Genomic DNA, 110392 nt, shown 5'->3' with positions numbered 1-110392 from the left:
GCCCGATCCCCATCCGCCGCATCCCGAAGGAGCGTTGGGCCGGGCACAGTAAAGCCTTCGCCGCCGCCCTATCGGAAGCCGGCCTGCCGGAACTTCCCGACCAGAACGGTGACTTCCGCGACGGCTGGTTCGCGATTACCACGGCCAATGCCGCCGCCGATCACCGCGTCTCCGCCGCCATGGCCTATCTCACCGCCGAGGTCCGCGCGCGGCCCAACCTGACCGTCCTCACCGGCCACGACGTTCTGGGACTGGAGTTCGACGGCGACGGCCGCGCGAACGGCGTTCGCGTCCGCGCCGCGACCGGCGAGGCCCGCACGCTGCGCACGCGCGGCGACATCGTCCTCTCCATGGGCGCGCTCCGCTCGCCGGCGTTCCTGATGACCCAGGGCATCGGCCCCGCCGAAATCCTGCGGGAGAACGGAATTGAGCCGCGCATGATCCTCCCGGGCGTGGGCCGCAACCTGCAGGACCACCCGACTGTCGGCTTCGCCGCCTACCTGCGCCGGCCGCACCGGCAGATCGGCCCGCTCGGCCGCAACATCCATGTCGGCGTACGCTGGTCGTCGGCGCTGGAGGGCGTGCCTGCCGGCGACCTCTTCGCCATCTCCATCGCCCGGACGTCCTGGCACCCGGTCGGCGAGCGTCTGGCGGGCATGCAGGCTTGGCTCAACCGGTCCTACACCGGCGGCCGCGTGCGCCTACGCTCACCGAACCCGATGGACCACCCCGTCGCGGAACTGGAGATGCTGTCGGACCCGCGCGATGCGCAACGGGCCATGACGATGTTCCGCTCCCTCGCGGCCTGGCACGCGCAACCCGCGCTGCGCGCCGTCGCCGTGGATGCCTTCCCGATGGTCTACAACGAAGCGGTTCGGAAGGTCGCGGTGAAGAACCTGAAGAACGCCGTCTCCACCGCCATCCTCGGCCGCATCCTCGATGGCCCGGGCAGCCTGCGCCGCGCCGCCATCCACGGCCTGATCACCGAGGCCTCGCCCGTCGCCGTGCTGATGGCGGATGACGAAGCGCTGGAAACGCATGTCCGCAACACCTGCACGGGCCAGTGGCACGTGTCCTGCACCTGCAAGATGGGCGGCGACGACGATCCGATGGCGGTGACCGATCCCTCTGGCCGCGTCCGCGGCGTCCCCGGGCTCCGGGTCTGCGACGCCTCCGTCTTCCCCTACGTGCCCTGCGCCAACACGAACATCCCGACGATCATGACGGCGGAGAAGATCAGCGACGCCATCCTGCACGACCGCTGACGATCAGGCGCGCGCCTTCTCCGTCAACCCGCGGAGAACGGCGACCATGGCCTCGGCGCCCTCCTCGATGCTGCCGGTGTTCAGCACCTCCCGCACATCGAGGTCCAGCGGAAGACCGGCCTCGCGCGACAGGCGCGCAACGACCTGGTCGTGCGTCTCGCGTCCCCGCGCGGCGAGCCGCCGTGCCCGGACGGCAAGCGGCGCGGTCACGCTCAGCACTACCAGCGGATAGCGCTTCGCCGCCTCGCCGAGGGCGTGGCGCGACAGGTTGGCGACGGCGACCTGCCGGTCGTCCAGTGCCGTCTCCAGCGGGTCGCGCGGGATGCCGTAGAGCAGGCCATGCGCATCCCAGGACAGCGCGAAGAAGCCCGCGTCCCGCGCCTTCAGGAAGGCGCCGCGCGTCATGGCCTGGTGGTCCTCGCCGCCCGCGCCCTCCGGCCGCGTGATGACGCGGCGCAGGAAGACGAAGGACGGATCGTCGACAAGCCGCTCCCGCGCGGCCTCCATCAGCGTGTCCTTGCCGGCGCCCGAAGGCCCGACGACGGCGACGAGGGCGCCGCTCATGCGGCTTCCCGCAACGGCAAGACCTCCATCACCCGGTCGGCCACGCGGTCGCGCACTTCCACGTCGTGGAAGATGCCGACGATCGCCGCGCCGCGGGACTTCGCTTCGGAGATCAAGGCGATGACCACCTCCCGGTTCGCGGCGTCCAGGCTCGCCGTGGGTTCGTCCAGCAACAGGACCGGAGTGTCAACGACGAAGCCCCGCGCCAGGTTCACCCGCTGCTGCTCGCCACCCGAGAAGGTGGCCGGCGGCAGGACGTGCAGCCGCTCCGGCAGGTTCAGGCGCCGCAGCAGCGCTGCGGCCCGCGCCCGCGCTTCATCCCGCGGCATCCCGCGCGCCAGTGCCGGCTCCGCCGCCACGTCGAGCGCCGGCACCCGGGGGATCACCCGCAGGAACTGGCTGACATAGGCCACCGTGTCGCGCCTCAGCGCGATGACCTCCCGCGGCGCGGCCGTCGCGAGGTCCGCGATCGTCCCGTCGGGACGGCGCATCAGGATGGAGCCGCTGTCCGCCCCGTAGTTCCCGTGCAGCAGCCGCATGAGCGTCGATTTGCCGGCGCCTGACGGCCCGGACAGTGCCACGCATTCGCCGGGCATCACGGTCAGCGCGGCGTCCCGCAGCACGTGGATGGCCACGCCGCCGCGAAGATGCAGCGTGAAGCCCTTGCCGATCCCCTCGGCCTTCAGTGCCCAATCCCGGGTCATGGCGGCGATCATGCCGCGAGTACCGAGGAGACCAGGAGCTGCGTGTAGGGATGGCGCGGGTCGTCCAGCACCCGGTCGGTCAGCCCCTCCTCGACGACCTTGCCATGACGCATGACGAGGATGCGGTGGGCCAGCAGCCGCGCCGCTGCGATGTCATGCGTCACCAGCATCACGGCGAGGCCGAGTTCCGACACCAGCGCCCGGATCAGGTCCAGCAGCCGCGCCTGCACCGAGACATCCAGGCCACCCGTCGGCTCGTCCATGAAGACGAGACGCGGCTTCGTCACCAGCACACGCGCGATCTGCAACCGCTGCCGCATGCCGCCGGAGAACTGGCGCGGCGGATCGTCCAGCCGGTCGCGGGGGATTTCCACCCGTTCCAGCCAACGTGCCGCCTCGGCGCGGATGTTGCCGTAGTGGCGGCTGCCGACGGCCATCAGCCGCTCACCCACGTTTCCGCCGGCGGAGACCGCCATCCGCAGCCCGTCCCGCGGGTCCTGGTGCACGAAGCCCCAATCGGTCCGCGACAGGCGTCGCCGCGCCGGCTCGCCCATGGCGTTCACGTCCAGCAGCGCGCCGGTCGGGTCGCGGTACAGCACCGTCCCTGCGTCAGGCCGCATCTCGCCCGCCAGCACCCGCAACAGCGTGGACTTGCCGGAGCCGGACTCGCCCACGATCGCCAGCACCTCGCCCGGCCAGATGTCGAGGGACACGCCGTCCAGCGCCCGCACCGTCCCGAAGGCGATGGACAGGTCGCGGGCGGAGAGGATGGGTTCACCGCTCATTCCGCGGCCTCCTTCACGGCACCGCCCTGCTCAGCAGTACCGCCTTGGCGTTCCCCGCAGTAATCGGTGTCGGAACAGACGAACATCCGCCCGCCCCGGTCATCGGTGATCAGTTCGTCCAGGTAGGACGTGCGCGACCCGCAGAGCGCGCAAGTCCCGTTCGCGCGCATCGGCACGAAAGGGTGGTCCTCGAAGTCCAGGCTCCGTACCTCAGTGTAGGGCGGCACGGCGTAGAGCCGCCGCTCCCGCCCCGCGCCGAACAACTGGATGGCCGGCGAACGATGCATCTTCGGATTGTCGAAGGACGGGATAGGCGATGGCGCCATCAGGTAGCGCCCGTTCACCATGACGGGGTGGTCGTAGGACGACCCGACGCGCCCATGCTTCGTGATGTCCTCGTACAGCTTCACCTGCATCAGCCCGTAATCCGCGAGCGCGTGGATGCGCCGCGTCTCCGCACGCCGCGGCTCCAGCCGGAACAGGGGCTCGGGCTGCGGGACCTGGTAGACGAAGACCTGGCCTTCCCGCAGCGGGATCTCGGGGATGCGGTGGCGGGTCTGGATGACCGTGGCCTCCTCCGTCCGCTCCGTCGTCCGCACGCCCGGCGCGACGCGCGAGAAGAAGCGGCGGATGGAGACCGCATTCGTCGTGTCGTCCGCGCCCTGGTCGATGACTTTCAGCGTGTCGTCGGGGCCGAGCACGCTCGCCGTCACCTGGATGCCGCCCGTGCCCCAGCCGTAGGGCAGCGGCATCTCGCGGGACCCGAAGGGCACCTGGAATCCCGGGACCGCCAGCGCCTTCAGCAGGGAGCGGCGGATCATCCGCTTCGTCCCCTCGTCCAGGTAGGCGAAGTTGTAGCCGCTCACGGTCATTCCGCTGCCTCCGGCAGGGGCGCTTCCCGGAAGATGTCGCCGAGGGAGTCCTCCGGCGGAGCCGCCTCCTCGGTCGCCGTCGCCGCCCGGTTCGCCTCGGCCATCCGCCGCATCTGCCTTACCGCTTCCAACTCGCTCTGGAAGTCCACGTAGTGCGGCAGCTTCAGGTGCTCGAGGAACCCCGTCCCCTCCACGTTGTCGGAATGGTACAGGACGAACTCCTGGTCTTGCGCCGGTGCGGTCACTTCCTCGCCGAACTCCTCGGCCCGCAGCGCGCGGTCCACCAGCGCCATGGCCATCGCGCGCCGCTCCGTGCGGCCGAAGACGAGGCCGTAGCCCCGCGTGAACTGCGGCGGCTCGGAACGGCTGCCCTTGAACTGGTTGACCATCTGGCACTCGGTGACCTCGATCTCCCCGATATCCACGGGAAAGCCGAGCTCCGCCGGCTCGAACTCGACGGTCACGCGGCCCTGCCGGACCTCCCCGACGAAGGGATGCCCGTTGCCGTAGCCGCGTTGCGTCGAATAGCCGAGGCCGAGAAGGAAGCCCTCGTCTCCCCGCGCCAGGTTCTGCAATCGTACCGCGCGCGATGCCGGGAAGGAGAGGGGCTGCCGCGTCAGGTCGCCCGGCTCCGCCTCCGACGGCTGCTCCGGCGCCATCAGCCCTTCCTCCGCCAGCAGCCCGGTCACGCGCGGGCAGGCCGCATCGCCGGGCACGTCGCTTTCCAGTGACGGCGGCACCGCATGACCCTCGGCCGCCAGCGCGAAGTCCAGCAGCCGATGCGTATAGTCGAAGGTCGGCCCCAGCACCTGACCGCCCGGCAGGTCCTTGTAGGTCGCGGAGATACGGCGCCGCAGCGCCATCCCGTCGGTCTCGACCGGTCGCGACGCACCGAAGCGCGGCAGCGTGGTGCGGTAGGCGCGCAGGAGGAAAATCGCCTCGATCAAGTCGCCCCGCGCCTGCTTGACCGCCAGCGCCGCAAGGTCGGGGTCGTAGCAGGACCCTTCCGCCATCACGCGGTCCACCGCGAAGGTCAGCTGCTCCCGGATCTGGTCCGTCCCGATCTCCGGCACCGCGGCGTCGCCGCGCCGCTCCTCCGCCAGCCAGGCATGGGCGTTGGAGATGGCGCGTTCCCCGCCCTTCACCGCGACGTACATGGCCTCAGCCCTCCTCGATGCGGGTGGAACGCGGAAGGCCGGCGATGCGATCACCCGCGCAGAGGATCACGTCGACTCCGCGCGGGAACATCGCGTGGTTCGCCGCCCAGCCACGTGCGAAGCCCTCCGGTGCGCCGGCGACGCGCAGCCGGTGCTCCGTCTCGATCCCCGGCCCCGACAGGCGCCAGCCCGTGCCTTCGTCCAACGACATGACCTGCAGGATCAACGTGGCGGAGGTATGCGGATCCTCGTCCGTGCCGCCCCGCATCGAGGACAGCGCGGGCGGCGCGCCCAGCGCGAGCGCGAAGGCCGCCGCGGCAGGTTCCGCCACGACCGGCGACCCCGCGTGGAAGCGCAGCCAATCCGCCACCGCCTCCCCTGCATCCATCCAGACCGGCGTCTCCGCATCGGCCAGCGACAGCAGCACCGCGCCCGCCGCCGGGCAAAGCGGGGCAGGTGGCGTCGGCGGGCGGGTCAGACCTTGCACCCGCCCGGGCCGCGCCATCGCTTCCAGCAGCGCGCGGAAGCTGGCCTGGGCGTCCAGCACGGGATCGGCGAAGCCGGCAGCAGCGTGCTCATCGCATGTTCGCCATCGTGAAGAACTGCACCCGCGTCGCCGCCGCCTTGCGCGCGATCGCCTCCCGCTCGGCCGATTGCGCGCGCGCCAGCGGCTCGATCACCGCATCCAGCAGCGCGTCCCGCCGCCCCGGGTCCTGCAAGGCCGCGTCGAGCGCCGCCGAAAGCTCCGCCGCCCGCGCGTCGCGCCCCGCGCGGTACGCATGGCCCACCACATCGCCGCAGCGCACGGCGCAGCGCGTCACCGTCATCTCGCCGAGGTTGAACGGCGCGCCATCGCCGCCGGCGCGCCCGCGGGCCATCACCAGGCCCGTCTCCGGCCCGCGCAGCCGGACATGCGCGGGCAAGGCCGGCGCCGCATCCAGCCGCGCCGCGATCTCGGCGGCCGACGCCCGCGCCAGCACGCCCATCCATCGCCGCCGCGCCTCCGTCTTCGCGTCCATCACGCCGCCTCCGCCAGGGCCGCAACGGCCGGTGCCGCCCAGCCATCCGAATGGATCAGCCGCCCTTCCCGCCACACCGCGCGCACGCGGGGCGGGGGCGCATCCGCCGCCTCCGACAGGTTCACCAGCATCAGGTCGGCCCGACGCCCCGCCGCGATCACGCCGCGGTCGTCTAGCGCCGCGGCCTGCGCGGGATTCGCCGTCAGCAGCGCGACCGCCTCATGCAGCGCGATCCGCCCCTGCCGCACCCAGGCCACCACCGCTGGCAGCATCGCGCCCTGGTGGTAGTCGGCCGCCAGCGCGTCCAGCAGCCCGGCTTCCAGCACGGACAGCGCGGTGATGTTCCCCGTCATGGACCGCCCGCGCAGCGCGTTCGGCGCGCCCATCAACGTGATCATCCCGGCCTCGCGCGCCGCCCGCGCCGCCTCGAGCGTCACCGGGAACTCGGAAATCGTCGCGCCGAGCGAACGCATCAGCGCGACCTTCGCCGGCGTATCGTCGTCATGCGACGCGATCGGCAGGTTCTGCGCCCGCGCCATCGCCGTGACGTGCGACGCGATCTCCCAGGCCGGCGGCGCCGCCATCCGCCGGCGCGCGCGCTCCGCGGCCTCCTCCGGCGTCGTCCCGCTCGTCCGCGACGCGTAGTGGACGTATTGCTCCAGGTCGCGGTACTGCCCCTGCCCCGGCGTGTGGTCGGTCAGCGACACCATGTCCACCATCCCGCGTTCCAGCAGGTCACGCAGGATCGGCTCCGCGCGGGGATTGGTGATCTCGAACCGCGCATGCACCCGGAGGTCCACGCGGGCCTGCGGCTTGGCACGCGCCGCCGCCTCGACGGTCGCCCGCGCCCGTTCCTCCGACCGTGGCCCGCGCTTGCCCTCCGCGAACGACACGCCGGCATAGGCCGTCGTGACGCCGGAGGCCGCGAGTCGCGCGTCGAGGTTCAGCACCGCGACGTCCAGCGGGAAGTCGCAGTCCGGCCGCGGCTCCACCTCCTTCTCGATCATGTCGCCGTGCAGGTCCACGATCCCGGGCATGAGGGTCAGCCCCTCGCCCGACACGGAAGGCCCGCGCGCCGCGCCCTCAACGACCTCCGCGATCACCCCGCCTTCGATCCGCACGGCGCCGCGCGGCACCACCCGGTCCCGCAGGACCAGCCTCACGTCACCGAGCCACACGGTTCGTCCCCTCGAAGAGTCGCGTATTGTCGACGGAGAGCTGCACCCGCTCCCCCGCCCAGGCGGATTCGGACCAGGCGATCGGCACGCCCGCCATGTCCGCGTCCACCTTCCGCGTGACCAGCACGGGCTGCGTCGCGGGAATGTCGAGGTGCCGCGCCTCCTCCACCGTCGGCAGGCGCGCGATCACCACGCTCTTCAGCCGGAGGTAGTCCGTGACGCCGTACTCGCCGAGCACGGCGGTGATGCTGCGGCGCGCCCGCCGCGCCTCGATCATCCCGGGGAAGCGCCGCACGGGGTAGCACGACGTCGAGACGTTGATCGGCACGTCATCCGCCAGTCCCAGCCGCCGCACGTGATAGACTAGCTCCCCGGGCGGCAAGCGCAGCGCCTCCGCGACCTCCGGCGGCGCCGCGATCTCCTCCTCCAGCAGCGTCAGCCCTGCGGGCTCGCGCCCCTGGTCCATGAGATTCTGGGAAAAGCGCGTGCGTTCGGAGAGGCGGTAGTCCAGCACCGGCGCCTCCCGCACATAGGTCCCGCTGCCCTGCCGGACGCGGACCAAGCCCTGCTGCTCCAGCGCCTCCACGGCCCGGCGGACGGAGTGGCGGCCCACACCGAAGCGATCCATCAGCGCGGGCTCCGTCGGCAGCCGCGTCCCGGGGGGCAGGCGGCCGTCGCGGATTTCCGCGGTCAGGGTGGTCTCGACCTCTCGCCAGGGGGACATGGGCTTCATCGCGGTGGCCGACGGCTCATACATTCATCCGGATGATTGCGCGATGAAATCCGGATGACAAGTCCGGGACAGCAGCCCTGTCACGGGCACGCAACCGAACCGTCATCCGACTGACCTGGAAATTCGTCCGAATGGATTTACCCTGGCCGCCCGTAGATCGGAGACCCACCCGTGCAGCAGGCCGCCCGCTACGCCGACCCCGCCACCGCCTCGAAGCGCCTGGGGGAGGAGGTCTTCCTCCACCCCGGCGCGAAGGTCCGCGACAGCCGCTTCGGCCGCTACTGCGAGGTCGGCGAGGGCTCGAAGGTCGCGGAGACGGTCTTCGGCGACTACTCCTACGTCGCCGGCCACTCCGACATCATCTACTCGGAGATCGGGAAGTTCTGCTCCATCGCCGCCCAGGTTCGCATCAACCCGGGCAACCACCCGATGGAACGGGTGGCCCTGAACCACTTCACCTACCGCTCCTCCGCCTACGGCCTGGGCGACGACGATTCGGGCTTCTTCGACTGGCGGCGGGACCACAAGGTCACGCTGGGCCACGACGTCTGGATCGGCCACGGAGCCGTCGTGCTGCCGGGCGTGACCATCGGCACGGGCGCCGCCATCGGCGCGGGCGCCGTCGTCTCGAAGGACGTGCCGGACTTCGCGATCGTCGTCGGCGTCCCCGGCCGGATCCTGCGGTACCGCTTCGCGCCGGAGATCATCGCCGCCCTCCACCGAATCGCCTGGTGGGACTGGACGCATGACCGCCTCGGCGAAGCCCTGGCAGACTTCCGCCACCTCTCCGCCGAGGCCTTCTGCCAGAAATACGACCCGGCCTGACCTATCCGCGGTCGTCGATGAGCTGCCCGCGGCCGGTTGAATAGCCGGTGCACGGGCCGGCGACGACCCGCACACCCGCCCGCGCCGCGGGAGGTCCCGCGGCCGACCCCTGCCTACCGGGGCTCCTCCTCGGTGGGCTGCCCATCCTCGGTCGCGGGCGGGCGCCCCTCGGCCTCGGCGGCCTTCTGCTCCTGCTTCTTGCGGAGCTTCGCCTGGGCCTTCGCTTCCTTCTCGCGCTCGCGCTGCAGGCGTTCATGGTTGTAGTTTGGCTTCCGCATGCGGTCCTCTGGTTCGCTCCGGCCGAACATGACGGGTCTTCCACCATCCGTCACCAGCCGGTTCGCCGGGCGACGGTCCGAACCGGCCGCGCCCCCGCTTGCGCCAGCGCTCGGGCGGGTGATGCTTCGGCCCGCCGAGCCGGCCGACGGATACCCACAGCATGACGACTGACGAGGCGCGCCTCCGCGCCCAGGTTCTCATCACCGCCCAGGACCTCGCGGCCGAGCGCGACGACCCACGGCTGGTCGTCCTTGCGGTGGGCAACGCCGAGTACGGCATGCCCCCCGGCCCGCCCTTCATCCCCGGCGCGGTGCCCGTGGACATGCCGACCGACTTCGCGGGCCGCCCCGGCGGGACGCGCGGCAGCCGCCCCCTTCCCGAAATCGGCGACCTCCAGGCCAAGGCCCGATCCTGGGGCCTACGGGAGGACACCCGGGTCGTGCTCTACGACGACGACCGCCTCCTCCAGGCCGCCCGAGGCTGGTGGACGCTGCGCTGGGCCGGGATGACCGAGGTCCGGCTGCTGGATGGGGGCTTCCGCGCCTGGCGTGCCGCGCGCCTGCCCACGGCCGACTCGCGCCGGGAGCCCGAGACGGGCGACGTCTGCCTCTCCCCCGGCCACATGCCGACCCTGGACGCGGACGGCGCCGCTGCCTGGGCCCGCGACCGCCTGCTGCTCGATACCAGGGTGAAGGTGAACTACATCGGTGGACGGACCGCGCCGGGTGAACTCCGCCGCGGCCACATCCCCGGCACGATCTCCTCCCCCGCCCACGACGCGCTGACCGAGGCCGGGCCCTTCGCAGACCCCGCCACCCTTCGGCTTCTCTTCGACTCCCGGCGTCCGCCCCGGGCACGTCGCGACGACCTGCGGTGCCGGCGTTTCCGCCGCGCATACCGCCGCCGCCCTCGCGACCCTTGGCATCGAGGCGCCGATGTTCGTAGGGTCCTGGTCCGCCTGGGCCGCCGACCCCGCGCGCCCCGCCGTCATCGGCGGCAAGCCGCACGGCTGACCGGTACCACCCCCTCGAACGCGGGTGGGAGCCGCCAGCTGCCGGCGGCCGCGGCGGGTCCTCGTGCCGCCGGGGTTCCCCCTCCGCCGCTCCCGCGTTACGCCTGACGAATGCCCGACATCCACGCCCCCGACGACCACTCCTTCGACTTCGAGACGGTCATCGAGCGCCGGGGCACCGCCTGTTCAAAATGGACCCGCTACGGCAACGAGGTCCTGCCCCTGTGGGTCGCCGACACCGACTTCGCCGCCCCGCCGCCCGTGCTCGCCGCCCTGCGCAATCGGATGGAGCATCCGATCTTCGGCTACGCCGTCCCCGACGCCGCGGTGCGGGAGGCGATCGTCGGCGCCATGGCCCGGGATCACGGCTGGTCCATCGCGCCGGAGGACATCGTCTTCATCCCCGGCGTCGTTGCCGGCTTCAACATGGCCCTGCGCGCGCTCTGCCAGCCCGGCGACGGCGTGCTGGTGCAGACGCCGCTCTACCCCCCGATGCTCGCGGCACCCGGCTACTGGGGCATGGAGCGTGTCGAGGTCCCGCTACGCGCCGACGCGCAGGGCGCCATCCGGACGGACATGGAGGCCTTCCGGGCGGGCCTCGCGCGTTCCCGCGCCGTCATGCTCTGCCATCCCCACAATCCGCTCGGGCACGTCTATTCCCGCGACGAACTGGAAGAGATCGCCCGCGCCGCACTCGACGCCGGGGCCTGGATCATCTCCGACGAGATCCACTGCGACCTGCTCTACGACGGGCATAGGCACGTCCCGATAGCCACGCTGTCGCCGGAAGTCGCGGCGCGCACCGTCACGCTGATGTCGGCGGGCAAGACCTACAACCTCGCGGGCCTCAAGGCCTCCTTCGCGATCATCACCGATCCTGACGTCCGGCGCCGCTTCGACGCGCAGCGCACAGGCCTCGTGGACAGCCTCAACCCCTTCGGCCTGGAAGCGACCCGCAGCGCCTTCGCCGACTGCGCCCCCTGGCGCGCCGCGCTGCTGCGGTATCTCACCGCCAACCGCGACCACCTGATGCAGCAGATGGCCGCGCGCTTCCCCGGCATCCGCGTCCGCAAGCCCGAGGGCACCTTCCTCGCGTGGCTCGACTGCCGCGACCTCGACCTCGGCGACCCCCAGCGCTTCTTCCTCGAACGCGCCCGGGTCGCCTTCAACCCGGGGCCTGACTTCGGCGCGGCGGAGGGCACGGGCCACGTCCGCCTGAACTTCGGCTGCCCCCGCGCGACCCTCGACGCCGCGCTGGACCGAATGGAGGATGCGCTGCGGCAGCGCTGAACGGCGCAACTCGGGAGAGAGCGTCGCGCGGCTTGCGCGCCGTCTCGGCACGCGGAACGATGCGCGGATGACCAGCCGCCGCACCCTCCTCGCCGCCCTTCCCGCTTCCTTCGGTGCGGGCGCGCTCAGCGCGCCCGCCATCGCCCAGGGCAGCTACCCCAGCCGCCCCATCCGCGTCGTCGTTCCCTTCCCCGCCGGCGGCGCCACGGATGCCCAGGCCCGCGCCTTCGCCGAAGCCCTGGGCCAGAAGCTGGAAGCCCGCGTCGTCACCGAGAACCGCCCGGGCGCCGGTGGCAACCTCGGCGCCGAGGCCGTGATGCGATCCCCCGCCGATGGCTACACGCTGCTCGCCACCGGCCCGAACCTCATCAACACCCGCTACCTGGTGAAGGACACGCCCTTCCAGTGGGAGCGCGACTTCGACCCGCTGGGCATCATGTTCACGACCGACAACGTCCTGGCCGTGCACCCGTCGATCCCCGCCACCAACGTCGCCGAACTCGTCGCCCACCTGAAGGCGAACCCCGGCAAGCTGAACTACGGCTCCGCCGGCACCGGCGGCTCCATCCACCTCGCGACGCTCCTGTTCATGCGCATGACCGGCACCGACATGGTCCACGTTCCCTACCGCGGCGACGCGCCGGCGCGCACGGACCTGACCGCCGGCCGCATCCAGGTCATGTTCAACTCGGCCGCGACGAGCACGGAAAGCATCCGCGCCGGCCTCTGGCGCGGCCTCGCGACCACCGGCCCCACCCGCCTGCCGCAACTCCCCGAACTGCCGACGCTCATCGAGGCCGGCCTCGACGGCTACGTCGTGCAGTCCTGGATGGGCCTCTTCGGCCCCAAGGGCCTGCCCGCCCCCGTCACGGGTCGCATCCGCCAGGCCTTCGACGCCATCTTCGCCGACCCCGCCAACCGCGCAGGCTTTGAGCGCCTCGACGTCGCCGTCGCCCCGACGACGGCGGAGGAACACCTGAACATCATGCGCCTCCACGAACGGACCTGGGCGCCGATCCTCTCGACCTTCGACCCGCAATAGGCGGGCCTACCAGACCCCCAGCACACCCTTCGGATCCAGCGAGAGCCGCGCGACGCCTGGCCGCGCGGCGAAGACGATGACGGGGTGGAAGAGATACAGCCAGGGCGGGTTCTCGCGCAGCCGCCCGAGGCACCGGCCATAGGCCGCCTCCCGCGCGTCGTCCTCCACCTCCGCCCGCGCCGCGGTGAACAGCGCCTCGAACGCGCCGTCCTCGAAGCCCTGCCACCAGATCGCACGGCTGGCGGACGAGACCTTGTCGTCCAGCACGCGGAAGGTCGAATGCGGCGTGGAATCGAAGATGGCGAGGTCGCCCATCTCCTTCCGCCCAACCTCCCTCGCGTATTCCGGCCGGTCCGGCTGGACCGCGATCGTCACGTCGAAGCCGACGGCGCGCAGGTCCGCCGCCACGCGCTCGCTGATCTCCGGCGCCCGCTCCGGCATCGTCAGCGGCGTCCGCAGCACGACGGGCCCGCCACCACCCAACGCGTCCAGCAGCCGTCGCGCCGCATCCGGGTCGTATGGGATCGGCGCTGCCGCCGACGCGCGCATCCCGAGGTGCGACGGCGACACGACGGAGGACGACACTTCCCCCAATCCGTGGAACAGCCCGTCCACGATGGCGCGCTTGTCCACGGCAAGGTTCGCCGCCATCCGCGCGGCCGCCGACGCGAAGACGCCGTGCGAGGCGTTCAGGTAGTACATCACGGACATCGCATGCGCCGCCCGCCCCCATTCGAAGCGCGCGTCGAAGTCCGGCCCGCCCTCCAGGTGCTCCAGGTGCATCGCCGCGTCGGCCACCCCGCCCCGCAGCGCATCCCACCGCGCCGCGACGCCTGGCACCGCCGTCACCTCGATCCGGGCCGGCCCATCCCCCGAACACGCTGCAGCACGGCCGCGCGCTCGTTCTCCGCTTCGGCGACCCGGTACGGCCCCGTCCCCAACCAGGGCCGTCCCGCCGAATCCTCCCGGCACGGGAAGAACTCGGTGAACACGTCCAGCACGTCCGCGAAGGGGGTCGGGTTCTCCACCACGACCCGCCCCGGCCCGTCCGCCGCGATGCGTGCATCCCGCAGGTAGCGCGCGTAGGACCAGGGCATCCCGAACATGTCCACCGACCGCAGGATGCCCGTGACGAAGTCCAGCACGTGGCCCGACGTGCAGGGAACGCCGTCATGGAAAGTCGCGCCGTCCCGGATGTCGAAGACCCAGCGCCGCCCGGTCCCATCATGCGCCCAGCGCGCGAAAAGCCCGGGCCTCATCCGCCCGCCGGCTTCCCAGCGCAGCAGCGGCTCCAGGACGAGGTTCTTCAGCGTCAGCACGCCCGTCGAATCCGTCACCCGCGTCGCGGGCAGGAAGCGGACCGTCTCGGCCGCGATGCGGAGCGTGGGCACGCGGCATGGTGGGGGGATGGCCGCCCCCCCGCAATCCGCCGTATGAGCCGGCAGCTACCTGACGGAACGGACCCTCCGACGCGATGGATCGCGCGCCCCGAACGATTGCCTCCCGGGTGGTCCCGCCGGACCTCCGGGGCCGGTGGGTGGCGCTCCGCTTCGCCATTCCCGGAACGGACGGCAGGGCGCGCTTTTCCGTCGGCTTCGCTGACGCCGCGGGCAACGAGATTCCGGGCGGCATCCGGCTCCTGCCCCGCGCCGATGGCCTGACGGCTGTCGGCTTCGTCCCGCCGGACACCGCCGAGGCGAGGGTCGAGCGCGTCGGCCAGGCGTTCGGCGATGCCGAGCTGGAGATCCGTCCCATCGCCCGATGGCTGGCCGGCTTCCGGCTCCTGGCGGACGAGCCGCGGCGCCTACGGGCGTTCCTGCCGCCCTGGCCCCGCTCCCCCGCAGCCCTCGCCCGGCGCTTCCGCCAGGGCCTGATCACGCCGGTCACGCAGGGCGATGCCGTCGCCGAATACCGCGTCTGGGCCGCCCTGTTCGACACCTGGCAGCGCGGCCTGCTGCCGGCGCCGCCCGGCGCGCCCAGCCTCGGCATGCTCCTGCTCTCGCGCGACGATCGCTCGCCCGCCGCGACCCGGAGCCTTGCCTCCCTCAAAGGTCTGGAATCCGCGATCCCCTGGGCCGTCGCGCTGCCCGACCGGTGGCGCGACGCGGCCGAGGCGCTGGGGACCGATTACGTCGGTCTCCTCGCCCCGGGGGAGATCCTTCCGCCCTGGGCCGCCGCCCTCGCGGTCCGGGAACTCTCCCGGGCCGGCCGGCCCCCGATCGCCCTCGCCGACGAGGATGCCCTGGACGCCCCGGGGCTTCGCCGCGAGCCGGTCTTCCGCCCCCGTCCGAACCGCGCGCTGATGCTCAGCGGCACGCTCGCCGGGGGCTCTGGCTCCTGCGCCGGGACGTGCTGCTGCACCACGGCCCCGCGACCGCCGGCTCCGCCGCCGAGCTCCGCCTCGCCCTCTGGTTCGCCCATCATGAGGCGACCGGTGAGGACGGGGTCCGCCTGCCCTACGTCCTGTCCCACCGCGCACCGGAGGCCGAGCCGCCGGCGCCCGAAGCCCTCGCCGGGACGGCGCAGGACCATCTCCGCCGCACCTCCCTCCCCTTCGCGGTCGAGGCGGCAACGCCGCTGCGGCTGACCCTCCTCCGCGATACCCCGTGCCGACCCGTCACGGCCCTGGTTCCCTCGACCCTCCGGCCCGCCCACGCCCTGCGCTGCATCCGCGCCATCCTCGGCGGCACGGACCACCCGGACTTCCGGATCGAGGTCGGGGTGTCGCAGCCCCAGCCGCTCGACGACGCGCAGGGCCGCGCCGCCGCGGAGATCGAGGCGCATCCGAACGCCGCGGTGACCTGGCTCCCGGCCCCCCGGTTCAACTTCTCCTGGGTGAACAATTGCCTGGCCGAGCGCTGCGCGGGGCGCGACGTGCTTCTGCTGAACGACGACGTTTCGCCCATCGCGCCGGACTGGCTGCGGCGGATGGGGGTTGGCTCGCCGATCCCCGGGTCGGCGCCGTCGGGGTCCGCCTGCTCTACCCGACGGGCACGGTGCAGCACGGCGGCGTCATCATCGGCCTGTCGGGCCTCTGCGACCACGCGCATCGCGGCCTGCCGGGCGACGACCCGGGCTACGCGCACCGCGCCGTCCTGCCGCAGGAGCTGTCGGCCGTGACCGCGGCGTGCATGCTCGTCCGGCGGGAGGCCTACGACGCGGTCGGCGGCATGGATGAGGGCTACCCGAGCGCCTTCAACGACGTGGACCTGTGCCTCCGCATCGGCGAGGCGGGGCACAGGGTCGTCTACGACGGCGCCGTGACGCTGCACCACCACGAGTTGCAGACCTACGGCAACCACTACGCGGGGGAACGGGCCGCCCATCAGGCCGCGGAAGTCGCGCGCATGCGGGCCCGCTGGGCGCCGCTCGTTGCGGAAGACCCGTTCCACAACCCGAACTTGTCCCTCGAGTTCGGGCGCGAATGGGAGCCCGCCTTCCCGCCGCGGGCACCGGGGCCGGAGGGCTGAGGGAGGGGCACAGGGCCGGCGAGGGCCAGCGAGGTATGGGATCGGGCGGCTTCGGTCCTGAAAGGACGCGATGGTGACCCCGGGGTAGGCTGTGCCTCCCGCGGGTGGTCAGCGCAACGTCAGCCGGACCAGGCCAGGACGCGCCGAGGCGGACCTCAGCCCCGCACGCCGAGCGCGGCCGCATAGTCCGGGGCAGGCAGGCGAAAGGGCTGAGGTTCGCGCAGCCCCGGCTCGTCCGCGATCCGGCGCAGGATCGCGGCCGCCTCGCCCACATCCGCCTCGGCCCACCGCGCCTCGCCCATGTCGTAGGTGCCCTGCGGGTCGCGGGCCGGGACGAGCGTGTAGCCGACGGCGTGGCAGCCGGGACCCTGCATCACGTCCGTGCTGCCGGACCACCCCGTCGCGACCACAGGACGGCCCAGCGCCATCGCCTCCGCGATCGCGAGGCCGTAGCCCTCCGCCCGGTGCAGCGAGATCAGCACGTCCGCGTGGCGCATGAGCGCCCACAGATCCCGCCGCGGCAGATGCCGGTCCATCACGACGACGTTCCGATGCCGGGCTGCGGCCTCGGCGACGGGCGCCCATGCCGGGCCCGCATGCCCTGTCCCGTGCGTCTTCAACACCAGGACGCGGGCCGGATCGTCCCCGAAGGCCCGCGCATGGGCTTCGATCGCCGCCAACGGGTTCTTCCGCGCGACGGAGGACGCGGCGTCGAAGACGCAGAGCGACAGGAAGGCCCCCTCCGCGAGGCCCAGATCGGCGCGCGAGAGGGGCGACGGGTCCGGCGCCGGCGGCGGATGCGGCACGATGGTCGGCGCGGGGTGGCCGGGGCGCGCGAACACCTCCGCGCAGAAGCGGCTCGGCGCCCAGATGCGGTGGCAGGCGGCGTAGCCCCGGCGCCAGTCGGCCGGAAGGACCGGCAGCTCCCAGGCCCAGTAGGCGATGATCCGCTTTCCCGCGACCGCCCGCCGGCCGAGCGCCAGGAGGCCCCAGGGCAGCATCGGCCCGTTCACGTGGACGACGATCGTCCCCGGTCCCTCCGGCACGGCCCGTCCGGGCTCGGCATCTGAGATCGCCGGCCCCTGCCGGTGCGCCGCCGTCAGGTCGGCCGGGACCGGGTCGAGCCCCGCCATCCGCATCGCGCCGAGCATCCGCCGCGCCCCCTCCCCCAGCCCGGTGCGGGCGGAGAGATAGCCAGCCAGCACCAGCGGGCCGCGACCGGTCGGTTCTGGCGTCGCGACGCGGGGCGCCAGCACCGCCATCGCGCCGAACAGCGCCTCCCGCCGGGCCGAGCGGGGCAGCAGCGACCAGAGGCGGTGCCCCAGGGTATGGAATGCGGACATGTCCCGGCCTTTACGGGCCGCCGGCACGGTTGGTAAGCGACCGCCCATGCAGCCCCTGACCGCCGAGGCCGTCGCGCGCGCCGCGCGCACCACCGCCGGCGTGATGGAGGCGATCGCCGCCGACGCCCCGCTATGCGAAGCCACCGCCGAGGCGGCGAGGCGCTGCGTCGCCTCCCTGCGCGCGGGCGGCAAGCTCCTCCTCTGCGGCAATGGCGGATCGGCGGCGGATGCGCAGCACTGGGCGGCTGAACTGACGTCCCGCTTCATGTACGACCGCCCGGGACTGGCCGCCCTGGCGCTGACGGTGGACACCTCCGCCCTCACCGGCATCGGCAACGACTACGGCTACGACCGCATCTTCGCCCGCCAGGTCGAGGCGCTGGGGCGGGCAGGCGACGTGATCTTCGGCCTCTCGACCTCCGGACGCTCCGCCAACATCCTCGCGGCGCTGCGGTCCGCGCGGGAGCTCGGGATGACGACGGTCGGCTTCACCGGCCGCTCGGGCGGCGACATGGCCGCGTTCTGCGACCTGCTCCTGCGCGTGCCGAGCGACGTCACACCACGGATCCAGGAAGGCCACGAGGTCCTCGGCCACACGATTTGCGCGATGATCGAGGCCGAGATCTTCCCGCGGCCCTGACGGGTCGGGGCGGATCCACGCCGGAGAGGGAACCGCCGGGACAAGTGGACGCGCCCTTTAGGCGATGGCCGAGGCTCGTTGATGGCGACGGCGATTCGCCTGAAGCGAGCCTTGGTGTCTGAGCCCGGACGGGGCGTCTCGGCGGGTCTTTCGCGCCCCGCGTCGCGCCCCTGGCGCCCCTCCTGCGCGACGCCCGGCTTGCCGATGGCCGCGCTATCGGCGGCGCCGGGCGCCTCGCGTGACCGCGGATTCCCTCGCCGATCCGCTCCCGCCGGACTGCTGGGTCCGACACTAAGGCAGTCGGACCATCCCCGGGACGAGCTCGCCCGCGTCCCGCGCGCCGAGCATCGCCATGGCGCGGTCCAACTCGTCCCGCAGGATGCGAAGGGCGAGCGCTGCGCCCGCCTCCCCGCCAACGGCCGCGCCGTAGATCGTCGGCCGCCCAGCGAAGACCATCGCCGCGCCCATAGCCTTCGCCGCGGCGATATGTTCCCCGCGCCGCACGCCGGAATCGAGCATGACCGAAAGGCGCCCCCGCGCCGCCTCGACGCAAGCCGGCAGCATCGCGACGGGCGCCGCGGCCAGCCCGATCTGCCGGCCACCGTGATTGGACACGATCACCCCGTCCAGCCCGAGCCGCGCTGCTTCCTCCACGTCCTCCGGCGCCAGCACGCCCTTGGCGACGATCGGCCGCGGCCAGAGGTCGCGAAGGCGCGCCACCTCCTCCCAGGTCAGGTCGGCCGTGATCTGGCGCGACATGAAGGCCGCGAGCGTCGTGCTGCCGGCCCCCGCCGGCGCATAGGGCGCGAGCGAGGCGAAGGTCGGCGTCGGTCCCCGCGCCATCCGCATGGCCCAGGCCGGGTGCAGCACGAAGTCCAGCAGCGTCCGCGGTCCCAGCCGGAAAGGCAGCGCGAAGCCGTTGGCGAGGTCCCTCTCCCGCTTCCCCGGCGCCGGCACGTCGAGCGTCACGACGAGCACGCCCGCGCCGGCGTCCCGCGCCCGCCGCACCAGGTCATGCCCGACGCCGCGGTCCGCCGGCATGTAGAGCTGGAACCACAGGTGGTCCGGCACGGCGCGCGCCGCATCCTCGATGGCGGTGCTGGCGACGGTGGCCAGGATGTAGGGCACGTCCGCCGTCGCCGCCGCTCGCGCGATGGCGAGGTCCGCCCCGGGCCGGACGAGGTTCGCGAGCCCCGTCGGCGAGACCCCGAACGGCATCCCCCAGCGCCGCCCGAAGAGCGTGACGGAGGTGTCGCGCACCCCGACATCGCGCCCAACCCGCGGTACCAGCCGCAGGCCGTCGAAGGCCGTCACGTTCCCGGCCAGCGCGACCTCGTCCTTCGCGCCGCCGTCCACGTAATCGAAGACCAGCCGCGGCAGCACCGCCCGCGCCTGCTGGCGCAGCGCGCCGATCGAGGTCGCCTGCCTCAAGCGCCGCGCACCAGGAGGAGGGGCATCACTCCGGCGACAGCCGCGCCGACCGCGCCCGCGCCGTCCAGGCCGCCAGTTCCGACCGCCACATCGCCGCGAAGTCGGCGACCGGCTTGCCCCCGCCCGAGACCCCGTTCTGCTCCCAGGCCGCGCGCATCGGGGACGTTGCCAGGGCGCGGGCCACGGCGTCGCGCAGCCGCGCAGCCACCACCTCCGGCGTGCCGCGCGGGCCGAGCAGGCCGTACCAGGTCTCGACCTGGATGGACGGGAAACCGGATTCCGTCATCGTCGGCACGTCAGGCAGGGACGGCGCGCGCGTCGCCGAGGTCACGGCGATCGCGCGCACCGTGCCGCCGCGGATCTGCTGTGCCGCACTCGGCAGCGTTTCGAAGAAGAAGGGTACGCGCCCCGCGACGAGGTCGGTGATCGCGGGCGCGCTGCCGCGGTAGTGGATCGGCGTCAGTTCCACCCCTGCCGCCTCCCCGAACAGCGCGCCGGTCAGGTGGTGCAGCGTCCCGTTGCCGCCCGTCGCATAGTCCCGCGGGACCGTCCCGGCCTTCAGGCCCGCGACCAGCTCCGCGACGGTGCGCACCGGGGAAGCGGCGGGCACGATCAGCGCGTTGGGCGAGGACGCGATATCCGTCACCGGCACGAGGTCGCGCTCGCTGTCATAGGGCACGCGCTGGACCGCCGGGAGGATCGTGTGGTGCACCGCGCCGGCGAGGAAACGGTTGGAGTCCGCCGGCGACTTCGCGACGTAGTCCGCCCCGATGGCTCCGCCCGCCCCGGCGCGGTTCTCCACCACGACGGTCTGCCCCAGTGGCTCCCGCAGCCCCTCGGCCAGCAGGCGCGTCAGCGTGTCCAGCGACCCGCCAGGTGCGGAGGGCACGACTATGGTCACGGGGCGGTCGGGCCAGTTGCCCTGCGCCGCCGCCCGCGCCGCCGGCAACGACAGCGCGCCCGCCGCCAGATCTCGCCGCCCGATCATCGTCCGTTCCTCTCGATGCGCCGCGTGGACCGCGGTCGGATGTCGTTCATGGCCCGACCGGGGCCCTCAAGCCTTCCCCTTGCCGCGCGAGGTCGGGGCACACGCCAGATCCCGCAGCGCGTCGGGATCGGGGGAGAAGCCAAGGCCGGGCGTCTCGGGCAAGGTGATCCACCCCTTCTCCGGCCGCGGCAGGGGCCCGAAGAGCCGCTCCGTCACGAGCACCGCGAGGTGGTGGTACTCGACCAGCCCGCCATTCGCGAGCCCGGCATGCAGGTGCATGTTATGGTGCGTCCAGGCTCCGCCGTTGGCGATCGGCTGGTTGAAAGCCGCCGCCAGCCCCGCAGCCTTCAGGCACTGGGTGAAGCCGCCGCCGATCGCGACGTTCGGTTGCAGCACGTCCACCGCCCCGGCCGCGACAAGGGCGCGAAAGCGGTGCAGCAGCCCCTCGTTCTGCCCCGCCGCCAGCGGCACCCGCACCTGGGACCGCAAGGTCGCCAGTTGCGCCGGGTCGTTCTCCATCAGCGGCTCCTCGAAGAAGCCGATGTTGAGGTCCGCGATCCGCTCCGCGATCCAGCGGGCGTGGTAGGGATCGAGGGAGCAGTTGGCGTCCACGTAGATCGGCACGTCCGGCCCGGCCGCGTCCCGCACCGCGCGCACCCGCGCCAGATCCTCCCGCAGGACGTCGAGGATGGGCCGCGGCTCGTCGCGCCGCTGCATCGCGTGGTGGCCGACGACCATCTTCAGCCGCGTCGCGCCGCGCTCGGCGATCCAGTGCCGCGCCGCATCAGCCAGCGCGTCCCGATCCATGCTCGCGAAGCCGAAGGTGACGTAGACCGGCACGCGCGGCCGCGCGCCGCCGAGCAGCCGCCAGACCGGCTGCCCCAGCACCTTCCCCTTCAGGTCCCAGAGCGCCAGGTCCAGCGCCGCGATCGCGTGCGTCGCGTAGCCCGTCTGCCCGCGTGGGGAGAGCAGCCAGTACAGCCGGTCCCAGACCGCCTCGTGCGCCAGCGCGTCCATCCCGACCAGCGCGTGCGCCGCGACCTCGTTGATCGCGGCAGCGACCGGCTCCTCCTCGGTGATCGCGGTGATGCCGTGGCCGACGACCCCTTCCGCCGTTTCCACTTCCACCAGGACGAGAGAGAGCGACGACTCCTTCCGGTGGCCCGGGAGGTCGAAGGTGGCGGTGATGTTCAGTGGCGTGGCGCGCACCCGAGCGATCGCGGTCGAGGCGACACCTGGCGCGCGGGCCATGACGCCCCCGTCCGGCAACATCGTCCCATCCGCGCGCGCGGTTCCCGTATCGTTCAAGCCGGTTCCTCCCGGAGCGATGTGACGCGCCGGTGCCCGCGCTGTCACCTGCCGCTTCGCGAAGCCGGCCTTCGCGCAGCGCGAAGGTCGTCCGCGTGGCCGACGTCTTCCACGAAGGCGCGCGCCGCCTCGGGCAGCGCGTCGAAGCGTCGCGCCGCGATCACATGCTGCCGCTTCGCCCAGGGGTCGGAGAGCGGCCGCACCACCAGGCCCCGCCCCGCGACGCGCACCGCCCCGTCCGGCAGCACGGCCGCGCCAAGCCCGGCCTGCACCAGCAGAAGGACCGCCTCGAAGGAATAGACGGTCACGCGCAACGGCAACGGGCGCCCAGCCTCCTCGGCCGCCGCGCGCAGGGCGGCGTGCAGGGCGGTGTCCGGGTCCAGCCCGACAAGGTCGTGGCCCAGCAGGACCGAAAACGGAATGGCCCCGTCGCCGGCCGGGCCAGTGCCCTTCGGCTTCGCCGGTTTCGCCGTCTCCGCCGCGGACGGCCCGCGCCGCCGCGCCGCCATCGCCAGCGCCGGATGACCCGTGGGCAGCACGGCAACCAGGCGGTCCTCACGCCAATGCCGTGCCTCGCAGTCGGCGGGCACGTGGAGGGCGTCCATCAGGGCCAGGTCCACCGTCCCCTCCCGCAGGGCCGCCGCGGCCCCGCGCGAGGTCGTCTCGCGCAGGTCCAGCCGGAGCAAGCCATGCCGCGGGAGGAAAGCGCCCAGCGCCTGCGGCAGGAACTGCACGACGACGGAGGAGGTCGCGGCGATGCGCAACTGCCCCCGGACACCTTTCGCCGCATCGCGCGATTCGACCACCAGCCGCCGCAAACCCTCCGCCGCGGCACGCCATCCGGCCAGCGCCGCCTCCCCCGCCGGCGTCAGCCTCGTGCCCGTCCGGGTCCGCTCGGCAAGCCGCACGCCAAGGGCCGCCTCCAATTCCGCCAGGCGGCGCGACCCGGCGGCCAGCGCCAGGTTTAATCGCGCGCAGGCCGCGGAGAGCGACCCCGTCTCCGCCACAGCCTCGAAGAGGGAGAGGGAGACGAGGTCCAGCCGCCGCAGCGCTGGCCCGTCCGCCGCGGGCGGCCGCGCCGTCACGCGCCGGGCCGAGGGGTCAGTCGAAGCAGGTCACCATGGCCACGCGCATCGGGCCGTTCGCTACGGTGATCGTGTTCCGCTGCACCAGAGGTTCGGAGTTCCTCCGCGGCGATCCGTCCCAGAGCGAGCAGAACAGGCTCGCCGTCTGCCCCGGCGCTATGCCGTAGGGCGCATCGCGCAGGACCGACACCGCCTGCGCCAGGGCGACCGAGGCCGCGAGGCCGAGCCCGACCAACACACCACACAGGAACGACGCCGCTCGCCCACCGGCCATGGTCTGATCTCCCTCGTTGCCATGTCGTATCGTAGCGCATGGAACGAAGGCACGGCGACGGGACTTCGCCTAGGGCGGTGATGTGCGGCCTCCATCCGGCGGCAGGCGCGACAGCAACTCGGTGACGACCGTCTCCGGCGTGCGACCCGACGTCTCCACCGTGATCGTCGCGCGGGCGTAGAGGTCCTCGCGGCTCGACAGGATCGCCCGCAGGTCGGCCATGGCGTCGCGGTGGTCCCGCATCGGCCGGGTGTCGCCCTGTGCGAGCACGCGGGCCATATGCTCCTCCGGCGTCGCGCGCAGCCAGACCGTCGTGCAGGAATCGAGCAGCAGGGCGTAGGTCGCGGCATCCGCGACGATGCCGCCCCCCGTCGCAAGCACCATCGGCCCCTCCCCCGCCACGAGGCGCGACAGCGCCGCCCGTTCCAGACGTCGGAAGCCTTCCTGGCCCGATCGCTCGAAGACGTCGGAAAGCTCGGCGCCGGCCTCCCGCTCCACCTCACGCTGCAGTTCGACAAAGGGGCTACCGAGCCGCGCGGCGAGCAGCCGGCCGACCGTGGATTTCCCCGCGCCGCGCAGCCCCACGAGCGCGATCCGCCCCGCCCGGCCCGTGGCCGCCGGCCGGCCGAAACGCTCCGCCAGCAGGGCCCGCACCGCCGGCAGGTCCGAGTCCGGCAGCGCGGCGACCGCCGATTCGAGCAGCACCCGTTCCGCCGTCCGCTCCGGCGCATCGGAGACGAGGTCCGCGAGCCCCACGCCCAGCGCCCCGGCGACGCGGCGCAGCAGGAGGACGGAGATGTTGCCGTGGCCTGCCTCGATCTGGGCGATGTAGCGCTCGGACACCTCGGCCCGGCGCGACAGATCGCGACGCGTCACCCCCCGGCGGGCGCGGAGGGTACGAAGGCGCGTGCCGAGCGTATGGAGAAAGGTGGAAGCGGGATCGTCGGGAACGAGGGAGCCGTCAGCGGCCATTCGTGGCGATCCTGGCGGAGAGGGTGGGATTCGAACCCACGGTAGGGTTGCCCCTACTCCGGTTTTCGAGACCGGCCCAATCGGCCACTCTGGCACCTCTCCGGACGGGGCGCGGCATACACGCGCGCCCCCCGCTTCGCAACGTGCGGCTTGGCCGCGCGCGCCGTGGCCCACCTTGCGTACCGGGACCAAGCGGTGGGCGCGCTTCCCGGTTGCGCCGTCCGCACCGGGATGCCCCGTCCGTCAGGCGACGCAGCGCACCTGCACCCGGCGCAGCACGTCGGCGGTGGAGGGCGGGCTGGAGCCGGAGGTGCCGGTGAAGGACCCGACCGGCACTTCCGACGTCCCGGCCGGCAGCGAGCGGGTGGCTGACGGCTGCGCCGTGAACCCAGACGGCAGGCCGGCGCCGAGCGACACCACGGCGTTGATCGCGGCGTTCGACGTGTTCCGCACCCGGACGGAGTAGCGGATGATGACGACGCCGTAGCCACCGCCCTGCGAGGCGAAGGTGATCTCCGTCGCCTGGACGCGGCCGGAGCAATTCGTGACGGTCTGGGCGGAGGCCGCGCCGGGGATGGCGAGTGCGGCGATCCCGAGGGCGAAGGCGGCGAGGATGGAGCGAAGGGTCATGACGATTTCCTGAAACGCGGACCCTTCGTGCCTCCTGCCAGGTCCGGAATCAAACCACCGCGCAACGATTTCGGCGATAGGATCAGCCTATCGCACTACGGGCCGATGGCGCGTCGGGGCCTCTGACCAGCATGCATCCGCCAGGAGGGTCCTGCTCTCGCCCTGGTTGACGAGCGCGCCACCCCTCCCCTATACGGCGCGCTCCCCGGCGGCCCCCTCTCGGAAGGCGGGCCCCCGGCCATCCGACATGACTGCGCCCCACGCGGTAAGTGTAGAGAACGGTACCACCCCATGAACTTCGCTGTCATCCGCACCGGCGGCAAGCAATACCGCGTGACGCCCGACGCCGTCCTGAAGGTCGAGAAGCTGGAGGCCGAGCCCGGCTCCACCATCACCTTCCACGAGGTCCTGGCGATCGGCGGCGAGGCCGGCCTGACCATCGGCGCCCCGACCGTTCCCGGCGCGACCGTGACGGCCGAGGTCGTCGAGCAGACGCGCGGCGATAAGGTCATCATCTTCAAGAAGCGCCGCCGGCAGAACTCCCGCCGCAAGAACGGCCACCGTCAGCACGAGACGGTGCTCCGCATCTCCGCGATCGCGGCGGCCTGACGACATCGCCTGACGTAAGGGACACTCCACCATGGCACACAAGAAGGCAGGCGGCTCCTCCCGCAACGGGCGCGACTCCGCGGGCAAGCGCCTTGGCGTGAAGCTCTTCGGCGGCCAGACTGTCCGCGCGGGCAACATCATCGTCACGCAGCGCGGGACGAAGATGATGCCGGGCCGCAACGTCCTCGTCGGCCGTACCCACTCCATCCACGCCGCCGTGGACGGGCACGTGAAGTTCGAGCGCAAGGCGGAGGGCCGCGTGGCCGTCTCCGTGGTGCCGGTCCAGCAGGCCGCCGAGTAAACCTCGGCCCCGCGCCGAGCGTCATGACGGGGGCCCTCGCGGCCCCCGTTTTCGTTCCGGCCCCCCAGGGTGACCGCGCGGCGGCCCCTCCCCCAGATCAGGACCTTGCCCCGATGAAGTTCCTCGATGAGGCAAAAGTCCACCTCAAGGCCGGCGACGGCGGCGACGGCGTCGTCGCCTTCCGGCGCGAGAAGTACATCGAGTTCGGCGGCCCCGACGGCGGCAATGGCGGGCGCGGCGGGGATGTGTTGGTCGAGGCGGTGGATGGCCTGAACACCCTCATCGACTACCGCTACGCCCAGCACTTCCGGGCGCGGAAAGGCGGCAACGGCGCGGGCTCCGACCGCACCGGGGCGGCCTCGGACGACGTGGTCCTGAAGGTCCCCGTCGGCACCGTCGTCCTGGACGAGGACAAGGAAACGGTCCTCGCCGACCTGACCGAGCCTGGCCAGCGCGCGATCCTTTGTCGCGGCGGCGATGGCGGCCACGGCAATGCCCATTTCAAGTCCAGCACCAACCGCGCCCCGCGCCGCGCCGACAAGGGCTACCCCGGCGAGGAGCGCGCGGTCTGGCTGCGCCTGAAACTCATCGCCGATGCAGGGCTGGTCGGGCTGCCGAATGCCGGCAAGTCCACCTTCCTCGCGGCCAGTTCCGCCGCGAAGCCGAAGATCGCCGACTACCCCTTCACCACCCTTCATCCGCAGCTCGGCGTCGTGCGCCTGAACGCGACGGAAGAGTTCGTCCTGGCCGACATCCCCGGCCTGATCGAGGGCGCGCATGAGGGCGCCGGCCTCGGCGACCGCTTCCTCGGCCATGTCGAGCGCTGCGCCGTCCTGCTTCACCTGATCGACGGCACCCAGCCTGACCCGGTGGAGGCCTACCGCACCGTCCGCGCCGAACTTGAAGGCTACGGCAACGGGCTCGCGGACAAGCCGGAGATCCTCGCCCTCAACAAGGCCGACGCCATGACGCCCCAAGCCCGGACGTCGCGCATGAAGGCGCTGGAGCGTGCCACGGGGCAGGCGCCTGCGCTGATCAGTGGCGCGACCGGCGACGGCGTCCCGGAATTGCTGCGCCGCTTGGCCGATGCGGTCGCGAGGGAACGGTCGGTCCGCGCGGCCGCCCCGGCCTGACCACGGCCGGGCGCGTCCGGCCGATTGCTGTTCGCGTGCCCCGGGGCGTGAGCCGCGTCAGAGGTTGCGGCGCGCGTCCCGAAGCGACGGCAGGCCAATCCCCGTCGCCTCGAACCCGCCATCCACGGCGATCACCTGGCCCGTGACGTAGGACGCGCGTTCCGTGCAGAGGAAGACGATCATCTCGGCCAGTTCCGTCTCCAGCCCGTAGCGGTTCAGCGGGATGGCGTCGTGGTAGGCGGCGCGGATGTCCGGCGTGTGGACCGCCTTGGCCATCGCCGTGTCCACGGGCCCAGGCGCCACCGCATTCACGCGGATGCCGAGCGAGGCCAGTTCCACCGCCGCCTGCTTCGTCAGGTGCGCCAGCGCCGCCTTGCTTGTCCCGTAGGCGACGCGAAGGGTGGAGGCGCGGAGGCCCGAGATCGACGTGATGTTGACGATGGCACCGCCCCCGCCCTCCGCCATGACCGGCGCGACGGCGCGGATGAGCAGGAACGGCCCGGTCAGGTTCACGCCGAGCACGCGGGACCATTCCTCAGTCGTCGTCTCCAGCAGCGGCTTGAAGACCGCGACGCCCGCGTTGTTCACCAGCGCGTCCAGACGGCCGAAGCGGTCCCTCGCCGCCGCGGTGGCAGCCGCGACGTCATCCTCCCGCGACACGTCGGCATGCAACGCGAGCGTGCGATCGGGCTGACCGATGTCGCCTAACGCCGCCGCAACGAGCTTGGGATCCACGTCGAGGAGGGCGACGTTCCAGCCCTCCTGAAGGAAGCGCCGCGCGGTCGCGAGGCCGATGCCGCGGCCGGCGCCGGTGACGAGGGCGACCTTCGTCACCGGCGGCACGCCGCGTTACTCGGCCGGCGCGGGGATCGGTCCCGGCGCAGTGCGGGCGCGGCTGAAGCGCCGCGCCAGCCCCTCGAAGCCGAGGTAGAGCACAGGGGTCACGAAGAGCGTCAGCACCTGCGAGACCGCGAGGCCGCCGACGATGGCGAGGCCGAGCGGCTGCCGCAGTTCCGCCGCCGCGCCCCATCCCGCCGCGATCGGCACGGCGCCGGCCGCGGCGGCGAGCGTGGTCATGAGGATCGGCCGGAACCGGACGACGCAGGCCTCCCGCACCGCGGAACGCGCCGGTTCCCCGGTTCGCTGCCGCGTCAGGGCCACGTCCACGATCATGATCGCGTTCTTCATCACGAGGCCGACGAGCAGCAGCGTGCCGATGACCGCGATGACCGACAGGTCCAGCCCGAACCACCAGAGCGTCGCGAAGGCGCCGAGCCCCGCCGCCGGCAGGCCGGAGAGGATCGTCAGCGGGTGGATCAGGCTCTCGTAGAGGACGCCCAGCACCACGTACATGATGAGGATGGCCGAGATGATCAGCACGCCTTGGCCCGCCAGCGCCTGCTGGAAGACCTGCGCCGCGCCGGAGAAGCCCGTCGTGACCGTCGGCGGCAGGCCGAGGTCGTTCTCCACCGCGCGGATGGCGTTCACCGCGTCGCCGAGCGCCACGCCCGGCGGCGTGTTGAAGCCGATGACGACGGCGGGCAGCTGCCCCTGGTGCGACACGTTCAGCGGGCCGACCCGCCGCTCGATGGAGGCGACGGCCGAGAGCGGGACCAGCCGGGTCTGCCCCGGCGCCAGCCCGGCCTGCGCCCCCTGACCCGTCGCGCGGAGGTAGAGCTTCGCGAGGCCGGATTCGTCCCGCTGGTCCTCGGGCAGGGCCTCCAGGATCAGGGGATAGGCGTTCGACTGGCCGTAGATCGTCGAGATCTGCCGCGCCCCAAAGGCCGAGAACAAGGCCTGCCGCGCCTGGTCCACCGTCACGCCGAGGGAGGTCGCGCGGTCGCGGTCCACATTCACCAGGACCACCGGGCTGTCGAGCTGGAGGTCGGTGTTCACGTCCTGCAACTGCGGCAGGCGGAGCAGCCGCGTCTCCAGCCGCTGCGCCCAGTCGTAGAGCTCTTCAAGCTGTAGGCCCTGAAGCGTGTAGAGGTACTGCGTGCGTGTCTGCCGCGCCCCGAAGTTCAGGTTCTGGATCGGGCTCATGAAGACGCGGAGGCCGGGGATCGAGTTCGCGGGACCGCGCAGCCGCTGGATCACCGTGCTGACGTCCGGCCGCTCGCTCCGCGGCTTCAGCTGGACGAAGAGCCGGCCCTGGTTGATCGAGACGGAGCCGCCGGTCGCGCCGAGGTTCGACACGACGGTGTCCACGTAGGGCGAGCGCTTCAGGACCTCGACCAGCCGGCCCTGCATCTGGGTCATCGCGTCGATCGAGGCGCCGCGCGGTCCCTCCGTGCTGACAGTCATCAGCCCCGTATCCTCGACGGGGAAGAAGCCCTTGGGAATGACGTAGGCCATCCAGCCCGCGGCCAGGACGGAGCCGAGGAACATCACCCAGACGATCAGACGGAAGCGCAGGGCGAGGTCGAGCGACCAGGCATAGGCCTTCTCGATGCCGACAAAGCCACGCTCCAGCGTGCGGTCGAGCAGGCCGGGCTTGGCGTGGGCGTTGTGGCCCTTGAGCTTGCTCGCCATCAGCGGCGTGAGCGTGAGGGAGACGACGCAGGACGCGATGACGGCGAGGGAGACCGTCGCCGCGAAGGCATTGAACACGCGCCCGACGACGCCGCCCATCAGAAGGATCGGCAGGAAGACCGCGATCAGGGCGACGGTGATGGAGATGATGGTGAAGCCGATCTCCCGCGCGCCGCGGATGGCGGCGGCCATCGGCGCCATGCCTTCCTCGATATGCCGCACGATCGCCTCGAGCATGACGATCGCGTCGTCCACGACGAGGCCGACCGCGATGGTCAGGCCGAGGAGCGTGACGTTGTCGATGCCGTAGCCCAGCGCGTACATGAGCCCGAACGTCGCGCAGAGCGAGATCGGGACCGCCACCGTCGGGATGATCGTCGCCGTCAGGCGCCGCAGGAAGAGGAAGCAGACGAGGACGACGAGCCCGATCGCGATGATGAGCGACTCCTGGACGTCGTGCACCGCATCGCGGATCGAGGTGGAACGGTCCAGCATGAACTGGATCTGGGCGCCGGGCGGCAGGGCGGATTGCAGCGCCGGGATGGTCGCGCGGACGCCGTCCACCACCTCCACCGTATTGGCGTCGGGCTGGCGGAAGACCGCGAGGACGAGGGAGCGCTCCCCGTCGCGCCAGGCGCGGACGCGCTCGTTCTGGACGCTGTCCACCACCTCCGCGATCTCGCCCAGGCGCACCGGGGCCTGGGGGCGGCCGGCGACGACGAGGTTCGCGAAGGCCTCGGCGTTCTGCGGCTGGTCGTTTGCGCGGAGGGTGAGCTGCTGCCGCTCCCCGTTCAGCAGCCCCACGGGGGTCGAGGAATTGGCCGCCGTGATCGCCTGCTGCACCTGGTCGAAGGCCAGGCCCATGGCCGCGATCCGGTCCGGGTTCAGCCGGACGCGGACGGAATAGAGCTGCTCACCGAAGGTCTGGACCTGTGCGACGCCCGTCACGCGCGACAGCGCGGGCCCGATGATCGAGGATGCCACGTCGTTCAGGCGATAGAGCGGCGTGTCGCCGCCCGTCAGCGTCAGCAGGATGACCGGTGCGTCGGCCGGGTTGACCTTCCGGTAGGAAGGGGGCGTCAGCATGTCCACGGGCAGGCGGCGCTGCGCCCGGGTCAGCGCGGCCTGCACGTCCTGCGCCGCGGCGTCGATGTTGCGGTTCAGGGTGAACTGAATGGTGATCTGCGTCGTGTCCTGCCCGTTGACGGAGGACATCGATTCGAGGCCGGCGATGGTCGAGAACTCGCGCTCGAGCGGCAGGGCGACGGAGGTCGCCATCGTCTCCGGGGAGGCGCCGGGGAAGTTGGCGAAGACGGTGATGACCGGGAAGTCCACTCGCGGCACGGCCGCGACCGGCAGCCGCGTGTAGGCCACGATCCCCGTGACGACCGCTGCGATCGTCAGCAGGAAGGTCGTGACGGGTCGGCGGATGCAGAGCTCGGAGATGCTCATCCGGATCCTGTCCTCAGTTCGCGCTGGAGACGCGCTGCGGGGTCGCGGCCGGGCGCCCGCCGCGTTCCTGGGCGGCCATGCCGTCCGTCACGCGCTGGGCACCGTCAACGATGACGCGGTCATTGGCGGCGATCTGGCCCCGGACGACGGTCCGGTCCCCCGAAGCGCGGAGGACCTCGACGCCCCGGCGCCGCGCCACGCCGTCCTGCAGGACGAAGACGAAGCGGCCATTCTGGCCGGTCTGCACGGCCGCGGACGGCACCGTCGTCACGTCCTGTTCGATCCGCGGCGTCAGGACGACGCCGACGAACTGCCCGGGCCAGAGCCGGCCCTGGCCGTTCGCCACCCGCCCCTTGAGGGCGATCGTCCCGGTCTGCGTATCCACCGCGCTGTCGATGAACACGAGAGGCCCCTCGATCGGCGGCCCGTCATCGGCCTGCGGGCGGACGCGGATGGTCGGCGGCGTGCCGCGACGCATTGCGCCCTGGATCTCGGCCAGCCAGCGTTCGGGTACGGAGAAGGTCACCATGATCGGGTCGATCTGGGTGATCGTGGCGATCGTCGTGTTCTCGGCCTGGCGGACGAAGTTGCCGACGCGCTGCGGCAAGGTCCCGAGGCGCCCGTCGGCCTCCGCCGTGATCGTCGCGAACTCGATCTGCAGGCGGGTCTGGGTGAGCAGGGCTTCCGTCGCGCGGGCCACGGCGGCGGCGGCCTGGGCGTCGGCCTGGGCCTGCTCGAAGCGCTGCTGCGCCGCGAAGCCCTCGCCGCGCAACGACAGGTAGCGCGTGGCGTCCGCCTGGGTCCGCGCGAGCTGCGCGCGGTCCCGGGCCAGTTGCGCCTCTTGCTGGGCCAGCAGCGCCTGGTTCGAACGCGCGTCGAGGGTGAAGAGGCGGTCGCCGCGTCGGACCATCTGGCCCTCCGTCACGTGCACGGCCTCGATCTGCCCGTCCACGCGCGTCCGGACCGTGACCACCGCCTCGGGCGCGACGATACCGTTGGCGGGAATCTCGATCGGCAGCGGGCCGACCCGCACGGGTTCGGTGACTACGGCGATCCCGGTGCGAGCGGGGGCGCCGGCAGCCGGGGGCTTTCCGGGGCGGGTTGGGCGGGGGGCTGCTGCCCCACCGCCACGCCGGCGCTCAAGACGCCGAGGATCGCGAGGCCTGCGGCCAGCGACCATGACACGACGCGCATGCGGATCTCCTTAGGACCCGATGTATCGCAAACCGTATGCCTCGAAACCTGGACGAAGCACAGAGATTCGAAACAACTCGTGACGTTAGGCCTGCCGGGGCAGGCAGATCGCCCTATGCTGCGTTGCACGGCAGGTCCCTGCCCCCAAGGATGTGGTGGGCCAGGCCTGTCCTTCAACGGGAGAACGTTGCGCGCGTGACCCGGCTTCACCTCGGCCTCGCGATCCTCGGGCTGCTCGTCCTCGCCGCGGCGGGTGCGAGCGTCTGGGGGGTGGACCCGGCCGCGACGGACCTGCTGGCCCGGCACGCAGGCCCTTCCACCCTGCATCCGCTCGGCACCGATGATCTGGGGCGCGACGTCCTCGCGCGGGTGCTGCACGGGGCGCGGGTGTCGCTCTCCGTCGGGGCGGGCGCGGCGGTCGCGGCGACGGCGCTGGGGCTGCTCGTCGGCGTGGTCGCGGCTTGGCGGGGGGCTGGGTCGATGCGGTGCTGATGCGGCTCGCCGACGGGCTGCTGGCCCTGCCCGCCCTGCCCGTCCTGGTGCTGCTGGCGGCACTCGATCCCGCGACGGTCGGGCTGCCGCGCGGCGGGGCCACCGCCGACGTGGCGCGCATCGTCGCCATCCTGACGCTCTTCGGCTGGGTCGGCGTCGCGCGGCTGTCCCGGGCCGCGGCGTTGACGGTGCTGTCGCGCGACCACGTGCGCGCCGCGCGGGCCCTCGGCGTGTCAGAAGGCCGCCTGTTGCGGCGGCACGTGGTGCCCGCCTTGCGGGCACCGGTGACCGTCGCCGCCTCGCTCGCCGTGGCCGGGGCGATCATCGCGGAGAGCAGCACCCTGTCCTTCCTCGGCCTCGGCATCCAGCCGCCGGCCGCGTCCTGGGGGAACATGCTGGCAAACGCGCAGGACCTGGTGTTCTCCGCCCCGATGGCGGCGGTATGGCCGGGTCTCTGCATCGCCCTCGCGGTCGCGGGGGCGATGCTCGTGGCGGATGGGCTGCGGGAGCGGCGCTGAGGCGCCGTCCCCGATCCGGTCAGCTCCCGACCACGCCGCCGTCGCGCCGCACGATCGCGATGACCGACGGCCGCGGCGGCACGCCGGACTGGTTGTCCGGCCAGCGGGTCGAGGGATTCTCGAAGGTGCTGCCGCGATCCTCGCCGGGATGCTGGATCGCAAGGAACACCGTGCGCTCGCCCGGCCCGATCAGGGGGCCGCAGACCTCGGCACCCTGCGGCGCGGAGTAGAAGCGCTTCGTCAGCGCCCGGCCCGCCCCCTGGGTGTCGGCGGCATAGAGCCCGTCCTGGATCCGCGCGGCCTCCGGCGCGCCGTCGGTCGCGATCCAGATACGGCCCTTGCTGTCGAAGGCGCAGTTGTCGGGGCAGGACAGCCAGCCGCCCTCCGCGCCGACCGCGCGGTGGTAGGCCGCACCGGCATGCGTGCCCGGCCGCCCCGCGACGAGGAACAGTTCCCAACGCGCCGTCGTCGCCGCATGGTCCACCCGCCCAGCGCCGGCGCCCCCTGAGCCTGACTGGGGCGGGATGATCTCCAGCACGTGCCCCTGGGTGTTGTTCGCGCGGGGGTTCGCGGCGTTGATCTTGTCCGGCGTGCGGCGGTTGTTGTTCGTCAGGATGACGAAGACGCGGCCCGTCGCGGGGTTGGTCTCCACGTCCTCCGGCCGGTCCATCGGCGTGGCGCCGAGAAGGTCCGCGGCGCGGCGCGCCTCGATGACCACGTCGCCCTGGCTTCGGAAGCCGTTCGCCTCGGTCAGCGGGCCCTGGCCGTGGGTCAGCGGCAGCCATTCGACCCGCCCGTCGTCGTGGAAGCGCGCGACGTAGAGCGTGCCGTCATCGAGCAGGTCGCGGTTCGCCGCGGGGTTGGCGGCGTCGTAGGGCCGCGCGGTGACGAACTTGTAGACGTAGTCGTTCCGCTCGTCGTCGCCCATGTAGAACACGACGCGCCCGTCGGCGGAGACCGCGTGGGTGCAGCCCTCGTGCTTGAAGCGGCCGAGCGCGGTGCGCTTCACCGGCACGGAACTCGGGTCGTAGGGGTCGAACTCGACGACCCAGCCGAAGCGGTTGGGCTCGTTCGGCTCCTGGTCCAGGTTGAAGCGCTGTTCGAAGCGGCCCCAGGCGTAGGTGGCGTTCGGGACGATGCCCAGGCGCTTGTAGGACTCGGCCTGCGGACCGGACTCCGCGGCGGCACCGCCGAAGTACTGGTTGAAGTTCTCCTCGCAGGTGATGACCGTGCCCCAGGGCGTGTTGCCGCCGGCGCAGTTGTTGAACGTGCCGAGGACCTGCGTCCCCGTCGGATCGGCCGAGGTCTTCAGCCGCTCATGCCCGGCGGCGGGGCCGGAGATGCGGATCGGCGTCGTGCCGGTGATGCGCCGGTTGTGCGGGGAGCCCGGGACGTAGGACCAGCGGCCGTTCTCGCGCTTGATCTCGACGACGCTCATGCCGTGCGCCTGGATCTCCGCCATCGCCTGCTCGCGGTTGGTGCGCAGGCGGGAGGCCGTGCCCTCCCCCACGCCGGCGAAGATCAGGTTGGTGTTGGTGTATTCGTGGTTGACGACGAGAAGGCCGTGCTCCGTCGCGGCCGGCGCGCCCTTCGGCAGGGCGAAGAAGTCCACGTAGTCGTTGTTGTAGCCGAACTGGCCGGACTGGGCCTCGGCGGTCACGTTCGCCGGGTCGAAGGCAGGGGCGCCGGGCAGGATCGGGTCGCCCCAGCGGATGACGGTCTGAACCTCGTAGCCCTCGGCGACCGCCTCCCGGCCGTCGGTGGCGGGGGGCAGCCCGGCGAAGGTCAGGGTCGAATCGGCCTCGGTCGCGGCAGGCGCGGACGTGGTCTGGGCCAGGGCGCGACCGACCATGCCGTCCGTCAGTGCGGCCCCGGCGGCCACGCCAAAGAGGCCGCGCAGCGCGGCGCGGCGCGCCATGCGGCGCCCGATGACTTCCCCGATCGGGTCCTGCGGGCGCGGGTTACTGCCGATGTCCTCGATCTCGACCGGCGCGGCAGCGTCGTCCGATGCGTAATCCGTCATGTCAGCGAGGTCCCCCGGGAATGCGAAGCGCAGGCGCCTTAACGGCGGACTGCTGCGGTTTCGTGACGCAAAAATGACGTTGCATGGCCGTCAGCCGCCGACCCGCCCTCCCCGGAGGCGCGTCAGCGTCAGCACCGCCGACCGGGGCGGCAGGGCCGCATCGAAGGCAGGCCAGAGCGTCCCGGGGCGGTCCCAGCTGGCCCCGGGTTCGGCCCCCGGCGTCCGGACGGCCGCAAAGAGGGCGGATCCGTCCGGCACCATCTCGCAGCCGCCGAGGGCGCCGCCGCGCGGGGCGCCGTAGAGCGGCAGCGGCAAGCCACGCCCTGGCCCTTCCGTCTCACAGCCGAACAGCAGGTCGGGCGAAGGCCCGATCCGGCCGCCGCGATCCGTCCCGATCCAAAGGCGACCGGTGGCGTCCAGGGTGAGCCGGTCCGGGTGGTCGGGCCAGGCGGTGTTCAGCGCGACGTAGCGGCCGGGGGTTCCGGCCAGGAAGGTCCGGATCGTCGCGGTGTCGGTGGCCGGATCGGCCCTCGTCGCGTCGACCGTGAGGATCGCGCCCGGACGGGCCGGGTCGCTCCCCGGCTGGCCCCGCACCGCGAGGTAGAGCCGGCCGCGCCCATCCGTCGCGAGTCCTGAGGGCTGGTCGAAGGCGGCCGCCCCGAGGCGCGTGGCGAGCGGGGCGGGTTCCAGCACGACGTCCGGCCCGGGCGGCAGGTCCACCCAGGTCAGGCGTTCCCCGTCCACGAGCGCGACGGCGAGGGTGCCGGAATCCAGCGCGTCCGGCTCCGCCGCCGGGCTGCGAGACAGGAAGCGATAGAGGTGCCCGCCTTCCCGCCGCCCTGTGAGGTAGACGGCCGCGCGCCCGTCGCGGGTCAGCGTCGCCGCGGCGTCCCCCTTGCCGAAGCGGCCGAGGGCCGTCCGCTTCGTCGGCACCGCCGTGGGATCGGCCGGGTCCAGCTCGACGGCCCAGCCGAAGCCGCGCGGGTTGCCGAAGCGAGGATCGAGGGCGCGCAGGCGGTTGAGCCAGGGTTCCGGTTCGCCCTCGGCGAGCAGGAGGGTGCCCCAGGGCGTCGCGGTGCCGCCTGCGACCGCGAGCAGGCCCCGGACCGCGCCGCCGAGAGCCGTCGTGGCGGGCCCACCCGCCCGGCACAGGGTGTTCGCGGTGAAGCGGCGCGACTGGTAGCCCCCGTCGACAACCACCCAGCGGTCGCCGTTGCCGGGAAGCCGGACCCTCTCGAGGTTCAGGATCGAGGCGCCGCCCAGCACCGCGGCGATCTCCGGCCGGTCCGTCCCGCCGGGGAAGGCCATCGCGGGGTCCACGGTCGGGTGGCCCACCGCGAGGACGGCGCGCGGAATCCCGTCGGCCGAGAGCGGGGCGGGGATCAGCCCGGCGAGGACGGCGTCCCAGCCGAACTGGGTCTCTGCCGCCTCGGGCGTCGGCTGGCGCGGGTTGAAGGGCGGGGCGTCCGAGGTGACGCGGTCGCCCCAGCGGATCAGCACCTCCCGGAGGTAGCCGCCGGCGACCGTGTCGTCGGCCTTCGTGTCGGGACGGGCGGGGCGCAGGTCCAGCCCGCCGAACTGGGCGGCCGCCGGCGCGACCCGCAGCAGGGCCGGCGCAGCGAGTCCGGACAGGAGGGCACGGCGGGGCGTCACGGGCGCGCGGATGCCCCCTCCGCGATCGCGGGGGGACGGTGCACAGACACCTCCGGCAGCGGGCCGGTCCAGGCGGAGACCTGGACGAGGCAGGATTGGGCGGAGCAGCCCTGCCCCAGGGCCGAGGTCCCGCGGTCCGGAGTCAGGACGTTCGGGTTGCCGTGCACGCAGATCTCCTGCCCGTCCACGACGCGCGGGTCCCACCAGGCACCCGTGGACATGGCGACGACGCCGGGGCGAACGGCCTCCGTCACGACGAGGCCGGCAAGGCAGGCGCCGCGGTCGTTGTGGACCCTCACGACGCTGCGGTCCGCGAGGCCGCGCGCCGCGGCATCGGCCGGGTTCATGCGGATGGGCTCGCGCCCCGCGATCTTGCTCTCCGCCGCGACGCGGCCCGGATCGAGCTGACCGTGCAGGCGCGTCTCGGGCTGCGTGGTGAGGAGGTGGAGGGGATGGCGCGACGCCGCCTCGCCGCCGAGCCATTCGGAGGGGGGCAGCCAGACCGGGTGGCCGGGGCAGTCGTCGGCGCCGTAGGAGGCGACGGTTTCCGAGAACACCTCGACCTTGCCGGAAGGCGTGGCGAGGGGATTCGCCTCGGGGTCCCGGGCGAAGTCGGCGAAGGAGGTGAAGGTCTCCTCCGGCGGCGGGAGTTCGACGTGCCCTTCCTCCCAGAACCGGTCGAAGTCCGGGACCTCCACGCCCAAGGTCGCGCAGGCCCGGCGCCAGCGGTCGTAGAGCGACCGCAGCCAGGCCGATTCGTCGCGCTGCTCGGTGAAGGCGGCGCGGTAGCCCAGTGCGTCGGCGATGTCGGCGAAGGCGTCGTGGTCGTTGCGGGCGAGGCCCTGCGGCGGGATCGCCCGGTGCATCGCGCGGACGAAACGGTCGCGGGAGGAGGAGGCGATATCGTTGCGCTCGAGCGTCGTCGTCGCGGGCAGGACGATGTCGGCGTGGCGCGCGAGCGAGGTCCACCAGGGCTCCGAAACGACGATCGTGTCGGGGCGGCAGAAGGCGCGGGCCAGGCGGTTCAGGTCCTGGTGATGGTGGAAGGGATTGCCACCGGCCCAGAAGACCATGCGGATGTCCGGCAGCGTGATGTCGCGGCCGTTGTAGCGCAGGACCTCGCCGGGGCTTTCCAGCAGTTCCGTAACCCGTGCGACGGGGATGGACAGGCCGACGGGGTTACGCGTCGCGGGGAGGTTGATGCTCGGCAGGTCACGGCGTGGCGTGCCCATGCCGTTGATGCTGCCATAGCCGAAGGCGACGCCCTGCCCCGGCTTGCCGATGTTGCCGAGGACTGCGGCAAGCGCGATCAGCGCCCACCAGGGCTGTTCCCCGTGCTCCGCGCGCTGGAGCGACCAGGTGGAGGTCAGCATCGTCGGCGTGCGCGCGGCTTCCAGCGCCAGGGCGCGGATGGCCTCCGCCGGCACGTCGCAGAGCGGGGCGGCCCATTCCGGCGATTTCGGCGTGCCGTCGCACTCGCCCATGACGTAGCGGCGGAAGCGGTCCCAGCCCGTCGCCCTGGTCGCGAGGAAGTCGCCGTCCTCCAGCCCCGCCGCGGCGATGGCGTGGATCATCGCGAGGATCAGGGCCGTGTCCCCGCCCGGGCGGACGGGGATCCACTCCGCGTCGAGGAAGGGCGCGCGGCGTCACGCAGCGGGCCAAGGTTGACGAAGCGCAGGCCAGCCTCGCGCGCGCGGCGCATCAGCGGGACGTAGTCGTGTGCCCCGGCGCCGCCGGCGGTGACGAGGCCGTTCTTCAGGGGCAGGCCGCCGAAGCAGAGCATCAGGCGGGCATTGGCCGTGATCGCGCCCCAGTCCGTCGCGGGCCCCTGCACCGGGTCGTTCGTGCCGAGGACGTGGGGCATGAGCGTCATGCCCGCGCCGTAGGAGTAGTTCGTCACCTGCGCGACGAAGCCGCCCCCCAGGCCGAGGAAGCGCTGCAGTTGCGACCGCGCGTGGTGGAAGCGGCCCGCCGAGGCCCAGCCATAGGAGCCGCCGAGGATGGCGGCGTCCCCCTGTTCGGCCCTCGTTCGGGCGGTTTCCTCGGCAATCAGGCGCGTGGCCTGGTCCCAGGTGAGGGGAACGAAGGGGTCCTGACCCCGCGTGCTGCCGCGCCGCTCCCCGCGCAGCCAGCCGCGGCGGGCATAGGGACGGTCCACGCGGCATTCGGCGTGGACCACGTCGGGGATGCTGCGAAGCAGCGAACCCGGGAAGGGATCCAGGCCGAAGGGGCGGGCCTCGGTCACCCGGCCGTCGCGCACCACGGCGTCGAAGTAGCCCCAATGGGCGGCGTGCGGCTTGATGTCGGTCATGGGCGTTCCGCGCGGACCATGCCCCGCCCCGGGGTAGCCCGCAAACCCGTTTCAGCCGGGAAGCGAGGCCTGCCAGTCGCGGATGGCGGGCACGGGATGGACGAGCATCAGGACGTTCAGCGTCAGGTTGTCGCGGATCAGCACGAGCGTCAGCAGTTCCAGCCCGACGGCCAGCGCGACCGAGGCCCGGGGCGGCAGGCGGGAGGCGAGCCAGAAGCCCAGCAGCATGAAGCCGAGGTCGGAGAGCGAGTTGAGGACGGAATCGCCGGTGTAGCCGAGGGCCGCGGTGGCCTCCCTGTAGCGGTTGATGACGGCAGGGGTGTTCTCCGCGATCTCCCAGGCCGCCTCGGTCACCGCAGCGAGGGAAGCTCGCAGCCCGAGGGAGGCGCGCGGCATCGCGAGGCGCAGGACGGCGTAGAAGATCAGCCCGTGGATGAGGTGCGAGGGCGAGTACCAGTCGGAGAGATGCTGGGAGTTCCCGGCATCGTTCACCCGCCCGTGCCAAAGCTCGATCGTGCCGGAGGCGGCGATCGGCAGCCGTCCCATGGCGAGGAGGATGGCGGCCATCCCGCCGGCCACGACCAGGATCAGGAACGCGTGGCGCCGGCTCATCGCGAGGGGATGACACGGCCGGGGTCGCGCCGGAAGGGTCGGGGCGCTAGGCTGCCCCTGCCCCACCGGACCGGACGGCCATGACCCACGTCTCCCCCCAGATGCCTCTCCACGGCGCCAACTCCATCGCCGCGCGCGACATCGCGAGCGTCCTGCACCCCTACACCAACCACGCGGCGCACCGTCGCAACGGCCCGCTGGTGATCTCGCGCGGCGAGGGCGTGCGGGTCTTCGACGATTCCGGGAAGGCCTACATCGAAGGCGTGGCGGGCCTCTGGTGCGCCGCGCTCGGCTTCTCGAACGAGCGGCTGGTGCAGGCCGCGGCCGACCAGATGCGGCGCCTGCCCTTCTACCATGGCTTCACCAGCAAGGGTCACGAGCCGCAAGTCGAGCTGGCCGAACGCCTGCTGGAGAAGGCGCCGGTCCCGATGAGCAAGGTGTTCTTCGCCAATTCGGGGTCCGAGGCGAACGACACCGTCGTGAAGATGGTCTGGTACCTCAACAACGCGCTGGGGCGCCCGGCGAAGAAGAAGATCATCTCCCGCATCAAGGCCTATCACGGCGTCACGGTCGCAGCGGCCTCGCTGACCGGCCTGCCCTACAACCACAAGTTCTTCGACCTGCCGATCGACCGCATCCTCCACACCATGACGCCGCACCACTGGCGCGAGGCGATGCCGGGCGAGACCGAGGAAGCCTTCGCCACCCGCTGTGCCGAGGAACTGGACGCCCTGATCCAGCGCGAAGGCCCGGACACCGTCGCCGCCTTCATCGCCGAGCCCTTCATGGGCGCGGGCGGCGTCATCATCCCGCCGCGCACCTACTTCGAGAAGATCCAGGCCGTGCTGCGCAAGCACGACGTGCTGATGGTGGCGGACGAGGTGATCGCGGGCTTCGGGCGCACCGGGAACTACTGGGGATCGCAGACCTTCGGCATCCAGCCGGACATCCTGACCTGCGCGAAGGCACTCTCGTCCTCCTACCTGCCGATCTCCGCGGTCATGGTGAACGAACGCGTCTACGATGCGCTCTCCTCCGGCTCGGACTCCATCGGCACCTGGGGCCACGGCTTCACCTATTCCGGGCACCCCGTCGCCGCCGCGGTCGCGGTGGAGACGCTGAAGATATATGACGAGATGGACATCGTCCCGCACGTGCAGGCCGTGGGGCGCCGCCTCCAGGCGGGCCTCGCGCGCTTCCGTGACCATCCGCTGGTCGGCGAGGTCCGCGGCGTCGGCCTCGTCGGTGCGGTGGAACTGTCGCAAGACGCGGAGACGCGGAAGTCCTTCGACCCGGCGCGCAAGATGGCCGCACGCGCCGTGGCACTGACGGAGCAGGAGGGCGTGATTCTCCGGGCGCTTCCGAGCGACAGCATCGCCTTCTCCCCGCCCCTCATCATCACGGACGCCGAGGTGGACGAGATGCTCGCGGGGTTCGGCCGCGCCCTGGACCGCCTGGCGGAAGAGGTCGCGCGGGAACCCGCCCCGGCCGTTTGAGCGCGGCTTGAGCGACGCAATCCTGACCCGGCGGCGCTGGCTGGCGCCGCCGGACCTTCCCCTTGTGCTCGTGCTGGCGGCCGCGCCGGCGGCGGTCGTGCTGCAGCACCGGGCCCTGGCGCCGGTCGCGCTTGGGGGTTTGCTGGGCTGCGTGCTGCTGCACGCCGCGCACCGGGGCGGGCGGCAAGGGGCTTGGCCGGTGCCGCGCGATGCGGCCTCGGTCCTCGCCATCCTCCTCTTCGCCTGGGCGGCCGTGACGGCGTTCTGGTCCCCCTCCCCCGCGGGCGGGGTATTCGAGGCCGCGCGACTCGCCGGCTTCGCGCTGCTCGGCGGCGGCGCGGCGACGGCGGCAGCAGCGCTGCCGGAGGCGGGGCGGCGGCGGGTCGGAACGGCGCTGCTGGCCAGCGTGGCGCTCGGCCTCGCCCTCGGCGTTGCGGACATGCTGACGGGTCACGCCATCCGCGGGGCGGTGCGTGGGATGCGCGCGCCGCCGGTCGAGATCGTCTTCGGGTTGAAGCCCTCCGGATCGGTGCTGGCGCTGCTGCTGCCGCTCGCCGTTGTGGTGCCGGGACTGCCGGGGATCGCGCGCGTGGCGCTAGCGGTGATCGGGGCGGCCGGCGTGATCGCGCTGCCTGGCGATTCGGCCAAGATCGCGGCGGTGCTGGGTCTGCTGGTGACCGGGGCAGCGTGGTGGCTGCCCGGGCGCTGGCTGGCACGCGCGATCGGGATGGGGCTGGCCGCGGTCATGCTCGCGGCCCCGTTGGTCTTCGCGGCGGTGCTGGACTCCCGCGTGATCCCGGCCGAGCGGATCGCGGTCTCCGCCGCGCACCGGCTGATCATCTGGGACTACGCACTCCGGCGGATCGCGGACCGCCCGGTGCTGGGCTGGGGGATGGATTCCAGCCGCGCCATCCCGGGCGGGCAGGACCGTCCGGACGCCGCGGCCCTCACGCGGATCGGGCTGGTGCCGGGGTCGGAGCGCTCGGCCCTCTTCGCCCCGGATGGGCGGTTCAACGTCATGCCGCTGCATCCGCACAATGCCTTCCTGCAGGTCTGGCTGGAACTTGGCGCGGTGGGGGCGGTGCTGGCGGCGGGATTGCTGTCGGCGCTGGGCTTCGCGGCGGGGCGGCTGCCGCCGGCGGTCCGGGCGGGGGCATGCGGGGCGATGACCTCGGCGGCGGTGTCAGGGCTGCTGTCCTACGGGGTGTGGCAACCCTGGTGGATCGGGGGCCTGTTGCTTGCGATCGCGGCCGCGGCGGGGATCAAGGCGCGCGAGGAGCGCGCGGTGGCGGGCTGACGCCGGTCAGCCCGCGCCCCAGGTCCCGCTGAGGAGGGAGTCGAGCGCCGCGCGCACCGCCTCGACCGGCAGGTGCGTCATCTCTTTCCCGCCATGGTCCTGCGCACGCAGGATCAGCGCGCGGGACGCGACGGGGCGAAACTTTGCCGGGTCGCTCGGGCCGAAGAGGGAGACGAGCGGCGCGCCGCCCGCCGCGATCATGTGCCCAGTGCCGCTGTCGTTCGACACCGCCGCGGCAAGGCGCCCGGCCAGCGCCACGGTCGCCATCGGTAGTGGGCCGCCGACCGTGTCCCAAGCCGGATGCTGCAACGGGAACTCGGCATTGGGTAGCCGGGCGGCGATCTCCGGCCGCAGCACCGCCTCGTTCGGACCGAGCAGGAAGACGGGCGTCCGGCCCGTCTCGACGACGCCCGACGCGACGGCCAAAAAGCGGTCGAGCGGCCAGATCTTCTGCACCCCGCCCGCACCAGGCGCGAAACCGACGTAGTGGGTGGCATCCTTCGGCAAGGCCCGGTACGCGGCAGCCCGAAGCTCCGTTGGAACCGCAAGGGGTGATAGGTCGCGGCGCGCCTTCTCCCCCGTCGCCCGCTCGATGAGAGCGAACAGCCGATCAAGAATATGGGTGCGCCTGTCCAGGCTGTACCGCATGAACGCGGCGGAGATGAACCGGTCGTGCGGTATCCGTTGGACGACATAGGTGCGCCACAAAACGGATTGCGTGTCGAGCAGCAGCTCGAAAGGACCCAATCCGGCGGGAATCGGCCTGATCACCGAAATGGGTCCCGCACCCACGCCACAGCACTCTCGCACCTCGTCGAGCAACGGAGGTCCGGCTGCCTGCTGCAACGATCGGGCGTACAGCGTGCTTTCCGCCGTAAACCAGACGAGCCGCGCAGACGGGAAAGCGTGCCGAAGCGCGCGCAGGAACATGACCTTGTAGATCGCGTCGCCGTAGGTCTCCCCACCGCTGAAGACGCCGACAGTCGCGGGCGCGGTCACGCCGCCAGGAACCGTCGCGCGCCTTCCGCCAGCACCTGGAAGCCGAGCATCAGGTCTTCGTCCGAGGTGTCCTCCGACCAGTGGTGGGAGATCCCGTTGATGGATGGCGTGAACAGCATCGCGGAGGGCATGTGCGGCGCCATGTACTGCGCATCGTGACCGGCGCCGGACGGCATCTGCTGCCACTTGCCCGGGGCGAACTGCTCGGCGGCCTCGGCGAGGCAGCGCTGAATCGTCGGATCGCAGAGGGCGGGGGTGGCAGCCGACATCCGCTCCAGCACCGCGGGGCACTTCTCGCGGCGGTTCGATTCCTGGATGCAGCGGCGCAGCACCGCTTCCAGCCGGTTCAGGACGTCGATGTCGATGTCGCGGAACTGGAACAGGATCTCGGCCCGGCCGGGGATGATGGACTGGCCGCCGGGATCGAGGGTGATGCGGCCCGTCGTCCAGACGGTGCGCTCCGCGCAGTGGCGCGGGAACTCCTGGTCAATCATGGACAGCAGCCGCACGGCGGTCAGGCCGGCATCACGGCGTTCGGCCATCGTCGTCGTGCCCGCATGGTTCTGCTGGCCCGTGATGACGATCTTCCACTGCCAGATCGCGACGATGCCCGTCACCACGCCGACGCGCAGGCCCTTGTTCTCGAGGTCGCGGCCCTGCTCGATATGCATCTCGACGAAGCCCTTGTAGCGGCCCTTCTCGAGCTGCATGCGCGGCAGGCCTTCCAGCCCGGCCTCGCGCAAGGCGTCCCGCAGCGGCTTGCCGTGGAAGCGGTTGGTCAGCCGGTCGATCTCCTCCTCCGGCAGCAGGCCGGTGAAGGAGCGGGAGCCGACGAAGCCGCCGTAATGCCCTTCCTCGTCCGCGAAGACGATCGGGTCCACCGGCAGGCCGGCCTTCGCGAGGTGCACCGCCGCGACGACGCCGAGCGCGCCGTCCAGCCACCCCGCCTCGTTCTGCGACTCAATGTGCGACCCCGCCAGGAGCCGCGGCCCGGTCGAGGAGCCGCGGCCCAGGATGTTGCCGATGCCGTCCATCGTCGGTTCCAGCCCGGCCTCCCGCATCCGCTCCATGATCCAGCGGCGGGATTCCATGTCCTGCGGCGTGTAGGTCGGGCGGTGCACCCCGGTCTTGAAGGCGCCGATCTGCCGCAAGGCGTGCAGGTCGGCGAGGAAGGCTTCGGCATTCGACGTGTCGTGCAAGGCGAGCATCGCGCGGCGGGGTTCCCTTCCGCGCGGGGCGGCGCGGCCGACCCAGGGTATGTCCCGGAACGACCCGCGCGACCAGGGGGCGGCCCAGACACGAAAAGGGCGCCGGCGGACGGTGCCGCCGACGCCCCCGCGGTCGCTGCGGCGGCGGGTCAGATCGCCTTCGCACCCTCCGCCTTCAGCATGACGTACCTGCGGACCGTCGGCTCCAGCGTCTCCTCCGCCCACTGGGCCATGGAGATCTCCTCCTGCAGCGACTGGCGCAGGGCCGACGGGGCGCGGTTGTCCCCCGCGACCTCGGCCATGACGAGCAAGCCCTTGTAGGACGCGATCTCGAAGTGCTCGAAGGCGTAGTTGGCGAAGGTGTTCTTCAGCAGCTCGTCCTGCATCGGCGCATGGGCCAGCGCCGCCATGTTGCCCATGAACCCCGTGACGAGGTCCTTCAAGCCGGAGGCCGAGGTGCCGAGATTCGACAGGATCTCGTCCAGGCGGTCGCGCTGCTGCTCGGATTCCGTGATGTGCTGCTGCAGCCGGCGCGCCATCTCCGGGAAGTTCTCCAGGCGCTCGACCTGCCGCGACAGCAGCTGGATCGCCTGCGTCTCCAGGGCGCGGGCATTGACCAGGCCATCGATGTACAGGTCGCGCGGGTTCTGCGGGACGGACATGGGGTTCTCCTCTTTCCTTCTTGGTTGAACTCAGCCGCGCTTGGCGGTGCGTCGCGCCTTCGGGGCCTCTTCCTCCTCACCCGCTTCACCCTCCTCGCCGCCCTGCAGCGCGGCGGGCAGGAGGGTGGAGCGGGTGATCTCGGTCAGGCGCTCGTCCTGCTGCTTCTCCTCCTGCAGGATCTCGCCGGCGATGCGCGCGGCCTCCTCCTGCCCCATTGCCTTGGCGAGCTCGGCCATCGTGCCGTAGGCAGCGATCTCGTAGTGCTCCATGCGCTGCTGGGCCGCGACGATGACGACGTCCATCACCGGGCCCTTCTCCTGCTCCTCCATCTCGTGCATCGCCTCCTCGACGAGGCCGCGCATCGCCTCGCAGACCTTCCGGCCCGGGCGGGCACCGAGGGCTTCGAGCGCCTGCTCGATGCGCTCCTGCTGCGATTGCGCCTGCTCCAGGTGCGCCTGCATCCCCTCCTTCAAGGCGGGGTCGCTAACCTGGCGGATGGTCTTGCGCATGGCGGCCACACCCTGCTTCTCCGCGGAGTAGGCATCCTTGAACTGGTCCGCGAGCATCTGCTTCAGGTCGGGCATCTGGTCATTCCTCGGCGTCGCGGCGGCGCTCCTCGCGCCGCCGTCATGGCGCCCGGGTAACGTCGGCCCTGCACCGCTGTTCGGGAGCGTCGCGGAACGGTCGCGCACATGCGCGCGAAGGTTCCCGCGCCGGTCCGTTCCGGGCGGGGGATCGCCGGGAACGCCCCGGTCGGGCTTGCGGCGGGGTCGGGGGCGGGCTACCCGCCCGCGCCCCGATGTCCCGCCCCCTCAGCCCTCTCCGCACGGACGACTTCTCCTTCGACCTGCCGGACGACCTGATCGCGCAAGCCCCCGCGCGGCCACGGGACTCGGCGCGCCTCCTCCGGATCGGGCCCGCCGACCGGCCGGAGGATCTCGGCGTGCGGGACCTGCCGGACCTGCTGGGCCCCGGCGACGTGATCGTCGTGAACGACACGAAGGTCATTCCGGCCCGGCTGCACGCCCGCCGAGGCCGGGCCCGGATCGAGGTCATGCTGAACCGGCACGAGGAGGCGGGGGTCTGGCACGCCCTCGTCCGCAACGCCCGGCGCCTGCGGGCAGGCGACGTTCTGGAGGTCGAGGGGGCTCCGGAACTCGCCCTCCGCGTGCTGGAAGCGCCGGAGGGCGGCGCCGTGCGCCTCGACTTCGGCCCGGACCCCGCGCTGCTGGCGGCCACGCTCGACAAGGCGGGCGAGGTCCCCCTTCCGCCCTACATCGCGCGCCCTGAGGGCCCGCGGCCCGAGGACCGGGAGGACTATCAGCCGATCTTCGCCCGCCGCCCCGGCGCGGTGGCTGCGCCGACGGCGTCGCTTCACTTCACCGACGCCCTCCTGGCCGCGCTCGACGCCCGCGGCGTGACACGCGCCACGCTGACGCTGCACGTCGGCGCCGGGACCTTCCTGCCACTCCGGGGCGACGACCCGCGGCGCGAACGCCTCCACGCCGAATGGGGCGAAGTGACGGAGGACGCCGCGGCCACGATCAACGCCGCCCGCGCCGCCGGCGGCCGGATCGTCGCCATCGGCACCACGGCCCTGCGCCTGCTGGAAACCGTGGCGCGGGAGGACGGCACCGTCGCACCCTTCCGCGGCCTGACCGACCTCTTCCTGCTGCCCGGCCACCGCTTCCGCGGCGCCGACCTGCTGCTGACAAACTTCCACCTCCCGCGCAGCACGCTGTTCATGCTGGTCTGCGCCTTCGGCGGCACGGCGCGGCTGCGGGCGGCCTACGCGCACGCGGTCGCGGAGCGGTACCGGTTCTACTCCTACGGCGATGCGTGCCTCATCGCGCACGACCCGGACGAAGCCGCCGCCTGGACCGGGACGGCTCCGTGACCCTTTCCTTCACCCTCCGCGCCACCGACGGCGCGGCCCGGGCCGGAACGCTCCACACCGCCCATGGCGAGGTGCAGACGCCGGTCTTCATGCCTGTCGGCACCGCGGGAACCGTCAAGGCGATGACGGCCGACGCGGTCCGCTCCACCGGCGCTCGGATGGTGCTGGGCAACACCTACCACCTCATGCTGCGCCCCACGGCGGAGCGGGTGGCCCGCCTCGGCGGCCTGCACCGGATGATGGACTGGCACGGCCCCATCCTGACGGATTCCGGCGGCTTCCAGGTGATGTCGCTGTCCAAGTTGCGGAAACTCGACGCGGACGGGGTGACCTTCAGCAGCCACCTCGACGGCTCCAAGCACCGGGTCACGCCGGAACGGTCCGTCGAGATCCAGCACCTCCTCGGCGCCGACGTCACCATGTGCTTCGACGAATGCACTCCCTTCCCCGCGACGGACCGGCAGGTGGCGGATTCGATGCGCCTGTCCATGCGCTGGGCCGCGCGGTGCCGGCGGGCCTTCGTCCCACGGGACGGTCATGGCCTCTTCGGCATCGTCCAGGGCGGCGTCTTCGAGGACCTGCGCCGGGAAAGCGTCGCCGCCCTGACCGCCATCGGCTTCGAAGGCTACGCCATCGGCGGCCTTGCCGTGGGCGAGGGCCAGGCGGAGATGTTCCGCGTCCTGGACTTCACCGCTCCGATCCTGCCGGCGGACCGGCCCCGCTACCTCATGGGCGTGGGGACGCCCGCGGACATCATCGGGGCCATCCGGCGGGGCGTGGACATGTTCGACTGCGTCATCCCCACCCGGTCCGGCCGGACGGGGCGCGCCTATACCTCCCGCGGGATGCTGAACATGCGGAACGCCCGGCATGCCGACGATTCCGGCCCGCTGGACCCGGAATGCGACTGCCCGGCCTGCACGCGCCATTCCCGCGCCTATATCCACCACCTCATCAAGTCCGAGGAAATCCTCGGGCCGATGCTGCTGACCTGGCACAACGTCCGGTACTACCAATCCTTCACGGCGCGCCTCCGGGCCGCCATCCCGGAAGGGCGGTTCGAGGCGGAGGCGGCGGCGATCGAGTCCGGCTGGGAGCCCGCTATCCGTGACCCATGACGTTTCGACGCTGACCATGCTGGGACGCCCGACCGAGGCGCCCACCTCGCCCGGGGAAGCGCGACTGGAACGCGTGCCCAACCCGCACGCCGGCACGCATTACCTCGTCCGCTTCGCCGCGCCGGAGTTCACCTCTCTCTGCCCCATCACGGGCCAACCGGACTTCGCGCACCTCGTGATCGACTACGTGCCGGACCGATGGCTGGTCGAGAGCAAGTCGCTGAAGCTCTACCTCGGCTCTTTCCGCAACCACGGCGCCTTCCATGAGGCCTGCACGGTGGACATCGCCAAGCGCCTCGTCGCCGAACTCTCGCCGGCATGGCTGCGGATCGGCGGCTACTGGTATCCGCGCGGCGGCATCCCGATCGATGTTTTCTGGCAGACCGGCGCGGCGCCCGCCGGCGTCTGGGTCCCGGACCAGGGCGTTGCGCCCTACCGCGGCCGGGGCTGACGCGACAGACGCGACGAAGACCGCCCAGGCTCACGTTGAGCCGTCCGTCGCCGGTTGGTAAGCGGGTTGACCTGGGCGCTCCCGCCCGCACCCTCCGGCGGGGCCCCGCATGGCAGCCACCAGTCCCAGGCCGACCGTCGCCGTCGTGGACGACGAGCCCGACCTGCGGGAAGCCGTCGCGGAGTACCTCGAACGCCGGGACCTCCGTGTCCTGCAGGCCGGCAGCGCGGGGGAACTGCGGGACTTGGCGGAGCGGGAATTCCTCGACATCGCCGTCCTCGACATCGCCATGCCCGGGGAGGACGGGCTGTCCGTCGCGCGTTGGCTCCGCGCGCGCGGGTCGCGTCCCCGAATCCTCTTCGCGACCGCGGCCGGCAGCGCCATCGACCGGATCGTCGGGCTAGAGATCGGCGCGGACGACTACGTCGTGAAGCCCTACGATCTCCGCGAACTCGCCGCGCGCATCCGCAGCCTGCTGCGCTGGATGCCGGAACACTCCCCGCGCGAGGAGGCCGAACCCGTCCCGCTCGTCGTGAGGGTCGGGGCGTTCTCATTCGACCCCCGGGTCGGCCGCCTCGATGGTCCGGGCGGGGAGAGCTTCGACCTGACCCTGATGGAAGCGCAGCTTCTCGCCGCCCTCGTGGCGCGGCCGAACCGCGTCCTCTCGCGCTCCCATTTGCAGGAACTGGCGCATGGCCGCGATGCCGACGGCGACGACCGCAACGTGGACGTCCGCATCAACCGCCTGCGCCGTAAGGTGGAGGCCGACCCGTCGCAGCCGCGCCTGATCCGCACCGTCCGCGGCGAGGGCTACACCTTCGTCCCCGACCCGTGACGGAGGAAGCCCCGCCCCTCGTGGTCGGCGAGGCGCAGCTCCGCGCCGTGCTCGATGCCATCCCGGCCCGCGTCGCGCTGCTCGACCGGGATCGCCGCTGCCGCTACGCCAACCGGGAGTTCGCCGAGTTCCTGGGCTACACGCCGGACACCGTCATCGGGAAGACGGTCGCGGAGCTGATGGGCGGGCGGGCCTACGCCATCCTGGCCGAGCAGGGCGAGCGGGCGCTCGCCGGCGAGACGGTGCGCTGGAGCGGCTGGATCCCCTACCTCAACCGCTCCAAGCCCCGCTTCGTCCAGCGTTTGTACCTGCCCTATCGCGGCCCGGATGGGGCGGTGGAGGGCTACTTCGTCTTCGCCCGCGACCTGACCGAGCTGATGGAGGCGCAGCAGAGCGTCCTCGCGACGGGTGCGGAGATGCGCCGGCGCGACGCCCTGAGTTCGGCCATCATCGCCTCCGCGCTCGACGCGGTGATCGTGATGGACGAGGACGGGCTCGTCGTGGAGTTCAATCCCGCGGCCGAGCGCACCTTCGGCTACCCGCGGGAGGCGGCGATCGGCCGGCTGGCGGGCGAGCTGATCGTGCCGCCCGCGATGCGGGAGCGCCACGCGGCGGGGATGCGCCGCTACCTCGAGACGGGGAAGGGCACCGTGCTTGGCCGCCGCATCGAGGTCGAGGCGATGCGCTCGGACGGCAGCACCTTCCCCTGCGAGCTCGCGATCACCGAGGTCCGCCTGCCGGAGCGGCGCCTCTTCACCGCACACCTCCGCGACCTGACGGAGCAGCGCGCCGCGGCGGCGGAGATCGAGGCGCAGCGGACGAAGCTGCACCAGGTCGAGAAGATGTCGGCGATGGGCTCGCTCCTCGCGGGCGTCGCGCATGAGCTGAACAATCCGCTCGCCATCCTGCTCGCCCAGGCCGCGCTGCTGCGGGAGACCGCGGCGACCCCCGACCTGCTGCGGCGGGCCGAGCGCATCCACGCCGCGGCCGAACGTTCGGGACGCATCGTGAAGAGCTTCCTCGCCATGGCGCGGCAGGAGGCGCCGCGCCGGGAGCCCGTGCAGGTCGCGGCGGTGGTGCAGGCGGCGGTCGAGCTGACGGCCTATGGTGCCCGCAGCGCGGGAATCGCGGTGGAGGTGACGCATGACGCCCTCCTTCCGCCCGTCGAGGGCGACCGCGACCTCCTCAGCCAGGTCGTGGCGAACCTGCTGGTCAACGCGCAGCAGGTCCTGCAGGACCGGTCCGGGCCGCGGCACGTCGCCGTCCGGACCCGGCGCGCCGGCGAGGGGGTCGTCGTGGAGGTCGCCGACAGCGGCCCCGGGGTTCCCGCCGAGATCGCCGGCCGGATCTTCGAGCCCTACTTCACGACGAAGCCGTCGGGGGCCGGGACCGGGATCGGCCTCGCGATCTGCCGCAACGTCGTGACCTCCCATGGCGGGCGGATCGAATTGGAGGATGCGCCGGGCGGCGGGGCCCTGTTCCGGGTCTGGTTGCCCGCCACCTCTGCGCCGGCGGCGGAGGCGGTGGCGAGGCCGGAAGGACGCGCGGGGGCCGCCTCCATCCTCGTCGTGGACGACGAGGCGGATGTCGCGGCCTCGCTCGCCGAGATCCTGGAGGCCGCGGGCCACCGCGTGACGATCCGGGACGGGGGCGAGGCCGCGCTCGGCGCGGCGCGGGGCGCGCATTTCGACGCGGTCTTCACCGATCTCCGCATGCCCGGGATGGACGGCGCCGCGCTGCGCCGCGCGCTGCTCGCCGAGCAGCCGCGGCTCGGCGCGCGGACGGTCCTCGTCACCGGCGATACCGTGATCGGCGCGGTGGCGGCGCGGGCGGGCCCGGGCCCGGGCGGTGCGATCGTCCTGAAGAAGCCCTTCACCCCGTCCGAGGTACGTGCGGCGCTGGTGCGGGCGCTGGCAGCCGGCGATCCGCCGCCCACCTGACCCCCTCCGCTGGCCGGGACTTGCGCGCGGGTCGGCGAAGGCTGATCTCCGCCGGACCCATGCCACGGACGGACGGACAGGCCCCGGAGGCCCTCCTGCGCGAGGAAGCGCTGCGCCTGGGCTTCCATGCGGTCGGCTTCGCGCGTGCCGAGCTCGGTCCGGAGGTGCGGGAACGCCTGGCGGCCTTCTTCGAGGCCGGGATGCACGGCGACATGGGCTGGATGGAGGAACGCGCGGACCAGCGCGCACATCCCCGCGCCCTCTGGCCGGAGGCGGCGAGCGTCGTATCCCTCGGCCTGTCCTACGCGCCGAAGGACGACCCGCTGGAGACGCTGGCGAGGCCGGACCGCGGGACGATTTCCGTCTATGCCCGCCACCGCGACTACCACGACCTGCTGAAATCCCGCCTGAAGGCCCTGGCCCGCTGGATGGTCGCGCGCTTTCCCGGCAGCGACGTGAAGGTCTTCACCGACACCGCGCCCGTGATGGAGAAACCGCTCGCCGAGCGCGCGGGCCTGGGCTGGCAGGGGAAGCACACGAACCTCGTCTCCCGCTCGCATGGCTCCTGGCTGTTCCTGGGGGAAGTCTACACGACACTGGCCCTGGAACCGGACGTGCCGCACGCCGCGCGCTGCGGCACCTGCACCCGCTGCCTCGACGCCTGCCCGACCGATGCCTTCCCGGCGCCCTACCGCCTCGATGCCCGGCGCTGCGTCTCCTACCTGACCATCGAGCATCGCGGCCCGATCCCGGAGGACCTGCGCAGCCGGCTGGGCAATCGCATCTACGGCTGCGACGACTGCCTTGCCGTCTGCCCCTGGAACCGCTTCGCCCGGCCGACCGACGTGCCGGGACTGATGCCGCGGGAGGACCTGGTGGCGCCGCGCCTCGCGGAACTCGCCGCGCTGGACGATGCGGGGTTCCGCGCCCGCTTCTCCGGCTCGCCGGTCAAGCGGATCGGGCGGGGGCGCTTCGTGCGGAACGTGCTGAACGCGATCGGCAATTCGGGCGACCCGGCGCTGCGCCCGGTCGCCGAGGGGCTCGCCGGCGACCCGGACCCGGTCGTCGCGGACAGCGCGCGATGGGCCGCCGCGCGGCTGCGGGAGCCGGTGGATGCCTGAGACCGACGGCGCGCTCATCCTCTTCTCCGGCGGGCAGGATTCCACGACGTGCCTCGCCTGGGCGCTGGACCGCTTTCCCCGCGTCGAGACGCTCGGCTTCGACTACGGCCAGCGCCACGCCGTGGAACTCGACTGCCGCGCCACGTTGCGCGACCGCATGGCCGCGATGAAGCCGGACTGGGCCCCGCGCCTAGGCCCCGACCACACGCTCCGCCTCGACGCACTGTCCCAGATCGGCGGCACCGCGCTGACGGAGGAGGCGGAGATCGCCCTCCGCACCGACGGGCTGCCCAATACCTTCGTGCCGGGGCGGAATCTCGCGTTCCTCGTCCTGGCCGCCGCGCTCGCGACGCGGCGCGCGCTGCGGCACGTGGTCGGCGGCATGTGCGAGACGGATTTCTCCGGGTACCCCGACTGCCGCGACGATACGGTCAAGGCGATGCAGGTCGCGCTCAACCTCGGGATGGCGACGCGGCTCGTGCTGCATACGCCGCTGATGTGGCTCGACAAGGCGCAGACCTGGCGGCTGGCGGAGCAGCTCGGCGAGCGCCCGCTGGTGGACCTGATCGTCGGAGACACCCACACCTGCTACCGCGGCGCACGCGGCGCGCGGCACGCCTGGGGGCATGGCTGCGGCACCTGCCCCGCCTGCGACCTGCGCAGGCGGGGGTGGGAGGCCTATGCGGCGGGCCGGGCCGATCTTACGGCATAGGCCGAGCGGGACTTGCCTCCGAGGTCCGTGCCGCGGGGTTGGGGGCCGGTCCCCCAGGGCGCCGCCGCGTCAGCGGCAAGACATCACTCCAGGTCCACGGCGTAGCGGTGCGCGGCCGTGTGCAGCACGGTCACCCGCCGCTCGACCGGCCGGTCCGTGCCGTCTCGCGCGGTCCTCACCACCTCCAGCACCGGCGTCCCCACCGGCACGCCGAGCGCATCCGCCTCCGCGGCCGTCGCGCCGCGGGCAGCGATCTCCTCCTGTGCGCTGGTGACGATGATGCCGTGGGCGCGGCGGTAGTGGACGTAGATTTCCATCCCCAGCCGTGCCGGGGCGAGCGGCAGGTCGAGGCCGGGGAAGAGGGCCGCGGGCAGCGTGATCGTTTCCACCACCGCGGCGACGCCGCCGAGGCGGCGGGAGCGGCGGATCCGATGCACCGGCGCGCCGCGCGGCACCGAGAGCGCCTTGGCCTCGGCCGCCGTCGCCTCGGCCGCCTCGACCGCGTGGATGACGGTCTCGGGGACGACGTGCTGGCCGTGGAGGTCGCGCACGCGGAAGAACTGGTCCAGCGCCTGCTCGCTCGTCTGGTTCGCGACGAAGGTGCCGCGGCCCTGGCGGCGCTCGATCAGGTGCGCGCGCTCGAGCGCTGCGAGGGCGCGGCGGACGGTGCCGGGGGAAACGCCCAGTTCCTCGGCCAGTTCGGGTTCCGAGGGAAGCAGGTGGCCAGGGCTCCAGGTCCGGCCGACGATCCGCTCGCGCAAGATGGTCTCGACCTGCTGGTACAGCGGGCGCGGATCGGGGCGGCGCACCTCGTCCAACGTCGAACTCTCCCCCTCTTGCCGGCTCCGGCAATCGTAGCACGGCGCGGCCGCCTGCGGCGTCCCTCACCGTCCCGTCCGTCGCGCGCCTGACCGTCGCGCGACCCTTCCTCGTATGTCTTGTGTCTTATACAAGACCATGCGACATACCCGGGCCGCCGTCCGAGGACGGGCCGGGTTTAGGGAGGAAATCGGGGACGGTGCCCGGTGACGCGCCACGGCGCGGGGCGGGCACCGTCACCCGGAACACCGCCCAACAGGGACACCCTCGACGCCCCGATCCCGCCGCGCCAGGGTCTCAGGCATGCGCATCCTCATCCTCGTCCTGGTTCTCGGCCTCGCGGCGGGCCTCGCTGCCGCGCAGGAGCCGCCGACCGCACCACCCCCTGACTGCGGCTGCGGGTCGACGGGCACCCCCGGCGGGCCACGCTGACGCCGGCTACGGCCGCCCAGGCCTTCACGACTGCGCGGGCGACCGTTGCGGCCGGGCTCCGACCCCGGCCGATCGGGGGGTCGCATGCCCGCGACGGCGGACCGCCATTCTTCAATACTGGCAAGACAAAGATGGATACGACTACATTACGGACACGACATTCCAAGTAATCGTGACTTCGCCACGTCGATCCCGGAACGTTAGAATGTGGCGGGATCGTGGCCGCAACCGTCCCGTCTTGAGCACGTTGAATCGGCCTCGTCCGTCCGGGCCATTTCTGGTTGCGCTCGTGCTCGGTCTGCTTTAGCGCTTCTCGCATGACGCCCGCGAACCGAGCGTCGGCCCCCCCCGGCCGGCGAGTCCCCGCGGCGTTCCCGTGCGCGAAGCCGCGGAGCGCCCCTCCGAATCGCCGAGCCGGGAGAACGAGCCCACGACAAGGCGTCGGGCCGTCCTCGCTCCAGATCGCCGGCCTCCGATTGGCGGCCGCCTGCCTCCTGCCCCTCGTCGTCGGCTGCGCCGCGGCGGAAGACGCCGCCGAAGCCACCCGGCCCGAGCCGGTCGCGGAGGCACCATCCGCCGGGCCGGTCCCGGCACGGCTGGTTCGCCTTGTCAGCGGAGCCGCCGGGGCGCCCCGCGCCGCCTGCCTGGAGGCGACGCGCGCGGCCGAACGGCGCCACGGCATCCCGGATGGGCTGATGGTCGCGATCGCGCTCGCGGAATCCGGGCTCCATGCCTACGCGATGAATGTCGGGGGGCGCCCGCACTTCCCGCCCTCGGCCGAGGAGGCCCGGCGCATCTACCTGGCGGCCGGCAACGCCAGCTACCTCATGGCGGGATGCGTACAGGTGAACGCCCGCGTCCACGCCCGCGGCGACGCTTGGCCGCTCGACCCACGGCGTTCGGCGGATTGGGGCGCGGAATACCTGCGGACCCACTACGACCGGATCGGCAACTGGCCCGACGCGATCCGCCGCTGGAACGGCGCGACGAACAACGCCCTTGTCTGCCGCGTGCAGGCCAAGCTGCAGGTCGTGAACCCTGGCAACGACGTTCTGCGCGACGTGCCTTGCCGCGTCAGCGCGGCGGCGCGCGAGCGGCGGAACGGCCAGCAATTGCTGGAGATTGCGGAGGCGGGCGACCGCTAGGCCGGCGCGCGACCCGGTTCCGCTTGATCGGGCCGGACCCGGCCCGATCTAGGCGACGGAATGACCGCTCCCCACCCTGAAACCTGGATGCGTGTGACGCCCCTCGGCCTGCTCTGCGAGCCGGGGGGTTTCTACGTGGACCCCGTGCGGCCGGTGGAGCGGGCCGTGGTCACCCACGGCCATTCCGACCATGCCCGCCCCGGCCACGACCACGTGCTGGCGACGGCGGAGACGCTCGCGATCATGCGGGCACGCATGGGCGAGGACCGCGCGGGAAGGACGCAGCAGGCGCTGCGCTACGGCGAATCAGTCACAGTGAACGGCGTCCGGATCAGCCTGGCACCGGCAGGGCACGTGCTGGGATCGGCGCAGGTGGTCCTGGACTGGCAGGGCAGCCGGATCGTCGTCTCCGGCGACTACAAGCGCCGCCGCGACCCGACCTGCGCCGGGTTCGAACCGGTGCCCTGCGACGTCTTCGTCACCGAGGCCACCTTCGCCCTTCCGGTCTTCCGCCACCCGCCCGACGCGCACGAGATCGGGCGGCTGCTCGATTCGGTGCGAATCTTTCCGGAGCGCGCGCACGTCGTCGGCGCCTACGCGCTGGGCAAGACGCAGCGGATCATCGCCCTGCTGCGAGAGGCCGGTTGGGACCGGCCCGTCTACCTGCACGGCGCGGTCGAGAAACTCTGCGGGCTCTACGAGGACCTCGGCATCCGCCTCGGCGACCTGCGTCCCGTGCCGAAGGGGCGGGTGAAGCGCGGCGAGCCGCCGATGCTCGCCGGCGAGATCGTGTTGGCGCCCCCTCCGCAGAGGCGACGCCCTGGGCGCGGCGCATGGCGGAGCCAGTGACCGTCGCGGCCTCCGGCTGGATGGCCGTGCGGGCCCGGGCGCGGCTGCGCCAGGTGGAACTGCCGCTGATCGTCTCCGACCATGCGGACTGGGACGAGCTCCTGCAGACGATGGAGGATGTGGGCGCGCCGGAGGTCTGGGTGACCCATGGCCGCGACGACGCGCTGGTTCACGCCCTCGGCCTGCGTGGTGTGCGGGGGCGCGCCCTGCACCTCGTCGGCTTTGGGGACGAGGACGAGGCGCCGGAGGCCCCGACGACCGAGGAGGACGCGGACCGGGCGCAGGCCGGGGAAACCCCGGCGTGAGCGTCGAGGATTTCGGGGAACTGCTGGAACGGCTGGTCTTCACGCCGGGCCGCAACGCCAAGGTCGCCCTCCTGAAGCGCTGGTATGCCGAGCAGCCGGACCCGGAACGCGGCGTCGGCCTCGCCGCTCTGACGGAGGAACTGACCTTCACCGCCGCGAAGCCGATGGTCGTGCGGGACCTTGTCACGCAGCGGGTGGACCCCGTGCTGCTGGCTCTGTCGCACCAGTATGTCGGCGACTTCGCGGAGACGGTGTCGCTGATCTGGCCGCGCCGGCACGGCTCCAACGCCCCGCCGCCCCTGCTGTCGGAGGTCGTCGAGGGTCTGGAACTGGCGTCCCGCGCCGAAGTGCCGGCGCTCATGGAGCGCTGGCTCGACGCGCTGGAGGCGCCGGGGCGGCTGGCGCTGATCAAGCTGGTGACGGGATCGCTCCGCGTCGGTGCCTCGGCGCGGCTGGCGAAGCTGGCGCTCGCCGAATGGGCGGGGCGCGACGTCGGAGAGATCGAGGAGGTCTGGCACGGCGTCCAGCCGCCCTACCTCTCCCTCTTCCAATGGCTGGAAGGCAAGGCCGAACGCCCGGACCCGCGCGGCCTGCCGGTCTTCCGGCCCCTGATGCTCGCGCAGCCGCTGGAGGATGCGAAGGACGTCGCGGCCGTGGACGCCAACCCCGGCGATTGGCGCGCGGAATGGAAGTGGGACGGCATCCGCGTGCAGCTGACCGCCGGCCCCGGCGGCCGCCGCATCTGGTCCCGCACGGGCGAGGACGTGTCCGGCGCCTTCCCCGAGATCGTCGCGGCTATGGACTTCCACGGCGTGCTCGACGGGGAGTTGCTGGTGATCCGCGACGGCGCCGTCGCGCCCTTCGCCGACCTGCAGCAGCGGCTGAACCGGAAGGTCATCACGGCGAAGATGCAGCGCGACTTCCCGCTGGGCGTACGGCTCTACGACATCCTGCTGGACGGGGAAGAGGACCTTCGCCCGCTGCCTTACGACTCGCGCCGCGCGAGGCTGGAAGCCTGGTTCGCGCGGAACCATCCGCCGCGGATGGACCTGTCGGAACGCGTGTCCTTCAACTCCCTCGCCGAACTGACGGGGCTGCGGGAGGGTGCGCGGGCCGCGTCCATCGAAGGGCTGATGCTCAAGCGCGCCGACAGCCCCTACGTCCCCGGGCGTCCCAAGGGGCTTTGGTGGAAGTGGAAGCGCGCGCCGCTGAGCGTCGACGCCGTGATGATGTACGCGCAGCGGGGCAGCGGCAAACGGTCATCCTACTACTCCGACTACACTTTCGGGCTGTGGCGGACGAACCCGGACGGGAGCCGGGAACTCGTGCCGGTGGGCAAGGCCTATTCGGGCTTCACGGATCAGGAGTTGGTCTTCCTCGACCGCTGGATCCGGAACCATACGGTCGGGAAATTCGGGCCGGTACGGGAGGTGGAGAAGGCCTTCGTGCTGGAGGTGATCTTCGACGCGGCGCAGCGCTCCACCCGGCACCGGTCGGGCGTGGCCATGCGGTTCCCGCGCATCCAGCGCCTGCGTCCCGACAAGCCGGCCGAGGAAGCGGACCGGCTGGAGACGCTGATGGCGATGGTGGAGGACCGGCCGGCGACCGCCGACGCCGCGGACGAGGCGCAGGCGATCGAGGCCGCCGTCGCCCAAGCGCGGGCGGGCTGACGCGTCAGCCTTCGGCCGCGCGTTCCAGCGCCGCGAGGTCGATCTTCACCATGGCCTGCATCGTCGTCATCACGCGACCTGCCTTTGCCCGGTCGGGATCGCGCAGCAGTTCCGGCAGGCGCCGCGGGAAGACTTGCCAGGAGAAGCCGTAGCGGTCCGTGAGCCAGCCGCAGGCCATGGGCTCCCCGCCCTCCAGCAGCGCCGACCAGAGGGCGTCCACCTCCTCCTGCGACCCGCAGGCGACGGAGAAGGAGACGGCCGGCGTCGGCCGGTACTGCGGGCCGCCGTTGAGGCAGATGACCGTATGCCCGTCGAGGACCGCGGTCGCGATGAGCGGTCGCCCGTCCTCCGGCCAGCGCATGTCCTCGCCGCGCTGCGCCGGGCGGCCCGCCGCGCGGAAGGCCGCGACGTAGAAGTCGGCGGCTTCCTCGGCCTGGCCGTCGAACCAGAGGCAGGTGTCGATACCGGACACGCGGTTCAGGCCGTCTGCTCGGGGGCACAGCCCGCTTTCGCCGCGTCGAAGGCCGCCATGTCCATCCAGATGACCTCCCAGATGTGGCCGTCGGGGTCCTCCACGCTGCGGCCGACCATGAAGCCTTGATCCTGGCGCGGCGCCGGGTCCGGGCTGCCGCCGGCCGCGGCGGTGGCCTCGATCGTGGCGTCCACCGCTTCCCGGCTGTCCACCGGGATGCAGAGCAGGACCTCCGTCGCGGCGCGGGCGTCGGACACGGGCCGCGGGGTGAAGCCGGCAAACTTCGGGTGGATGAGCAGCATGATCGAGATGGCCTCCGACAGGACCATGCAGGCCGCCGTGTTGTCGGAGAAGCGCGGCTCCCTCCTTCCGCCAAGCGCCTCGTAGAAGGCGATGGCGCGGGGCAGGTCGGTGACCGGCAGGTTGACGAAGATGGCGCGGGGCATGCGGCGGGTCTCGCTGGTTGGGTCGATCATGGCCGTGGATCGCGCCGGGGGAGCCTTCTCGACGCATCCGGCATAAAAGTTGATATCAACATTCTAGGCTTGGGTCAACCGTGTCGCGACGCCTCGTGCAAAGCGGCCTCCATTTGCAAATCGTTCGCAATCGCGCTAGGCGCTGGGAACCATGCCCCCTCTGAGGACATCCCGCGCCATGCTCCGCCGCGCCCTGCTGGCCGCCCTTCCCGCCCTGGCCCTGGCATTGCCCGCCGCCGCGCAGGACCGGGTGATGAACCTCTACTCCGCCCGGCACTACGACACGGACCGCGCGCTCTACGAGGAGTTCACGCGGGAGACGGGCATCCGCGTCCGCCTGATCGAGGGCAACGCGGACCAGTTGATCGAGCGAATCCGCGCGGAGGGCCGGAATTCCCCGGCCGACGTGTTCCTGACGGTGGACGCGGCGCGCCTCGCCCGCGCGGCCTCCGCCGGCATCCTCGCGGCGCACGGGTCGCAGGTCATCGACCAGCGGGTCCCCGCAACGCTGCGCGATCCGGGCGGCCTCTGGTTCGCCGTCACGCAGCGCGCCCGCGTGCTGATGTACGACAAGGAGCGCGGGGTGCCCGCCGGCCTCACGCGCTACGAAGACCTGGCGAAGCCCGAGTTCCGCGGCATGATCTGCGTCCGCACCGGCAGCCATCCCTACAACACATCCATGGCCGCCAGCGTCCTCGCCGCCGACGGGCCGGAGGCGACGGAGGCCTGGGCGCGCGGGGTCGCGGCCAACCTCGCCCGCCCGCCACAGGGCGGCGACCGCGACCAGATCAACGCGCTGCCGACGGGCGCCTGCCGGATCGCGATCTCCAACACCTATTACCTCGGCGGCTACGGCCGCTCGACCAACCCGGCGGAGCGGGCGATCTTCGACCGCACCGGCGTGATCTTCCCGAACCAGGCGCCAGGTGACCGCGGGGCGCATGTGAACATCTCCGGCGCCGGCCTCGTGGCCACGGCGCCGAACCGCGACAACGCGATCCGCTTCCTCGAATTCATGACGACCCACAAGGCGCAGGAGATGTTCGCGCTGGGCAACATGGAATACCCGGTGGTCGAGGACGCCCCGATGCACCCGGCCCTGCGCTCCATGGGCACCTTCCGGGGCGAGGCGGTGGCGGCACAGCGCAACCTCGACAACACGCCGCAGGCCCTTCAGCTCATGCAGCGGGCCGGGTGGAACTGACGGCGGGCTGCGTCCGGCCGGGGGCTGCGCCGGGTGGCCCCGGAGGAAGGCAAAGCCCTCCTCCCGGGACACAGCTCCCTACCGCCGCCTCGGCCCGCCGCCCGGCGCCTCGGTCCTGAAGCACGGGTTCGCCCGCGCCGCCGCATGCAGGGCCGGCGGAAGAGGCGCGAGGTCGTCGCCGCGCGACAGCCGCGCCCGCCCCTCGGCCGACCAGTTCGCCGGGCGGGCGGTGGGATCGGCGAAGGGGCCGCTGACGCGCATCGGGATGTCCAGCGCGAAGGTGCCGGTCGTCGTGCTCTCGCTGCCGATGATCAGGTCCAGCGTGTCCCGGTTCAGGTCGAAGCGCGCCTCCCCGTTCACCGTGCCGGCGGAGGAGCGGAGCCGGATCGGCGCGACCTCCCCCACCCCGCCGCGCATGTCCAGCGCGGCGAGGAGGCAGGCGACCGGCACGTTGCCGCGGGGGTCGCGGAACAGCCGGCGGATATCGGTGGACGCGGCTTCGAAGAGGGACCGCGACACGCTGCCGCCCCGCATCGCGACGATCGCGGAGACGCGGGCGCCGCGGGCCGCTGCGTTCAGGGTCGCCCCCTCCCCGCTCACCGCGACCTGGGCGCTGACCGGTCCGCTAAGGGGCAGCGGGCCGAGGCCGAGGGTGCGGCGGAGCGCGTCTAGCGGCGCGCTGGCCATGGCGGCGTTGGCCGTCACGCGCGTGGCCCCCCTTCGCCTTCCGCGCGGCCCGAGGCGGTGATCCGGGCGCCGGAGGTCGTCAATTCCAGCCGCTCTACCTCTACCTTCCCAGGGCCCAGCGAGCCGGCGAGCCGGAGGTCGGTCGCGCGCAGCCGCGCGTAGGTCAGGTCGCGGATGCCGAGACGAAGGTCCACCACCGGGTCCTGTGCGGGGTCCAGCGAGAGAGGCAGGTCGGCCTGGCGTTCCTCCCCCTCCGCGGCCCCGCCGATCAGGTCGTTGAGGTCGAGGCGGTCGAAGGCGAGGTCGGCGGTGACAGCGTCCGGCGCACCGCCCGAGCCCTCGCGCAGTTGCAGCAGGGTGACGCGGAAGGCGCCGCCGTCCAGCGCGCCCTCCCCACCCGTCAGGCGCCAGAGGTCGCCCTGCCGTTCCAGCACGCCGGAGACGTCGAGCGCACCGTCGAAATCATCCCGCAGCCCGCCGAAGCGGGGCAGCGGCGACGGTGCCGGGGCGCTCAGGGTCAGGAGGCCGGAGGCGCCGTCTACGTCCAGCGGCGCGGTCATCGTGCCTTCGAAGGTGAGGGTCGTATCGCCCGACGCGAAGCGGAGCGTGGTGCCGTAGGGATGGTCCGCGTCGCGTAGGGCGAGGACGGATTCGAGCAGGGCTTCCAGCCGCAGGGGCACGTCGTCGTGGGTACCCTCTGCGCGGAGGGTAACTGGGCCGCCGGGGCTCTCCGCCGTGACGCTGCCCGTCTCGATTCGCGTGGTCAGGGCCCGGCCGCGTCCGGTGCGGAAGACGACCTCCCCGTCCCGGATGCGCGCGTCGAGCAGGGCGGGGAACCAGGACCGGTCGGCGGTGCCGGGCGCCGCGCGCTCGCCCGCCGCGTGGAAGCGCCAGTTGCGGGTGCCGTCCTCCGCACGCTCCAGCAGCAGGCGCAGGCCCTGCACTTCCAGCCGCCGGACCGTGATCGGGCCGCCGAGCAGGGTCGCGGGATCGAGGACGGTGGTGACGGTCGCGGCCTCGGCCATGGCGGGACGGGTGCCGCCTGGGATGTTGTCCAGCCGCAGGCCGCGCGCGGTGACCGTGAGCGAGCGGCCCGGGGTGACGCGCAGGCTTTCGATCGAGACGGGCCGGCCGAGGCTGGCGGAGAGGCGCGACGCCGCGAGCCCGGCCAGTTCGATGCGCGGCAGCGCGATCGCCAGCGCCGCGAGGGCCAGGACGGGCACCCCGATGACGAGCGCGACGATCAGCCCAGCCCGGCGAGCGCGGGAGCGTGACGGCTTCGCGGGCGACGGCGGCGGCGGCGCCTCGGCCGACGCGGTGACCGCGGGTTCCCGGATGGGGGCGGGCTCGGCTCGCTCACGGGCCCGCCGCCTCGAGCGAGGCGCGCACCGCTTCCTCCACCCGGATCGCCGCGTCCAGCGCTGCGCGGCCGGCGGCGCCGTCCGCCTGAACCGGCGCGCCGTCGAGGCAGGCCGCGGCGAAGGCGGCGTGTTCGGCCTCCAGGCTGTCATGCTCGACCCAGGTCGCGGTCTGCAGGCCGAAGCCGGGGATCTGGTCGAGTGGCGTTCCCTCCCCCCGCCGCGCCCACATCATCTCGCGCTTGAGGTAGTCCACGTTGAGGTAGCCCGCATCGCCGAACAGCCGGAGGCGCCGTTCCATGTGCAGCGACACGCGGGACGCCGTGATCGTCGCGACCGTCCCGTTCCCGAAGCGCAGCCGGGCATTGACGATGTCCAGCCGATCGGACGCCACCGCCGACCCGACCGCGTCCACGCCCACCAGCGGGGCGCCCGCTATCACGAAGGCCATGTCGAGGTCGTGGATCATCAGGTCCAGCACGACCGTGACGTCGAGGGAGCGGGGGCGGAAGGGGGCGATGCGGATCGCCTCCATGTAGAGCGGCCGCCCGACCCGCGCGGTCAGTCCGTCGCCGCCGAGGACGGCGCGCATCCCCGCTGAATGCCGTTCGATATGCCCGACCTGGAGCACGACGCCCTTCGACGCGGCCAGCTCGATCAGGGCGTCGGCCTCCTCCACCGTCGCGGCGATCGGTTTCTCCACGAGCACGTGCCGCCCGGCGGAGAGCGCGGCGGCGGCGAGGTCGTGGTGGAAGGCCGTCGGCGCCGCCACGATCACGGCCTGCGACGCGGCGATCACATCGGCCGCCGACAGGGCGGGGCAGCCGGCCTCCCCGGCGACGGTCGCGGCGCGCGCGGGATCGGCGTCATGCAGGCCGGCGAGTTCGATCCTCGGCCCCTTGGCGGCCTTCAGCGCGTGGAAGCGCCCGAAATGCCCCGCCCCGAGGATGCCCACCCGCAGCCGCATGCCCGCCCCGCCCCCGTCAGAGAGCGGGGCCATAGCAGAGGGGGATCAGGGTTGCATCGGGGCCGGGCGGGACGCATGTTCCGCCGCCATTTCCCGCCTTCGTTACAAGGTACCAACAAGAAAGGGCCGGTCCGGGCCATGCTGTATTTCGCGCGGTGGAAGGTGGCCGCGATCCTCGGGGTGATCGCCCTGGGCGTGCTGCTCTGCGTGCCGAACCTGATCCCCCGCTCCGCCCTCCCCTCCTGGGCCGCGCGACAGGTCAATCTCGGCCTCGATCTCCGCGGCGGCTCCTACCTGCTGCTGGAGGTGGACCTGAACGCGGTGGTGCGGGAACGGCTGGAGAGCCTGGCGGACGGCGCGCGCACGCGGCTGCGCAACGCGAACATCGGCTACGTCAACCTCGGTACCGACGCGGCGAACCGGCGCATGTCCTTCCGCGTGCGCGACGCCGCGCAGGCCGAGGCAGCGGCGGCGCAGATCCGGGAACTCGCGAACCCCATCCCGGTGCGCGGCTCGACGACCGTGACGCAGCCCGACATCACGGTGGGGACGACGCCCGACGGGACGGTCACCGCGACGATGTCGGAGCAGGCGCTGAACGACCGCGCCGGTGCGGCCGTCGAGCAGTCCCTGGAAATCGTGCGGCGGCGCATCGACGAGACCGGCGTGTCCGAGGCGCTGATCGCGCGCCAGGGCCAGAACCGCATCCTCGTGCAGCTGCCCGGCGTCGAGGACCCCGGCCGGATCAAGGACCTGCTGGGCCGCACGGCTCGGATGACCTTCCACCTGCTGGACGAGAACGCGAACCCGACAGCGACGACCCCGCCGCCCGGCGTCCAGTTCCTGCAGGGCGAGGCGCGCGCCGGCTCCCCCGCCCCCGAGCGCTACGCCGTGCGGCGGCGCGTGGAGGTGGACGGCGCCAACCTGTCCGACGCACGGACGGGCCAGGACAGCCGGAGCGGCGAATGGGTCGTAAACTTCGCCTTCGACAGCGTGGGGTCGCGACGCTTCGCCGAGATCACGCGGCAGAACGTCGGGCGGCCCTTCGCGGTCGTGCTGGACGACAAGGTGATCACCGCGCCCGTGATCCGGGAGCCGATCACCGGAGGGCGGGGACAGATCAGCGGCAACTTCACGGCGCGCAGCGCGAACGACCTTGCGGTGCTTCTGCGGGCCGGCGCGTTGCCGGCGCCGCTGACCGTGGTGGAAGAACGGACGGTCGGGCCGGAACTCGGCGCGGACGCGATCCGTGCCGGTGTCCTCTCCCTCGCGGCCGGCGCGGTCTTCGTCTTCCTCTACATGGGCTTCGCCTACGGCTTCTTCGGCTGGCTCGCGAACATCGCCCTCCTGATCAACATCATGCTGATGCTGGCCGCGCTGTCGCTGCTGGAGGCGACGCTGACGTTGCCGGGGATCGCGGGAATCGTGCTGACGCTCGGCACGGCGCTGGACGCGAACATCCTCATCAATGAACGCATCCGGGAGGAGTTCCGGGCCGGCCGGCCCGCCGCCTCCGCGCTCGAGGCCGGGTTCACCAAGGCCTCCGGCACGATCATGGACAGCAACCTGACCAACCTGATCGCGATGGGCTGCCTCTACGCCTTCGGGTCCGGGCCGGTGAAGGGCTTCGCCGTGACGGTCGCGATCGGCACCGTCGTCCAGATGTGGACGGCGACGACCCTCGTCCGCCTCTTCGTTTCCTGGTGGTATCGCGCGCGCCGGCCGCGCGTGCTGCCGGTTTAGGGATCACCGCCCCATGCGCGGCCTCTGGCTTCCCCTCTTCCGCCTCGTCCCCGACGACACGCGCATCCCTTTCATGCGGGGGCGCATCGCCGGGCTGGTGGTCTCGGCGATCCTGTCCACCCTTTCCATCGTGCTCGCGATCTATCCGGGGCTGGAGAAGGGCATCGACTTCCAGGGCGGCATCGTGATGGAGGCGCGGACCCCCGGCCCGGCCGATCTCGGCCGTCTGCGCGGCGCGGTGTCGGCCCTTCCGGTGGGCGATGTCGGCCTCCAGGAATTCGGCGACGCCTCCACCGTCCTCATCCGGCTGCCGGTCCAGGGCGACGAGGCAGCGACGCAGACCGCCGTGAACCGCGTGCGCCAGGCGCTGGAGAGCGTGACCCCCGGCACCCGGATCCTGCGCACCGAGGCGGTCGGCAACCGCGTCTCGGACGAGCTGTTCCGGGGCGGGATGGTCGCACTGGCCATCTCGCTCGGCGCGATGCTGATCTACATCTGGTTCCGCTTCGAGTGGCAGTTCGCGGTCGGCGCGATCGCGACGCTCATCCTGGACACGACGAAGGTCGTGGGCTTCCTCGCGATCACCCGGATCGAGTTCAGCCTGACCTCGGTCGCCGCGATCCTGACGATCATCGGCTTCTCGGCGAACGACAAGGTCGTCGTCTACGACCGGATGCGGGAAAACCTGCGGAAGTTCAAGACGATGCCGCTGCGGGAACTGATCGACCGCTCGATCAACGAGACGCTGAACCGGACGCTCGGCACGTCCATGACGCTGTTCCTCTCCGCGGTGCCGCTGGCGCTGTTCGGCGGCGACGCGCTGTCGGGCTTCGCCTGGACGATGCTCTTCGGGATCGTGATCTCCGCATCCTCGTCCATCTTCATCGCGGCGCCGATCCTGCTGTTCCTGGGGGAGAACCGGCTGCGGCGTGGGACGGAGGCGACCGCATCCGCCGCGCCGGCGCGCCCACCCACGGGGGCCGCGGCGCCGCGATGAACGGGACGCCGCGCCGCGCGATCCTCGGCGCCGCGCTGGCGGCGGCCGGTGCACGCGCGGCGGGGGCGGAGCAGCCGCCCAGCCCCTTCGCGCCGCCATCGAGCCGCCCGCGCCCGATGACCTTGCTGGTCGGCGCCGCCGGGGGCAGCGCACCCGACCGCTGGGTCCGCGGCTTCGCGCCCTTCCTGGAACGCCACCTGCGGCGCGTGCAGATCTCGGTCGGCAACCGCGTGTCCCTCGGCGGGCTGGGCGTGCTGCGGGAACTGGCGGACGGGCCGGCTGACGGCTCCGTCCTGGGATACGTCGCCACGCCCGCGGTGCTCGCCCGGATGGTCGAGGCGAACGAGGTGGACCTGCTCGGGCGCCTGCGCCTTCTCGGGACGGTAGCGGAAGAGCCGATCGTCCTCGTCGCGGCGCAGGGGACGGACATCGCCGCGCTGCGCGCCGAACGGGACCGTCCCCTCGCGCTTCCGCCGGTAACGAGTGCCTCGGCCCAGGCAGCGGTCGCGGCCGGCGACGCGCTTCCCCTGGCGCACCTGCACTTCCCCTCGGCGGCGGCGGCACGGCTGGCGACGGTCGCGGGCAATGCGGCGGCCGCGATGCTGAGCCTTCCCGACGCCCTCCCGGCCCTGCGCGAGGGGAAGCTCGGCGCGATCGGCGTGGCGTCGGGTGCGCGTTCCGTCCTGCTACCAGACGTGCCGACCCTCACGGAGGCCGGGCTTCCCCTGATCGCATCGCTGCAGCGGGGCTTCCTTGCCCCGGCAGGTATGCCGGAGGGGCGCGTCGCCGCGATCATGGACGCGCTGCGGAAGGCGGTGGCGGACCCCGAATTCGCCGCCCAGACGGAGGCCTGGGGGACGACGCCCCGTGCGCTGACGGCCCGGGAATGGGGGGAAGTGGTCGCGACGGACCTGGCCGCCCTTCGCTACCGGTGGGAGAGCAGTCCCTGGACCGCTACCCGGGGCTGAACCGACGCCCACCTCTGCCCGGATCGGTTGCGTAACGCTCCCGCTCCGACTAGCCTTGGGTTGTATGCCCGTCAGACCCCGGGCGACGCGAAACCCAGGCGAGGCCTCCATTGCCGTCCGACGGAAGTGTGGGAAGACCGGATGCAACGGCGGCTGCTGCGGACCGCGTGGCGCCGTGACGCGGTCCGGCGCGTCCTTCGCGACCGTGAGGCCCCGGGAAGCCTATCGCCCGGGGCCTCGGGCCGCTGAGCAGACCTCAGCGCGCGGCGGCGGTCGTCATCCCCGGCAGGACGGCGATGTCGATGATCTCCGTCCGAGGCGCGTTCGCCAGCGGGCCGAGGACGGTCGGCGCGCCGGTCTCGAGGTTGACGGTGTGCAGCGTGTTGCCGGCCAGGAGGTAGCCCGTGCTGGCGCCGCCGCTCGCCGCGATGTCGAAGGCCACGCTCGCCGGCAGGCCGTTGCCGATGCGGCCGCGCATCTGCTGCACGCCGTCGTTCGGCGGTGCCTGCAGGTTCAGCTGCCCCAGGATCGTATCGATCGTCAGGAGCTGCGTCGCGGTCGCGCCCTGCATGGAGTTCGTGTAGGCGCCGGCGGTGATGCGGGGCATGGTGCCCGACAGGCTGGAGTCCAGGGCGTACTTCAGCGTGCCGTCGGTCGCGACCTCGCCAGTGTCCACGTTGACGCGGAAGTTCTGGCCACTCATCCCCATCAGTCGCAGGCGGTCCGCTACGGGGTTGAAGTCAACGACGGCCCGGCCGCCGGACTCGAAACGCTGGTTGAGCATCGAGACTTGCGTGGCGCGGCCGTTGGCCGCGTCGATCCGGACGATCTGGCCCGCGGTGGTCACGCCGTAGAGCATCCCGTCCTTCGGACGCACGTCGATGCCAAGGAGGGATCCGTTTGCGCCGGTGACGCGGACCGGGGCACTCGCCCGGCGCGATTCGGTGTCCATGCGGACGAGCATGCCGTCGGCGGTGAGGCCGACGAGCGTCGCGGCGGAGGCGGTCGCGGAGAGCGCGACGAGGGACACGCCGGCAAGCAGGCCGGCGGCGAGGACATTTGCCATGGGGACTTCTCTCTGTATCGGGAGCGGAGCGAAATGGCACCGCTGTTCGACCTACGATCCGCCTTGCACGCCGGATGTTTACCGAACTATCACGGAACCGTGATCAACCGTCACTTGTGCTTGGACGGTGTAAGGCCGTTCCATACGGATCAATCGCATCGTAACGTCGCATTAATTGGACGGATGGACGGCATGTTCGTTGCGCGGATCGACCGGGACCCGACGACCGAGGCAGCTTCAGAGGCAGGGAGTCCAGCCTGCCGGACGCGGCCCATTTGGTATGTCCTGGATGGTCAGGAGCACCGGGCCGACGTGCCGGTCGGCGAGGCCATGTGGGACGCGGTGACCGACATGCTCGGGCAGCGTCTCCGCCGCCAGATCCTGTCGGTCGGCGCCCCGCGCTACGACGAGGGAACGCGGAACTGGCAGTTGCCGATCCGCGTCCAGCGCCGGTTCCTCGGCCCGCGGGAGGTCATCATCCCCGTCCGCTGGTAGCGGGCGGCATCACGACGACGACGCTGCGGTCAGGCGGCCGATGAAGAGGATGGGACCGGTCGGACGTCCCGTCGGGGAGCCGCCGGGCGGCTCCAGCGAGATCTCGATCAGCATGCCGGGCTGCGGGCGGATGCTGCCCGGCGTCACGGTGATCCGCCCTTCCGGCGGGATGATGCCGAGGAAACCGGCGCCGTCGCGCCCTGGGGGAGAGCCCAGAGCTGGGTGACCCGGCCGGGCTCGACCGGCCGCGGGTTCAGGCTGGCGAGGCGAAGCGAATCGCCTTCCGCCTGAACGAGCCAGGCCGGCTGGTCGCGGCTGGTCAGGAGCACCGTCATCAAGCCGGGCGTCGGGGCCGGCGGTCGCGTCAGCAGGAACAGGGCGAGGCTGGCGGCCACGGCCGTGGACGCGGCCGTCCATCCCTTCCAGACGCGGTTGCCGGAGGGGGCGATCGGGAAGCGGGGGCGCACGACCTCCGCGCTGCCCCGCGCGGCGAGCGAGGCCTCGATGCGCGGCCACAGGTCGGGGCCGGGCTCGGCCGGCTCGGCCAGCAGGACGAGGGGAGCGAGGCGTGTCTCCCAGCGCTCCACCGCGTCTCGGAGGACGGCGTTGACGGGGAGCGCGCGGGCCACGGCTGCCGCCTCGCGGGCTTCGAGCACCCCGAGGACGTATTCGCCGGCGAGGGTGTCCAGGTCCTCAGGCCCCGTCGGGATGACCGTCGCGCTCATGCCAGGCAGGTCCGGAGGCGCAGCAGGCCACGTCGGATCCAGCCCTTCACCGTGCCGAGCGGCAGGTCGAGCTTCGCCGCGATCTGGGCGTGGGAAAGGCCGTGAACGAAGGCCAGGACGATGCCCTGGCGGTTCTTCGCATCCAGTTCCTCGAGGCAGCGGCGGAGACGGTCGCCGTCCTGCGCGGCGGCGAGGCGGTCGAGGGCATCGGCCTCGACCGGCTGGTCGCCGAGGGTCGGGTCGTCCGTCGGCATCTCGCGCCCGCGGGCACGGGCCATGTCGAGGGCGGTGTGGCGGACGACGGCGCCGAGCCAGGCCGAGGCGTCGCCGCGCGAGGGGTCGAACTGGCCGGCTCGGGACGCGATGCGGAGGAAGGCGTCGTGCACGGCGTCGGCCGCGGCGTCGCGATCACGCAGCACAGCGTAGGCGACGCCGTAGAGGCGCTTCGACTGCGCGTCGTAGAGGGCACGGAGCGACGGCCGGTCTCCCGCCGCAATGGCGCGGAGAAGGTCGGCGAGGGTCTTCGCCCGGATGGCGTCAACGGCCTGCATAAGCCTGCTCATAGAGCGAGATGATCTCCGCGGCATCGGGCACCCGCGGATTGTTCGCCGGCGACCCCGAGGCGAGGGCCTGCGCGGCCATCGTCTCCTTCACTACGTCCCAGCGACGTTTTTGGATGCCGAAAGCCTCGGGCGTCGGTACGCCGAGGTCGCGGTTGAGGGCTTCGAGTTCGTCCACCAGGCGGGTAGCGGCGGATTGGTCGCCTTCCGAATCGGAGGCGACGCCCATGATGCGCGCGGCTTCGGCGTAGCGCGGGAGCGCCGCCTGCAGCGAGAACCGCGTCACGGCCGGCAGGAGCATCGCGTTGGACAGGCCGTGCGGCACGTGGAAATGCGCGCCGATCGGGCGCGACATGCCGTGCACCAGCGCGACGGAGGCGTTGGAAAAAGCGAGGCCGGCGAGCATCGCGCCGCGCATCATCGCCTCCCGCGCCTCGGCGTCGCTGCCCTTGCCATCCTGGCTGTCGGCGTAGGCGCGGCGGAGGTTCGGGGCGATCAGGCGCATGGCGATCCGCGCGTAGTCGTCGCTGAAGGCATTCGCACGCTTGCTGACGAAGGCTTCCAGCGCATGGGTCAGGCTGTCCACGCCGGTGTCGGCGACGGTGCGCGGCGGGACGGTCCAGGTCAGTTCGTGGTCCACGACGGCGGCGACGGGCAGCGCGCCGAGGCCGGCGATGAGCATCTTCTCGTCGCTCGCAGTGTCCGTGATGACGGTGAAGCGCGTCGCCTCGCTGCCGGTGCCCGCCGTCGTCGGCACGCAGATCACGGGAAGTGCGCCGCGGTCGGCCTTCGCCGGGACCTTGAAGGCGCGGATCGGCGTGCCGGGCTCGGCCGCGGCGAGGATGGCCATGGCCTTCGCCGTGTCCATCGGCGAGCCGCCGCCGAAGCCGATGAGGCAGTCGTAGTCGCCAGCCTTCATCGCGACCACACCGGCTTCGATGACCGTATCCGTCGGGTCCGGAACGGTGTCGGAGAAGACCTGCGGGTGCAGCCCGGCCTTGCGCAGCGGGTCGAGGCAGCGGTTCACCGTGCCGGAGGAGACCATCCAGGGATCGGTGACGACAAGCGGGCGCGACAGGCCGAGGGATTCGAGGACCTCCGCGATGCGGGCGACGGAACCGCCACCGGACAGGATGAGGCGCGGCGAGACGAGTTGGACCTGCATCGTTTCCCCCGGAAAGCGCGCGGCAACCTGTTGCCGACGCGCCGGGGCGTCAATGGCCGTCAGGCCGTGATGGCAGCCCGCGATCTCCGGGCCGCGGCGTAGGCCGCGAGCCGGCGTGCGGCCAGGGCGCGACCGCCGCCGCCACCCTATGCTCCGGGGGTGGCAGGTCTTCTGCGAAATGGCAGGCGCTCTGGTGGCCTGGCGCAATGTCGCGCAGCGGCGGGTCTTGTTCCCGGCAGACTGGCTGGGCCAGCGGGCAGCGGTTGTGGAAGCGGCAGCCCGGCGGGATGGCCATCGGGCTCGGCAGGTCGCCGCCGAGCGGCTTCACGGCGCCGCGTCGTGACGGATCGGGGCGCGGGATCGCGGAGAGGAGAGCCCGCGTGTAGGGGTGTCGCGGGTCCCGGAACAGGTCGCGCTTCGGCGCGACCTCCACGATGCGACCGAGATACATGACGGCGACGCGGTCCGCGACGTGGTGCACCACCGCGAGGTCGTGCGCGATGAAGAGGTAGGACAGCCCGAGCCGCCCCTGCAGGTCGCGCAGCAGGTTCACGACCTGCGCCTGGATGGACACGTCGAGGGCGGATACCGGTTCGTCGAGGACGACGACTTCCGGCTCCACGGCGAGCGCGCGGGCGACGCCGATCCGCTGGCGCTGCCCGCCGGAGAACTCGTGCGGGTAGCGAGAGGCGTGGAAGGGCCGGAGGCCCGTCAGGCGCAGCAGTTCGGCGACCCGGGCCTTGCGCGAGGCAACGTCACCTATGCCGTGCACCGTCATCGGCTCGGCGATCGTATCGGCAACGGTCAGCCGCGGGTTCAGGCTGGCATAGGGGTCCTGGAAGACAATCTGGATGCGGCGACGCAGCGCGCGCAGGGCGGCGCCGGCAGTGTGCGTCACGTCCTGGCCGTCAAAGCGGATCGTGCCGGCGGTCGGCTCGATCAGGCGCATGGTCAGGCGGGCTGTCGTGGACTTGCCGCAGCCGGATTCGCCGACGAGGGCCAGGGTCTCGCCCCGGTGCAGGTCGAAGGACACGCCGTCCACCGCGCGCACCGTGCCGACCTGCCGCGCGCGGATGATGCCGCGGAGGACGGGGTAGTGCTTCGCGAGGCCGCGCGCCGCCAGCAGTGCCGCGGTCACGCGACCATGTCCAGGGCGGTCTCGACGGGTGCGCGGATGCAGGCGGCGCGGTGTCCCGGCGTCAGTTCCCGCAGCGGCGGGTCGGCCTCCGTACAGGCGCGAATGGCGAACGGGCAGCGCGGGTGGAAGCGGCAGCCACGCGGCAGGGCGAAGGGCGGGGGGACGGAGCCCTCGATGGCGAGGAGGCGGTCGCGCTCCTCCTCGATCCGCGGGATGCTGCCGAGCAGGCCGATCGTGTAGGGGTGCTGCGGGTCCTCGAAGATGTCGCGGGTCGTGCCGCGTTCCACGACGCGCCCGGCGTACATTACGGCGACCTCGTCGGCCATCTCGGCGACGACGCCGAGGTCGTGCGTGATGAGGATCACCGACATGCCCGTTTCCGCCTGGAGGTCGCGGAGGAGGTCCAGGATCTGCGCCTGGACCGTCACGTCCAGCGCTGTCGTCGGCTCGTCGGCGATGAGGAGGCGCGGGCGGCAGGCCAGGGCCATCGCGATCATCACGCGCTGCCGCATACCGCCGGAGAGCTGGTGCGGGTATTCGTCCAGTCGGCGCTCCGGGGAGGGGATACGGACGCGGCGCAGGGCTTCGATGGCCCGGTCCCGCAGGTCGCGCGCGCCGGGTTCGTGGGCGCGCATCGCCTCCGTGATCTGCGCCCCGACCGTGTGGACAGGGTTCAGGGAGGTCATGGGCTCCTGGAAGATCATCGCGATCTCCCGGCCGCGTACTGCCCGCATTCCCGCGTTGGAGAGGGTCGCGAGGTCGCGACCGTCCAGCAGCACGCGCCCGGCGGCGACGCGGCCGGGCGGGGGTACGAGCCGCATCACGGAGAGGGAAAGGACGGACTTGCCGCAACCGGACTCCCCGACGATCCCCAGCGTGCGGCCGGCAGGGACGTCGAGGTCCACCCCGTCCACCGCCGCGATCTCCCCGGGGCCGGCGCGGAACGTGGTGCGCAGGCCTTCGACGCGGAGGAGCGGTTCGGTCACGACCAACGGAATGTCGGCGGGCTGATCTTCTCCACGGGGCGATGCGCCCAGTCCTGGCGGGGCGCGTTGTCCAGGATGCGCTTCTGCGCCTCGTGCAGGTGCGCGGCGGCTTGGCGATAGTCCATCGTGATGACTTCGCCATCGCGGACGACTTGCTGGCCATCCACGTAGACGTCGCGCAGCGCGCGGTCACCGGCGGCGTAGATCAGGCTGCGCACGGGATCGCGTCCCGGCCGCATCATCGGGTGTTCCGCGTCCACCAGCACGAAGTCGGCGCGGCACCCCGTGGCGAGACGGCCGATGTCGTCGCGCCCCAGCGCCTTCGCACCGCCGATGGTCGCGGCATCGAAGAGTTCGGTCGTCGTCACGGCGCGCGGGTCCGTCGCCTGCGTCCGGGCGAGGTAGGCGGCGAGGCGGATTTCATCGAGCATGTTGTGGGGATAGGTGTCAGTCCCCAGTCCCATGTTCACGCCGCGGCGCTTGTAGCGGCCGAAGTTCTTCATGGTGATCCCACGCCGCGCGAAGACGGTTGGGCAATGTGCGACGGTCGTGCCTGTCTCGGCGAGGCGGTCGAGATCGGAGCGCGTGTGCCAGGGTGTGGTGGGGTGGTCGTCGAGAAAGATGCCGTGGCCGACGATCGCACGGTCGTTCAGCAGGCCCATGCTATCCAGCCAGCCGATTGGCGTCATGCCGTGGCGGCGCGTGATCTCGTGGAACTCGACGACGGACTGCGCTGCGTGAATCTGCCAGGAGAGGCCGCGCGCCGCAGCTTCCTGGGACGATTCCTTCAACAGGCCGACCGCGCAGGTATCGATCTGTGCAGGCACGACCATGCCGAAGAGGCGGCCGGACTCGTGCTGCTCGGCGCGGTCGATGAGGCGCAGCGCCTCATCCATCGCCTTCTCGCCGGCGGGCTCGTCCCACTCGTACTCCACGACGTGACCGTTCTTCGTGAACCAGCGCGCGGACTTGAACATCGGAGCGATGCAGACCCGCAGGCCGGATTCCGCCAGCAGGTCGAGCCAGCCGGGATGCGCCATGGAGAGGTCGGCGACGGTGGTGACACCGGACAGCAGCAGTTCCGAAAGCGCGACGCGCACGCAATGCGGCACGGCCTCCGCATCTGCGCGAAAGATCGGCATGTATTCGTAGAGCGACGAGTTGTAGAGGCCGGGCGAACCGATCTCGTCCAGCAGTCCCTTGTTCATCGGCTCGGAGGAGGGATGGGAGTGGATGTTGACGAGGCCGGGCATGACGAGAAGGCCCTTGCCGTCGATCGTCTCCTCCGCGCTACCGGGGTAGGCGCGGCCGACATGCGTGATCGTGCCGCCATCGAAGGCGACGTCGGCATCGGTCATGTAGACGTGCTGCTGCGCCGAGGCGTCCCAGGCGACGACGACGTCTGCGTTGCGGATGACCGTCGTTTTCGAGTGGGGAGTCATTGGTCCTGGTTCTTTCCGGGGGCGTGGCAAACGGCCTCCACGTTGTGGCCGTCCGGGTCGATCACGAAGGCGGCGAAGTAGTTCGTGTGGTACTGCGGCCGGTAGCCCGGGCCGCCATTGTCGGTCCCGCCGGCGGCGAGCGCAGCGGTGTGGAAAGCGCGGACGGCCTCGTGGTCCTCTGCGGCGAAAGCGAAGTGGATGTGACCGGGCGGTTGCCCTGCCACGTCCGCGGCGCCGAACCACAGCTCGTGCCCGTCCGCGCTCCCGATCAGCATCCAGTTCTCGCCTTCCTTCGTGGCCACATAGCCCAGCGGGGCGAGCGCGGCGAGGTAGAAGGCACGGCTGGCCGGGAAGTCGCGGACAGCGAAGCCGATGTGGTCCAGCGCCACGGCCGGCCTACCGCGTCAGCCGCACGTCGAGGCCCTTGTAGATCCCGACACCGTAGATGCCGTGGGGTCGCAGGCCCTCGACGCGCTGCGACGACGCGAGCCAGAGCTGTTCGTGCGCGATCGGCAGCCAGACGTTCTGGGAGGCGATGCGGCGCTGCGCCTCACCAATGGCGCGGGCCCGTTCCTCCGCGGAGAGGCCGGTCTTCGCGATGTTCAGCAGCCGGTCCGTCTCCGCGTCCGACCAGTTCATGCGGTTGGGCGTGGGACGGTTCCGGCTGTCGAAGTAGAGCGCGAAGCCGTCAGTGGCGGAGATGTAGGGGTAGGACATGACGAAGGCGTCGAATTCCTGCGTCGCCAGCCGGCCCCAGCCGACCGTCGCGTCCCACAGCTGGACGCGCATCTCGATGCCGACGCGGCGCAGGTCGGCCTGGATGGCCTCGCTCATCCGGCGCCACTCATTTGTTTGCAGGCCGTAGAGGAGGAAGGAGGCGCGCTGGCCGTCCTTCACGCGGATGCCGTCGGGGCCGGCGCGCCACCCCGCCTCGTCCAGCACACGCCGCGCCTCGTCCGGATTGAAGGACGGAACGGACTCAGCGGCCTCCCGGTCGAAGCCCGTCACGTTCGGATTGAGATAGCCGCGCATCGCGTCGGCGGCGCCGAAGAAGGTTGCCTGCACGACGGCGGGACGGTTCACTGCCAGATTCACGGCGCGGCGGATCGCGGGGTCGCTCACGACCGGCTTGTCCACCTTGAAGCCGAGGAAGTAGTCCCAGAAGTAGTTCTCCTGCCGCTGCAGGCGCACGGTCGGCACGTTCCTCAGCTGGTTCAGCGCGATGTAGGGGATGTACTGCGTCACGTCCCCCTGCCCCGTCTGCATCGCGGCCAGGCGCGTGTTCGCTTCGGGGATGACGCGCCAGACCACGCGGTCCACCTGCGGCGACGGGTTCTGGAAGATCGGCGGGCCCCAGCGGTAGTTCGGGTGACGCTGCAGGACCATCTCCTGCCGCGGCGTCCAGGAAACCCAGCAGAAGGGACCCGTGCCGTTGAAGCCCTGCACGCCGAAGTTCTGGCCCAGGCGCTCGACCGTCGCCTGGTCCACGATGGAGCCGAAGAAGAGGGTGAGCTGGTAGAGCAGCTCGCCGAAGGGTTCGGTCAACTCGTACTCGACCGTGTGGTCGTCCACCGCCCGGATTTCCTTGACGGGACCGGCGCGCCAGCGGACGGGTGACCGGGTTTCCGGGTTGATCCAGCGATTGATGGAATAGACCACGTCGCGCGCGGTGAAGGGCTTGCCGTCGCAGAAGGTGACGTCGCGGCGAAGGCGGAAGGTGTAGAGCTTGCCGTCCTCCGACACCGTCCAGGACTCCGCCAGGCCGGGGCGGACGGTGCGCTGGTCCCAGTCGAGGGAGACGAGGGTGTCGGAGAGCATGTACACGACCTCGCCCGCGCTGCGCGCGGTGGAGCGCGGCGGGTCGTAGTTGTCCGCGTCGATCTCCCGCAGCACGACCAGCGTGTTGCGCGGCGTGGCCTGGGCCAGGGCGTCGGCGACGGGTGCCGCGACGGACCATGCCAGCAAGCCGGCGGTGAGCCAGTTCCTCATCACTCTCCCTCCTCTCAGATGCGTAGCCGTGGATCGAGTGCGTCCCGCAGCGCGTCGCCCAGGACGTTGAAGGCCAGCACGATCAGGAAGATCGCGACGCAGGGAATGACCGCGATGTGCGGCGCGAAGAACAGGAAGTTCCGCCCGTCGCTCGCCATGGCGCCGAGTTCCGGCGTCGGCGGCTGCGCACCGAGGCCCAGGAAGGAGAGCGCGGAGCCCAGCAGGATGACCTGCCCGAAGCGGAGCGTTCCGAAGACGAAGATCGCGGAGAGGCAGTTCGGCGCGACGTGGCGCAGGATCAGGCGCGCGTCGGACATGCCGGTAGCGCGCGCCGCCTCGATGTAGTCCAGCCCCATGACGGTCAGCGCGGCACCGCGGACGATGCGGGCCATGAGGGGGATGGTCGCGACGGAGAGGGCGAGGATGACGGCCTCGGTCCCGGGCCCCGCAATGGCGGCGATCGCGAGGCCGAAGAGAATGGCCGGGAAGGACAGCATCACGTCCATCAGCCGCATCAGCACGCCGTCGGCGCGGCGGTAGAAGGCCGCGGTGAAGCCGATCAGCGCGCCGATGCCGCCGCCCAGCGCAACGGAGGCGAAGCCCATCAGCAAGGTCAGTTGCAGGCCGAAGAGGACGCGGGTGACGAGGTCCCTGCCCTGCGCGTCGGCGCCCAGCAGCAGGCCGGGCGAGCCGGGGGGCTGCATCGCCTTGGAGAGGTCGTTGTCATACGGGTCGGTGGGGGAGAGCCAAGGGGCCAGCAAGGCACCGGCGATCACCAGTACGACGAACACCAGAGCGGCGGCCGCGGCCGGTTCGCGCAGCAGGCGCGCTAGGGTGCCGGGGCGTTTCGGGGGCGCGGCGTCCTCGGCTACCTCCAGCGGCAGGCGTTCAGCCGCGGCACTCATGCCGCCCGCACCCGCGGGTCCAGCGCGGCGTAGAGCACGTCCACGACGAGGTTGATGACGATGAAGCCGAGCGACAGGACGATGATCGTCCCCTGCGCCATCGGGAAGTCGGAGGACAGGATGGCCCCGACCGCAAGCCGGCCCACGCCCGGCCAGGAGAAGACGGTCTCCGTCACCACCGCGCCGCCGAGCAGGAAGCCGATCTGCAATCCGATCAGCGTGACGACCGGGATCAACGCATTGCGCAGCGCGTGCCGCGTGACGACCGCGAACTCGCCCAGGCCCTTGGCACGGGCGGTGCGGACGTGCTCGACCGACAGCACGTCCAGGACCGCCGTGCGGGTCATCCGCGCGACGGGGCCGATGAAGACGCCGCCCAGCGTCAGCGCCGGCAATGCGATGGCCGTCAGGCCCTCCCACGTCCACAGCGGCCCGCCGCGCCCCGTGAAGGGCAGCCACTGCAGCTTGAAGCCGACGTACCAGATCAGCAGCAGGCCAAGGAAGAAGACGGGAACCGAGCCGCCCGCGACGGCGAAGGCGGTGATGGCACGGTCCACAAGGCGGCCGCGGTAGTAGGCGCCGAGGGTCCCGAGCGTGATGCCGATCGGGATGGACCAGATCAGCGACGCCAGCATCAGCTCCAGCGTCGGCCCGACGGTGTTGCCGAGTTCCTGCGCGACGGGGACATTGTTGATGATGGACACGCCGAGGTCGCCTTGCACGAGCCGGGCCAGGTAGCGCGCGAACTGCTCGTAGAGTGGCCGGTCCAGGCCGAGGTCGCGGCGGATCGCCTCGATCACGTCGGCCGTCGCGGTGGGGCCGGCGCGGACGGTGGCGGGATCGGTCGGCACGACCTGCATCAGCAGGAAGCCGACCAGCACCACGCCGAAGAGGACGGGGATCGCGGTCAGCAGCCGTTGCAGGGCGTGGCGGGCCATCAGTGGAGGACGTCGTGCCGGTCGTGGATGACGATGCCGCCGCGCAGCGTCAGGTCGGAGGTGGTGCCCAGGACCTCCTCCGGCGTGCAGGCGAAGATGTCGCGCGTCAACACGGCAATATCGGCCTGCATCCCCGGCTCGAGAGTGCCGCGGCGGTCCTCGGCGAACTGGGAATAGGCGCCGCACCAGGTCTGGCAGTGGATCGCCTGTTCCGCCGTCAGCGCCTCTTCCTCGCCCAGCACGGTGCCGCAATTCGTCTTCCGCGTCAGCATCGTGAAGAGGTTGACGAAGGGATCCACGGTCGAGACGGGGCAGTCGGAGGACGCGGCGGGATGGTGCCCTTCCTCGAACCAGGTGCGCATGGGGTAGGACGACGCGGCACGGTCGCGCCCCAGATTCTTCACGTAGAGGTCGCCGAACTCGTGGAGGAAGACGGGCTGCGGCACCGGCAGGACGCCGCGCGCCTTCATCCGGCGGCGCTGGTCGGCCGTGACGAAGCCACAATGCTCGATGCGGTGGCGGCGGCCGAGCAGCGAGTGCGCGTTGTCCTCCGCTGCCTCCATGGCCGACAGGACCTGCTCGATCGCGGCGTCGCCGATGGCGTGGATGTCGAGCTGCCATCCCTGGCGGTGGTACAGCGCCAGCAGCCGGTGCATCGATTCATCCGGGAAGCAGAAGACGCCGGTGCCGCCACCGGCTGACGAGATGTAGGGGTCGAAGAAGGCGGCAGTCAGGCCGCCCGCGGAGCCGTCTGCGAAGACCTTCACCGCGCCCCAGGCAAGCATGTCGTCGGTCCGGTCGGGGCGCAGCCCCTCGTCCCACGCGGCTTGCGCGATCCCCTCCGGGTTGCCGGCCAGCACCTGCCACATGCGCTGTGCCAAACGCCCCTCGGCCAGGGCGCGGCGATAGGCGGCGACTTCCGCCATCCCTGCGGTCATCCCGACATTCATGTCGGTGGCGCTGGCAAAGCCGTAGGTGGCGAGTTCGCGTCCCGCCGCCTCGATCGCGTCCGCCATCACGGCTTCGGACGGGGTTGGCACGGTATCCAGCACAAGCCGCATCGCGCGTTCCTGGAACAGCCCGGTCAGCCGCCCACCCTTGCGCTCGATCACGCCGCCCTCCGGGTCCGGCGTGTTGTGCCCGACGCCCGCGGCCCGCATCGCCGCCGTGTTCGCGACGCCCATGTGGCCGCAGGTGCGACGGATAAAGACCGGGTTGTCGGGGGAGACGCGGTCGAGTTCCTGTGCCGTCGGGTGGCGCGCGACGTCCAGCGCGCCATGGTCGTAGCCCCGGCCCATGACCCAGGCGCCCTTCGGCGCGATCTTCGCCGCCGTCTCGATGCGGCGAAGGACCTCATCGAGCGTCCGCACCTGCTCCGCCCGCAGGTTCACCTGCGACAGGCCGAGGCCGTACGGAAGAAGGTGCATGTGGGCTTCGTTGAACGCAGGGATAGCCAAGCGGCCGTCGAGGTCCACGCGCCGCACGCCAGCCTGCGCCATGCTCACGACCTCGTCCGCGGCGCCGACGGCGGCCACGCGGCCATTGACGACCAGCAGTGCCTCCGCGAAGCCGCCGGCCAGTCCGCGGAAGATGCGGCCGCCCGTGAGGAGGATCGCGTCGCTCAACAGCGCCAATCCCCCTCGGCCTCGATCAGCGGCAGGGAAGAGTCCCAAGCGAATTGCGCGTGCTTCAGCGCGTTCTCCGTGTTGAAGACACCGGCCGCCTTCTGCCGCACCTCCTCCGGCGGGAACACCAGTTCCGCCCCGCCAGCCAGCGCCGCCACCTGCGCCTGGCAGGCCCGTTCCAGGTAGTAGATCATGTTCCATGCCTCGGGAATCGTGCGCCCCGCGACGAGCAGCCCATGGTTCCGCAGGATCATCGCCTTGTGCTGCCCGAGGTCGCGGACAAGCCGGTCCCGCTCATCCAGTTCCAGCGCCACGCCTTCGTACTCGTGATACGCGAGGTGCCCGTAGAACTTCAGCGCATGCTGAGAGATTGGCAGCAGCCCGTGGTTCTGCGCCGATACCGCGATGCCCGCCGCGGTATGGGTGTGGATGACGCAGGTCAGGTCCTCCCGCGCCATGTGGATCGCGGAGTGGATCGTGAAGCCCGCGGCGTTGACCCGCTTCTCCGTGCGTTCGAGCACGTTCCCGTCCAGGTCGATCTTCACCAGGTCGCTCGCGGTCATGCGGTGGAACAGCACGCCGTAGCGGTTGATGAGGAAGTGGTGCTCCGGCCCCGGAACGCGCGCGGAGATGTGCGTGTAGATCAGGTCGGTCATCCGGTGATGCGCGACCAGCCGGTAGAGCGCCGCGAGGTCGCAGCGCACCGCCCATTCCGCCGGGTCCATCCCCGCCGGCGCCTCGCCGTCCCGGCGCAACGCGACATCCATCGTGGAGCCCTCCGGGGACGGATGGTCCGGCGATGGGGGTCGGCGCGTCAACCCGCGCGCGGCGGGTTTCGGCCGGCCCGGTGACGGACTGCTGCCGCGGAATGCGGCGGGACGCCGCTCAACGGCGCAGCGCGAGACGTTCCGGCGACGGCCCGACCGGGGCGCCGGCGAAGGCGGCGCGCACGTCCCCCGGCCATTCCGTCACGCGCCGACGCTCCAGGTGGACGCAGAGGAACAGGATCTCGCAACGCGCGCTTTCCCACCCCTCCGCCGCGTGGAACAGGCGGTGACGGACCAGCAGGCGTTTCGCGTCGTGGCCGATCACCTCGCTCTCCGCGGCAAGCGGGTCGCCCTGCCGGACCTCCCGCGCATGGGCGACCCAGTTCTCGGCCGAGAAGGTCCCGAGCGACCGCGCCCGGAAGGCTGGGCCAAGGCCCAGCGACGGCCACAGCACGTCCGTCGCCATGTCGAAGACCAGGACGTACCAGGCCAGGTTCATGTGGCCGTAGTGATCCACCCATTCCGGCCGCACGGGGCCGAGCAGGCTTCGTCTCGTCTCAGCCTGGGCTAAAGGCATGCTTGTCCAGGATCGCCCTGGCCTTCGCCTCGTCGAAATCGCTCCGGCGGACGAGAAGGGACAGTTCCTCCGCCCGAGCCAACTCGCGCGCCACGTCGAGAATCACGTGGTATTCGCGGCGAGAGGCGAAGTCATGGAACGCGATCACCGCGTCCGGCCGGCAGTGCAGCAGAACCTGCACGGCGCAGGCCACGCGGAAGCGGCCGTCCACGAGGTAGAGGTCGGCCTGCCTGGACGCGGGATTCGCCCACGGCGCCCCGTGGTAGCCCGGCCATCGCTGCCGGGTCGCCGGGTCGGCGGGTTGACCCCATTCGCGCGTGGGGCCGATGTCGGCGTGAATGAGTGTCGGCTGCACCCAGTCCGGATTCGCGCCGCAAGCGTCGCTCACCTTGGCCAGCCAGTCGGTCGAGGAGTCGACCGACAGGAGCGGCCCTTCGATACGGGACGCCGCGAAGCAGGTGCTGCCACCGGCCCCGAACTCTACATATCCGCGCACGCCGCGAAGGACATTCTCGAACAGCGCCAACTCGGCCGCGGACATGCGCGGCGACGGCGGGACTGCCGCCTCTCCCGCACGGACGGGCTTGCGCAGCGTCCATTTCGGGCCGTCCACGTCCGGCCGCAGGCCCAGCTTTGCCGCGAAGTCGTCGGCAGCCGCCTTCACGCTCGGCCAGGGATAGTCATCGCCGACGAGCACGCCCCCGGGCGCCAGCAGGTCCCAGTACAGGTTCAGGTCGCGGCGGAGCGGCCAGTCCTCGTGCGCGGCGTCAAGGTGGATCAGGTCGGCGCGGATCCCTTCCCGCAACAGGATGGCCGCGGCGTTGTCGCTCGTCTGCGGCAGGGGCACGACGACGTCCTGCATGCCGGAATGCGCGACGTTGGAGAGGAACTGCCAGTACAACGCCGGCCAGCCATGGGTCCTCCGCAGGCTGTCCGCGATCCGATCCTCGCGGCGCAGGTCCCAGTGCTGGATGCTGCCGAGGAAGGTGTCCACCGCGACGAGGGCGCAATCCGGCCGTGCCTCGCGCATTGCGCGGGCCATGGCGACGGTCGATTCCCCCTTCCAGGTCCCGACATCGAAGGCGATCCGCGGGCGGACCTGCGCCACCGCGCGCAGCAGCGCGGGATGCCGGCCGTTCCAGCCCTGGAGGTCGAGCGGCAGGAGGGGCTTGAAACCCGCATAGACGTCGGCCCCGTGCAGGGCTGTCATGACCTTCGTCGCGGCAGGCGTCATGCCCATAGCTCCGGCCCCGGAGCCGCGGTCAATGGATCTCGTCCGCGGACGCGATCGCCTCCTTCAGCTTCGCCACCGTGAAGTCGGAGGAGCTGCAAATGTCGAGGATCACCTTCTCCCGCCGCGCGCCCAGTTCGATCGCGGCGGGAATCTGGCGCACCGCGTCGTGCGGGATCACCACGGCCCCGTGCCGGTCGGCATGCACCACCGCGTCGTGGTGGCAGGCCATGCCGTGCACCGTGACCTCCTGCCCGTACTGCACCATGTGCACGTAGGCATGGGACGGGTTCACCACGCCCGCGATCAGCTGGAACCCCGGCGCGAGCATGTCGAGGTCACGAATGGACCCGTTCGTCACCACGCCCTGCGCCCGCAGCGCCTTGTGGACGGCCGAATGCACCTCTCCCCAGAAGGCGCCCGTGCCCGGCGTGTCGTCCAGGTCCTGCAGCACGACGACGGTCGGCAGCGCCGCATCCGCCACGTAGTCGTACCAGCCGAGCCGCGCCGCGCGGTCCACGGCCGGGGCTCGGCCGGACGGGGCGGCGGCCCGGATCGTCCCCGTGCGCGCCAGCCCGCAGATCGGCGGCAGGGACGGGTCGGCCGCGACCATCGGCCGGACCGTGAAGCCGTGCCCACGGCGGTGCGGCGCCACCATCTCCAGCGCGTTGCAGATCGTCGGCGTGTCCCAGGCCCGTAGCGCCTCGAGGTCGGCAGCGGTGAAAGGATAGGTGGCGCTCATCGCGGTTCCTCCGTGGCGCCGGAGCATCGCCGCGGCCGGGACGGGTGGCAACGCCGGCCCCCGCGCTTGTTGCGGCCCCGGGTGGGAGATACCCTCCCGCCATGGACACGGCCTCGCCCGCGACGACGGCCCCGCCGGAGGCACCCCTCTCGCCCGCGCCCCTCTCGCCCGCGCCCCTCTCGCCCGCGCCGGGACCGGAGGCGCACCGGCACGTCGTCAACCCGCTGGCCGCCTGGCTTGGCCGGATCAGCACGCGCGCCCTCCTGCTGGCCGTGCCGATGTTCCTCGTCGTGGCCGTCCTGACCGCCGCCGCGGTCTACCAGAGCGAGAGTGGTGCCGCGATCGTCGCCCGGATCGCAGGGCCGGAAGTCGAGAACGACCGGGCGGTGGACCGCCTCTCGAGCCAGGTCGCGGACTTCAACACGGCCATGGCGAGCGTCATCGCCGGCGTCCTCCAGCCGCCGCCCGCCGCGTCCCGCATGGTCCGGAGCAGCGCGCTGATCGTGGAGTCCTTCGCCGACATCGAGTTGCGGCTGGGCAGGGAGCTTCCGCCCGTGGTCCTCGGCGGTGCCCGCGACATGGCGGCCCGCATGCCTGACCTCAGCGAGCGGATCCGCGACTCCTTCACCAACCGCCGGCGCGCCGAATTCCCTGCGCTGCAGGAGGAATGGCTGGACGCCCAGACCGCGTTCAACAACCTGATCGCCGCCGCGCGGGCCGTCGTGACGCGGCACACCGAGGCCACGCTGGCCGAGGCCCAGTCGCTCGCGCAAAACGGCCGGCTGGTCGTCATCAGCCTCGGCCTCGTCGGCCTCATGGGTTGCTTCATCATCTGGTTCGTCCTGGTCCACGTCATCGCCCGGCCGATCGGGCGGGTCGCGCGGGCCATGGACGGCCTCGCCGCCGGACGCCTCGACACACCCGTCACCGACGAGGATCGGGACGACCAGGTCGGGGAAATGGCACGCGCCGTCCTGTTCTTCCGCGACAGCCTCCTCGGCGCCCGCCGGCTGACCGAGCAGGCGCTGGAGAATGCTCGACGCACCGCGGTCGCCACCGCCCAGGCCTCCGACGCCATCGGGCAGGTGAGCGACGGCGCGATGGAGCAGCTCTCGGAACTCCGCCAGACCGCCGAGGCCCTGTCGCAGACCACCGACGCGATCGTCGACGTCACGCGCTCCACCAACGACGCGCATGACCGCGCGGAGGCGGCGAAGACCGTGCTGGCGGAGAACCTCGTCAAGGTACGGCGCCTGATCGAGATCGTGGACGCGGTCGGCGACGACGCGGGGCGGGTCACCCGCATCGCCGGCACGATCGCGAAGATCGCGACCCAGACGAACATCCTCGCGATCAACGCGGCGATCGAGGCCGCCCGCGCCGGCGAGCACGGCCGCGGCCTCGCCGTCGTCGCGGAGGAGGTCCGGGCGCTCGCCAACAACACCGAGAACCTCGCGGGGGAAATCGCCGAGGTCGTCGAGGCCGCCGGCGTCCGCGCACGGGAGGGCAGCGGCACCGCCGCCGCGGTCGGGGAGGCGATGGACGGGCTGGAGGCCATGGTCGCCGAATCCGCCCGGCTCTCCGGCGCCATCGCGGTGGCGATGGAAGAACAGCAGGCGACCGTCGGCGGGCTGAACGAACGCGTCTCCGTCCTGACCCGCATCGGCCAGTCCAACGCGACGGCGGCCGAGGAGATCACCGTCACGATGATCGACCTGTCCCGGCTCGCCGCCGACACGCGCGCGCTGGTCGAGAGCTTGGCAGTCGGTCCCTCCCGCGACGAAGCACCCTACCCGCTGGCGGCACCCGCCGCGTGAGCCTGTCCTTCGATCCGTCCGGCGTTTCCATCCTCGTCGTCGAGGACTCCGCCTTCAACCGCCTCGTCCTCCGCAAGCGCCTGGCCGAGCTCGGCTACCCCCCGCCGACCGAAGCGGAGGACGGCGTCGCCGGCCTCGCCGCCATAGAGGCCGGCCGCTTCGACGTGGTGCTGCTCGATCTCGAAATGCCGCGCATGGGCGGGATCGAGGTGCTGGAGCAACTGCACGCGGCACGCGGCGCGGCGCCGCCCGTCATCGTCATCTCGGCGCTGACGGAAATGGAGGGCATCGTCCGCTGCATCGAGCTCGGCGCCGAGGACTACCTGCCCAAGTCCTTCGATCCGCCCCTGCTGCGCGCCCGCCTCGGTGCCGTCCTCGAGAAGAAGCGGCTGCGCGACCTCGCGGACCAGCGCCTCGCCCTGCTCGAGGCGGAGCTGGAGAGCGCCCGCGCCGCCCAGCTCGCCCTCGTCCCCCGCGATTTCGCCGCGATCGCGCCGGCCGGCATCGCCCTGCACGCCGCGATGATCCCGGCACGGCAGGTGGGCGGCGACCTCTACGACGCCGTCCGCCTCGGCCCCGACCTGCTGCTCGTCTGCGTCGCCGACGTCGCGGGGAAGGGCGCGCCGGCGGGGCTGACGATGGCGCGCACCCTCGGGCTGATGCGTTCCACCGCGGCCATGCTCTCCGCGAACGGGGAGATCCCCGATCCCGCGGCGATCATCACGACGGCCAATGACGACCTCGCTCGCGACAACGACGCGCAGACCTTCGTCACCGTCGTGCTCGCGCTGCTCGACGCCCGTACGGGCGAAGGGCGGATCGCCATCGCGGGGCATGAGCTGCCCTACCTCATGGACGCGGAAGGGGCGCGCGTCCTCGCCGGTCCTCGGCGCCAGCCGCCACTCGGTGCGATGGAGGGATTCGCCTACCGCTCCGACCCGCTGTCGCTCGCGGCCGGCCAGGCGCTCTTCCTCTTCTCCGACGGCGTGACCGAGGCCGAGGACTCCTCCGAACGCTTCTTCGGCCGCGACCGGCTGTCCGACGTCCTGCGGGCCGCACCCATGGCCGCGCCGGAGGAGGTCGTACGAGCCGTGCTCGACAGCGTCTCGGCTTTCGCGGATGGCGCACCCCAGGCCGACGACATCACGGTGCTCGCGTTGCGGCGCGTCTGACGCCGGGCTTCGTCCCGGCGTCCTGGCCGTCAGGGACCGACCTGGATCCGCTCGGCGCGCAGCAGCGGCACGCCCTCGGCCGAGACCTCGCCGTCGGCGATGAGCGTCTCCTGCCGGCGACCGATGCGTCGGATGTGGATCCGGTACTCGATGCGGGTGGCCTGCTCCGGCAGGTCTCCGAGCAGGCGCACCTTGCCCACGCCGCGGCTCCGCGTCCGGCTCCCGAAGCCCAGCCAGTCGCCGTAGTGCTCGGATAGCCGCAGCAGCGCGTCGAGCTGCCGGGCCTCGCCCGGGACCTCGCCCGAATACCGGTGCAGGGAACGGACGGCGTAGGCGGAACCGAGCCGATGCTCGCCATCCGTGGCGCCGAGCCACAGGACCCGCCCGAAAACCTCGGCTGCCGGGCGGCGGCGGCGCACGGGCGTATCCGCCAAGCCGCCCGGGATCACCGACAGCAGGGGCTGAGCCGGTCGAAGCGCGCTTGCCATCTTGATCCTCGCCGGGGGCTGCGGCTGCCGCACCCCCGCGGGCCTCACAATTTCGTGCGTGGGGCTGTAGGGCAAGCAAAAGTTGCGTCGGCTCAAATTTGTTACGGCAGCTGCCTGTCTCCCTGTTGCAACAGGGTCACGCTCTCGGGTTCGAGCAGCAGGACGGGCGTTCCATCGCCGAGAACGCCGACTCCGCCAACGCCGGGCAAGCGGGCCACGGCCGGGTGCAGCGGGCGCAGAAGCAGCTCGGCACGCCGCCCGACGGCGTCCACGCCGAGCGCCACCTTTCCCGTGCCACCCCGGACCACGATCGCGGCGGCCGGGCGGCGTGGCGGCAGGCCGAGGGACGTCGCCAGTAGAATGACGTCGCGTCCCTGGCCCGCGCCCTCGAGCACCTCCTCCACCCGGGACAGGGGGATGGCGTAGGGCTGGCCCGAAACCTCGACGAGCAGCACTTCCTGCGTGGCAGCGCTCAGCGGCAGCCGGAGGGTAAAGCTCGTTCCCTGCCCCGGCACGCTCGCGACCTCCAGCGTCCCGCCGGCGCGCTGGACCGCGTCCTGGACGATGTCGAGGCCGACGCCGCGGCCGGAGGTCGCAGTGATGGTTTCGGCCGTGGAGAAGCCGGGGCGGAACAGCAGGGCATGGACCTCGGCATCGGTCAGCCCCGGGGCAGCCTCCGCCGCGACGAGGCCGCGGTCCACGGCGCGCGCGACGACCCGGTCCCGATGGATGCCGCGCCCGTCGTCGGAGACGCGGACCCGAACGCCGCCGGCACGCCGCGCCGCGGCGATGCGAAGCGTCGCGCGGGGCGGCTTGCCCGCGGCGGCGCGCTCATCCGGCGTCTCGACCCCATGGTCCACCGCGTTGCGCACGATGTGCAGGAGGGGATCGGCCAGGGTCTCGACCAGGGAGCGGTCCAGCGTGACGTCCTGCCCCTCCAGCACGACGTCGACGGCCTTCCCGCCCGCTTCCGCCACGGCGCGCGCGCGCGCGGCAGGCGGCCGAGGAGGGTGCCGAGCGGCACGACCCGCAACTCCAGCACCGCCTCGTCCAGGCGGCGGAGCGCGAGGGAGAGGCGGTTCTCCGCGCCTTCCAGCGCATCCTGGAAGCGGCGCAGCCGGTCGGCGAGGGCCGAGATCTCCCGCCCCGCCTCGCCCGGGAGGCGTGACGCCAGGACGCCGAGGCGGGCGATGGCTGCGCGCGGCGCGCTCTCCCGCAGCGCCTCGGCCAGGGCGAGGGAGGCAGAGCGGACCTCGACCTCCAGCGTGATGAGGTTGTCCAGCGTCTCCTGGCGCACCCGCATCGTGGCGCCACCGGACGTGGCCGGGCCCGTCGCGGCCTCCTCCTCGACCGGTGAGAGGGACAGCAGGACGCGGCGGGACGGATCGGCGGCCGTCGCGGCGCGCGAGAGGGTCTCGAGGCCGCCGCCGCTCGCGAGCAGCAATTCGACCAGCGGCGGCGAGGCGTTCGGGAGGGAGCGGGAACCGAGGATCTCGGCCTCCGACCGCAGCGCCTCGGCGATCGCCGCCTCCGTCGTCGCGGCCTGGCCGACGGCGAGGCGGGCGACGTAGAGGGTGCCCCCCGCCGCGAGGGCCTCGGCCGCCCTTTGCCGCGCCGTCTCGCTGAGCAGGGCCGCGAAGGCGGCGGGGATGCGGGAATCGGCGGTAACGGCGGAAGCAGGCGCCGCATCCCGCGCGTTCGCCCCGCGGAGTGCCGCCGCGATCGCGGCGCCCCGGTCCACGAGCAGGGGAACGACGTCCGGCTCCGCCGCGCGGTCGGCGAGGTCTTCGAGCGCGAGGAGCGACCGCTCCACCGCGTCCAGCCCAAGGGCACAGGCTGCGGCGGAGGCGTCGCGGGCCGCCGATGCGACGAGGGCGGGGTCCGTCAACAGCGCGAGCTCGGCCGCGGCCGCGGCCAGGGCTTCCAGGTCCAGCTCGCCTCGCGAACGGGCAGGGATGGCGTCGGCCCCCGCGGCCTCCCCTGCCCCGGCGCCGAGGAGCATCAGCAGCCGGCGAACCCGCCCGAGGGCGGACAGGGCCCCCTCCCCGCCCGCTGCCCCGGCCAGGGCTTCGAGGGCGACCGCAAGGCCGGGAAGGCCGGTCATCCGCGCCGCGGCGGCGAGGTCGGCGGCCTCGAGGACCGCCGCCTGGTCGCGCCGGGAGGAAAGGCTCGCGAGCAGGGGCGCCGTCGCGGCACAGCGCGAGGCGAAGGCCCCGAGCAGCGGGTCCGCGCCTCGGGCTGCCCGCGCCGGCTCCGCAGCGGAGGGGCCGGCGGAAGCCCCGTCATCTGGCGGGGCGAGGCGCGCGAGGAGGGCCGGGTCGGCCGGATGGTCGCCCCGCGTCTCCAGCACCCGCGCGCGCAGGCCGCGCAGCGAGTCCACCGCGGCGATCAGCGCGTCCGCGACGCCCCCGGACACCGCGACCTTCCCCGCGCGCGCCAGGCCCAGCAGGTCCTCCGCGCGGTGCGCGAGCGCCTTCATTCCGTGGGCGCCGAGCACGTCCGACATGCCCTTGAGGCTGTGCACGGCGCGGAACAGCGTGTTCACCGCCTCCGCGTCGCGCGCGCCGGAGGAAAGGATGCGCTCGAGCGTGTCGAGGTGATCCTCGCTCTCCGCGGCGAACCCTTCCCAGAGGGCCTCGTCGGTGATCATGGCGCGCCCCGCGGGTCGGCGGCGGCCGGGCGGGCGGCCTTCGCGCCGCCCGACATGACGGCGGCACCGCGAGCCTCCCCGAGATCCACCCGTCGCGGCACAGGGAGGCCGAGGGCGCGGCGCGCGGCGTGCCGGATCGCCGCGCCCCCGCTTTCCGCGAGCTCCGGCGAGAAGGCGCCGGACGGCTTGCCGACCACCGCGCTCGCGCCCAGACGACGCGCCTCCACCGCGACTTCCCCGCCCGGCACGGCGGCGGAGGAGACGACGACGACCGCCCCGCCCCCGCGCAGCGCCCAGTCGCGCAGCACGCCGAGGCCGTCGAGCACGGGCATCTCGATGTCGAGGAGGATAAGGTCAGGGGCTTCCCGCGCGATGACGGCCAGGGCCTCCCGTCCGTCGCCCGCCTCGGCCACGACGGCGAAGTCGGGGTCGGCGACGATGGCGTCGCGCACGAGGCGGCGCATCATCGCGCTGTCGTCCACGACGACCGCGCGCTTCCGCGGCCGCGGAGTCTCCAGCGGCAGGTCGCGTCCAGCCGCGGCGACGGCGCGCGCGTGGGCGCGCAGCCGCGCCGCCGTCGCGGCGAGGTCGAAGCCCTGGGCGGCCGTGTCGATCTCCGCGAGCAGCGCGCGGAGCGAGGCGATGTCGGCCCCGCCCGCGAGGCCGCGGAGGCTGCCGAGAGCGCGCCGCATCGCCGCCTCGTCCGCCGCGACGCCGAAGGCGTCCACCGCCGACTCCCATTCCGGGAGCAGCGCCGCGAGAAGGTCGGGATCGAGCGCGCCGGTCACGCGGCCCCCGGTGACGCGCGCGGTCGGTGAGGGCGCGGAGGCGCGCGCCGATCGCGGCGGGGGCGGCGATCTCGGTCGCCAGCCCGCCTTCGATGACCGCGCCGGGCATGCCGGCGACGACGCAGGATTCCGGGGATTGCGCCAGGACCGGCATGCCGCGCTCCCGCATCGCCGCCGCGCCCGCGGCGCCGTCGCGGCCCATGCCCGTCAGCACCGCCCCCGCCGCGCGGCGCGCGACCACGGCGGCGGAGCGGAACAGCAGGTCCACCGAAGGATGCACGACGCCTTCCCCGAGCGCGAGGCGTAGCGTGAAGTCCTCGCCGGCGCGCGCCAGGTGCCCGTCGGTCGAGCCGGGGATGATGACGACCTCCCCGGCGCGGAGCGGCATGCCCGCGGTGCCGACGAGGACCGGCGCGCCGAGACGGCGCGACAGGTGCCGGGCGAAGTCGTCGGCCAGGTCCGCCGGCATATGCTGCGCGACGACGGTCGGCACGGGCAGCGGCCCCGCGCCCGCCAGCAGCAGCGCCAGCGCGTCCGGACCGCCGGTGGAGGCGCCGACGACGACGAGGTCGCAGGCCCCCGTGTCCGGCGGCGCGGGGCGGGGCGGGGGCGTGACGGGCGGGATGATGGCGGCGGGTGGGAGGGGCGCGGGCGTCGCCGCGGCGGGCCGGCGCTGCCCGGCCCAGTGCCGCAGCCGCCCGCGCAGCTCCCGGTCGATCCCGCCGAGGTCGAGGCCGCCGAGCGCCGATCCCTTCCACAGCACGTCCACCGCCCCGGCATCGAGGGCGGCGAGCGCCTGTGCGTTCCCCTCACGTGTGTGGTGGCTGACCATGATGACGGCAGGCGGATCCGGCAGCACGGCGAGGCGGCGCGTGGCCGCGAGGCCGTCCAGCCCCGGCATCTCAAGGTCCATGGACACGATGTCCGGCCGCAGCCGCGCGGCCTGTTCCACCGCCGTCGCGCCGTCCGGCGCCTCGGCAACGACGCGCAGGTCGCCGTCGGCCTCGATGATCCGGCGCAGCGCCATGCGCATGAAGCCGGAATCATCGGCGACGAGCACGCGGATCATGGCCTCGCCCCCGCGGGCCGGAACGGGGCCGCGATCGCGCGGGCGCGGAGGACCGGCACCGGCTCCCCATCCACCCGCGCCAGGGCCGCGATGGTTCCCTCGCCCGGGACGCCGACGATGTCGGGCTCAGGGATGCTGCGCAGTCCGCCGACGGAGGTCACGGCGACCGCGACCGCCGCACCGGCCAGCCGCAGCATCGGCGAACCGCCGCCGCGCAGCACCGGCGCCCCGCCGAGGCTCTCGCCGAGGTCGAGCACCGGCAGCACGTCGCCGCGGTGCGCGACGAGGCCGCGCACCGGGCCGGAGGGCCGCGGCGCCGGCCCGCCCTCCCGCGCCGGCAGGACGGCGACCACGTCCTCCACCCCGAAGGCGACCGGGGCGGTCCCGACGCGTGCGAGGAGGAGCAGGCGCGTCGGCGTCTCCGGCGCCTTCTGCTTCGGCAGGGCGAGCGGCGCGTGGCGGAGGAGGTCCGGGTCCTTCAGCCCTTCGGGGATCGCGGCGCCTCGGGGCGCCGGGCCGAAGCGCTCGCAAGGCAGGCCTATGCGCCGGCCCTCGATCGTCAGGACGGCAAGGAAGGGCGCGCGCGAGGCCTCGCAATCCGTGGGGTCCAGGACGAGGACCGGCCCCCACTCCGTCCAGGCCAGGCCCGCGATGCCCTCTGCCGCGCCGGCGAGCGGCCGGATCTCCGGCATCGCCGTCAGCGCCTGGACGGCTGCGAGGGGAATGTCGAGGAGGGTATCCGCGATCCGCAGCCGCGCGTCGGGCACGCGGGAGGCGAACTCGCGAGGCGGTTCGGCCGGCTCCACGACCCGCGCCAGGCGCGGCGGGGCCGCGGGAAAGCGCGGGCGGCGCGCAGGCAGCGCGTCGGGCGGCGCGGGGTCAAGCACCTCGTCCCCGCCGATCAGCACACCTCCCTCATCAGCCGGGACAGCGGCCCAGGCGGCACCGGGCGCGGTGGTGCCCGGCAGCAGCCAGGCCGGCACCGCGGTCCGGCCGAGCAGCGCGACGAAGAGCCGCCCGCCTCCCCCGGCACGGCCCGGAGGACGGGAGGCGGCACGGGCGTCGCGCCGACGGGCAGCGCGTAGGACAGGCTGCCGGCGCGGAGGCCGAGCGTCCTCACGCCCGCACCGCCTGGCGCCAGCGGCTGGAGGCGACTGCCGTCATGCCCGGCCCCACACGGCGCGCGGCCGGTCGAGGGCGCGCAGGCCCAGCCCGGCCGACGGCGAATCCGTCGCCCCGAGGACGACGATCCCGTCGGGAGCCAGCCGGGAGACGAGCCCGCGCAGGACGGCCTCCCGCGCCTCCGGCAGGAGGTAGATCAGGACGTTGCGGCAGACTGCGACGTCGAAGGCGGGCAGGTCGCCCGGCAATTCGAGCAGGTTCGCACGGCGGAAGGAGAGGATGACCTGCCGACCGACGCGCGGCGCGGCCGTCCCGCCGACGTGATCGAACCAGCCGTGCCATTCCGGCGGGACCTCGCGCAGCGGGTCGGGGGGCCGGGGCCGTATCGGCCGGCCTCCGCCACGCGCAGCGCGGGGCGGCAGAGATCGAGCCCGGTGACCTCGGCCGGCAGCCCCGCCGCGGCGGCGAGGACGGCGAGGCTCCAGGCCTCCTCCCCCGTCGCGCAGCCGGCGGAGAGGATGCGGAGGGGCCGCCCCGTCGCCAGGCGGGGCAGCCGCGCGGCGATGGCGGCCAGTTGCGATGGCGCCCTGAACAGCCGCGTCTCCTGCACCGTCACCGCGTCGATCAGCGCCGCCCATGCCGGGTCGTCGCAGGACGGCGTGGCGGTGAGGGCGGGCAGCAGCGCCGCGTGCCGTTCCAGCCGGCCGCGCAGCACGCCGGAGGGGGCGAGGCCCGCGATCCGCGCCAACCCCGCCTCCGCCACGGCGAGGGGGGATTCGAGGGCCGGCGCTTCCGACATGGCCGCGCCGCGCGGGCCTCAGCCCACCGCGAGGGCCTCGGCCCGCGTGGCGTGAGAGGGGATGATCTTGTCGAAGCCCGAGATCTCAAAGACCTCCCGCACCGCCGGCTGCAGCCCGCAGACCGAGAAGGCGGAGCCCTTGTTCTTCGCCTGCTTCGCAGCCTTCAGCAGAACGCGCAGCCCGGCGGAGGAGACGTAGCGCACGCCTTCCATGTCCGCGATCACCGGGCCGGAATCGAGGAGCGCGAGCAGGCGCGATTCCGCGTCCGGCGCGGTGGCGGTGTCCAGGCGGCCCTCCAGCGAGGCGACGGTCTTGGCGCCCTCGCGGTGCTCGGTGATCTGCATCAGGCGTGTTCCTCTCGGGCCCTGCGGCGCCGGTTCTCGGAGTGACGGGGCGACCTTGCCGCCGGGCTCACGCGGCGTCCAGGGTCGCGGTCAGGCGGTTCACCGCGCCGTCGCGATGGTAGGCGATGTCACGCGCCATGGTGCGGACGAAGTGGACGCCGAGGCCACCGGCCTCCCGATCGTCGAGGTCCGCGTCGAGGTCGGGGGCGCGGCGGAAAGCGGGTCGAAGGCGGGCCCGTCGTCTTCGAGGACCAGGCGCACGTCGCCGCCGTCCCGCGAGGCCGACACACGAGGAAGGTCGCGCCCGCCGCATGCATCGCGACGTTCGCCGCGAGTTCCTCCACCACCACGACCAGCCGCCCCGTCGCGCGCGGGGAGAGGCCCGCATCCTCCGCGAAGGCCTCCAGCCCGTCCACGAGCGCGGTCACCGCATCGGCGCGCGGCGGCATCTCGTGCCGGAAGGACGGGCCGGCTTCGGGCGAACCCTGCATGACTGTCAGGCTACACGGGCCCGTGACCCGATGCGAGACGACCGCTCGGCCGCGCCCCGGAGAATCGTCACGGAACTGTCGTTGACGCCCCGGCGGGTCTGCCGGTGTTGGGCGGCATGGACCTATCGGCGACCCTGGCAACGTTTCTGGGCGGGCTCGGGTTGTTCCTCACCGGCGTGACCGGCCTGTCGGTGGCTACGCGGCGGCTGACGGGGCCACGGCTGCGGCGGATCGTTGCGGCGGGGGTGTCGAGCCCGGCGCGTGCTGCGCTGGCGGGCCTCGGCGCCGGGCTGCTGACCCAATCCACCGTTGCGGTGACGGCGGCGACCGGCGGCCTGGTCGCGGCGGGGGTGGTGACGCTGCGACAGGCGCTGCCGCTGCTCTCCTGGACCAATATCGGGACGACGGGGGTGGCGCTGCTCGCGACCCTCGACGTCCGGTCGGCGGCCTTCGTGCTTCTCGGCTTCGGGGCGGTGCTGCCCTTCTTCGGGCTCGACCTGCGCGGGCGCCTGGCGCCGCTGCTCGCGCTGCTCCTGGCGCTAGGGATGCAGCTGCTCGGCGCGTCGCTCATGAAGGCGGGGCTGGAGCCGCTGCGCGACAGCGCCGTCCTGGCGGACCTGCTGAGCGGCCATGCTTCGGTCGCGCCGTTCCTGCTCGGCACGGCGATCGCCTGCGTCGCGGCCAGCGGGAGCGCGGCGAACGTCCTGGCGATCGCGCTCGCGGTGTCCGGCGTGCTGGACCTCGGTCACGCCGCGCTGGTGGTGGCCGGCGGCAGCGCGGGGTCCGGGGTGGCGCAGCTTCTCTCGGCCCGGGGGACGGATGCCGACGTGCGGCGCACCGCGCGGTACCAGGGCGCCTGGAAGATCGCGGGTGCCGCACTGATCACCGTGCTGCTCGTGCTCGAAGGGCTCGGGGCGCCACTCCTGCTCGCCCTTGCCCAAGCGGCGTCCGACGATCCGGCCGGCCGGCTCGCCGTGCTGATCCCGCTCTTCCCGCTCGTCGTGGCCCTGGCGGCCTGGCCCTTCGGCCGTGCCGCGGCGGCATGGCTGGAACGGAGCGTGCCCGAAGCACCCGAGGCTGACCTGGCCCGTCCGCGCTACCTCGCCGACGCGGCTTTGCGCGATCCGGCGACGGCGCTGGACCTCGCGGATCGGGAGCAGCGGCGCCTGCTCGAGCGGCTTCCGCTGTACCTCGATTCGGTGCGGGAGGAGGCGGTCGCGAAACCTCCGCCGGGGATGGCACCGGCCAGTGCGTCGCTGGAGGCTGCGATCGAGCGGTTCCTGTCGCACCTGCAGGAATCGTCGCCCGAGGCCGTGGAGTCCGCCGCCGTCCTGCGAAACCGCAACGCGACGCTCGCCGCGCTGCGCGAGGCGACGACGGAGGTCGCCGCCGCCGCCGCGCGCGCCGAAGGGCCGCTCCGCGGGACGGTGCACGGGCTGGTGGAATCGCTCCACGCCTTGCTGGAGGAGGCGGCGGAACCGACGCCGGAACTGCTCGATGACCGCACGGCGGCGATGGACGCACTGCGCCGGCGCGTGGCCGTGATGGGGCTGGATGCCGCGGGGCACGACGCGCTGTTCCGGGCGACGGACGCCTTCGCGCGGGCGGTGTGGCTGCTGCGGCGGTTGGCCGGGTGAGGAGTGGGTGAGTCCGGGAGGCCCTGCCTCCCTGACCTTCCGCGGGGGGGGGGGAGAACGCACCCCCCGACCCCGCGGGCTGTCCAACGTCGCGGGTCCGGGAAGCACGTTCGCTCCCTGTCGGGAGGAGGCCGGGGAGGGCAAGGCCCTCCCCAGGGCAACCGCCCCTACGCCCGCCGCCCGCCGCGCAGCTTGGGCAGCAGCGCCGCGACCGCGATGCCACCCAGCGCCATCAGCGGCGCCGCCTGCGTCGTGAAGCCGCGCACCGCCGACTGCATCGCGCCGGTCAGCGCGACGTCGCGCACCGCGCGGGCCTCGATCTCCTGCCGGCGTTCCGGGTTGCGGCTGGCGAGCATCAGGAAGACCCCTGCCAGCACCACGTCGAAGGCCAGCACGATCACCGCCGCCCAGACCGGCCGCACGTAGAGCAGCGACACCTCCCAGATCAGGATGTGCAGCATGACGAAGGCGGCCAGGCCCATGACGCCCGCGGCTGCATACATGCCGATCTTCACGCCGGTGGCCGCCGCCTGCGCTTTCAGGAGGCGCCCCTCGGCCTGCGCCGCCATCCCGATGAGGCTGACGGTGCGCAACATGGCTCAGCGCCCCAGGATGCGGGCGAGGACGAAGCCCACCGCGGCCGCGATCAGCAGCGACTGGCCCGGACGTTCGCGCACGAAGTCCTGTGCGTTGCCGTACTGCTGCTGCGCCTGATCGGCGACGCGGCCCGCATAGTCCTGCGCGGTGTCGAGCGCCTGTCCGACGTACTTGGAACGCTCGGCCACCAGTTCCTCGACCTTGCCTCGGAGGTCAGCGATCTGCTCGCTCATGGCGCTGCTGTTCGCGTTGTCCCCCGTGTTCGCGCTACCAGACATCCGATCCTCCATCTGTTCGGTCGGAGAGCGCAACGCCCGGTCAGGGCCGCGGTTGCGGCGGGGATGCGGCTGCGCGGCGCGAATCCCCGAACACGGATGCGCGGGTGCCCGCGTCGCCGTCCAAGGCCCGTGTCAGGCGACGCCCATCATCCTCCCGGCATTCCAGCGCGCGGCGCGGACGAGCTTCACGAAGGCGCTCACCGCCCTGTTCATCGGGCGCCCCGCGGCGGCGCTGAGGATGACGGGATACGCGATCTCGGGTGCCGCGAGGGGGCGGGCGACGATTCCGGGCGGCAGGACCGCGCCCTCGGGCGCCAGCCCGACGCCGAGGCCGGCCGCGACGAGGAGCGCAGCCTCCGGATGGCAGGACGCGGCGTGGCGGCCGACGGCGCGGATCCCGTGTTCCTCCTGCAGTCGCGCGAAGGCGACCGCGGCAGGAGTCCAGTCCGGGCCCGCCTCGCCGGGCATGCCGGGCGCAACGAGGGAGGCGCCGTCCAGCGCGGCGGCGGGAACGGCCGGTGCCGCGGCGAGGGGATGATCCTCCCGAAGCAGGACGGCGATCCGCTCCGACCACAGGGGCCAGCGGTTCAGCCGGTCCGGCAGCGCGCCCGTTTCCGGCAGCAGGGCGACGTCGAGGTCGCCCGCCAGCAGCGCCTCCACGAGCGCGGGCCCGGCATCGCGGCGGAGCCTGACGTCCAGGCCCTGCACGCGGGACGCGACCTCCCGCAAGACGGAGGTGAGGGCGATGCCGTCCAGGCCCGGCGCCAGGCCGAGGCGGAGCGGCGCGTCGTCGGCGCCGCGACGATGCTCGGCGGCGCGGCTGAGCGCGGCCTCCGCCGCGTCGTGGGTTGACTGGAGCAGGGGCAGCATCGAGCGGCCGAGTTCGCTGAGTTGCGTCAGGGAGCGTTCGCGCAGGATCAGCGGGCCGCCCAGCTCGCCCTCCAGCCGCTGGATCGCGCGGGTGAAGGCAGGCTGGGTGACGTTGCAGGCCTCGGCCGCGCGCGTGAAGTTCAGCGTGCGCGACAGCGCGAGGAAGTAGCGGATCTGGGTCAGGTCCAAGGGCACCCCCGGGCGGGCCCCTGGGGCGTCGCATGCGGAGCGTCGCATTCCCGGCCGGCGTCCCGCTAGTTCGGGCGCAGCGCGCCGAGGGTTACGCCGGGCGCAACGCGCCGAGAGTTACGCAGGGCGCAACGCGCGAAGGGCGGCGACGATGGCGGCGGGCTCGGCGCGGCGGGTGAAGTCCGGGTCCACGTGCGACCAGCGGGTCACGCCGTCATGGTCGACCACGAAGGCGGCGGGGACGGGGATGAACCAGCCGGCGTTGCCCTGCCGCTCCGCCAGGTCCAGGCCGAAGCGGGTCAGGAGGTCGCGGTAGGGCTGCGGCGTGCGGAATGCGACGCCGCAGGCCATGGCGAGGCCGTGGTCCACGTCGGTGAGGACCCGCAGCCCTTCGATGGGTGGCTCCGCCCCCGGCATCACGGCGCGGCCGCCCGTCTCCGGCGTGACGGCGACGAGGTGGGCGCCCGCCGCGCGGATCGCCGGCAGGGCGCGGACGGCCGCCCTGAGGGTGGCGCTGCAGAAGGGGCACCAGGGGCCGCGGAAGAAAGTGAGGGCGAAGGGCCCGTCCCGGGTCAGGTCCGCGAGGTCCACGAGGCGCCCCTCGGCGTCGGGCAGGAGGAAGTCGGGGAAGGGGTCGCCCGGGCGGGGCGCGTGGTCCCCGACGCCGGCACGGCGCAGTTCCCCGATCGTCGCGTCCACCGCGGCGCGGACTTCCTCCGGCCGTTCCGGGTCGTCCCGAATGCGGTCGAGCTCGTCGCCCAGCGAGGCGCTCAGGGGCGGGTGGGGCCGGTCGTCCATGGCGCCGTTACTTGCGCCGGCCGCGGCGCGAAGACAGGGGGGCAGGGCGCATCCATTCGATGCCGCCCGGGCATTGGGCGGCGACGGTCGCGGCGGGGCATGGTCCGCCCAGACGCCGGGGCAGCCCGGCCAGGGAGAGAGGAGCCCGCCATGACCGCCCCCGACCTTCGCCCCGCCCGTATCCTCCGCATCGTCGGCTGGATCGCCGCGGCCTGGATCGCCTGGGAGTTCCTCTTCTACGAACAGTACAAGCTGACGGGGAATCCGGGGTCGGTGCAGGGCGTGTTCCAGCCCCTCGCCGACTGGTTCGGCATCCCGGCGCACGAGAAGATCATCCGGCTCGGCGTGGCATCCGTCGAGATCACCGCTTCGATCCTCGTCCTGATCTACCCGACGCGGGTGCTCGGCGCCTTCCTGGCATTCGGGCTGATGAGCGGGGCGATCTTCTTCCACACGATCGGCCCGATCGGCATCGACCCCTACGGCGACGGCGGCACGCTGTTCAAGGAAGCCTGCTTCACCTGGGCGATGGCCGCCCTGATCCTGTTCATCCACCGCCGCGAGGCCCGGGCGCAGGTCGAGGCCCTGCTGCGCCATCTGCCTGCACGCCGGCCGGCGCAGGTCGCCTGATCCCCACTACGCTCCGCATGTTGGCAGGCCAGCCGCTTTCCCCACCCCCGCGCGACACGCGGCTCGACCTCGTGCGGGGGTGGATGCAGCTTTCGATCTTCCTCTCCCATGCGACGGGGTCGGCCTTCGGCGCGACGGTGATCCACGCGGCCTGGGGCATCTCCGACAGTTCGGAGCAGTTCGTCTTCCTCTCCGGCTTCGGCCTGGGGTCGCTGTTCTTCCTCAAGGCATCCCGTGGCTCGGCCGGCCCGGCGGAGGCACGGCGGGACCTGGCGCGGCGGACCATCCGGCTCTGGGGACGCCACCTTCTGGTGCTCCTGGCCTTCGCGGCGATGATCTTCCTCGTGGACCGCTTCGTCCTGCCGGGGGAGGCCGGGGAGACCGGCTGGTCCTGGTTCCGCCACGCCCCGCTGGAGGCGCTGCCGGCCGCGGCGGCCGGGCTCTACCAGCCGGCGTTCATGGGAATCCTCATCCTCTTCGCATGGTGCATGCTGCTGCTGCCCGGCTTCGCCTGGGCGGTGGAACGGTTCGGCGCCTGGGCGCTGCTGCCGCCGGCCCTGGCCTGGGCGGCCGTGCAGGTGACCGGCCTGTCGCTCCCGGCCTTCGGCGGGACCGGGATCGCCTTCAACCCGTTCGCCTGGGCGCTGCTCTTCCTCCTCGGCGCGTGGTTCGGGCGGCGGGCGCTGCTGAACGGCCGCGCCGTCGCGCGCCACCCGCTGGCTGTCGCGGCGGCGCTGGCGGTCGTGGTACTCGGCCTGGCATTCAAGGCGGTGGAGGTCGGGTGGGTCGCCGATCCGGGCCTCGACTTCACGCTCATCGCGGGCAAGGAGAACCTGGCGTTGCCGCGGCTGCTGCACGCGCTGTCCCTCGCCTATCTCGTGGCCGTGCTGCTCCCGCCGCGCGCGGCGCCGGCGGGGGCTTCGCCGCCCGTGCGCTGGCGGCGGCAGGGCGGCGCTCGCTCGACGTGTTCTGCGTCGGGCTGTTCCTGTCCTACGGCGTGGCGCTAGCCTTCCGGCTCTGGCCGCAGCACCTGGTCGCGCTCGACCTGCTGCTGGCACCGGCGGGATGCGTCGTGCTTCTGGCGCTCGGCGCCTGGCTGGAGCGCGGCAAGGCGCGCGGGCGCTCGCCGTCGGGCCGGACGGTGAGCGCGACGACCTGAGGCGTTACGCCCCGCGCATTCGCCGCGGCCCGGAATCGGGACGCAGGGGGAAGCGGACGGACCATTGCGTCCCCGTGCCGGGCGGTTTCACGGGCCCACCCTGCAAGGCACCACCAAGCTGCTTCGCGAAGCCCTCGATGAGCGTCAGGCCGAGGCCACGCGGACGGTCCTTCCGGTCCGGCAGGCCCGCGCCGTCGTCGGAAATGGTGACGACCGCCTGGTCTCCTTCCGCCAGGACCTCCAGCCGCACCGTGCCGCGCGCTGAATCGGGGAAGGCGTGCTCCACCGCGTTCCCGACGGCTTCCGTCACGAAGAGCGACAGCGTCACGGCCTGATCCACCGAGATCGGCACGTCATCGAGGTCGAGGCGCAGCGCGATGCGCTCACCGGGGCTTTCGTTGTGCGAGTTGAAGACGCCGTTCGCGAGTTCCGTCAGGAAGGGCCGCAGCAGCACCTGTTCGAAGGCATGCTGCACGTAGAGGTGGCGGTGCAGCGTGGCCAGCGCCCGGACGCGGTTGCGCGCCGCGACGAATTCCGCCGCCGCCGCGGGGTCCGCGATGCGTCCGGCCTGGAGGTTCAGCAGCGACGAGACGATCTGGAGGTTGTTCTTCACGCGGTGGTGGATCTCGGCCATCAGCGCGTCGCGCTGGTCGAGCGCGGCCTGGAGTTCCGCTTCCCGCCGAGTGAGGGCGGTGGCAGCCTCGGCGAAGGCCTGCTCGACGGCGAGGATCTCCCGGGGCTCCGTGCCGACCGGCGCCGGATGGAAGGCCGTGCCCGGACGCCAGGCGCGGACGCGCGTCGCGAGCAGGCGCAGGGGCCGCACCATGGACACGTCGGCGCCGGCGAGGATGGCGACGAGGCAGACGAGGAGGAAGGTCGTCAGCTCCGTGATCCGCTGGACCAGGACGCTCCTCGCCGCCGCCTCGATCGTCGCGGTGGGCTGTGCGACGACGAGCCGCAGCCCGGGGCGCAGCGCGGCCTCTGCCAGATTGAAGCCGTCGGGCGTGCGGCGGACCCCCGGGGCCGGCGCCTCGGAGGCCGGGGCGAGCGCGGGGGACGGGTCGCCGCACTTGAGAGAGGTACGACCACCCCGGCCGCATCCACGATCCAGGCCGCGACGTCGCCCGGCAGTTCCGCACCGGTCGGCGTGAGTTCCCGCAGCGCGATGGTGCCCAGGACGACGGAACGCGGTCCCGGATCCTCCGGCTGGCGCGCAGCGGGTACGGCGATGGGCAGGACACCGAGCCGGGCGTCGCCGCCGCGCTGGATCGGGCCGATGACCGGGGCCATGGCGTCCCCCGCGGCCCGCACGAGCGCGACCAGCGGCGCTTCCAGCCGTTCTCGCGCGCCGGGGTCGGCGCTGCAGATGATGCTGCCGTCGGGCCGGGCGATCCGGATGTCGGAGAGAGGTGCGACCTGAAGGTCGCGGGTGCGGCGGAGCATTTCCGCACAGCGGCCGTCGGAGGCGAGGTCCAACCGCGCGAGGGTGCGCAGCAAGGCCTCGCCCGAGTCGAGGATCGCCGATTGCCGCGCAGCCAGGTTCGCGCGGGCCGCGAGCACCGATCGCCGCCCGTCCTCGAGCGCCGCCGCGTGGTCGCGGAGCGCATTCGACAGGGCGATGCCCGTGACGGGAATGCCGGCGATCAGCAGCAGGAGGAGCATGCGTCCGCGCACGCCGCCGAGCATTCCGGCGAGCCGGTGCGTCAGACCCGCCATCCGCTCCCCCAGACCTCCATACGAAACGCTGTCCTCGCGAAGCCCCAACTTCGCGAAGCCCCAATCTTGCAAAGCCCTGTCGTCGGGAAGCCCTCGCCGGGCGAAGGGGCGTCAGACCCGCCCCTTGTCCTCCTCGATCAGCCGCAGCAGCTCGTCGGGGATCGGTTCCCGCATCACGTCGTCGAACATGTCGTGCAGGCCGCGGCGCAGCCACAGGTCGAACGCGGCTTCGGGGGCGGCACCGCTGCCACCCCCGTTCCCGTTCGCGCCTCCGGGCTTCGCCACGGGCGCATCCTTCCTGTCGTCAGCCTTGGCCATCCTCAGGCAAGGGACGCGCGTTCCTCTTCCGCCCCCGCCAGTCTGTCAGTATGGCGCTTCAGGCCACGGTTGGAAGGGGCCTGCTTCGCGGCGGCCTTGCCGGCGGCGCCCCGCTCCTCGCCCGTCAGCCAGCGCTGAAGGGTCTGGCGGGCGCGGAACACGCGGCACTTCGCGGTCCCGACCGCGCAATCCATCGCGGCCGCCACTTCCTCGTAGGACATGCCCTGCACGGTCACCATGACCAGGGCGGTGCGCTGCTCGGCCGGCAAGCGCGCCATGTGCTTGCGGAGCTCGCCCATCACCAGGCTGTCCTCCTGCGCGCCGGGGCGGGCGAAGGCGGAGGAGGGAACGTCGTCCAGCTCCGTCGTCTCGCGCCGACGGCGTACGTCGGAGATGAAGCGGTTGCGGAGGATGCGGAACATCCAGGCGCCGAAGTTGGTGCCCGGGGTGAAGGAATCACGCGCCGCGAGCGCGGAGGTGACGGCCGCCTGCACCAGGTCGTCCGCGTCGGCACGGTTCCGCGTCAGCGCCAGGGCTTGGACCCGCAGGCGCGGGAGGGTGGTGACGAGGAGGGCGTGGAACTCGCGGGCGTCGGTGGTGGTCTGGCTCATTCGGGCATCCCCTGACTTGGACTTCTGCCAGACCAATGCGTGCGGTCAGGATTCGGTTGCCATTCCCGGATCACGAGACCGGGATCGCTCAGCTATCCTCGAGCGGTCGTTCGAACCGGGTCCCGAGGACCCGGCGCCCCCGGGACACCCGGGCCTTGAGGGTCCCGACCGCGACGCCGGCGACCGCCGCCGCCTCCTCCGACGACAGGCCGAGGGCGCCGACGAGGACGATGGCCTCCTGCTGCTCCCGCGGCAGGGTCGAGAGGGCCTGGGCGAGGCCGGCGAGCTCCATTCGCGCTTCCTGGCCTGCCGGGGTCGCCTCCGTCATCGTGACGGAGTCGAGCAAGCGCTGCCTCGCCCCGGCTTTCCGGCGGGCCTCGAGGAAGGCGTTGCGCAGGATAGTGAAGGTCCAGGCCTTCAGGCTGGTGCCCGGCGCCCACTGCGCCTCGTTGCGCAAGGCGCGCAGCAACGTGTCCTGCACCAGGTCGTCCGCCGCCGTCGGATCGCGGGTCAGGAAGCGTGCGAAGGCGCGCAGCTCCGGCAAGAGACGGATGAGGTCTTGACGGAAACCCTCTCGTTCCTCGGTCATTCCCTCTCTCGTGCAACCGTTACCGCGCCGGGGCGCGACCGGTGCTGGATTTCGCGGCCGGAGTGCCAAGCTTTAGCCCCGCCGGCAACGCGGGGTGCCGCCGGCCTACGGAGGATTGATGGGGATGGACGCTCAGCGGCAGGCGGAACTCGTCAGGGCCGTGCCCTACGCCCGTCGGTACGCCCGGGCCTTGACCGGAAGCCAGGGGCGGGGCGACGCGCTCGTCGCGCAGGCGCTGCGGGCTGGGCTGCCGGAGGACCTCTCCCCTTCCCTCGCGCTCTACGCCGCGGTGTCGCGGACGGCGCCGGACAACGCGTCGCACGCCATCCCGCAGCACCAGAGGCAGTTGCTGCTCCTGACGGCGCTGGAGGACCTGCCGGTCGCGGACGCGGCGGCCGTGGTCGGCTTGCCGCCGGCGGACGCGCGGCGCGAGCTGGCGGCGGCGAACGATGCCATCCGCTCCATCGCCGCGACCGACGTGCTGGTCATCGAGGACGAGCCGATCATCGCCATGGACATCCGCCAGTTGGTCGAGCGCTGCGGCCACAACGTCGTGGGCATTGCCTCCGACGAGGCGGAGGCGGTGGAGATGGCGCGGAGCCTGCGCCCCGGCCTGATCCTGGCCGACGTGAACCTCGGCCCGGGCGGCGACGGGATTTCCGCCGTGGAGCGTATCCTGAAGGAACAGGATACGCCGGTGATCTTCGTCACGGCCTACCCGGAACGCCTGCTGACGGCAGAGCGCGTGGAGCCCGCCTTCGTCATCAGCAAGCCCTTCGAGCCGCTGGCTCTGGCGATCGCGACCTACCAGGCGGTGGCGGGCGGACTGACGCTGGCCTGAATCGCAACTGCCGGCCGCGCGGTCCCGTTGAGCCCATGACTCAGACGGGAGGTGACGCCGTGTCGGACCGCAAGGAACCGGGTGGCCAGGGCGAAGAAACGGGCCGCGACCTGAAGGGCAACTGGAAAGGCGCCGAGGGCAAGACGGACCAAGCCTGGGGGAAGCCCGCGGAGGACGAACCGAAGGACGGTCGCGACGCGCGGCTCGAACGCACGCGCGAGCGGTACGGGCAGACCTATGACGCGGAGGGACATGGGCACCCGGAGGACGAGCCGACGTCCCGGCCGTAGCGCTAGCGTGCGTGGCCTGAATGTCACGCTGCGTGGCAGGCGGGCAACCGGGGAGTATGCTGCGCGTTACCCTACCGAATCGGATCGCGGGGACGTCACGATGCTCTACTGGACGGTCATCTTCCTGGTCATCGCCTTGATCGCGGGCGTGCTGGGCTTCGGGGGGATCGCCTCGGCGGCCTCCGGCATCGCGAAGGTGCTGTTCATCATCTTCATCGTCCTCTTCCTCATCTCGCTCGCCGCGGGGCGCGGGTGGATCTGAGCCGCTTCCAGCGGCGGGGGCTGCTAGGCGCGGGTGCGTTGATCGCCGGCGCCGTGGTCGTGCGTGCGCAGACGGTGGAGCGCGGCCGCGGGCAGCTGTGGTTCGACCCGACGCAGTTGCCCTCCTTCTCCGGCGTGGTGGAGCGCTACCTCATCAACCCCGAAGGCAAGACCGACCGGCTTCTGTTCCGCGAGGGGCCGCAGATCCTCTTCCCCGAACACGTGGCGGAGGAGATGGAGCGAACGGTCCCGACGGGCCGATCCATTATCGTCTATGGCATCCGTGCCCGGCGGGCGGCCGCGATCACGATGCTCGCCTGGGCGCCGGACAACGAGGCCCCCGTGCGTTTCGTGGACCGTCCGACCTGGACCTTTCCGGAGTTCCGCACCGGCGGCGAGCCATTGGAGGTCGAAGGTGAGGTTCGCGCCCCACTGCTGTCGCCGCAAGGCGACGCAATCGGTGCGATTCTCGGCGATTATACGGTCATCCGCGTCCCGATCGGCGTCGCCGGTGCGCTCGGTGACCGTCTGAACGCCGGGAAGCGGCTCGCGGCGGTCGGCCAGGGGGCGACGGTACAGGGCAAAGGACGCGCCCTGGACGCGGAGCGGATTGGCGAGGCGAAGGACAAGCTCCAGCCCTTGCCGCCGCCTGTGGAACGGCCGGGCTGAGGCATTGGCAGAATCGAGGGCGGGCGTGAGCGAAACCAACACCGCCGCCGGACCGATCCAAACAGGGGCCATCGCGGCCTTCCTGCGGCTCGCCGGCGGCTTCTTCCTCCATGAGCGCCGCGGCCGTTGGCTGGCCTTCGCCACCGTCGTGCTGACGCTGCTCCAGATCCTCATCCAGATTCAGTTCAACTTCTGGAACCGCGACTTCTTCAATGCGCTGGAGAACCGCGACCGCGCCGCCTTCTTCTGGCAGATGACCGTCTTCATCGGCATCGCCGGCGCGTCCATGGTCGTCGCGGTCTACCAGCTCTATTTCCGGCAATTGACGCAGCTACGCTGGCGCGAGTGGCTGACCGACCGGATGCTCGACCTCTGGATGACCGATGCGCGCCACTACCAGTTGGAACGCGCGGGCGAGAACGACAACCCGGACCAGCGTATCGCCGAGGACGTCCGCATCGTTGTGGACATGGCGGTGGATTTCATCACCGGGCTGTTCAACTCGATCGTCATGCTCATCGCCTTCGTCGGTATCCTCTGGACCATTTCCGGCGCGCTGACCTTCGCGCTGGGCGGGCGGGAGATCACGATCCCTGGCTACATGGTCTGGGCCGCGCTGATCTATGCGCTGATCGGTTCCGTCCTGACCTACGTCGTCGGAAAGCCGATGGTCCAGCTCAACACCGAGCGCATGTCGCAGGAGGCGGGCTTCCGCTTCAACCTCGTCCGCGCGCGGGAGAGCAGCGAAGGGATCGCGTTGATCGGCGGCGAGGCGGACGAGCGTCGCGGCTTGAAGGCGCAGTTCGACAGGGTGTTCGACGCGGTGCACGGGCTCATGCGGAGCCAGCGGCGGCTGATGTGGCTGACCTCGGCTTACGGTATGTTGACGATGGTCTTCCCGACGGTGGTTGCGGCGCCTCAGTACTTCTCCGGCGCGATCACGCTCGGCGGCCTGATGCAGATCGGCTCCGCCTTCGGCTCGGTTCAGGGATCACTGAACTGGTTCGTGGACAACTTCCCTCGCCTTGCGGACTGGAGGTCCGCCGTCGAGCGGCTGCTGACCTTCCGCGAGCGGATGCGTGTGATCGAGGAGATGGTCGTTGCCCCGGACCAGCCGACGATCGAGCGGGTGGAAACGGTCGACGGCGAGGAGGAGATGGTGTCGTTCCGCGACGTGCAGGTCGCCTTCGCGAATGGGTCCGTCGTCATCGCGGAGGCGTCGGCCGACATCCGGGCGGGCGAGCGGGTGCTGGTGAAGGGCGAATCGGGGACCGGCAAGAGCACGCTGTTCCGGGCGCTCGCGGGGATATGGCCTTGGGGCAGCGGCACGATTCGGGTTCCGCCGCGGTCCGTCACCATGTTCATGCCGCAGCGCCCGTACTTGCCGCTCGGGACGCTGCGCGGGACGATGTCCTACCCGCAGGCTCCGGACACCGTGTCGGACGCGGCCGCGCATGCCGCGCTGGACCGGGTTGGCTTGGGGCAACTGAAGGAACGGCTCGAGGAGGAGGATCGGTGGGATCAGGTCTTGTCGCTCGGCGAACAGCAGCGGCTCGGCTTCGCTCGGCTCATCCTTCAGAAGCCGCGCTGGATCTTCATGGACGAGGCGACGGCAGCTCTCGATGAGGAGAATCAGGACAACATGATGCGGCTGGTCCTCGAGGACCTACCGGAAAGCGCCCTGATCTCCATCGGCCATCGGCCCGGACTGGACGCATTCCATGAGCGGACCTTGCATCTGCAGCGCGGGCCCGAGGGAGCCAAGCTGATGCTAAGACCACCTCAGCGCGTCCTACGGCCGAAGCAGGACCGGAACCCGTTCAAGCGGATCGCGTTGCGCCGACGGGCGCGCGCTTCGCCCTGATGACCGGGGCGAAGCCAAGCCGCGTGGACGCACGATAAAGGAAGCCGATCAGCGTGTAACCTGATCGGCTCCGCAGGGCGGTAAACTGCATCGCGCGAGCATCGTAAAGCATTCACCAAGTAATCTCGCCGCCGTACGACCAGCGTTGTTCGCTGAAACCGCCGTACGGCTGGACAGCACTGCCGGCAAAAGAAAACGCCGGTCGTTTCCGACCGGCGTTGTACTGGGATGCGGGGACAGGATTTGAACCTGTGACCTTCAGGTTATGAGCCTGACGAGCTACCGGGCTGCTCCACCCCGCGTGAGGTGGTGTGGTGTGTCTGCCGTGAGGGGCGGACGGTGGTGTGGTGCGGAAGTTCTCACCGGGCGGCCTGGCGCCGACCGACTCTCCCGTCGCTTAAGCGACAGTACCATGGGCGCTGGGGTGTTTCACGGCCGAGTTCGGGATGGGATCGGGTGTGGCAACCCCGCGATGGGCACCAAGCCACCGGGTGAGAACCTCTCGCGGGCTCCCCGGGACGGGGAGGGCGAGGATTGATCTGGTTGTGCGGGAGGCGGCCCGCTGGGACGCGGGATGGTGCTGCGTGCGGTGGTCCTTTCGGACCCACGGTGGAGATGGGAGTTCGATCGGGTGATTAGGACCGCTCGGCTGCATCCCTTACGGGACTTCCACCTGCGGCCTATCGACGTGGTGGTCTTCCACGACCCTTAGGGAGACCTCGTCTTGAGGCTGGTTTCCCGCTTAGATGCCTTCAGCGGTTATCCGTTCCGCACTTGGCTACCCAGCGATGCCACTGGCGTGACAACTGGTGCACCAGAGGTGCGTCCATCCCGGTCCTCTCGTACTAGGGACAGATCCTCTCAAGTCTCCAACACCCATGGCAGATAGGGACCGAACTGTCTCACGACGTTCTAAACCCAGCTCACGTACCGCTTTAATCGGCGAACAGCCGAACCCTTGGGACCTGCTCCAGCCCCGGGATGCGATGAGCCGACATCGAGGTGCCAAACCTCCCCGTCGATGTGGACTCTTGGGGGAGATCAGCCTGTTATCCCTAGAGTACCTTTTATCCGTTGAGCGATGGCCCTTCCACGCGGGACCACCGGATCACTAAGGCCGACTTTCGTCTCTGCTCGCGCTGTCGCGCTCGCAGTCAGGCGGGCTTGTGCCTTTGCACTCAACAGCCGATGTCCGACCGGCCTGAGCCCACCATCGCGCGCCTCCGTTACACTTTGGGAGGCGACCGCCCCAGTCAAACTGCCCACCAGGCAGGGTCCCGATCCCGGCTAACGGGATGCGGTTAGACGCCAGAAAGGCGCAGGGTGGTATTTCAAGGTTGCCTCCACGAAGGCTAGCGCCCCCGCTTCGTCGGCTCCCACCTATCCTACACAGCCCCTTCCTGGCGCCACTGCCAAGCTGCAGTAAAGGTTCATAGGGTCTTTCCGTCTAACCACGGGTACCCCGCATCTTCACGGGGAATTCAATTTCGCTGAGCCGATGCTGGAGACAGTGGGGAGGTCGTTACGCCATTCGTGCAGGTCGGAACTTACCCGACAAGGAATTTCGCTACCTTAGGACCGTTATAGTTACGGCCGCCGTTTACCGGGGCTTCAGTTCGAGGCTCTCACCTCTCCCTTTAACCTTCCGGCACCGGGCAGGCGTCAGACCCTATACGTCGTCTCACGACTTCGCAGAGCCCTGTGTTTTTACTAAACAGTCGCCACCCCCTGGTCTGTGCCACCCACCAAAGCTTGCGCCCCGATGGGTCCCGCTTATCCCGAAGTTACGCGGGCAATTTGCCTAGTTCCTTCAGCATCGTTCTCTCAAGCGCCTCGGTATCCTCAACCAGTCCACCTGTGTCGGTTTCGGGTACGGTCCATATCCCAGCGCTATTTCCCGGACCACCTCAGCCGCCATCCCAATCCGATAAGGGACAACGACACCTGGCAGTCGTCACGTCTGGGGGGCGGGGGAATGTTTGCCCCCCCATCGGCTACGGCTCTCGCCCTCGCCTTAGGGGCCGGCTCACCCTGCGCGGATTGGCCTTGCGCAGGAACCCTTGGACTTTCGGCGACAGGGGTTCTCACCCTGTTTGTCGCTACTCATGTCCGCATTCTCACTTCCCATACCTCCAGGGCCCCTCACAGGTACCCCTTCAACGGCCTAGGGAACGCTCCGCTACCGCGCGCTTTCGCGCACCCACGTCTTCGGTAGATGGCTTGAGCCCCGTTACATTTTCGCCGCAGAACAGCTATTAGACCAGTGAGCTATTACGCTTTCTTTAAAGGATGGCTGCTTCTAAGCCAACCTCCTGGTTGTTTTGGCCGTCCCACATGCTTTCCCACTTAGCCATCATTTAGGGACCTTAGACGGTGGTCTGGGCTGTTTCCCTCTCGACGACGGACCTTAGCACCCGCCGTCTGTCTGCCCGCCTGCACTCACCGGCATTCGGAGTTC

General features: G+C 72.2%; 113 protein-coding genes, 2 tRNA genes, 2 rRNA genes and 3 pseudogenes (2 of these 120 running past the window's edge). 42 read left to right on the top strand and 78 right to left on the bottom strand.

Features of this window, described 5'->3' with window-relative positions:
* A protein-coding gene (locus ACE7GA_RS15405) for a GMC family oxidoreductase (protein ID WP_376088048.1) crosses the window boundary here: on the top strand, positions 1-1265 show its 3' portion. It extends 547 nt beyond the left edge of the window; only the last 1265 of its 1812 coding nucleotides appear in the window; its start codon lies beyond the left edge, outside the window; its stop codon occupies positions 1263-1265.
* 3 nt (positions 1266-1268) lie between these two features.
* On the opposite strand, the gene phnN is transcribed toward ACE7GA_RS15405, so the two are convergent.
* From phnN to phnF, 9 genes and pseudogenes are all read right to left on the bottom strand, one after another.
* The gene (phnN, locus tag ACE7GA_RS15400) at positions 1269-1829 is read right to left on the bottom strand and encodes a phosphonate metabolism protein/1,5-bisphosphokinase (PRPP-forming) PhnN (RefSeq protein ID WP_376088045.1); all 561 of its coding nucleotides are present in this window, start codon (positions 1827-1829) and stop codon (positions 1269-1271) included.
* Positions 1826-2533, bottom strand: a complete 708-nt coding sequence (phnL, locus tag ACE7GA_RS15395) for a phosphonate C-P lyase system protein PhnL (RefSeq protein WP_376088042.1) — start codon at positions 2531-2533, stop codon at positions 1826-1828. Before phnL ends, phnN begins: the two co-directional genes overlap by 4 nt.
* Positions 2534-2541: 8 nt before the next feature.
* On the bottom strand, positions 2542-3318 hold the full coding sequence (gene phnK, locus ACE7GA_RS15390) for a phosphonate C-P lyase system protein PhnK (RefSeq protein ID WP_376088039.1): 777 nt from the start codon (positions 3316-3318) through the stop codon (positions 2542-2544).
* The gene (locus ACE7GA_RS15385; protein WP_376088036.1) at positions 3315-4190 is read right to left on the bottom strand and encodes an alpha-D-ribose 1-methylphosphonate 5-phosphate C-P-lyase PhnJ; all 876 of its coding nucleotides are present in this window, start codon (positions 4188-4190) and stop codon (positions 3315-3317) included. Before ACE7GA_RS15385 ends, phnK begins: the two co-directional genes overlap by 4 nt.
* The gene (locus ACE7GA_RS15380; RefSeq protein ID WP_376088033.1) at positions 4187-5347 is read right to left on the bottom strand and encodes a carbon-phosphorus lyase complex subunit PhnI; all 1161 of its coding nucleotides are present in this window, start codon (positions 5345-5347) and stop codon (positions 4187-4189) included. Before ACE7GA_RS15380 ends, ACE7GA_RS15385 begins: the two co-directional genes overlap by 4 nt.
* Before the next feature lie 4 nt (positions 5348-5351).
* Positions 5352-5897 (bottom strand): annotated as a pseudogene (gene phnH / locus ACE7GA_RS15375) (phosphonate C-P lyase system protein PhnH); the annotation flags it as partial.
* Positions 5898-5922: 25 nt separating this feature from the next.
* A complete protein-coding gene (gene phnG, locus ACE7GA_RS15370) occupies positions 5923-6366 on the bottom strand; it encodes a phosphonate C-P lyase system protein PhnG (protein WP_376088030.1) in 444 nt (147 codons plus the stop codon).
* Positions 6366-7529 (bottom strand): alpha-D-ribose 1-methylphosphonate 5-triphosphate diphosphatase, encoded by a 1164-nt coding sequence (locus ACE7GA_RS15365; protein ID WP_376088027.1) that lies wholly within the window; start codon positions 7527-7529, stop codon positions 6366-6368. The genes phnG and ACE7GA_RS15365 overlap by 1 nt, the downstream gene beginning before the upstream one ends.
* Position 7530: 1 nt before the next feature.
* A complete protein-coding gene (gene phnF, locus ACE7GA_RS15360; protein WP_376088024.1) occupies positions 7531-8268 on the bottom strand; it encodes a phosphonate metabolism transcriptional regulator PhnF in 738 nt (245 codons plus the stop codon).
* A gap of 180 nt (positions 8269-8448) precedes the next feature.
* Here phnF and ACE7GA_RS15355 point away from each other — a divergent pair, with 180 nt between their 5' ends.
* A complete protein-coding gene (locus ACE7GA_RS15355; RefSeq protein ID WP_376088021.1) occupies positions 8449-9102 on the top strand; it encodes a chloramphenicol acetyltransferase in 654 nt (217 codons plus the stop codon).
* A gap of 113 nt (positions 9103-9215) precedes the next feature.
* Here the strand turns inward: ACE7GA_RS15355 and ACE7GA_RS15350 are convergent, their stop codons facing one another.
* On the bottom strand, positions 9216-9380 hold the full coding sequence (locus ACE7GA_RS15350; protein ID WP_376088018.1) for a hypothetical protein: 165 nt from the start codon (positions 9378-9380) through the stop codon (positions 9216-9218).
* A 161-nt stretch (positions 9381-9541) separates the two neighbouring features.
* Between ACE7GA_RS15350 and ACE7GA_RS15345 the strand changes: the two genes are divergently transcribed.
* The 3 genes from ACE7GA_RS15345 (at position 9542) to ACE7GA_RS15335 (ending at position 12725) form a co-directional block, all read left to right on the top strand.
* Entirely contained in the window at positions 9542-10501 is a 960-nt protein-coding gene (locus ACE7GA_RS15345; protein WP_376088015.1) for a sulfurtransferase, read from the top strand.
* A 3-nt stretch (positions 10502-10504) separates the two neighbouring features.
* Positions 10505-11683: a MalY/PatB family protein gene (locus tag ACE7GA_RS15340; RefSeq protein ID WP_376088012.1), complete on the top strand. Its 1179-nt coding sequence runs from the start codon at positions 10505-10507 to the stop codon at positions 11681-11683.
* Between the two features lie 67 nt (positions 11684-11750).
* A complete protein-coding gene (locus ACE7GA_RS15335; RefSeq protein ID WP_376088009.1) occupies positions 11751-12725 on the top strand; it encodes a Bug family tripartite tricarboxylate transporter substrate binding protein in 975 nt (324 codons plus the stop codon).
* Between the two features lie 6 nt (positions 12726-12731).
* On the opposite strand, the gene ACE7GA_RS15330 is transcribed toward ACE7GA_RS15335, so the two are convergent.
* Both ACE7GA_RS15330 and ACE7GA_RS15325 read right to left on the bottom strand, forming a co-directional pair.
* The gene (locus ACE7GA_RS15330) at positions 12732-13565 is read right to left on the bottom strand and encodes an ABC transporter substrate-binding protein (RefSeq protein WP_376088006.1); all 834 of its coding nucleotides are present in this window, start codon (positions 13563-13565) and stop codon (positions 12732-12734) included.
* A 5-nt stretch (positions 13566-13570) separates the two neighbouring features.
* On the bottom strand, positions 13571-14116 hold the full coding sequence (locus ACE7GA_RS15325; RefSeq protein WP_376088003.1) for an ABC transporter substrate-binding protein: 546 nt from the start codon (positions 14114-14116) through the stop codon (positions 13571-13573).
* A gap of 146 nt (positions 14117-14262) precedes the next feature.
* On the opposite strand from ACE7GA_RS15325, the gene ACE7GA_RS15320 reads away from it, so the two are divergent.
* Positions 14263-15312 (top strand): hypothetical protein, encoded by a 1050-nt coding sequence (locus ACE7GA_RS15320; protein ID WP_376088000.1) that lies wholly within the window; start codon positions 14263-14265, stop codon positions 15310-15312.
* Between the two features lie 256 nt (positions 15313-15568).
* Positions 15569-16195, top strand: a complete 627-nt coding sequence (locus ACE7GA_RS15315; protein ID WP_376087997.1) for a glycosyltransferase family 2 protein — start codon at positions 15569-15571, stop codon at positions 16193-16195.
* Between the two features lie 155 nt (positions 16196-16350).
* Here the strand turns inward: ACE7GA_RS15315 and ACE7GA_RS15310 are convergent, their stop codons facing one another.
* Positions 16351-17538, bottom strand: a complete 1188-nt coding sequence (locus ACE7GA_RS15310) for a glycosyltransferase (protein ID WP_376087994.1) — start codon at positions 17536-17538, stop codon at positions 16351-16353.
* Between the two features lie 46 nt (positions 17539-17584).
* On the opposite strand from ACE7GA_RS15310, the gene ACE7GA_RS15305 reads away from it, so the two are divergent.
* The gene (locus ACE7GA_RS15305) at positions 17585-18178 is read left to right on the top strand and encodes a D-sedoheptulose 7-phosphate isomerase (protein WP_376087991.1); all 594 of its coding nucleotides are present in this window, start codon (positions 17585-17587) and stop codon (positions 18176-18178) included.
* Positions 18179-18469: 291 nt separating this feature from the next.
* Here the strand turns inward: ACE7GA_RS15305 and ACE7GA_RS15300 are convergent, their stop codons facing one another.
* The 8 genes from ACE7GA_RS15300 to ACE7GA_RS15265 all read right to left on the bottom strand — a co-directional run bounded on the left by ACE7GA_RS15300 (position 18470) and on the right by ACE7GA_RS15265 (position 24866).
* Positions 18470-19609 (bottom strand): alpha-hydroxy acid oxidase, encoded by a 1140-nt coding sequence (locus tag ACE7GA_RS15300; RefSeq protein WP_376087988.1) that lies wholly within the window; start codon positions 19607-19609, stop codon positions 18470-18472.
* 25 nt (positions 19610-19634) lie between these two features.
* Positions 19635-20597, bottom strand: coding sequence for a Bug family tripartite tricarboxylate transporter substrate binding protein (locus ACE7GA_RS15295; RefSeq protein ID WP_376087985.1), 963 nt, complete (start codon positions 20595-20597; stop codon positions 19635-19637).
* 66 nt (positions 20598-20663) lie between these two features.
* Positions 20664-21905, bottom strand: coding sequence for a mandelate racemase/muconate lactonizing enzyme family protein (locus ACE7GA_RS15290; RefSeq protein WP_376087982.1), 1242 nt, complete (start codon positions 21903-21905; stop codon positions 20664-20666).
* 44 nt (positions 21906-21949) lie between these two features.
* Complete coding sequence (locus ACE7GA_RS15285; protein WP_376087979.1) at positions 21950-22990, bottom strand: LysR family transcriptional regulator; 1041 nt, start codon at positions 22988-22990, stop codon at positions 21950-21952.
* A 16-nt stretch (positions 22991-23006) separates the two neighbouring features.
* A complete protein-coding gene (locus ACE7GA_RS15280; protein ID WP_376087976.1) occupies positions 23007-23264 on the bottom strand; it encodes a hypothetical protein in 258 nt (85 codons plus the stop codon).
* Between the two features lie 69 nt (positions 23265-23333).
* Positions 23334-24236, bottom strand: a complete 903-nt coding sequence (locus tag ACE7GA_RS15275) for a helix-turn-helix transcriptional regulator (RefSeq protein ID WP_376087973.1) — start codon at positions 24234-24236, stop codon at positions 23334-23336.
* 12 nt (positions 24237-24248) lie between these two features.
* Positions 24249-24338: transfer RNA gene (locus ACE7GA_RS15270), tRNA-Ser, on the bottom strand.
* Between the two features lie 141 nt (positions 24339-24479).
* On the bottom strand, positions 24480-24866 hold the full coding sequence (locus ACE7GA_RS15265; protein ID WP_376087970.1) for a hypothetical protein: 387 nt from the start codon (positions 24864-24866) through the stop codon (positions 24480-24482).
* A 291-nt stretch (positions 24867-25157) separates the two neighbouring features.
* On the opposite strand from ACE7GA_RS15265, the gene rplU reads away from it, so the two are divergent.
* From rplU to obgE, 3 genes are all read left to right on the top strand, one after another.
* The gene (gene rplU, locus ACE7GA_RS15260) at positions 25158-25475 is read left to right on the top strand and encodes a 50S ribosomal protein L21 (protein ID WP_376087967.1); all 318 of its coding nucleotides are present in this window, start codon (positions 25158-25160) and stop codon (positions 25473-25475) included.
* A gap of 31 nt (positions 25476-25506) precedes the next feature.
* Positions 25507-25776 carry a 50S ribosomal protein L27 gene (rpmA, locus tag ACE7GA_RS15255; protein ID WP_376087964.1) on the top strand — a complete coding sequence of 90 codons (270 nt, stop codon included), beginning with the start codon at positions 25507-25509 and terminating at the stop codon, positions 25774-25776.
* A gap of 113 nt (positions 25777-25889) precedes the next feature.
* Positions 25890-26909, top strand: coding sequence for a GTPase ObgE (obgE, locus tag ACE7GA_RS15250; protein ID WP_376087961.1), 1020 nt, complete (start codon positions 25890-25892; stop codon positions 26907-26909).
* 57 nt (positions 26910-26966) lie between these two features.
* On the opposite strand, the gene ACE7GA_RS15245 is transcribed toward obgE, so the two are convergent.
* The 3 genes from ACE7GA_RS15245 to ACE7GA_RS15235 are packed head-to-tail and all read right to left on the bottom strand — an operon-like array spanning position 26967 to position 31926.
* Complete coding sequence (locus ACE7GA_RS15245; protein ID WP_376087958.1) at positions 26967-27752, bottom strand: SDR family NAD(P)-dependent oxidoreductase; 786 nt, start codon at positions 27750-27752, stop codon at positions 26967-26969.
* A gap of 6 nt (positions 27753-27758) precedes the next feature.
* Entirely contained in the window at positions 27759-30893 is a 3135-nt protein-coding gene (locus tag ACE7GA_RS15240; RefSeq protein ID WP_376087955.1) for an efflux RND transporter permease subunit, read from the bottom strand.
* Positions 30894-30906: 13 nt separating this feature from the next.
* Positions 30907-31926 (bottom strand): efflux RND transporter periplasmic adaptor subunit, encoded by a 1020-nt coding sequence (locus tag ACE7GA_RS15235; RefSeq protein ID WP_376087952.1) that lies wholly within the window; start codon positions 31924-31926, stop codon positions 30907-30909.
* Positions 31927-32282: 356 nt separating this feature from the next.
* Here ACE7GA_RS15235 and ACE7GA_RS15230 point away from each other — a divergent pair, with 356 nt between their 5' ends.
* Both ACE7GA_RS15230 and ACE7GA_RS15225 read left to right on the top strand, forming a co-directional pair.
* A complete protein-coding gene (locus ACE7GA_RS15230; RefSeq protein WP_376087949.1) occupies positions 32283-32579 on the top strand; it encodes a hypothetical protein in 297 nt (98 codons plus the stop codon).
* A complete protein-coding gene (locus ACE7GA_RS15225; protein WP_376087946.1) occupies positions 32579-33097 on the top strand; it encodes an ABC transporter permease in 519 nt (172 codons plus the stop codon). Before ACE7GA_RS15230 ends, ACE7GA_RS15225 begins: the two co-directional genes overlap by 1 nt.
* Before the next feature lie 19 nt (positions 33098-33116).
* Here ACE7GA_RS15225 and ACE7GA_RS15220 read toward each other — a convergent pair whose 3' ends face one another.
* The 5 genes from ACE7GA_RS15220 to ACE7GA_RS15200 all read right to left on the bottom strand — a co-directional run bounded on the left by ACE7GA_RS15220 (position 33117) and on the right by ACE7GA_RS15200 (position 39696).
* Positions 33117-35120 (bottom strand): PhoX family phosphatase, encoded by a 2004-nt coding sequence (locus ACE7GA_RS15220; RefSeq protein WP_376087943.1) that lies wholly within the window; start codon positions 35118-35120, stop codon positions 33117-33119.
* Between the two features lie 90 nt (positions 35121-35210).
* On the bottom strand, positions 35211-36773 hold the full coding sequence (locus tag ACE7GA_RS15215; protein WP_376087940.1) for a PhoX family phosphatase: 1563 nt from the start codon (positions 36771-36773) through the stop codon (positions 35211-35213).
* A complete protein-coding gene (locus tag ACE7GA_RS15210; RefSeq protein ID WP_376087937.1) occupies positions 36770-38347 on the bottom strand; it encodes a molybdopterin-dependent oxidoreductase in 1578 nt (525 codons plus the stop codon). Before ACE7GA_RS15210 ends, ACE7GA_RS15215 begins: the two co-directional genes overlap by 4 nt.
* An 8-nt stretch (positions 38348-38355) precedes the next feature.
* Complete coding sequence (locus ACE7GA_RS15205) at positions 38356-39084, bottom strand: molybdopterin-dependent oxidoreductase (protein ID WP_376087934.1); 729 nt, start codon at positions 39082-39084, stop codon at positions 38356-38358.
* Positions 39085-39135: 51 nt separating this feature from the next.
* Positions 39136-39696 carry a DUF2585 domain-containing protein gene (locus ACE7GA_RS15200; RefSeq protein ID WP_376087931.1) on the bottom strand — a complete coding sequence of 187 codons (561 nt, stop codon included), beginning with the start codon at positions 39694-39696 and terminating at the stop codon, positions 39136-39138.
* Between the two features lie 80 nt (positions 39697-39776).
* Here ACE7GA_RS15200 and ACE7GA_RS15195 point away from each other — a divergent pair, with 80 nt between their 5' ends.
* Together ACE7GA_RS15195 and ACE7GA_RS15190 are read left to right on the top strand one after the other, a co-directional pair.
* Positions 39777-41192, top strand: coding sequence for an aspartate aminotransferase family protein (locus tag ACE7GA_RS15195; RefSeq protein WP_376087928.1), 1416 nt, complete (start codon positions 39777-39779; stop codon positions 41190-41192).
* A gap of 7 nt (positions 41193-41199) precedes the next feature.
* Complete coding sequence (locus ACE7GA_RS15190; protein WP_376087925.1) at positions 41200-42489, top strand: O-antigen ligase family protein; 1290 nt, start codon at positions 41200-41202, stop codon at positions 42487-42489.
* 6 nt (positions 42490-42495) lie between these two features.
* On the opposite strand, the gene ACE7GA_RS15185 is transcribed toward ACE7GA_RS15190, so the two are convergent.
* The 4 genes from ACE7GA_RS15185 to ACE7GA_RS15170 all read right to left on the bottom strand — a co-directional run bounded on the left by ACE7GA_RS15185 (position 42496) and on the right by ACE7GA_RS15170 (position 45943).
* A complete protein-coding gene (locus tag ACE7GA_RS15185; RefSeq protein ID WP_376087922.1) occupies positions 42496-43488 on the bottom strand; it encodes a glycosyltransferase family 9 protein in 993 nt (330 codons plus the stop codon).
* Positions 43485-44696 carry a Zn-dependent hydrolase gene (locus tag ACE7GA_RS15180; RefSeq protein WP_376087919.1) on the bottom strand — a complete coding sequence of 404 codons (1212 nt, stop codon included), beginning with the start codon at positions 44694-44696 and terminating at the stop codon, positions 43485-43487. Before ACE7GA_RS15180 ends, ACE7GA_RS15185 begins: the two co-directional genes overlap by 4 nt.
* 149 nt (positions 44697-44845) lie before the next feature.
* Complete coding sequence (locus tag ACE7GA_RS15175; protein WP_376087916.1) at positions 44846-45358, bottom strand: ferritin-like domain-containing protein; 513 nt, start codon at positions 45356-45358, stop codon at positions 44846-44848.
* A 30-nt stretch (positions 45359-45388) separates the two neighbouring features.
* Positions 45389-45943 carry a DUF892 family protein gene (locus ACE7GA_RS15170; RefSeq protein ID WP_376087913.1) on the bottom strand — a complete coding sequence of 185 codons (555 nt, stop codon included), beginning with the start codon at positions 45941-45943 and terminating at the stop codon, positions 45389-45391.
* A gap of 215 nt (positions 45944-46158) precedes the next feature.
* Here ACE7GA_RS15170 and queA point away from each other — a divergent pair, with 215 nt between their 5' ends.
* The 7 genes from queA to queC all read left to right on the top strand — a co-directional run bounded on the left by queA (position 46159) and on the right by queC (position 53433).
* A complete protein-coding gene (queA, locus tag ACE7GA_RS15165) occupies positions 46159-47256 on the top strand; it encodes a tRNA preQ1(34) S-adenosylmethionine ribosyltransferase-isomerase QueA (RefSeq protein WP_376087910.1) in 1098 nt (365 codons plus the stop codon).
* On the top strand, positions 47253-48374 hold the full coding sequence (gene tgt / locus ACE7GA_RS15160) for a tRNA guanosine(34) transglycosylase Tgt (protein ID WP_376087907.1): 1122 nt from the start codon (positions 47253-47255) through the stop codon (positions 48372-48374). Before queA ends, tgt begins: the two co-directional genes overlap by 4 nt.
* A gap of 16 nt (positions 48375-48390) precedes the next feature.
* Positions 48391-48825: a preQ(1) synthase gene (queF, locus tag ACE7GA_RS15155; protein WP_376100291.1), complete on the top strand. Its 435-nt coding sequence runs from the start codon at positions 48391-48393 to the stop codon at positions 48823-48825.
* A gap of 145 nt (positions 48826-48970) precedes the next feature.
* Complete coding sequence (locus ACE7GA_RS15150; protein ID WP_376087904.1) at positions 48971-49660, top strand: response regulator; 690 nt, start codon at positions 48971-48973, stop codon at positions 49658-49660.
* Entirely contained in the window at positions 49657-51600 is a 1944-nt protein-coding gene (locus tag ACE7GA_RS15145) for a PAS domain S-box protein (RefSeq protein ID WP_376087900.1), read from the top strand. Before ACE7GA_RS15150 ends, ACE7GA_RS15145 begins: the two co-directional genes overlap by 4 nt.
* 59 nt (positions 51601-51659) lie before the next feature.
* Complete coding sequence (gene queG / locus ACE7GA_RS15140; RefSeq protein WP_376087897.1) at positions 51660-52721, top strand: tRNA epoxyqueuosine(34) reductase QueG; 1062 nt, start codon at positions 51660-51662, stop codon at positions 52719-52721.
* Positions 52714-53433: a 7-cyano-7-deazaguanine synthase QueC gene (gene queC, locus ACE7GA_RS15135; RefSeq protein ID WP_376087894.1), complete on the top strand. Its 720-nt coding sequence runs from the start codon at positions 52714-52716 to the stop codon at positions 53431-53433. Before queG ends, queC begins: the two co-directional genes overlap by 8 nt.
* Positions 53434-53516: 83 nt before the next feature.
* Here queC and ACE7GA_RS15130 read toward each other — a convergent pair whose 3' ends face one another.
* Complete coding sequence (locus ACE7GA_RS15130; protein ID WP_376100288.1) at positions 53517-54242, bottom strand: GntR family transcriptional regulator; 726 nt, start codon at positions 54240-54242, stop codon at positions 53517-53519.
* Between the two features lie 313 nt (positions 54243-54555).
* Here ACE7GA_RS15130 and ACE7GA_RS15125 point away from each other — a divergent pair, with 313 nt between their 5' ends.
* The 4 genes and pseudogenes from ACE7GA_RS15125 to ACE7GA_RS15110 all read left to right on the top strand — a co-directional run bounded on the left by ACE7GA_RS15125 (position 54556) and on the right by ACE7GA_RS15110 (position 58653).
* Positions 54556-54684 (top strand): hypothetical protein, encoded by a 129-nt coding sequence (locus tag ACE7GA_RS15125; RefSeq protein WP_376087891.1) that lies wholly within the window; start codon positions 54556-54558, stop codon positions 54682-54684.
* A gap of 476 nt (positions 54685-55160) precedes the next feature.
* Complete coding sequence (locus ACE7GA_RS15120; protein WP_376087888.1) at positions 55161-55829, top strand: transglycosylase SLT domain-containing protein; 669 nt, start codon at positions 55161-55163, stop codon at positions 55827-55829.
* An 87-nt stretch (positions 55830-55916) separates the two neighbouring features.
* Positions 55917-56983, top strand: a pseudogene (locus ACE7GA_RS15115) (ligase-associated DNA damage response exonuclease).
* Complete coding sequence (locus ACE7GA_RS15110) at positions 56980-58653, top strand: cisplatin damage response ATP-dependent DNA ligase (protein WP_376087885.1); 1674 nt, start codon at positions 56980-56982, stop codon at positions 58651-58653. The pseudogene ACE7GA_RS15115 and the gene ACE7GA_RS15110 overlap by 4 nt, the downstream one beginning before the upstream one ends.
* A gap of 4 nt (positions 58654-58657) precedes the next feature.
* Here ACE7GA_RS15110 and ACE7GA_RS15105 read toward each other — a convergent pair whose 3' ends face one another.
* The gene (locus ACE7GA_RS15105; RefSeq protein ID WP_376087882.1) at positions 58658-59125 is read right to left on the bottom strand and encodes a VOC family protein; all 468 of its coding nucleotides are present in this window, start codon (positions 59123-59125) and stop codon (positions 58658-58660) included.
* Positions 59126-59130: 5 nt separating this feature from the next.
* Complete coding sequence (locus ACE7GA_RS15100; RefSeq protein ID WP_376087879.1) at positions 59131-59601, bottom strand: VOC family protein; 471 nt, start codon at positions 59599-59601, stop codon at positions 59131-59133.
* Positions 59602-59779: 178 nt separating this feature from the next.
* Here ACE7GA_RS15100 and ACE7GA_RS15095 point away from each other — a divergent pair, with 178 nt between their 5' ends.
* On the top strand, positions 59780-60805 hold the full coding sequence (locus ACE7GA_RS15095; RefSeq protein WP_376087876.1) for an extracellular solute-binding protein: 1026 nt from the start codon (positions 59780-59782) through the stop codon (positions 60803-60805).
* Positions 60806-60883: 78 nt separating this feature from the next.
* Here the strand turns inward: ACE7GA_RS15095 and ACE7GA_RS15090 are convergent, their stop codons facing one another.
* From ACE7GA_RS15090 to ACE7GA_RS15080, 3 genes are all read right to left on the bottom strand, one after another.
* Positions 60884-61510, bottom strand: coding sequence for a hypothetical protein (locus ACE7GA_RS15090; RefSeq protein ID WP_376087873.1), 627 nt, complete (start codon positions 61508-61510; stop codon positions 60884-60886).
* Positions 61507-62715, bottom strand: coding sequence for a hypothetical protein (locus tag ACE7GA_RS15085; RefSeq protein ID WP_376087870.1), 1209 nt, complete (start codon positions 62713-62715; stop codon positions 61507-61509). Before ACE7GA_RS15085 ends, ACE7GA_RS15090 begins: the two co-directional genes overlap by 4 nt.
* 133 nt (positions 62716-62848) lie before the next feature.
* A complete protein-coding gene (locus tag ACE7GA_RS15080; RefSeq protein ID WP_376087867.1) occupies positions 62849-63850 on the bottom strand; it encodes a Gfo/Idh/MocA family protein in 1002 nt (333 codons plus the stop codon).
* A 105-nt stretch (positions 63851-63955) separates the two neighbouring features.
* Here ACE7GA_RS15080 and secD point away from each other — a divergent pair, with 105 nt between their 5' ends.
* Genes secD through ACE7GA_RS15065 form a run of 3 tightly spaced genes read left to right on the top strand, consistent with a single transcriptional unit; the run spans position 63956 to position 67525 of the window.
* A complete protein-coding gene (gene secD, locus ACE7GA_RS15075) occupies positions 63956-65560 on the top strand; it encodes a protein translocase subunit SecD (RefSeq protein ID WP_376087864.1) in 1605 nt (534 codons plus the stop codon).
* Positions 65561-65573: 13 nt separating this feature from the next.
* Positions 65574-66557 carry a protein translocase subunit SecF gene (secF, locus tag ACE7GA_RS15070; RefSeq protein ID WP_376087861.1) on the top strand — a complete coding sequence of 328 codons (984 nt, stop codon included), beginning with the start codon at positions 65574-65576 and terminating at the stop codon, positions 66555-66557.
* Positions 66554-67525: a tripartite tricarboxylate transporter substrate-binding protein gene (locus tag ACE7GA_RS15065; RefSeq protein WP_376087858.1), complete on the top strand. Its 972-nt coding sequence runs from the start codon at positions 66554-66556 to the stop codon at positions 67523-67525. The genes secF and ACE7GA_RS15065 overlap by 4 nt, the downstream gene beginning before the upstream one ends.
* A 256-nt stretch (positions 67526-67781) precedes the next feature.
* On the opposite strand, the gene ACE7GA_RS15060 is transcribed toward ACE7GA_RS15065, so the two are convergent.
* Positions 67782-68591 carry a DUF4394 domain-containing protein gene (locus tag ACE7GA_RS15060; protein ID WP_376087855.1) on the bottom strand — a complete coding sequence of 270 codons (810 nt, stop codon included), beginning with the start codon at positions 68589-68591 and terminating at the stop codon, positions 67782-67784.
* Positions 68592-68774: 183 nt separating this feature from the next.
* On the opposite strand from ACE7GA_RS15060, the gene ACE7GA_RS15055 reads away from it, so the two are divergent.
* Positions 68775-69086 carry a hypothetical protein gene (locus tag ACE7GA_RS15055; RefSeq protein ID WP_376087852.1) on the top strand — a complete coding sequence of 104 codons (312 nt, stop codon included), beginning with the start codon at positions 68775-68777 and terminating at the stop codon, positions 69084-69086.
* 9 nt (positions 69087-69095) lie between these two features.
* Here the strand turns inward: ACE7GA_RS15055 and ACE7GA_RS15050 are convergent, their stop codons facing one another.
* The 16 genes from ACE7GA_RS15050 to ACE7GA_RS14975 form a co-directional block, all read right to left on the bottom strand.
* Positions 69096-69233 carry a hypothetical protein gene (locus ACE7GA_RS15050; protein WP_376087849.1) on the bottom strand — a complete coding sequence of 46 codons (138 nt, stop codon included), beginning with the start codon at positions 69231-69233 and terminating at the stop codon, positions 69096-69098.
* Entirely contained in the window at positions 69230-69811 is a 582-nt protein-coding gene (locus ACE7GA_RS15045; protein ID WP_376087846.1) for a hypothetical protein, read from the bottom strand. The genes ACE7GA_RS15050 and ACE7GA_RS15045 overlap by 4 nt, the downstream gene beginning before the upstream one ends.
* On the bottom strand, positions 69808-70362 hold the full coding sequence (locus tag ACE7GA_RS15040) for a sigma-70 family RNA polymerase sigma factor (protein WP_376087843.1): 555 nt from the start codon (positions 70360-70362) through the stop codon (positions 69808-69810). Before ACE7GA_RS15040 ends, ACE7GA_RS15045 begins: the two co-directional genes overlap by 4 nt.
* A complete protein-coding gene (locus tag ACE7GA_RS15035; RefSeq protein WP_376087840.1) occupies positions 70349-71536 on the bottom strand; it encodes an iron-containing alcohol dehydrogenase in 1188 nt (395 codons plus the stop codon). The genes ACE7GA_RS15040 and ACE7GA_RS15035 overlap by 14 nt, the downstream gene beginning before the upstream one ends.
* 49 nt (positions 71537-71585) lie before the next feature.
* Complete coding sequence (locus ACE7GA_RS15030) at positions 71586-72674, bottom strand: ABC transporter ATP-binding protein (RefSeq protein WP_376087837.1); 1089 nt, start codon at positions 72672-72674, stop codon at positions 71586-71588.
* Positions 72671-73660 carry an ABC transporter ATP-binding protein gene (locus ACE7GA_RS15025; RefSeq protein WP_376087834.1) on the bottom strand — a complete coding sequence of 330 codons (990 nt, stop codon included), beginning with the start codon at positions 73658-73660 and terminating at the stop codon, positions 72671-72673. Before ACE7GA_RS15025 ends, ACE7GA_RS15030 begins: the two co-directional genes overlap by 4 nt.
* On the bottom strand, positions 73657-75102 hold the full coding sequence (locus ACE7GA_RS15020; protein WP_376087831.1) for an amidohydrolase family protein: 1446 nt from the start codon (positions 75100-75102) through the stop codon (positions 73657-73659). The genes ACE7GA_RS15025 and ACE7GA_RS15020 overlap by 4 nt, the downstream gene beginning before the upstream one ends.
* The gene (locus tag ACE7GA_RS15015; protein ID WP_376087828.1) at positions 75099-75491 is read right to left on the bottom strand and encodes a VOC family protein; all 393 of its coding nucleotides are present in this window, start codon (positions 75489-75491) and stop codon (positions 75099-75101) included. The genes ACE7GA_RS15020 and ACE7GA_RS15015 overlap by 4 nt, the downstream gene beginning before the upstream one ends.
* Positions 75492-75498: 7 nt before the next feature.
* On the bottom strand, positions 75499-77091 hold the full coding sequence (locus tag ACE7GA_RS15010) for an ABC transporter substrate-binding protein (protein ID WP_376087825.1): 1593 nt from the start codon (positions 77089-77091) through the stop codon (positions 75499-75501).
* Between the two features lie 14 nt (positions 77092-77105).
* Positions 77106-77996, bottom strand: coding sequence for an ABC transporter permease (locus tag ACE7GA_RS15005; protein ID WP_376087822.1), 891 nt, complete (start codon positions 77994-77996; stop codon positions 77106-77108).
* Positions 77993-78934: an ABC transporter permease gene (locus ACE7GA_RS15000; protein ID WP_376087819.1), complete on the bottom strand. Its 942-nt coding sequence runs from the start codon at positions 78932-78934 to the stop codon at positions 77993-77995. Before ACE7GA_RS15000 ends, ACE7GA_RS15005 begins: the two co-directional genes overlap by 4 nt.
* The gene (locus ACE7GA_RS14995) at positions 78934-80559 is read right to left on the bottom strand and encodes an amidohydrolase (protein WP_376087816.1); all 1626 of its coding nucleotides are present in this window, start codon (positions 80557-80559) and stop codon (positions 78934-78936) included. Before ACE7GA_RS14995 ends, ACE7GA_RS15000 begins: the two co-directional genes overlap by 1 nt.
* Positions 80556-81326 (bottom strand): class II aldolase/adducin family protein, encoded by a 771-nt coding sequence (locus tag ACE7GA_RS14990; protein WP_376087813.1) that lies wholly within the window; start codon positions 81324-81326, stop codon positions 80556-80558. Before ACE7GA_RS14990 ends, ACE7GA_RS14995 begins: the two co-directional genes overlap by 4 nt.
* Positions 81327-81444: 118 nt before the next feature.
* On the bottom strand, positions 81445-81903 hold the full coding sequence (locus tag ACE7GA_RS14985; protein ID WP_376087810.1) for an acyl-CoA thioesterase: 459 nt from the start codon (positions 81901-81903) through the stop codon (positions 81445-81447).
* Positions 81884-83137 (bottom strand): class I SAM-dependent methyltransferase, encoded by a 1254-nt coding sequence (locus ACE7GA_RS14980; RefSeq protein WP_376087807.1) that lies wholly within the window; start codon positions 83135-83137, stop codon positions 81884-81886. The genes ACE7GA_RS14985 and ACE7GA_RS14980 overlap by 20 nt, the downstream gene beginning before the upstream one ends.
* A 28-nt stretch (positions 83138-83165) precedes the next feature.
* On the bottom strand, positions 83166-83876 hold the full coding sequence (locus ACE7GA_RS14975; protein WP_376087804.1) for an RraA family protein: 711 nt from the start codon (positions 83874-83876) through the stop codon (positions 83166-83168).
* Positions 83877-83977: 101 nt separating this feature from the next.
* On the opposite strand from ACE7GA_RS14975, the gene ACE7GA_RS14970 reads away from it, so the two are divergent.
* On the top strand, positions 83978-85693 hold the full coding sequence (locus tag ACE7GA_RS14970; protein ID WP_376087801.1) for a methyl-accepting chemotaxis protein: 1716 nt from the start codon (positions 83978-83980) through the stop codon (positions 85691-85693).
* Entirely contained in the window at positions 85690-86865 is a 1176-nt protein-coding gene (locus ACE7GA_RS14965) for a PP2C family protein-serine/threonine phosphatase (RefSeq protein ID WP_376087798.1), read from the top strand. The genes ACE7GA_RS14970 and ACE7GA_RS14965 overlap by 4 nt, the downstream gene beginning before the upstream one ends.
* Positions 86866-86894: 29 nt before the next feature.
* On the opposite strand, the gene ACE7GA_RS14960 is transcribed toward ACE7GA_RS14965, so the two are convergent.
* From ACE7GA_RS14960 to ACE7GA_RS14915, 10 genes and pseudogenes are all read right to left on the bottom strand, one after another.
* Positions 86895-87299 (bottom strand): hypothetical protein, encoded by a 405-nt coding sequence (locus ACE7GA_RS14960; RefSeq protein ID WP_376087795.1) that lies wholly within the window; start codon positions 87297-87299, stop codon positions 86895-86897.
* A gap of 155 nt (positions 87300-87454) precedes the next feature.
* Positions 87455-88213, bottom strand: coding sequence for an ATP-binding protein (locus ACE7GA_RS14955; protein WP_376087792.1), 759 nt, complete (start codon positions 88211-88213; stop codon positions 87455-87457).
* Between the two features lie 1517 nt (positions 88214-89730).
* Positions 89731-90003, bottom strand: a pseudogene (locus ACE7GA_RS14950) (Hpt domain-containing protein); the annotation flags it as partial.
* Entirely contained in the window at positions 90000-90455 is a 456-nt protein-coding gene (locus ACE7GA_RS14945; RefSeq protein WP_376087789.1) for a response regulator, read from the bottom strand. The pseudogene ACE7GA_RS14950 and the gene ACE7GA_RS14945, both read right to left, overlap by 4 nt.
* Positions 90358-91860, bottom strand: coding sequence for a chemotaxis protein CheB (locus tag ACE7GA_RS14940; RefSeq protein ID WP_376087786.1), 1503 nt, complete (start codon positions 91858-91860; stop codon positions 90358-90360). The genes ACE7GA_RS14945 and ACE7GA_RS14940 overlap by 98 nt, the downstream gene beginning before the upstream one ends.
* Positions 91857-92768: a chemotaxis protein CheW gene (locus ACE7GA_RS14935; RefSeq protein WP_376087783.1), complete on the bottom strand. Its 912-nt coding sequence runs from the start codon at positions 92766-92768 to the stop codon at positions 91857-91859. The genes ACE7GA_RS14940 and ACE7GA_RS14935 overlap by 4 nt, the downstream gene beginning before the upstream one ends.
* A 252-nt stretch (positions 92769-93020) precedes the next feature.
* Positions 93021-93230: a CheR family methyltransferase gene (locus ACE7GA_RS14930; RefSeq protein ID WP_376087780.1), complete on the bottom strand. Its 210-nt coding sequence runs from the start codon at positions 93228-93230 to the stop codon at positions 93021-93023.
* The gene (locus ACE7GA_RS14925) at positions 93179-93781 is read right to left on the bottom strand and encodes a CheR family methyltransferase (RefSeq protein ID WP_376087777.1); all 603 of its coding nucleotides are present in this window, start codon (positions 93779-93781) and stop codon (positions 93179-93181) included. The genes ACE7GA_RS14930 and ACE7GA_RS14925 overlap by 52 nt, the downstream gene beginning before the upstream one ends.
* Positions 93782-93799: 18 nt before the next feature.
* Positions 93800-94126, bottom strand: a complete 327-nt coding sequence (locus ACE7GA_RS14920; RefSeq protein WP_376087774.1) for an STAS domain-containing protein — start codon at positions 94124-94126, stop codon at positions 93800-93802.
* A gap of 128 nt (positions 94127-94254) precedes the next feature.
* Positions 94255-94617 carry a hypothetical protein gene (locus ACE7GA_RS14915; RefSeq protein WP_376087771.1) on the bottom strand — a complete coding sequence of 121 codons (363 nt, stop codon included), beginning with the start codon at positions 94615-94617 and terminating at the stop codon, positions 94255-94257.
* Positions 94618-94733: 116 nt separating this feature from the next.
* Here ACE7GA_RS14915 and ACE7GA_RS14910 point away from each other — a divergent pair, with 116 nt between their 5' ends.
* Positions 94734-96254 (top strand): Na/Pi symporter, encoded by a 1521-nt coding sequence (locus ACE7GA_RS14910; RefSeq protein ID WP_376087768.1) that lies wholly within the window; start codon positions 94734-94736, stop codon positions 96252-96254.
* Between the two features lie 167 nt (positions 96255-96421).
* Here ACE7GA_RS14910 and ACE7GA_RS14905 read toward each other — a convergent pair whose 3' ends face one another.
* The 4 genes from ACE7GA_RS14905 to ACE7GA_RS14890 all read right to left on the bottom strand — a co-directional run bounded on the left by ACE7GA_RS14905 (position 96422) and on the right by ACE7GA_RS14890 (position 98986).
* Positions 96422-96850, bottom strand: coding sequence for a hypothetical protein (locus ACE7GA_RS14905; protein WP_376087765.1), 429 nt, complete (start codon positions 96848-96850; stop codon positions 96422-96424).
* 3 nt (positions 96851-96853) lie between these two features.
* A complete protein-coding gene (locus ACE7GA_RS14900) occupies positions 96854-97129 on the bottom strand; it encodes a YqjD family protein (protein ID WP_376087762.1) in 276 nt (91 codons plus the stop codon).
* A 132-nt stretch (positions 97130-97261) separates the two neighbouring features.
* Complete coding sequence (locus ACE7GA_RS14895) at positions 97262-98188, bottom strand: LysR family transcriptional regulator (protein WP_376087759.1); 927 nt, start codon at positions 98186-98188, stop codon at positions 97262-97264.
* Positions 98189-98305: 117 nt separating this feature from the next.
* Positions 98306-98986: a peroxiredoxin-like family protein gene (locus ACE7GA_RS14890; protein ID WP_376087756.1), complete on the bottom strand. Its 681-nt coding sequence runs from the start codon at positions 98984-98986 to the stop codon at positions 98306-98308.
* Between the two features lie 150 nt (positions 98987-99136).
* Here ACE7GA_RS14890 and ACE7GA_RS14885 point away from each other — a divergent pair, with 150 nt between their 5' ends.
* From ACE7GA_RS14885 to ACE7GA_RS14875, 3 genes are read left to right on the top strand one after another with little or no spacing between them, the layout of a single operon-like run.
* Positions 99137-99616 (top strand): hypothetical protein, encoded by a 480-nt coding sequence (locus tag ACE7GA_RS14885; RefSeq protein ID WP_376087753.1) that lies wholly within the window; start codon positions 99137-99139, stop codon positions 99614-99616.
* Positions 99617-99633: 17 nt separating this feature from the next.
* Positions 99634-100623 (top strand): OpgC domain-containing protein, encoded by a 990-nt coding sequence (gene opgC, locus ACE7GA_RS14880; protein ID WP_376087750.1) that lies wholly within the window; start codon positions 99634-99636, stop codon positions 100621-100623.
* Positions 100581-100775, top strand: coding sequence for a hypothetical protein (locus tag ACE7GA_RS14875; protein ID WP_376087747.1), 195 nt, complete (start codon positions 100581-100583; stop codon positions 100773-100775). Before opgC ends, ACE7GA_RS14875 begins: the two co-directional genes overlap by 43 nt.
* Positions 100776-100779: 4 nt before the next feature.
* Here ACE7GA_RS14875 and ACE7GA_RS14870 read toward each other — a convergent pair whose 3' ends face one another.
* The 5 genes from ACE7GA_RS14870 to ACE7GA_RS14850 form a co-directional block, all read right to left on the bottom strand.
* On the bottom strand, positions 100780-101601 hold the full coding sequence (locus ACE7GA_RS14870) for a sensor histidine kinase (protein ID WP_376087744.1): 822 nt from the start codon (positions 101599-101601) through the stop codon (positions 100780-100782).
* 53 nt (positions 101602-101654) lie between these two features.
* On the bottom strand, positions 101655-102491 hold the full coding sequence (locus tag ACE7GA_RS14865; protein ID WP_376087741.1) for a hypothetical protein: 837 nt from the start codon (positions 102489-102491) through the stop codon (positions 101655-101657).
* Positions 102492-102602: 111 nt separating this feature from the next.
* Positions 102603-102776 carry a NepR family anti-sigma factor gene (locus ACE7GA_RS14860; RefSeq protein ID WP_376087738.1) on the bottom strand — a complete coding sequence of 58 codons (174 nt, stop codon included), beginning with the start codon at positions 102774-102776 and terminating at the stop codon, positions 102603-102605.
* A 35-nt stretch (positions 102777-102811) separates the two neighbouring features.
* Positions 102812-103420 (bottom strand): sigma-70 family RNA polymerase sigma factor, encoded by a 609-nt coding sequence (locus tag ACE7GA_RS14855; RefSeq protein ID WP_376087735.1) that lies wholly within the window; start codon positions 103418-103420, stop codon positions 102812-102814.
* Positions 103421-103508: 88 nt separating this feature from the next.
* Positions 103509-104009: a sigma-70 family RNA polymerase sigma factor gene (locus tag ACE7GA_RS14850; protein ID WP_376087732.1), complete on the bottom strand. Its 501-nt coding sequence runs from the start codon at positions 104007-104009 to the stop codon at positions 103509-103511.
* A 124-nt stretch (positions 104010-104133) separates the two neighbouring features.
* Between ACE7GA_RS14850 and ACE7GA_RS14845 the strand changes: the two genes are divergently transcribed.
* The 5 genes from ACE7GA_RS14845 (at position 104134) to ACE7GA_RS14825 (ending at position 107934) form a co-directional block, all read left to right on the top strand.
* Positions 104134-104850: a response regulator gene (locus ACE7GA_RS14845; protein ID WP_376087729.1), complete on the top strand. Its 717-nt coding sequence runs from the start codon at positions 104134-104136 to the stop codon at positions 104848-104850.
* 59 nt (positions 104851-104909) lie between these two features.
* Positions 104910-105140 carry a hypothetical protein gene (locus ACE7GA_RS14840; protein ID WP_376087726.1) on the top strand — a complete coding sequence of 77 codons (231 nt, stop codon included), beginning with the start codon at positions 104910-104912 and terminating at the stop codon, positions 105138-105140.
* 100 nt (positions 105141-105240) lie between these two features.
* On the top strand, positions 105241-105402 hold the full coding sequence (locus ACE7GA_RS14835) for a DUF1328 domain-containing protein (protein WP_376087723.1): 162 nt from the start codon (positions 105241-105243) through the stop codon (positions 105400-105402).
* Positions 105393-106070 carry a hypothetical protein gene (locus ACE7GA_RS14830; RefSeq protein ID WP_376087720.1) on the top strand — a complete coding sequence of 226 codons (678 nt, stop codon included), beginning with the start codon at positions 105393-105395 and terminating at the stop codon, positions 106068-106070. Before ACE7GA_RS14835 ends, ACE7GA_RS14830 begins: the two co-directional genes overlap by 10 nt.
* Positions 106071-106095: 25 nt before the next feature.
* The gene (locus ACE7GA_RS14825) at positions 106096-107934 is read left to right on the top strand and encodes an ABC transporter ATP-binding protein/permease (RefSeq protein ID WP_376087717.1); all 1839 of its coding nucleotides are present in this window, start codon (positions 106096-106098) and stop codon (positions 107932-107934) included.
* Between the two features lie 228 nt (positions 107935-108162).
* Here the strand turns inward: ACE7GA_RS14825 and ACE7GA_RS14820 are convergent.
* The 3 genes from ACE7GA_RS14820 to ACE7GA_RS14810 form a co-directional block, all read right to left on the bottom strand.
* Positions 108163-108236 (bottom strand) — tRNA-Met (locus tag ACE7GA_RS14820).
* A 67-nt stretch (positions 108237-108303) separates the two neighbouring features.
* A 5S ribosomal RNA gene (rrf, locus tag ACE7GA_RS14815) occupies positions 108304-108418 on the bottom strand.
* A gap of 130 nt (positions 108419-108548) precedes the next feature.
* Positions 108549-110392 (bottom strand): 23S ribosomal RNA (locus ACE7GA_RS14810) (it continues 888 nt past the right edge of the window).

Source organism: Roseomonas sp. CCTCC AB2023176 (assembly GCF_042259275.1).
GTDB lineage: Bacteria > Pseudomonadota > Alphaproteobacteria > Acetobacterales > Acetobacteraceae > Roseomonas.
The sequence above is the reverse complement of the archived record's forward strand: the minus strand, read 5'-3'. Positions and strand labels throughout refer to the sequence as shown.

Bases quoted from the DNA above. Each gene is read 5' to 3' on its own strand.
- ACE7GA_RS15035 (WP_376087840.1), bottom strand. From the start codon at position 71,536: ATGCAGGTCCAACTCGTCTCGCCGCGCCTCATCCTGTCCGGTGGCGGT.
- ACE7GA_RS15280 (WP_376087976.1), bottom strand. From the start codon at position 23,264: ATGGCCGGTGGGCGAGCGGCGTCGTTCCTGTGTGGTGTGTTGGTCGGG.
- ACE7GA_RS14990 (WP_376087813.1), bottom strand. From the start codon at position 81,326: ATGGATGTCGCGTTGCGCCGGGACGGCGAGGCGCCGGCGGGGATGGAC.
- ACE7GA_RS15380 (WP_376088033.1), bottom strand. From the start codon at position 5,347: ATGTACGTCGCGGTGAAGGGCGGGGAACGCGCCATCTCCAACGCCCAT.
- ACE7GA_RS15265 (WP_376087970.1), bottom strand. From the start codon at position 24,866: ATGACCCTTCGCTCCATCCTCGCCGCCTTCGCCCTCGGGATCGCCGCA.
- ACE7GA_RS14890 (WP_376087756.1), bottom strand. From the start codon at position 98,986: ATGGACGACCGGCCCCACCCGCCCCTGAGCGCCTCGCTGGGCGACGAG.
- ACE7GA_RS15295 (WP_376087985.1), bottom strand. From the start codon at position 20,597: ATGATCGGGCGGCGAGATCTGGCGGCGGGCGCGCTGTCGTTGCCGGCG.
- ACE7GA_RS14970 (WP_376087801.1), top strand. From the start codon at position 83,978: ATGGACACGGCCTCGCCCGCGACGACGGCCCCGCCGGAGGCACCCCTC.
- ACE7GA_RS15045 (WP_376087846.1), bottom strand. From the start codon at position 69,811: ATGAGCGCGACGGTCATCCCGACGGGGCCTGAGGACCTGGACACCCTC.
- ACE7GA_RS15005 (WP_376087822.1), bottom strand. From the start codon at position 77,996: ATGAGTGCCGCGGCTGAACGCCTGCCGCTGGAGGTAGCCGAGGACGCC.
- ACE7GA_RS15335 (WP_376088009.1), top strand. From the start codon at position 11,751: ATGACCAGCCGCCGCACCCTCCTCGCCGCCCTTCCCGCTTCCTTCGGT.
- ACE7GA_RS15065 (WP_376087858.1), top strand. From the start codon at position 66,554: ATGAACGGGACGCCGCGCCGCGCGATCCTCGGCGCCGCGCTGGCGGCG.
- ACE7GA_RS15305 (WP_376087991.1), top strand. From the start codon at position 17,585: ATGCAGCCCCTGACCGCCGAGGCCGTCGCGCGCGCCGCGCGCACCACC.
- rpmA (WP_376087964.1), top strand. From the start codon at position 25,507: ATGGCACACAAGAAGGCAGGCGGCTCCTCCCGCAACGGGCGCGACTCC.
- ACE7GA_RS14850 (WP_376087732.1), bottom strand. From the start codon at position 104,009: ATGACCGAGGAACGAGAGGGTTTCCGTCAAGACCTCATCCGTCTCTTG.
- phnL (WP_376088042.1), bottom strand. From the start codon at position 2,533: ATGACCCGGGATTGGGCACTGAAGGCCGAGGGGATCGGCAAGGGCTTC.
- secD (WP_376087864.1), top strand. From the start codon at position 63,956: ATGCTGTATTTCGCGCGGTGGAAGGTGGCCGCGATCCTCGGGGTGATC.
- ACE7GA_RS15340 (WP_376088012.1), top strand. From the start codon at position 10,505: ATGCCCGACATCCACGCCCCCGACGACCACTCCTTCGACTTCGAGACG.
- ACE7GA_RS15275 (WP_376087973.1), bottom strand. From the start codon at position 24,236: ATGGCCGCTGACGGCTCCCTCGTTCCCGACGATCCCGCTTCCACCTTT.
- ACE7GA_RS15080 (WP_376087867.1), bottom strand. From the start codon at position 63,850: ATGGCCCCGCTCTCTGACGGGGGCGGGGCGGGCATGCGGCTGCGGGTG.
- ACE7GA_RS15220 (WP_376087943.1), bottom strand. From the start codon at position 35,120: ATGACGGATTACGCATCGGACGACGCTGCCGCGCCGGTCGAGATCGAG.
- ACE7GA_RS14885 (WP_376087753.1), top strand. From the start codon at position 99,137: ATGACCGCCCCCGACCTTCGCCCCGCCCGTATCCTCCGCATCGTCGGC.
- ACE7GA_RS14865 (WP_376087741.1), bottom strand. From the start codon at position 102,491: ATGGCGGGTCTGACGCACCGGCTCGCCGGAATGCTCGGCGGCGTGCGC.
- ACE7GA_RS14855 (WP_376087735.1), bottom strand. From the start codon at position 103,420: ATGAGCCAGACCACCACCGACGCCCGCGAGTTCCACGCCCTCCTCGTC.
- ACE7GA_RS15170 (WP_376087913.1), bottom strand. From the start codon at position 45,943: ATGCCCGACCTGAAGCAGATGCTCGCGGACCAGTTCAAGGATGCCTAC.
- ACE7GA_RS15175 (WP_376087916.1), bottom strand. From the start codon at position 45,358: ATGTCCGTCCCGCAGAACCCGCGCGACCTGTACATCGATGGCCTGGTC.
- ACE7GA_RS15200 (WP_376087931.1), bottom strand. From the start codon at position 39,696: ATGAGCCGGCGCCACGCGTTCCTGATCCTGGTCGTGGCCGGCGGGATG.
- queG (WP_376087897.1), top strand. From the start codon at position 51,660: ATGCCACGGACGGACGGACAGGCCCCGGAGGCCCTCCTGCGCGAGGAA.
- phnK (WP_376088039.1), bottom strand. From the start codon at position 3,318: ATGAGCGGTGAACCCATCCTCTCCGCCCGCGACCTGTCCATCGCCTTC.
- ACE7GA_RS15020 (WP_376087831.1), bottom strand. From the start codon at position 75,102: ATGACTCCCCACTCGAAAACGACGGTCATCCGCAACGCAGACGTCGTC.
- ACE7GA_RS15345 (WP_376088015.1), top strand. From the start codon at position 9,542: ATGACGACTGACGAGGCGCGCCTCCGCGCCCAGGTTCTCATCACCGCC.
- phnF (WP_376088024.1), bottom strand. From the start codon at position 8,268: ATGTCCCCCTGGCGAGAGGTCGAGACCACCCTGACCGCGGAAATCCGC.
- phnG (WP_376088030.1), bottom strand. From the start codon at position 6,366: ATGGACGCGAAGACGGAGGCGCGGCGGCGATGGATGGGCGTGCTGGCG.
- ACE7GA_RS15205 (WP_376087934.1), bottom strand. From the start codon at position 39,084: ATGACCGACATCAAGCCGCACGCCGCCCATTGGGGCTACTTCGACGCC.
- queF (WP_376100291.1), top strand. From the start codon at position 48,391: ATGCTGGGACGCCCGACCGAGGCGCCCACCTCGCCCGGGGAAGCGCGA.
- ACE7GA_RS14975 (WP_376087804.1), bottom strand. From the start codon at position 83,876: ATGAGCGCCACCTATCCTTTCACCGCTGCCGACCTCGAGGCGCTACGG.
- ACE7GA_RS14845 (WP_376087729.1), top strand. From the start codon at position 104,134: ATGGACGCTCAGCGGCAGGCGGAACTCGTCAGGGCCGTGCCCTACGCC.
- ACE7GA_RS15180 (WP_376087919.1), bottom strand. From the start codon at position 44,696: ATGCTCGCCTTGCACGACACGTCGAATGCCGAAGCCTTCCTCGCCGAC.
- ACE7GA_RS15055 (WP_376087852.1), top strand. From the start codon at position 68,775: ATGGACGGCATGTTCGTTGCGCGGATCGACCGGGACCCGACGACCGAG.
- ACE7GA_RS14940 (WP_376087786.1), bottom strand. From the start codon at position 91,860: ATGATCCGCGTGCTCGTCGCCGATGATTCCGGCTTCATGCGCATGGCG.
- ACE7GA_RS14835 (WP_376087723.1), top strand. From the start codon at position 105,241: ATGCTCTACTGGACGGTCATCTTCCTGGTCATCGCCTTGATCGCGGGC.
- ACE7GA_RS14900 (WP_376087762.1), bottom strand. From the start codon at position 97,129: ATGTCTGGTAGCGCGAACACGGGGGACAACGCGAACAGCAGCGCCATG.
- ACE7GA_RS15040 (WP_376087843.1), bottom strand. From the start codon at position 70,362: ATGCAGGCCGTTGACGCCATCCGGGCGAAGACCCTCGCCGACCTTCTC.
- ACE7GA_RS15095 (WP_376087876.1), top strand. From the start codon at position 59,780: ATGCTCCGCCGCGCCCTGCTGGCCGCCCTTCCCGCCCTGGCCCTGGCA.
- queC (WP_376087894.1), top strand. From the start codon at position 52,714: ATGCCTGAGACCGACGGCGCGCTCATCCTCTTCTCCGGCGGGCAGGAT.
- ACE7GA_RS15310 (WP_376087994.1), bottom strand. From the start codon at position 17,538: ATGTCCGCATTCCATACCCTGGGGCACCGCCTCTGGTCGCTGCTGCCC.
- ACE7GA_RS15125 (WP_376087891.1), top strand. From the start codon at position 54,556: ATGCGCATCCTCATCCTCGTCCTGGTTCTCGGCCTCGCGGCGGGCCTC.
- ACE7GA_RS14870 (WP_376087744.1), bottom strand. From the start codon at position 101,601: ATGGTGCGGCCCCTGCGCCTGCTCGCGACGCGCGTCCGCGCCTGGCGT.
- ACE7GA_RS15385 (WP_376088036.1), bottom strand. From the start codon at position 4,190: ATGACCGTGAGCGGCTACAACTTCGCCTACCTGGACGAGGGGACGAAG.
- ACE7GA_RS14910 (WP_376087768.1), top strand. From the start codon at position 94,734: ATGGACCTATCGGCGACCCTGGCAACGTTTCTGGGCGGGCTCGGGTTG.
- ACE7GA_RS15350 (WP_376088018.1), bottom strand. From the start codon at position 9,380: ATGCGGAAGCCAAACTACAACCATGAACGCCTGCAGCGCGAGCGCGAG.
- phnN (WP_376088045.1), bottom strand. From the start codon at position 1,829: ATGAGCGGCGCCCTCGTCGCCGTCGTCGGGCCTTCGGGCGCCGGCAAG.
- ACE7GA_RS14905 (WP_376087765.1), bottom strand. From the start codon at position 96,850: ATGTTGCGCACCGTCAGCCTCATCGGGATGGCGGCGCAGGCCGAGGGG.
- obgE (WP_376087961.1), top strand. From the start codon at position 25,890: ATGAAGTTCCTCGATGAGGCAAAAGTCCACCTCAAGGCCGGCGACGGC.
- ACE7GA_RS14985 (WP_376087810.1), bottom strand. From the start codon at position 81,903: ATGCCTTTAGCCCAGGCTGAGACGAGACGAAGCCTGCTCGGCCCCGTG.
- secF (WP_376087861.1), top strand. From the start codon at position 65,574: ATGCGCGGCCTCTGGCTTCCCCTCTTCCGCCTCGTCCCCGACGACACG.
- ACE7GA_RS15240 (WP_376087955.1), bottom strand. From the start codon at position 30,893: ATGAGCATCTCCGAGCTCTGCATCCGCCGACCCGTCACGACCTTCCTG.
- ACE7GA_RS15060 (WP_376087855.1), bottom strand. From the start codon at position 68,591: ATGGCAAATGTCCTCGCCGCCGGCCTGCTTGCCGGCGTGTCCCTCGTC.
- ACE7GA_RS15000 (WP_376087819.1), bottom strand. From the start codon at position 78,934: ATGGCCCGCCACGCCCTGCAACGGCTGCTGACCGCGATCCCCGTCCTC.
- ACE7GA_RS15210 (WP_376087937.1), bottom strand. From the start codon at position 38,347: ATGATCCACGCCATCGCCGCGGCGGGGCTGGAGGACGGCGACTTCCTC.
- opgC (WP_376087750.1), top strand. From the start codon at position 99,634: ATGTTGGCAGGCCAGCCGCTTTCCCCACCCCCGCGCGACACGCGGCTC.
- ACE7GA_RS15195 (WP_376087928.1), top strand. From the start codon at position 39,777: ATGACCCACGTCTCCCCCCAGATGCCTCTCCACGGCGCCAACTCCATC.
- ACE7GA_RS14920 (WP_376087774.1), bottom strand. From the start codon at position 94,126: ATGCAGATCACCGAGCACCGCGAGGGCGCCAAGACCGTCGCCTCGCTG.
- ACE7GA_RS15100 (WP_376087879.1), bottom strand. From the start codon at position 59,601: ATGATCGACCCAACCAGCGAGACCCGCCGCATGCCCCGCGCCATCTTC.
- ACE7GA_RS14915 (WP_376087771.1), bottom strand. From the start codon at position 94,617: ATGCAGGGTTCGCCCGAAGCCGGCCCGTCCTTCCGGCACGAGATGCCG.
- ACE7GA_RS15010 (WP_376087825.1), bottom strand. From the start codon at position 77,091: ATGAGGAACTGGCTCACCGCCGGCTTGCTGGCATGGTCCGTCGCGGCA.
- rplU (WP_376087967.1), top strand. From the start codon at position 25,158: ATGAACTTCGCTGTCATCCGCACCGGCGGCAAGCAATACCGCGTGACG.
- ACE7GA_RS15225 (WP_376087946.1), top strand. From the start codon at position 32,579: ATGCGGCTCGCCGACGGGCTGCTGGCCCTGCCCGCCCTGCCCGTCCTG.
- queA (WP_376087910.1), top strand. From the start codon at position 46,159: ATGTCCCGCCCCCTCAGCCCTCTCCGCACGGACGACTTCTCCTTCGAC.
- ACE7GA_RS14980 (WP_376087807.1), bottom strand. From the start codon at position 83,137: ATGACGCCTGCCGCGACGAAGGTCATGACAGCCCTGCACGGGGCCGAC.
- ACE7GA_RS14925 (WP_376087777.1), bottom strand. From the start codon at position 93,781: ATGTCGGAAGCGCCGGCCCTCGAATCCCCCCTCGCCGTGGCGGAGGCG.